Origin of the sequence: Enterobacter sp. Sphag1F, from assembly GCF_014193275.1 — a bacterium.
Lineage (GTDB): Bacteria > Pseudomonadota > Gammaproteobacteria > Enterobacterales > Enterobacteriaceae > Pantoea > Pantoea symbiotica.
In genome coordinates this window covers 343,706-459,048 of the sequence record NZ_JACHZD010000004.1, presented here as the reverse complement: position 1 = coordinate 459,048, position 115,343 = coordinate 343,706, and the positions used below count along the sequence as shown (strand labels likewise).

At 54.7% G+C, this 115,343-nt stretch carries 89 protein-coding genes and 1 other RNA gene (2 of these 90 running past the window's edge); 34 read left to right on the top strand and 56 right to left on the bottom strand.

Translation table 11 applies throughout. From position 1 onward, the window contains the following. A protein-coding gene (locus FHW71_RS15575; RefSeq protein ID WP_179452231.1) for a molybdopterin-dependent oxidoreductase crosses the window boundary here: on the bottom strand, positions 1 to 280 show its beginning. Its footprint begins 1,982 nt before the window's first position; only the first 280 of its 2,262 coding nucleotides appear in the window; the start codon lies at positions 278 to 280; its stop codon lies beyond the left edge, outside the window. Positions 281 to 477: 197 nt separating this feature from the next. Here FHW71_RS15575 and galR point away from each other — a divergent pair, with 197 nt between their 5' ends. After that, positions 478 to 1,479, top strand: a complete 1,002-nt coding sequence (galR, locus tag FHW71_RS15570) for an HTH-type transcriptional regulator GalR (protein ID WP_036649453.1) — start codon at positions 478 to 480, stop codon at positions 1,477 to 1,479. Positions 1,480 to 1,522: 43 nt separating this feature from the next. On the opposite strand, the gene FHW71_RS15565 is transcribed toward galR, so the two are convergent. Both FHW71_RS15565 and lysA read right to left on the bottom strand, forming a co-directional pair. Continuing rightward, positions 1,523 to 1,972, bottom strand: coding sequence for a GNAT family N-acetyltransferase (locus FHW71_RS15565; RefSeq protein ID WP_179452230.1), 450 nt, complete (start codon positions 1,970 to 1,972; stop codon positions 1,523 to 1,525). Continuing rightward, positions 1,972 to 3,225: a diaminopimelate decarboxylase gene (lysA, locus tag FHW71_RS15560; RefSeq protein WP_179452229.1), complete on the bottom strand. Its 1,254-nt coding sequence runs from the start codon at positions 3,223 to 3,225 to the stop codon at positions 1,972 to 1,974. Before lysA ends, FHW71_RS15565 begins: the two co-directional genes overlap by 1 nt. Positions 3,226 to 3,335: 110 nt before the next feature. Here lysA and FHW71_RS15555 point away from each other — a divergent pair, with 110 nt between their 5' ends. Beyond that, positions 3,336 to 4,256, top strand: coding sequence for a LysR family transcriptional regulator (locus tag FHW71_RS15555; RefSeq protein ID WP_179452228.1), 921 nt, complete (start codon positions 3,336 to 3,338; stop codon positions 4,254 to 4,256). Here FHW71_RS15555 and FHW71_RS15550 read toward each other — a convergent pair. Further along, complete coding sequence (locus FHW71_RS15550) at positions 4,253 to 5,416, bottom strand: MFS transporter (protein ID WP_061719877.1); 1,164 nt, start codon at positions 5,414 to 5,416, stop codon at positions 4,253 to 4,255. The genes FHW71_RS15555 and FHW71_RS15550 overlap by 4 nt on opposite strands. Before the next feature lie 362 nt (positions 5,417 to 5,778). Between FHW71_RS15550 and FHW71_RS15545 the strand changes: the two genes are divergently transcribed. Continuing rightward, positions 5,779 to 6,405, top strand: a complete 627-nt coding sequence (locus FHW71_RS15545; RefSeq protein WP_008108213.1) for a hypothetical protein — start codon at positions 5,779 to 5,781, stop codon at positions 6,403 to 6,405. Between the two features lie 48 nt (positions 6,406 to 6,453). Here the strand turns inward: FHW71_RS15545 and FHW71_RS15540 are convergent, their stop codons facing one another. The 9 genes from FHW71_RS15540 to prfB form a co-directional block, all read right to left on the bottom strand. After that, a complete protein-coding gene (locus FHW71_RS15540; protein ID WP_179452227.1) occupies positions 6,454 to 7,125 on the bottom strand; it encodes an urea carboxylase-associated family protein in 672 nt (223 codons plus the stop codon). Between the two features lie 13 nt (positions 7,126 to 7,138). Next, entirely contained in the window at positions 7,139 to 7,804 is a 666-nt protein-coding gene (locus FHW71_RS15535) for an amino acid ABC transporter permease (RefSeq protein ID WP_154181833.1), read from the bottom strand. Continuing rightward, positions 7,804 to 8,454 carry an amino acid ABC transporter permease gene (locus FHW71_RS15530; RefSeq protein WP_008108217.1) on the bottom strand — a complete coding sequence of 217 codons (651 nt, stop codon included), beginning with the start codon at positions 8,452 to 8,454 and terminating at the stop codon, positions 7,804 to 7,806. Before FHW71_RS15530 ends, FHW71_RS15535 begins: the two co-directional genes overlap by 1 nt. Positions 8,455 to 8,457: 3 nt before the next feature. Continuing rightward, a complete protein-coding gene (locus tag FHW71_RS15525; protein ID WP_179452226.1) occupies positions 8,458 to 9,105 on the bottom strand; it encodes an urea carboxylase-associated family protein in 648 nt (215 codons plus the stop codon). Next, the gene (locus FHW71_RS15520) at positions 9,089 to 9,721 is read right to left on the bottom strand and encodes an urea carboxylase-associated family protein (protein ID WP_179452225.1); all 633 of its coding nucleotides are present in this window, start codon (positions 9,719 to 9,721) and stop codon (positions 9,089 to 9,091) included. Before FHW71_RS15520 ends, FHW71_RS15525 begins: the two co-directional genes overlap by 17 nt. A gap of 2 nt (positions 9,722 to 9,723) precedes the next feature. Then, a complete protein-coding gene (locus FHW71_RS15515) occupies positions 9,724 to 10,560 on the bottom strand; it encodes a transporter substrate-binding domain-containing protein (protein WP_179452224.1) in 837 nt (278 codons plus the stop codon). Positions 10,561 to 10,822: 262 nt separating this feature from the next. Further along, positions 10,823 to 11,674: a MurR/RpiR family transcriptional regulator gene (locus FHW71_RS15510; RefSeq protein WP_179452223.1), complete on the bottom strand. Its 852-nt coding sequence runs from the start codon at positions 11,672 to 11,674 to the stop codon at positions 10,823 to 10,825. A 131-nt stretch (positions 11,675 to 11,805) separates the two neighbouring features. Beyond that, entirely contained in the window at positions 11,806 to 13,326 is a 1,521-nt protein-coding gene (gene lysS / locus FHW71_RS15505) for a lysine--tRNA ligase (protein WP_154181838.1), read from the bottom strand. 9 nt (positions 13,327 to 13,335) lie between these two features. Then, a protein-coding gene (gene prfB, locus FHW71_RS15500) for a peptide chain release factor 2 (RefSeq protein WP_139221409.1) occupies positions 13,336 to 14,434 on the bottom strand; the annotation gives its coding sequence in 2 pieces (ribosomal slippage) (positions 13,336 to 14,358 and positions 14,360 to 14,434; 1,098 coding nt in all). Between the two features lie 554 nt (positions 14,435 to 14,988). Here prfB and FHW71_RS15495 point away from each other — a divergent pair. Then, positions 14,989 to 17,748: an autotransporter domain-containing protein gene (locus FHW71_RS15495; RefSeq protein WP_179452222.1), complete on the top strand. Its 2,760-nt coding sequence runs from the start codon at positions 14,989 to 14,991 to the stop codon at positions 17,746 to 17,748. An 81-nt stretch (positions 17,749 to 17,829) separates the two neighbouring features. Here FHW71_RS15495 and recJ read toward each other — a convergent pair whose 3' ends face one another. From recJ to xerD, 3 genes are read right to left on the bottom strand one after another with little or no spacing between them, the layout of a single operon-like run. After that, entirely contained in the window at positions 17,830 to 19,557 is a 1,728-nt protein-coding gene (gene recJ / locus FHW71_RS15490; RefSeq protein WP_179452221.1) for a single-stranded-DNA-specific exonuclease RecJ, read from the bottom strand. 6 nt (positions 19,558 to 19,563) lie between these two features. Continuing rightward, positions 19,564 to 20,277 (bottom strand): bifunctional protein-disulfide isomerase/oxidoreductase DsbC, encoded by a 714-nt coding sequence (dsbC, locus tag FHW71_RS15485; protein WP_179452220.1) that lies wholly within the window; start codon positions 20,275 to 20,277, stop codon positions 19,564 to 19,566. 22 nt (positions 20,278 to 20,299) lie between these two features. Beyond that, entirely contained in the window at positions 20,300 to 21,193 is an 894-nt protein-coding gene (xerD, locus tag FHW71_RS15480) for a site-specific tyrosine recombinase XerD (protein ID WP_008108233.1), read from the bottom strand. A 100-nt stretch (positions 21,194 to 21,293) separates the two neighbouring features. Here xerD and fldB point away from each other — a divergent pair, with 100 nt between their 5' ends. Then, positions 21,294 to 21,812 carry a flavodoxin FldB gene (fldB, locus tag FHW71_RS15475; RefSeq protein ID WP_008108237.1) on the top strand — a complete coding sequence of 173 codons (519 nt, stop codon included), beginning with the start codon at positions 21,294 to 21,296 and terminating at the stop codon, positions 21,810 to 21,812. Here the strand turns inward: fldB and FHW71_RS15470 are convergent. Next, the gene (locus FHW71_RS15470; protein WP_179452219.1) at positions 21,809 to 22,228 is read right to left on the bottom strand and encodes a protein YgfX; all 420 of its coding nucleotides are present in this window, start codon (positions 22,226 to 22,228) and stop codon (positions 21,809 to 21,811) included. The two genes, fldB and FHW71_RS15470, sit on opposite strands and share 4 nt — an antisense overlap. After that, complete coding sequence (gene sdhE, locus FHW71_RS15465) at positions 22,203 to 22,469, bottom strand: FAD assembly factor SdhE (protein WP_061719865.1); 267 nt, start codon at positions 22,467 to 22,469, stop codon at positions 22,203 to 22,205. The genes FHW71_RS15470 and sdhE overlap by 26 nt, the downstream gene beginning before the upstream one ends. 218 nt (positions 22,470 to 22,687) lie before the next feature. Here sdhE and ygfZ point away from each other — a divergent pair, with 218 nt between their 5' ends. Then, on the top strand, positions 22,688 to 23,671 hold the full coding sequence (gene ygfZ / locus FHW71_RS15460; protein WP_179452218.1) for a tRNA-modifying protein YgfZ: 984 nt from the start codon (positions 22,688 to 22,690) through the stop codon (positions 23,669 to 23,671). A 49-nt stretch (positions 23,672 to 23,720) separates the two neighbouring features. Here ygfZ and FHW71_RS15455 read toward each other — a convergent pair whose 3' ends face one another. The 9 genes from FHW71_RS15455 to FHW71_RS15415 form a co-directional block, all read right to left on the bottom strand. Beyond that, positions 23,721 to 24,374, bottom strand: coding sequence for a hemolysin III family protein (locus tag FHW71_RS15455; protein ID WP_061719863.1), 654 nt, complete (start codon positions 24,372 to 24,374; stop codon positions 23,721 to 23,723). A 251-nt stretch (positions 24,375 to 24,625) separates the two neighbouring features. Beyond that, positions 24,626 to 25,369, bottom strand: coding sequence for an SDR family oxidoreductase (locus FHW71_RS15450; protein ID WP_179452217.1), 744 nt, complete (start codon positions 25,367 to 25,369; stop codon positions 24,626 to 24,628). A 63-nt stretch (positions 25,370 to 25,432) separates the two neighbouring features. After that, positions 25,433 to 28,306 carry an aminomethyl-transferring glycine dehydrogenase gene (gene gcvP, locus FHW71_RS15445; protein ID WP_179452216.1) on the bottom strand — a complete coding sequence of 958 codons (2,874 nt, stop codon included), beginning with the start codon at positions 28,304 to 28,306 and terminating at the stop codon, positions 25,433 to 25,435. 99 nt (positions 28,307 to 28,405) lie between these two features. Then, entirely contained in the window at positions 28,406 to 28,792 is a 387-nt protein-coding gene (gcvH, locus tag FHW71_RS15440; protein WP_008108250.1) for a glycine cleavage system protein GcvH, read from the bottom strand. A gap of 23 nt (positions 28,793 to 28,815) precedes the next feature. Next, positions 28,816 to 29,913, bottom strand: coding sequence for a glycine cleavage system aminomethyltransferase GcvT (gcvT, locus tag FHW71_RS15435; protein WP_176973608.1), 1,098 nt, complete (start codon positions 29,911 to 29,913; stop codon positions 28,816 to 28,818). 507 nt (positions 29,914 to 30,420) lie between these two features. Beyond that, entirely contained in the window at positions 30,421 to 31,623 is a 1,203-nt protein-coding gene (ubiI, locus tag FHW71_RS15430) for an FAD-dependent 2-octaprenylphenol hydroxylase (protein ID WP_179452215.1), read from the bottom strand. A 20-nt stretch (positions 31,624 to 31,643) separates the two neighbouring features. Beyond that, positions 31,644 to 32,822, bottom strand: a complete 1,179-nt coding sequence (ubiH, locus tag FHW71_RS15425; RefSeq protein ID WP_179452214.1) for a 2-octaprenyl-6-methoxyphenyl hydroxylase — start codon at positions 32,820 to 32,822, stop codon at positions 31,644 to 31,646. Further along, positions 32,819 to 34,141, bottom strand: a complete 1,323-nt coding sequence (gene pepP, locus FHW71_RS15420) for a Xaa-Pro aminopeptidase (RefSeq protein WP_008108254.1) — start codon at positions 34,139 to 34,141, stop codon at positions 32,819 to 32,821. The genes ubiH and pepP overlap by 4 nt, the downstream gene beginning before the upstream one ends. Before the next feature lie 50 nt (positions 34,142 to 34,191). Beyond that, a complete protein-coding gene (locus tag FHW71_RS15415) occupies positions 34,192 to 34,773 on the bottom strand; it encodes a YecA family protein (RefSeq protein WP_061719857.1) in 582 nt (193 codons plus the stop codon). Between the two features lie 170 nt (positions 34,774 to 34,943). Between FHW71_RS15415 and zapA the strand changes: the two genes are divergently transcribed. From zapA to FHW71_RS15400, 3 genes are all read left to right on the top strand, one after another. Further along, complete coding sequence (gene zapA, locus FHW71_RS15410; protein ID WP_007890288.1) at positions 34,944 to 35,273, top strand: cell division protein ZapA; 330 nt, start codon at positions 34,944 to 34,946, stop codon at positions 35,271 to 35,273. A 39-nt stretch (positions 35,274 to 35,312) separates the two neighbouring features. Next, a non-coding RNA gene (ssrS, locus tag FHW71_RS15405) (6S RNA) lies at positions 35,313 to 35,496 on the top strand. Between the two features lie 73 nt (positions 35,497 to 35,569). Continuing rightward, complete coding sequence (locus tag FHW71_RS15400; RefSeq protein ID WP_179452213.1) at positions 35,570 to 36,166, top strand: 5-formyltetrahydrofolate cyclo-ligase; 597 nt, start codon at positions 35,570 to 35,572, stop codon at positions 36,164 to 36,166. A gap of 38 nt (positions 36,167 to 36,204) precedes the next feature. Here FHW71_RS15400 and serA read toward each other — a convergent pair whose 3' ends face one another. Together serA and rpiA are read right to left on the bottom strand one after the other, a co-directional pair. Then, positions 36,205 to 37,443: a phosphoglycerate dehydrogenase gene (gene serA / locus FHW71_RS15395; protein ID WP_008108257.1), complete on the bottom strand. Its 1,239-nt coding sequence runs from the start codon at positions 37,441 to 37,443 to the stop codon at positions 36,205 to 36,207. 279 nt (positions 37,444 to 37,722) lie between these two features. Next, a complete protein-coding gene (gene rpiA / locus FHW71_RS15390) occupies positions 37,723 to 38,382 on the bottom strand; it encodes a ribose-5-phosphate isomerase RpiA (RefSeq protein ID WP_008108258.1) in 660 nt (219 codons plus the stop codon). A gap of 181 nt (positions 38,383 to 38,563) precedes the next feature. Between rpiA and FHW71_RS15385 the strand changes: the two genes are divergently transcribed. Next, complete coding sequence (locus FHW71_RS15385) at positions 38,564 to 39,469, top strand: LysR family transcriptional regulator ArgP (RefSeq protein WP_008108259.1); 906 nt, start codon at positions 38,564 to 38,566, stop codon at positions 39,467 to 39,469. A gap of 103 nt (positions 39,470 to 39,572) precedes the next feature. Here FHW71_RS15385 and FHW71_RS15380 read toward each other — a convergent pair whose 3' ends face one another. Continuing rightward, entirely contained in the window at positions 39,573 to 40,301 is a 729-nt protein-coding gene (locus tag FHW71_RS15380; RefSeq protein WP_008108260.1) for an oxidative stress defense protein, read from the bottom strand. Between the two features lie 218 nt (positions 40,302 to 40,519). Here FHW71_RS15380 and FHW71_RS15375 point away from each other — a divergent pair, with 218 nt between their 5' ends. After that, positions 40,520 to 41,827 (top strand): MFS transporter, encoded by a 1,308-nt coding sequence (locus tag FHW71_RS15375; RefSeq protein WP_179452212.1) that lies wholly within the window; start codon positions 40,520 to 40,522, stop codon positions 41,825 to 41,827. On the opposite strand, the gene FHW71_RS15370 is transcribed toward FHW71_RS15375, so the two are convergent. Continuing rightward, a complete protein-coding gene (locus tag FHW71_RS15370; RefSeq protein ID WP_179452211.1) occupies positions 41,814 to 42,512 on the bottom strand; it encodes an IclR family transcriptional regulator in 699 nt (232 codons plus the stop codon). The genes FHW71_RS15375 and FHW71_RS15370 overlap by 14 nt on opposite strands. Before the next feature lie 54 nt (positions 42,513 to 42,566). On the opposite strand from FHW71_RS15370, the gene FHW71_RS15365 reads away from it, so the two are divergent. Then, positions 42,567 to 44,828 (top strand): FAD-dependent oxidoreductase, encoded by a 2,262-nt coding sequence (locus FHW71_RS15365; RefSeq protein WP_179452210.1) that lies wholly within the window; start codon positions 42,567 to 42,569, stop codon positions 44,826 to 44,828. On the opposite strand, the gene argO is transcribed toward FHW71_RS15365, so the two are convergent. The 6 genes from argO to tkt all read right to left on the bottom strand — a co-directional run bounded on the left by argO (position 44,825) and on the right by tkt (position 52,391). After that, positions 44,825 to 45,448: an arginine exporter ArgO gene (gene argO, locus FHW71_RS15360; protein WP_061719851.1), complete on the bottom strand. Its 624-nt coding sequence runs from the start codon at positions 45,446 to 45,448 to the stop codon at positions 44,825 to 44,827. The genes FHW71_RS15365 and argO overlap by 4 nt on opposite strands. A gap of 128 nt (positions 45,449 to 45,576) precedes the next feature. Continuing rightward, a complete protein-coding gene (gene mscS, locus FHW71_RS15355) occupies positions 45,577 to 46,452 on the bottom strand; it encodes a small-conductance mechanosensitive channel MscS (protein ID WP_008108267.1) in 876 nt (291 codons plus the stop codon). Positions 46,453 to 46,640: 188 nt separating this feature from the next. Beyond that, the gene (fbaA, locus tag FHW71_RS15350; protein WP_008108269.1) at positions 46,641 to 47,720 is read right to left on the bottom strand and encodes a class II fructose-bisphosphate aldolase; all 1,080 of its coding nucleotides are present in this window, start codon (positions 47,718 to 47,720) and stop codon (positions 46,641 to 46,643) included. A gap of 104 nt (positions 47,721 to 47,824) precedes the next feature. Further along, complete coding sequence (gene pgk, locus FHW71_RS15345) at positions 47,825 to 48,988, bottom strand: phosphoglycerate kinase (RefSeq protein ID WP_179452209.1); 1,164 nt, start codon at positions 48,986 to 48,988, stop codon at positions 47,825 to 47,827. A gap of 51 nt (positions 48,989 to 49,039) precedes the next feature. Further along, on the bottom strand, positions 49,040 to 50,059 hold the full coding sequence (gene epd, locus FHW71_RS15340) for an erythrose-4-phosphate dehydrogenase (RefSeq protein ID WP_179452208.1): 1,020 nt from the start codon (positions 50,057 to 50,059) through the stop codon (positions 49,040 to 49,042). Positions 50,060 to 50,399: 340 nt separating this feature from the next. Then, positions 50,400 to 52,391: a transketolase gene (tkt, locus tag FHW71_RS15335; RefSeq protein WP_179452207.1), complete on the bottom strand. Its 1,992-nt coding sequence runs from the start codon at positions 52,389 to 52,391 to the stop codon at positions 50,400 to 50,402. A 273-nt stretch (positions 52,392 to 52,664) separates the two neighbouring features. On the opposite strand from tkt, the gene FHW71_RS15330 reads away from it, so the two are divergent. Further along, positions 52,665 to 53,417 carry a M48 family metallopeptidase gene (locus FHW71_RS15330; protein ID WP_008107309.1) on the top strand — a complete coding sequence of 251 codons (753 nt, stop codon included), beginning with the start codon at positions 52,665 to 52,667 and terminating at the stop codon, positions 53,415 to 53,417. A 77-nt stretch (positions 53,418 to 53,494) separates the two neighbouring features. Here the strand turns inward: FHW71_RS15330 and FHW71_RS15325 are convergent, their stop codons facing one another. Both FHW71_RS15325 and speB read right to left on the bottom strand, forming a co-directional pair. Continuing rightward, positions 53,495 to 53,899, bottom strand: coding sequence for a YidB family protein (locus FHW71_RS15325; protein WP_179452206.1), 405 nt, complete (start codon positions 53,897 to 53,899; stop codon positions 53,495 to 53,497). Between the two features lie 54 nt (positions 53,900 to 53,953). Continuing rightward, positions 53,954 to 54,874: an agmatinase gene (gene speB / locus FHW71_RS15320; RefSeq protein WP_007890305.1), complete on the bottom strand. Its 921-nt coding sequence runs from the start codon at positions 54,872 to 54,874 to the stop codon at positions 53,954 to 53,956. 637 nt (positions 54,875 to 55,511) lie between these two features. Between speB and FHW71_RS15315 the strand changes: the two genes are divergently transcribed. From FHW71_RS15315 to FHW71_RS15295, 5 genes are read left to right on the top strand one after another with little or no spacing between them, the layout of a single operon-like run. Beyond that, complete coding sequence (locus FHW71_RS15315) at positions 55,512 to 56,288, top strand: ABC transporter permease (RefSeq protein ID WP_179452205.1); 777 nt, start codon at positions 55,512 to 55,514, stop codon at positions 56,286 to 56,288. Further along, a complete protein-coding gene (locus tag FHW71_RS15310; RefSeq protein WP_179452204.1) occupies positions 56,285 to 56,953 on the top strand; it encodes an ABC transporter ATP-binding protein in 669 nt (222 codons plus the stop codon). Before FHW71_RS15315 ends, FHW71_RS15310 begins: the two co-directional genes overlap by 4 nt. A 22-nt stretch (positions 56,954 to 56,975) precedes the next feature. Further along, on the top strand, positions 56,976 to 58,139 hold the full coding sequence (locus FHW71_RS15305) for a Stealth CR1 domain-containing protein (protein WP_179452203.1): 1,164 nt from the start codon (positions 56,976 to 56,978) through the stop codon (positions 58,137 to 58,139). A gap of 7 nt (positions 58,140 to 58,146) precedes the next feature. After that, positions 58,147 to 59,283: a hypothetical protein gene (locus FHW71_RS15300; RefSeq protein ID WP_179452202.1), complete on the top strand. Its 1,137-nt coding sequence runs from the start codon at positions 58,147 to 58,149 to the stop codon at positions 59,281 to 59,283. Between the two features lie 49 nt (positions 59,284 to 59,332). Next, the gene (locus FHW71_RS15295) at positions 59,333 to 60,502 is read left to right on the top strand and encodes a glycosyl hydrolase family 28-related protein (protein ID WP_179452201.1); all 1,170 of its coding nucleotides are present in this window, start codon (positions 59,333 to 59,335) and stop codon (positions 60,500 to 60,502) included. Between the two features lie 55 nt (positions 60,503 to 60,557). Here the strand turns inward: FHW71_RS15295 and FHW71_RS15290 are convergent, their stop codons facing one another. The 10 genes from FHW71_RS15290 to speA all read right to left on the bottom strand — a co-directional run bounded on the left by FHW71_RS15290 (position 60,558) and on the right by speA (position 91,701). Continuing rightward, the gene (locus FHW71_RS15290) at positions 60,558 to 61,781 is read right to left on the bottom strand and encodes a capsular biosynthesis protein (RefSeq protein ID WP_179452292.1); all 1,224 of its coding nucleotides are present in this window, start codon (positions 61,779 to 61,781) and stop codon (positions 60,558 to 60,560) included. Between the two features lie 33 nt (positions 61,782 to 61,814). Continuing rightward, a complete protein-coding gene (locus FHW71_RS15285) occupies positions 61,815 to 63,845 on the bottom strand; it encodes a capsular polysaccharide biosynthesis protein (RefSeq protein ID WP_179452200.1) in 2,031 nt (676 codons plus the stop codon). Between the two features lie 12 nt (positions 63,846 to 63,857). Further along, positions 63,858 to 65,519 carry a polysaccharide biosynthesis/export family protein gene (locus tag FHW71_RS15280; protein WP_179452199.1) on the bottom strand — a complete coding sequence of 554 codons (1,662 nt, stop codon included), beginning with the start codon at positions 65,517 to 65,519 and terminating at the stop codon, positions 63,858 to 63,860. Positions 65,520 to 65,542: 23 nt separating this feature from the next. Then, the gene (locus FHW71_RS15275) at positions 65,543 to 66,691 is read right to left on the bottom strand and encodes a capsule biosynthesis protein (protein WP_179452291.1); all 1,149 of its coding nucleotides are present in this window, start codon (positions 66,689 to 66,691) and stop codon (positions 65,543 to 65,545) included. A gap of 305 nt (positions 66,692 to 66,996) precedes the next feature. Beyond that, positions 66,997 to 68,223, bottom strand: a complete 1,227-nt coding sequence (locus FHW71_RS15270; RefSeq protein ID WP_008107279.1) for an HlyD family type I secretion periplasmic adaptor subunit — start codon at positions 68,221 to 68,223, stop codon at positions 66,997 to 66,999. Continuing rightward, positions 68,220 to 70,391 carry a type I secretion system permease/ATPase gene (locus FHW71_RS15265; RefSeq protein WP_179452198.1) on the bottom strand — a complete coding sequence of 724 codons (2,172 nt, stop codon included), beginning with the start codon at positions 70,389 to 70,391 and terminating at the stop codon, positions 68,220 to 68,222. Before FHW71_RS15265 ends, FHW71_RS15270 begins: the two co-directional genes overlap by 4 nt. Further along, positions 70,388 to 71,839, bottom strand: coding sequence for a TolC family outer membrane protein (locus FHW71_RS15260; RefSeq protein WP_179452197.1), 1,452 nt, complete (start codon positions 71,837 to 71,839; stop codon positions 70,388 to 70,390). The genes FHW71_RS15265 and FHW71_RS15260 overlap by 4 nt, the downstream gene beginning before the upstream one ends. A 74-nt stretch (positions 71,840 to 71,913) precedes the next feature. Next, positions 71,914 to 88,008 (bottom strand): Ig-like domain-containing protein, encoded by a 16,095-nt coding sequence (locus FHW71_RS15255; protein ID WP_179452196.1) that lies wholly within the window; start codon positions 88,006 to 88,008, stop codon positions 71,914 to 71,916. Between the two features lie 308 nt (positions 88,009 to 88,316). Beyond that, entirely contained in the window at positions 88,317 to 89,006 is a 690-nt protein-coding gene (locus tag FHW71_RS15250; protein ID WP_179452195.1) for an EAL domain-containing protein, read from the bottom strand. A gap of 715 nt (positions 89,007 to 89,721) precedes the next feature. Continuing rightward, positions 89,722 to 91,701, bottom strand: coding sequence for a biosynthetic arginine decarboxylase (gene speA, locus FHW71_RS15245; RefSeq protein ID WP_008107264.1), 1,980 nt, complete (start codon positions 91,699 to 91,701; stop codon positions 89,722 to 89,724). A 784-nt stretch (positions 91,702 to 92,485) separates the two neighbouring features. On the opposite strand from speA, the gene metK reads away from it, so the two are divergent. The 8 genes from metK (at position 92,486) to ruvX (ending at position 99,830) form a co-directional block, all read left to right on the top strand. After that, positions 92,486 to 93,640, top strand: a complete 1,155-nt coding sequence (metK, locus tag FHW71_RS15240) for a methionine adenosyltransferase (RefSeq protein ID WP_061720231.1) — start codon at positions 92,486 to 92,488, stop codon at positions 93,638 to 93,640. Positions 93,641 to 94,094: 454 nt separating this feature from the next. Continuing rightward, complete coding sequence (locus FHW71_RS15235) at positions 94,095 to 95,489, top strand: sugar porter family MFS transporter (protein WP_008107259.1); 1,395 nt, start codon at positions 94,095 to 94,097, stop codon at positions 95,487 to 95,489. A gap of 118 nt (positions 95,490 to 95,607) precedes the next feature. Next, complete coding sequence (locus FHW71_RS15230; RefSeq protein WP_179452194.1) at positions 95,608 to 96,120, top strand: SprT family zinc-dependent metalloprotease; 513 nt, start codon at positions 95,608 to 95,610, stop codon at positions 96,118 to 96,120. A gap of 113 nt (positions 96,121 to 96,233) precedes the next feature. Then, on the top strand, positions 96,234 to 96,941 hold the full coding sequence (gene endA, locus FHW71_RS15225; RefSeq protein ID WP_061720234.1) for a deoxyribonuclease I: 708 nt from the start codon (positions 96,234 to 96,236) through the stop codon (positions 96,939 to 96,941). Between the two features lie 73 nt (positions 96,942 to 97,014). Then, positions 97,015 to 97,746, top strand: coding sequence for a 16S rRNA (uracil(1498)-N(3))-methyltransferase (rsmE, locus tag FHW71_RS15220; protein ID WP_179452193.1), 732 nt, complete (start codon positions 97,015 to 97,017; stop codon positions 97,744 to 97,746). A gap of 77 nt (positions 97,747 to 97,823) precedes the next feature. Continuing rightward, the gene (gene gshB / locus FHW71_RS15215) at positions 97,824 to 98,768 is read left to right on the top strand and encodes a glutathione synthase (RefSeq protein WP_008107250.1); all 945 of its coding nucleotides are present in this window, start codon (positions 97,824 to 97,826) and stop codon (positions 98,766 to 98,768) included. An 82-nt stretch (positions 98,769 to 98,850) separates the two neighbouring features. Next, positions 98,851 to 99,414: a YqgE/AlgH family protein gene (locus FHW71_RS15210; protein ID WP_008107249.1), complete on the top strand. Its 564-nt coding sequence runs from the start codon at positions 98,851 to 98,853 to the stop codon at positions 99,412 to 99,414. Then, the gene (gene ruvX / locus FHW71_RS15205) at positions 99,414 to 99,830 is read left to right on the top strand and encodes a Holliday junction resolvase RuvX (RefSeq protein ID WP_061720236.1); all 417 of its coding nucleotides are present in this window, start codon (positions 99,414 to 99,416) and stop codon (positions 99,828 to 99,830) included. Before FHW71_RS15210 ends, ruvX begins: the two co-directional genes overlap by 1 nt. An 88-nt stretch (positions 99,831 to 99,918) precedes the next feature. Here ruvX and FHW71_RS15200 read toward each other — a convergent pair whose 3' ends face one another. After that, positions 99,919 to 100,911 (bottom strand): type IV pilus twitching motility protein PilT, encoded by a 993-nt coding sequence (locus FHW71_RS15200; RefSeq protein ID WP_179452192.1) that lies wholly within the window; start codon positions 100,909 to 100,911, stop codon positions 99,919 to 99,921. Positions 100,912 to 100,927: 16 nt separating this feature from the next. Between FHW71_RS15200 and FHW71_RS15195 the strand changes: the two genes are divergently transcribed. The 4 genes from FHW71_RS15195 to hemW are packed head-to-tail and all read left to right on the top strand — an operon-like array spanning position 100,928 to position 103,960. Continuing rightward, positions 100,928 to 101,635: a YggS family pyridoxal phosphate-dependent enzyme gene (locus tag FHW71_RS15195; protein ID WP_008107243.1), complete on the top strand. Its 708-nt coding sequence runs from the start codon at positions 100,928 to 100,930 to the stop codon at positions 101,633 to 101,635. A 12-nt stretch (positions 101,636 to 101,647) separates the two neighbouring features. Further along, positions 101,648 to 102,202 carry a YggT family protein gene (locus FHW71_RS15190; protein WP_008107240.1) on the top strand — a complete coding sequence of 185 codons (555 nt, stop codon included), beginning with the start codon at positions 101,648 to 101,650 and terminating at the stop codon, positions 102,200 to 102,202. 20 nt (positions 102,203 to 102,222) lie between these two features. Next, positions 102,223 to 102,816, top strand: coding sequence for an XTP/dITP diphosphatase (locus FHW71_RS15185; protein WP_179452191.1), 594 nt, complete (start codon positions 102,223 to 102,225; stop codon positions 102,814 to 102,816). Next, the gene (hemW, locus tag FHW71_RS15180; RefSeq protein WP_179452190.1) at positions 102,809 to 103,960 is read left to right on the top strand and encodes a radical SAM family heme chaperone HemW; all 1,152 of its coding nucleotides are present in this window, start codon (positions 102,809 to 102,811) and stop codon (positions 103,958 to 103,960) included. The genes FHW71_RS15185 and hemW overlap by 8 nt, the downstream gene beginning before the upstream one ends. A 38-nt stretch (positions 103,961 to 103,998) precedes the next feature. On the opposite strand, the gene FHW71_RS15175 is transcribed toward hemW, so the two are convergent. From FHW71_RS15175 to trmB, 4 genes are all read right to left on the bottom strand, one after another. Beyond that, positions 103,999 to 106,299 carry an Ig-like domain-containing protein gene (locus FHW71_RS15175; protein ID WP_179452189.1) on the bottom strand — a complete coding sequence of 767 codons (2,301 nt, stop codon included), beginning with the start codon at positions 106,297 to 106,299 and terminating at the stop codon, positions 103,999 to 104,001. 174 nt (positions 106,300 to 106,473) lie between these two features. After that, positions 106,474 to 107,190, bottom strand: coding sequence for a DUF2884 domain-containing protein (locus tag FHW71_RS15170; RefSeq protein WP_008107233.1), 717 nt, complete (start codon positions 107,188 to 107,190; stop codon positions 106,474 to 106,476). A gap of 102 nt (positions 107,191 to 107,292) precedes the next feature. After that, positions 107,293 to 107,619 carry a YggL family protein gene (locus FHW71_RS15165; protein WP_179452188.1) on the bottom strand — a complete coding sequence of 109 codons (327 nt, stop codon included), beginning with the start codon at positions 107,617 to 107,619 and terminating at the stop codon, positions 107,293 to 107,295. Beyond that, complete coding sequence (gene trmB, locus FHW71_RS15160) at positions 107,619 to 108,338, bottom strand: tRNA (guanosine(46)-N7)-methyltransferase TrmB (protein ID WP_008107230.1); 720 nt, start codon at positions 108,336 to 108,338, stop codon at positions 107,619 to 107,621. Before trmB ends, FHW71_RS15165 begins: the two co-directional genes overlap by 1 nt. A 154-nt stretch (positions 108,339 to 108,492) precedes the next feature. On the opposite strand from trmB, the gene mutY reads away from it, so the two are divergent. From mutY to mltC, 3 genes are read left to right on the top strand one after another with little or no spacing between them, the layout of a single operon-like run. Continuing rightward, positions 108,493 to 109,578: an A/G-specific adenine glycosylase gene (gene mutY / locus FHW71_RS15155; protein WP_179452187.1), complete on the top strand. Its 1,086-nt coding sequence runs from the start codon at positions 108,493 to 108,495 to the stop codon at positions 109,576 to 109,578. Next, on the top strand, positions 109,578 to 109,850 hold the full coding sequence (locus tag FHW71_RS15150; protein WP_007890330.1) for an oxidative damage protection protein: 273 nt from the start codon (positions 109,578 to 109,580) through the stop codon (positions 109,848 to 109,850). Before mutY ends, FHW71_RS15150 begins: the two co-directional genes overlap by 1 nt. A gap of 54 nt (positions 109,851 to 109,904) precedes the next feature. Beyond that, on the top strand, positions 109,905 to 110,984 hold the full coding sequence (gene mltC, locus FHW71_RS15145; protein WP_008107227.1) for a membrane-bound lytic murein transglycosylase MltC: 1,080 nt from the start codon (positions 109,905 to 109,907) through the stop codon (positions 110,982 to 110,984). Between the two features lie 92 nt (positions 110,985 to 111,076). Here the strand turns inward: mltC and FHW71_RS15140 are convergent, their stop codons facing one another. Further along, positions 111,077 to 113,224: an ornithine decarboxylase gene (locus tag FHW71_RS15140; RefSeq protein WP_179452186.1), complete on the bottom strand. Its 2,148-nt coding sequence runs from the start codon at positions 113,222 to 113,224 to the stop codon at positions 111,077 to 111,079. Between the two features lie 208 nt (positions 113,225 to 113,432). On the opposite strand from FHW71_RS15140, the gene FHW71_RS15135 reads away from it, so the two are divergent. After that, a complete protein-coding gene (locus FHW71_RS15135; protein ID WP_179452185.1) occupies positions 113,433 to 114,416 on the top strand; it encodes an MDR family oxidoreductase in 984 nt (327 codons plus the stop codon). A gap of 393 nt (positions 114,417 to 114,809) precedes the next feature. Here FHW71_RS15135 and FHW71_RS15130 read toward each other — a convergent pair whose 3' ends face one another. Beyond that, a protein-coding gene (locus tag FHW71_RS15130; RefSeq protein WP_179452184.1) for a heme ABC transporter ATP-binding protein crosses the window boundary here: on the bottom strand, positions 114,810 to 115,343 show its 3' portion. The gene runs 246 nt beyond the window's last position; the window shows 534 of its 780 coding nt (coding positions 247-780); its start codon lies beyond the right edge, outside the window; its stop codon occupies positions 114,810 to 114,812.

Genomic DNA, 115,343 nt, shown 5'->3' with positions numbered 1-115,343 from the left:
TCTCTTCCGCCACCAAATCCAGTGCGGTATCCCAGTCCACCGCCACGAAATCTTCCCGCCCGCGTAAGGTGCGATCGCTGTTCTCGCGCGACTTCAGCCATGAACGGCGCACCATCGGCTGGCGAATACGTTTATCCGAATAGACCAGTTCAGGAATGGTGTTGAGCATCGGCGACGGATCGGCATCGGCGAAGAACGGTTCACAGCCAATCAGGCGATCGTTTTCAGTGACGGCAGTGAATGCGCCCCAGTGCGCCAGGTGTGGCACGCGAGTTTTCATGGTTTTTGGGTCCGGCAGGCAGGTGTCATTATGTCTGGCAGCATAACATGAGGCTGTAATTGAGCTAAAGCACGGCTGTGAGCGCCTGATTTTCCGTGCTTTTGCGACAGCGCTGGCATTCTGCCGGGTTGCTACAGGGTGGGTTTTCCGTAACACTGGTGGCATGTGTAAACGTTTTCCCGGATGTCGATAATCGCATGGCTACCATTAAGGATGTTGCCCGTATGGCTGGGGTGTCGGTTGCGACCGTCTCCCGCGTCATCAATAATTCGCCCAAAGCCAGCGAGAGTTCTCGCCTCGCCGTCACGGCGGCAATGGAGCAGTTGCAGTATCACCCGAACGCCAATGCACGCGCCCTGGCGCAGCAATCCACCGAAACCCTGGGTTTAGTGGTGGGCGATGTTTCCGACCCGTTTTTTGGCGCGATGGTCAAAGCGGTGGATGAAGTTGCGGGCCAGACCGGCAACTTTTTGCTGATTGGTAACGGTTACCACAATGAGCAAAAAGAGCGTCAGGCGATTGAGCAACTGATGCGTCATCGCTGCGCCGCATTAGTGGTGCACGCCAAGAAAATCCCCGACGACGATTTAGAGATGCTGATGAAGCAGGTGCCGGGCATGGTGCTGCTGAATCGCCTGCTGAAAGGCTTTGAACATCGCTGCATCGCGCTTGATGACCGCTACGGCGCGTGGCTGGCAACGCGTCATCTGATTCAGCAAGGCCATACGCAAATCGCCTTTATCTGCTCTACTCACACCATTTCCGATGCCGAAGATCGCCTGCAAGGCTATTACGACGCGTTGAAAGAGCACGGTTTGCCGTGTAACGATCGCTTGGTGGCGTGGGGCGAACCGGACGAAGTGGGCGGCGAGCAGGCAATGACCGAATTGATGGGACGCGGCAAGCAGTTTACGGCGGTGGCCTGCTACAACGATTCCATGGCCGCCGGCGCGCTGGCGGTGCTGAGTGATAACGGCATTCGCGTGCCGGAAGAGATGTCGCTGATTGGTTTTGATGATGTGCTGGTGTCGCGCTATGTGCGCCCGCGTTTAACCACGGTGCGCTACCCGATTGTCACCATGGCGCAACAGGCGGCGCAACTGGCGCTGGCGTTAGCTAATGGCAGCGAGATGCCGGAAGTGACCAATATGTTTAGCCCGACGCTGGTAAGACGGCATTCGGTGAGTGGACCGGGTTAAGTCCTAACCGTCTTTCGTAGGGTCGGCATTCATGCCGACCTGGTTACAAACTTCGCGAATACACCTTCACCCGCACATCCGGGAACTCAAGCGCGTCACACTGATACTGCCAGCCAAAACGTTCGTAATAACCGCCAAACGTTGACCATAACCACAGCTTGTCATGACCGCGCTGCTGCGCGAAATCGATCACATGCTGCTGCAGTGCTTCGCTCAACCCTTTGCCGCGCGCGGACTCCTCGACAAACAGCGCCGCCACCCAAGGCGTGAGATCCTGACGGCTGATCAAATCGCAGCGCCAGAATCCCACAGTGCCGAGCGGTATATCGCCATCAAGCGCCACAAAGGTCACCGGGAAATCGGCACCGTTGAGGCTACTGCGCACAATGCTGTGGTAAAACTCACGCGACGTACCGTCGCCAAACGCCTGCCACAACCAGTCGGTGATCTGCGAGGCATGATGCGGCACTTCGCTGAGCGCGACAATCTTCATCAGATCAGCTCCAGCGCCAGCAGCTCCTGAATGGTCTGCGCGCGACGAATTTCACGCGGCGCGCCATTCTCGAACAGCACTTCCGGAATCAGCGGGCGGCTGTTGTAGTTCGAGGACATCGATGCGCCGTACGCGCCGGTATCGTGGAACACCAGATAATCGCCGACCTGCGCCGCAGGCAGCGCGCGGGTTTCCACTTTGCCGCCTTCCAGCTGCGTGAACACGTCACCCGATTCACACAGCGGACCGGCCACCACGCTCTCGACAGTGGCGTCGCCCAGCGCGCGGCCATCGGCCGGCAGCAGAGAAATGTGGTGATAGCTGCCGTACATCGACGGACGCATCAAATCGCTGAAACCGGCATCGACCAGCACAAAGTGACGGCTGCCCATATCTTTCACTGCACGCACCTGCGACACCAGCACGCCCGATTCGGCAACCAGGAAACGGCCTGGCTCGATCTCCAGTTTCACCGCATGACCGAGGTGCGCGGCGATACGCTCACGCGCACCGTTCCACAAGCCGTAATAGTGCTGGGTATCAATGGCTTCTTCGCCAAAGCGATAAGGAATCGACAAACCGCCACCGGCAGAAATCGCTTCCAAATCCTGACCAAACGCCACCACCTGATCGACCATCGCGTCACACACCTGCTGCAGATGGCCGTAATCCACACCGGAACCGATGTGCATATGCAGGCCGACCAGACGCAGGCCGTGCTGCTGAATCGCCGCCAGCGCCAGCGGCAGATCGCTGTGCCAGATGCCGTGCTTGCTGTTCTCACCGCCGGTGTTGGTTTTCTGGCTGTGACCGTGACCAAAACCAGGATTGATGCGCAGCCACACCGCGTGACCCGGCGACAGTTCGCCCAGCTGATGCAGCATATCCACCGAACCGGCATTGACCGGTACTTTCAGCTCGGCGATGCGCGTCAGCGTTGGCTGATCGAACACATCGGCGGTGAAGACGATATCTTCGCCGCCCGGCTGATAACCGGCGGCAATGGCACGCTCGATTTCACCCAGCGACACCGAATCGACTTTGACGCCCGCCGCGCGCATCAGACGCAGAATGTGAATATTGGAGCAGGCTTTCTGCGCAAAACGCACCACGTCGAAGGCGCCGAGTTGCGCAATGCGCTGCTGAATTATCGCCGCATCGTACGCCCAGAACGGGCCAGAATAACGCTGCGCCAACGGCAGTAAGTTGGCGGCAGTTAACGCGGTTTCGCTGTTGTTGAGTGGGCGTGGCATATCAATTCTCCTGTGTCATTGAGGCTATTTAGCCACAGTGCATCAATTCAGAAAAATATCTGTTTTAGCGACATCTATACAAATATGATATGGGTTGAGCGGAGGAGACGATGGCAAAAATTAACTGGCGACATATCGAAATTTTTCACGCGGTGATGACCAGCGGCAACCTGACGCAGGCGGCCACGCTGCTGCACACTTCGCAGCCGACGGTAAGCCGCGAACTGGCGCGCCTTGAGCAGCAACTTGGCCTGCAACTGTTCGAACGGGTGCGTGGCCGCTTGCAACCAACGGTGCAAGGCTTGCGGCTGTACGAAGAGGTGCAGCGCTCGTGGTACGGGCTGGATCGCATCATGGATGCCGCCGAAGGATTGCGTCAGTTTCGTCAGGGTGAATTGTCGATCGCCTGCCTACCAGTATTTTCGCAGTCGCTGCTGCCGCCGCTGCTGCAACCGTTTTTGCAGCGCTATCCACAGGTCAGCCTGAATATTATTCCGCAGGAATCGCCGCTGCTGGAAGAGTGGCTGTCGGCACAGCGTTACGATCTCGGCCTGACCGAAACCCAACACCCGCCAGCGGGCACTGAACGCGTGCCGCTGCTGACCTGTGATGAAGTGTGCGTGCTGCCGCCACAGCATCCGCTGTGTCAGCGCGAGGTGTTGACGCCACAGGATTTCCACGGTGAAAACTACGTCAGCCTGTCGCGCAGCGATAGCTATCGTCAGCTGCTGGATTCGCTGTTTCATGATCAGGATGTGGAGCGTCGTTTGGTGCTGGAGACGCATAGCGCGGCGTCGGTGTGCGCGATGGTGCGTGCAGGCGTGGGGATTTCGATTGTGAATCCGCTGACGGCGCTGGATTACGCCGACAGCGGTGTGGTGATGCGTCGTTTCAGTATTGCCGTGCCCTTCACCGTCAGTCTGGTGCGGCCGCAGCATCGACCGGCTTCGGCGCTGGTCGATCACTTCTGCGACCACCTGCAACACCAAGTGGCCGCGTTTCCACAACGTATTGCCGAGCGGCTGGCTTAAGCGTTGACTGCTTCGCCCTGCCCGCCCGATTTGCGGAAAGTGATCAAGCAGATCACCAGGCCAACTGCCGCGAGTGCAGCAGCGGCAACCGGCACCGACGTCAGGCCATAACCTTTCTCGATCACCGCGCCACCGACCCACGCGCCGAGCGCATTGCCGACGTTGAAGGCGGAGATATTCAGCGTCGAAACCAGATTTGGCGCATCTTTGCCGTGGCGCACCACGTTAATCTGCAAGCCCGGCACGGTGGCGAAGGTCGCCATCGCCCACAGGAACAGCGTGATTTCCGCCAGCCACAGCGCATGGCTGGTCCAGCTGAATAGCAGCGAGAACAGCGCAATCAGCACAAAGCTGAGGATCAGGCTAAACGACACTTTCCAGTCGGCCAGCTTGCCGCCGAGGATGTTACCGACGGTCAGACCCGCACCAATCAGGAACAGTGTCCAACTGACACCGCGATCTGAGATGCCGGTCACCTGCAGCAGCAGCGGCGCAATGTAGCTGAACAGCGCAAACATCGCCGCCGCAAAGAACACCGTCATCAGCAGCGAAAGCCACAGTTTACCGTTGGCCAGCGCGCTGATTTCACTCGCCAGATGTACCGGCTTCTCTTCTTTGTTGGTTGGCAGGCTCACAATCAGCGCGATAAAGGCAAAGATGCCGATGATCGCCACGCCCCAGAAGGTGGCGCGCCAGCCAAACATCTGACCAAACCAGGTGCCGAGCGGCACGCCGAGCACGTTGGCCAGCGTCAGGCCGGTGAACATCAGCGCCACAGCAGAAGCTTGTTTACCCGGTGCCACCAGACTCGCCGCTACCACCGCGCCGATGCCGAAGAACGCACCGTGACACAGCGCCGTCACCACACGCGCCAGCATCAGCAGGTTGTAGGTGTAGGCCAATGCACAGAGTACGTTACCGATGATGAAGATAATCATCAGCAGAATCAGAGTACGTTTACGCGGCAGTTTGGCGGTCAGCAACGCCATGATCGGCGCGCCGATGGCGACGCCCAGCGCGTAACCGCTGATCAGCCATCCCGCAGAAGGAATCGTCACTTGCAGATCGCCCGCCACCTCGGGCAGCAATCCCATAATGACGAATTCCGTGGTGCCGATGGCGAACGCACTCAGCGCCAGCGCCAGTAATGCAACAGGCATAACACACTCTCCCAATAATTTTTTGCAGGCGGGCCGCACTGCGAGCGCAGTACGGTTACAACTGACGCTTATTAAAATTTGAACTGCGTCACACTGTTATTAAAGCATAGCCCTCTCATACCAACCACCCCGCGCGCCGCAAGGCTTATTTGCGCCCGCAGCAATAATCCCTGCGCGGGAAAATGTCACTGACTAACCATTGAGACAGATTGAAGTTTCCGCGCTACGCTTGAAAAGGATGTGATCCTTATCACAGCGAGTCAGCTTTTGACGCAAAATCAAACAGTAAAGGATGGACGTGCACTGCCGATACCTCAATGGATTGCCCGGTTATGTGGTGTCAAAAATCGAGGGGAAAGCGTATGCGATGGCTCATCGCGCTAACGGTTGGCTGCCTGAGTGGCTGCTCTGTTGGGCATTACGAATACAGCAAAGAAGCAGCAAAACGCGTAGATATGACCGTCACCGGCATTCCAACGGTGCTGGGCATTGGTGCGCTTGGCACCACCATTCCTCTCACGCCCGAATACAGCCTGACGGCGGCCCACGTGGCCAAGTATTCGCTCTATCGGGTGAAAGCCTGGCATCCTGAATGCGATATCGCCGTGGTGTACCACAAAAACAGCGAAGCCAATCTGCCACCGCCGTTCCGCAATAGCCATATTGGCGATGAAGTGAATCTGTATGGCTACAGCTTTATTTCCGCGATGCCGGTGGCGTCGAGCGGCAAGAATCTGATCAACACCACGCTGGCGAATGACTGGAACAAGGCCAGTTGTGTGGTGGTGGCGGCCAATGCCGGCGTGGTGAAAGGCATGTCCGGCGGCGCGGTGTATAACGCCAGCGATGATACGCTGGCGGGCGTGATTGTCGGTTACAGCAGCCAGATTGATGACAATAAAAGCGGCAAGACGCTGTTTAAGAATGTGGCGCTGTATGTGCCGTATGCGCGCTTTCAGGCGTGGCTGGATGGGGTGGTGAAGTCGTAGGATTGTGCGATGTTTAGCAAGGTCGCCATGAATGGCGACCCTACGGAATCACGCGGGAACCCACGCGCCCTTCAACTTCACCTGCGGGAATCCGCTGGTCAAAATACGCAGCTCGGCATCGCGTGGGGTGTTGTCGCCCTGCCCCTGAATGCTGACGATATCCTGCGGACAGGCGGAAAATGCCACAAAACAATCCATCTCGGCGCGCAGCACAATATAGTCGCCCGGCTTCGTCACCACCGGCAGCGTCTTCAGCGTGATGCCATCCGGCTGCACCTGAATATTCATAAAGATATTAAACGAGGCCAGATTGCCGTGCGGCAGCGTCACGCCTAACTCGCTCATGCCTTCAAACAGATTGTCATGGCAGTTGCGATGCGGTTCGGTGCAGCCGAGCAGCTCATAACGACGCGCGTCGCAAGCCGCCATAAAGGTGTCGTGCACGCCTGGCGAGGTATCTGCCACCAGCGTCAAAATCGGGTGGCGCTGGCTGGTGATAAAGCTGTCGCCCACTTTGGGATTGAGACGCTGATTCCACACGCGCGTCGCCTCCATACACATATATTCACTCACGTCTTCAGCGTTATACGCCCAGCAATCCACCACCTGCGTACCGTGCAGGTTAATCACCTGTACCGCTTCACCTTTCTGCAGACGCACCGCTTTGCCGTAGCGCGCGGGAATGGTCATCGCTTCACGATGCTGAAATTCAGCCGACATGTTGTTCTCCTGATTAATGCTGCATGGCACGACGATAGCGCGTCATGCGAGATTCAAGGCCGCGCGCCAGCCAGTCGATGACGCTGTTGAGCAGCCAGTAACAGAGCGCCACCGTGAGATAGATCTCCAGCGGCGCGTAGGTATCCGAAATCGCCTGTTTGGCGGCGTACATAAACTCCTGCACCGAGACAATCGACAGCAGCGCGGAGTCTTTAATCAAACCGATCATCAATCCGACCAGCGGCGACAGCATCTGCGGCAGGGTTTGCGGCAGCACCACATCGCGCAGCTGTTCACTGCGGCTCAGGCCCAGCACGCGGCACGCTTCCCACTGCCCTTTCGGCAGCGCATCAATCGCCGAGCGGATCACCTGCGCAATGTAAGGCGCGTAGTAGAGCGTTAACGCCAGCACGCCCACCACCGGCGACGACAACGTGATGTCATATTCCGGCAGCACAAAGTAGAGCAGATAGATCACCACCAGCAGCGGCAGCGCGAGAGTTAACCCGCTGTAAAGATTGAGCAAACGCAGCCAGAACGGCGAGGCGCGCATTAGCAGTACGGCCAACAGCGCGCCCCACAGCAGCGAGCAGAGCGCTGCCACCAGACAGAGCTGCAAGGTGGCGAGCAGGCCGTCACCGAGCGACGGCAAAGAGGTGATAATTGCCTGCCAATCCATTACGCCAACCTCCGTTTCGCTTCCAGACGACGCGCCGCCGCAATCAACGGCATGGCGATCAGCAGATAACCGGCCGCCACCAGCAGCAATACCTGCGTGGCTTCGTAGGTGCGGGCGATGACGATCTGTCCGGCGTAGGTCAGTTCGGTGAGCGCCACCACCGAGGCCAGCGGCGTGGTTTTCAGCAAGATGGTGAACTCATTCACCAACATTGGCAGACTGGCGCGCATCACTTGTGGATTGATAACGTACCACCACGTCAGCAAGCGACTCAGGCCCAAGGTGCGCGACGCTTCAAGCTGTCCGCGCGTCACCAGGCTGCGATTGACGCGCAGGATTTCCGCCACGTAAGCGCCGCTGTTGAGGCCAATGGCAATCACCGCCGCCAGCATTGGCTGACCGCCCAATCCCAGCCGTGGCAAGGTGAAAAACACCACAAACAGCTGCACAATCGCTGGCGTTCCGCGCATCACGCTGACATAGAAACGTCCGATGGCGCGCCAGATCCAGGCACGACGCAGCTGCAGGAAGCAGCCGAGCTGCCCCATCACTACGCTGACCAACGACGCCAGCACGGTGAGCACCAGCGTCATCAGCAGGCCGTGTCCGAGTTCCGGCAGCGCGGCCACTACCTGTTGATCCAGCCCCATGCGTTACTCCGCGTTAAAGTCGTGCAGGTTTTCCGCCACCGACAGCAGCAGCGGCCCGGGACGATCGTTGCCCTCAATGCCAGTGTTGCAGGCGGAGACGATGAACTGCATGTCCATCACCACGCGACAGGTAATGCTGTCGCCGGCTTTGGTCAGGTTGGTTTCCGGCAGAATATCGCCTTCCCGCGTCAGCTTGACGTGCATAAACAGGTTGATGGGATCCGGCAGCTTCGGCACCACCATGCCCAGACGCGCCAGCTCGCCGCGCAAGGCATCAAGACAACCTTCGCCCTGATAGCCGCGCTCACGGAGAAACGCCGTGGTGGAGGCCGGCAACAACAGGTCGTGACGTTTCACGCTGTCTTTGCCCAGCACCATCATCGGACGGCGACGGTTATTCACCAGTCGCATGCCGGAACCGAGCAGGTAGCTGTTGCTGAACACCCGCGTGTGATGCACCGAGAGCCACACGGCGGGATCGGCTAGGCTAAAGCCAAACAGCGAAGCCACCGCGCCGTCGCCCTGTGCGGTGATGCGCAGTAACTGGCCGCGCAGCACGCGAATCGAACCGATGCTGCCCGGTGCAACCTGCACCGGTTCAGCCAGCGTGCGCACAGCGGTTTCTTCATAACTTTCACGCATTAACAGCATGATTCATCTCCAGAGCGTGAAAATGGTCGCTGACCACGATGTCGATGGGCGTCACCTGCAGGCCGTTACCGGGAATGATGTCCTGCGGGCAGGATGAGACCGAGCAGATGAGATCGCACAGCGCTTCAAAGGTGATGCTGTCGCCCGCTTTGCTGTTGGGATCGGTCACTTCCATGCGGCCATCGGCGGTGACCGGACCGTTCTGGAACAGGTTGAACGGCTCCGGCAGCGAGAAGTAGGTGACGCCAAATTCCTTCATCCCTTCCAGCAGGTTATCCACGCAGTTGCGATGCCCTTCAACACCGAAATCGATGCTGAAACGAGTGCGATCGCAGGCGGGCACGTTGGCGTCGTGGATGCCGATGCTGTCGGCAAGAATGCGCAGCATCGGACGGTTTTCACTCGACCACAGCGCGTCGCCCGGCTTGAAGAACAGCGAGCGCAGTTGTTGACGCGTATGCACCGGCGACAGCTTCTCGTTTAGGTCATCGGCATTCACCGCGACGAAATCGGCCGCCTGCTGCCCTTCACTATCAATCACGGTAATAAACTGGCCCTTGCGCACGCGGAAGGTTTTGCCAAAGCCGGCGGGCACCGTCAGGTTGGACTGGCACATAATTACTCCTGCGGAATGAAGTCGCTGGCGGGCACGGTAAAGGTGGTGCCGAGATACTGCTGCTGCAGCTTGGTCAGTTCGCCATCTTTCTGCATCGCCAGGATGTGGTCGCTAATGGCTTTGTTCAGGCTGCCATCTTCTTTACGTGTCGCCCAACCCATCCATTGCGACGGGCCGACTTCGCCGACCTGCGCCACTTTACCGGCGTATTTTTTCGCTACCGGCGCTAACACCGAGATATCGTCATAAACGAAGTCGGCGCGTTTGGTCATCAGCGTGCTGACGGTTTGATCCAGTGAATCGACGTTGATGATGGTGATCGGTGTTTTACCCTCTTTCTTCAACTGCTCGTTGAAGCCCTTCAGCAGTTGCTCTGGCACGCTGGCGGTTTTCACCGCGCCGCGCAGACCCGATAAGCTTTCCGGACTCAGAGTTTTGCCGCTGAAGGTTTTCGCCTCGGCTTCACGCACCAGCACGCCATTCACGGTTTTGCTGTACGGCACGGTGAAAAGCACTTTCTTCGCGCGTTCCGCCGTGACGTTAAGGGATGAACCTTCGGCATTGAAGGAGCCCGAAATCAGGCCCGGCAGAATGCCGCTGAAGGCGGTTTTCTGAAACTCCAGTTTCACACCGAGATCTTTGGCGAAGGATTGCATGATCGCCACGCTGTAACCGGTGATCTCACCTTTGTCATCGGTGTATTCGTATGGAGGAAAGGTTGGATCGATACCGACGGTGATTTTGCCGCTGCTTTTGATGTCGGCCAGCGTGTCGGCTTGCGCCTGCGCTAAGGTGCCTACGGAGAGAAGAGCGGCAATCAGCAGTGCTGTTTTTTTCATTATGGTGTTTCCCTGGTATTGGTGAAATGTCTTTTTCTACTGAGCATATTTTGTGCCAGCTTTTTCACCGCTACGCAGGTCAACCCGCAACAACCTAGCCTTTAGTCAATAAAATCAATTGGAAACATTTGTTTCTTGTTTATTATTTTTAATTTCTATGATTTCACATGGCGCGAAATGGGGATGGCTGATTTAGCGAGGCCTGGATAAAATTGCACCGTTTTGGTGATTTTTCTGGCGCAGGGTGCGCCAGCACGGCGCATTATTCGAGTTCGTCGAGGGTTTGGTGCAGCGCTTCGATTTGCGCGAGATGATCGTTGCTGGCTTTACCCATTTGTCGGGCCACCAGTGAACAGAGCAGATTGCACACGCCAGAGAGCGCGGCGGTGCTGTCAAAAATCAGGCTGCTATCAGTGTGACAGCGGATTACCCACTGCGCATGGCGCGCCGGTTTGCCGGAGAGCACATCGGCGATATATAGCATTGGCACGTTGCGCTCGGCCAGTGCGTTCATTGCCGCTTCCAGCGCGGGCATACGCCGACGCAAACCGACGCAGATCACCACATCTTCAGCGCTCAGAGCCGCCATATGTTCCGCCAACGAATCGCCGGGACGCGGCAGCAGACGCACGTCGGAGTGAATATGGATCAAATCGCGATAGATCAGATGCGCGATGGTTTGGCTGTGGCGCCAACCCATCACCACCACGCGTCGAGCCTGGCTGATGGCGGTGACCGCCTGCTGCAACTGTTCGCTGTCCAGCGTGCGATAGCTGTTGACCAGATTGGCGATCTCTTTTTCCAGATGCTGCTGCATGATGCTGGCCAGCGGCGACGCGCTGGGTGCTGGTTGCAGGTAGAGCGGTGATCCGCTGCTCTGCATTTCACGCGCCTGGCGGCGTGCGGCTTCATAACTTTCGTAGCCGAGATGGCGGAAAAAGCGCGTGGTGGTGGCTTTGGACACGCCCGCGCTGTGCGCCAGTTCGGTGGCGGTGTTCATGGCTAGCTGGCCCGGTGCGGCAAGTAGCACATCGGCAAGTCGCTGCTCGTGGCTGGAGAGTTGATCCCAGTGCTGACGAATCCGGCCCTCTAACGTTGCCGCTTTTGCACTCATGGTGATTCCCTGAAAATGAAAAAAACCATCCTGCACAGAGCGTGCCGGGTTGTCATCAGGAATTTTGTGTTGGAAGGCGGGAATAAAAAAAGGTCGCCATGAATGGCGACCCTACAAGATGCCGGAGAGGATTACTTACCGCTCGGGCGCAGTGCCGGGAACAGGATGACGTCGCGGATGGTGTGGCTGTTGGTGAACAGCATTACCATACGGTCGATACCAATGCCCAAACCAGCGGTTGGTGGCAGGCCATGTTCCAGCGCGGTGACATAGTCTTCGTCGTAGAACATTGCTTCGTCATCGCCAGACTCTTTCGCATTCACCTGCTGCAGGAAACGCTCAGCCTGATCTTCTGCATCGTTCAGCTCTGAGAAGCCGTTACCGATTTCACGGCCGCCGATGAAGAACTCAAAGCGGTCGGTGATTTCCGGGTTCTCGTCGTTACGACGCGCCAGCGGTGATACTTCAGCCGGGTATTCGGTGATGAAGGTTGGCTGAATCAGGTGCGCTTCAGCGGTCTCTTCAAAGATCTCGGTTACTACGCGGCCGAGGCCCCAGCTCTTCTCGACTTTGATGTGCAGCGATTTAGCAATCGCTACCGCTTTATCGAAGTCTTCCAGATCGCTCAGGTCGGTTTCCGGACGGTATTTCTTGATCGCTTCACGCATGGTGAGCTTCTCAAACGGCTTACCGAAATCGAAGCTGTGATCGCCATACGGCACTTCCGTGGTGCCCAGCACATCCTGCGCCAGGGTACGGAACAGGCTTTCAGTCAGCTCGATCAGATCTTTGTAATCCGCATACGCCATATAGAGTTCCATCATGGTGAACTCTGGATTATGGCGCGGCGAAATACCTTCGTTACGGAAGTTACGGTTGATCTCGAACACGCGATCAAAACCGCCAACTACCAGGCGCTTAAGATACAGTTCTGGCGCAATACGCAGGTACATATCGATGTCGAGCGCATTGTGATGGGTGATGAACGGACGCGCAGATGCGCCGCCAGGAATCACCTGCATCATTGGGGTTTCCACTTCCATAAACTCGCGGTTAACCATGAACTGGCGAATGCCGGCCATGATTTGTGAGCGAATTTTGAAGGTTTTGCGCGAATCGTCGTTGGAGATCAGATCGAGATAACGCTGACGATAACGAGTTTCCTGATCGGCCAGGCCGTGGAATTTATCCGGCAGCGGACGCAGCGCTTTGGTCAGCAGACGCAGCTCAGTGATGTGGATCGACAGCTCACCGGTTTTGGTTTTGAACAGCTTACCGCGCGCACCGAGGATATCGCCGAGATCCCACTTCTTGAACTGCTCGTTGTAGACGCCTTCTGGCAGATCGTCGCGTGAAACGTAGATCTGAATCTGGCCGCCGACATCCTGCAGGGTGGCAAATGACGCTTTCCCCATGATGCGGCGCGTCATCATACGACCGGCCACGCTCACTTCTACGCCTAGCGCTTCCAGCTCTTCGTTCTCTTTAGCGTCATAGCTGGCATGCAGCACATCGGACGTGGTGTCGCGGCGGAAATCGTTAGGAAACGCCACGCCTTTTTCACGCAGCGCGCTGAGTTTTTCGCGACGCGCTTTCAGTTCGTTGTTTAACTCAAGGGCGGCATCAGCGCTCTGCGGTTGTTGTTCAGACATGTCGGTTCCTTATAGCCCTGCTTTTAAACTTGCTTCAATAAAACGATCGATATCGCCATCCAGCACCGCTTGGGTGTTGCGGGTTTCTACGCTGGTACGCAGATCCTTGATGCGTGAATCGTCGAGAACATAAGAACGGATCTGGCTGCCCCAGCCGATATCAGATTTGTTATCTTCCGCTGCCTGCTTGTCCGCGTTTTTCTTCTGCATCTCATATTCGTACAGCTTGGCGCGTAACTGCTTGAAGGCCTGATCTTTGTTCTTGTGCTGTGAACGGTCGTTCTGGCACTGCACCACAATGTTGGTCGGCAAGTGGGTAATACGCACCGCAGACTCGGTTTTGTTAACGTGCTGGCCGCCCGCACCGGAAGCGCGGTAAACGTCGATACGCAGATCGGCGGGATTGATATCGATATCGATGTTGTCATCCACTTCCGGGTAGATAAACACCGAACTGAATGAGGTGTGGCGACGGCCGCCGGAATCGAACGGGCTCTTACGCACCAGGCGATGAACGCCGGTTTCAGTACGCAGCCAGCCAAACGCGTAGTCGCCGATGATTTTAATGGTGGCGGATTTGGTTCCGGCCACTTCACCGTCTGACTCTTCGATAATTTCGGTTTTATAGCCTTTGGCTTCCGCCCAGCGCAGATACATGCGCAGCAGCATGCTGGCCCAATCCTGCGCTTCGGTGCCGCCGGAACCGGCCTGAATATCCATATAGCAGTCGGCGCTGTCATATTCGCCGGAGAACATACGACGGAATTCCAGTTCGCCCAGCTTCACTTCCAGTGCATCAAGCTCGGCAACCGCTTCGTTGAAGGTCTCTTCGTCGTCGGCTTCCACCGCCAGATCCAGCAGGCCCTGCACATCTTCCAGGCCTTGTGTCATGTGATCCAGGGTTTCGACCACGGCTTCCAGTGAAGCACGTTCTTTGCCCAGCGCTTGCGCGCGCTCGGGTTCGTTCCAGACGTCTGGCTGCTCCAGCTCGGCGTTTACTTCTTCGAGGCGTTCTTTCTTAGCATCGTAGTCAAAGATACCCCCGAAGAACGTCGCTGCGCTCGGTGAGATCCTGAATACGATTTTTGACCGGATTAATTTCAAACATGGCTTTTCAGTCTTTTTTGACGATTCGGTGAAAGGAGATAAAAACTAACGCGCTAGTTTACCCGAAAGTGTGCGTACTTTGTAGCATTGCACGCAGTGTGAGTGAGTGCGCACGCGCCGCGAGAAAAAAAGTTCTCAACCTTCTGGAAAGCCGCATTCGTTATGTTTTCCAAAACTCCCCAGCAAATACCTCACCCTCAGAACCTTCTTAGGAATTTTCCTGCAAATTTTAGGCAATTAGCGCTGAAAGACGTCATTAAAGACCATGATTTATAAAGATAAATCATTAAGAATTGTCTTGTGAGAAATTTCCTGCAAGAAAGCAGACACGTCTCAAATAACGCCATTAAGCAGCTGATATTCAGCCTATCGATTTGTTAGCGCCCTTTTATCATTTTGCTCAGTGACTATCCCCCCGATGGACATCACTAACGTCCAGACCGTTTGTCACCACGACCGCCAGGAATGCGCAGCTTCGACAGGGAATGACACAGTAATCAGCGCCCGTAAACGTGAGCGGGCACAACATGTCCTGAGAGACATGAAGGAGTATCGATGTTTATTCCCGGTTTGCGCACTTCGCCGCGCCTGCTTGCCTTGTTAATGCCTTTGTTACTTGCCGCCTGCGGTGGTGGCGGCGGAGGTGGAGGCGGCGGTAGCGCAGCAACCTCGCCCACCGCCGGCACGCCTGAACAACCGCCAGCCCAACCCAGCGCTGCAGGCAATGCCAGCAAAGTCGGCATTATTGATTCGGGGTTGTCGCCCGATCGCAGTGAAATTAATTACGCTAACGTGCAGTTCACCAGCTATGTCGGCGGCGGCAGCAGTTTAAATGATAATCAGGGCATTAACGGTCACGGCACCGTGGTGGCGCTGACGTTATTGGGTTTGTCGCCGGGCAGCACGCTGTATGTGGCGCAGGCATCGCAGAACAATGTCTTTCAGTACAACGATACCGCGCGCGCGGTGAGCGGCCTGCTGAGCCAGGGCGTGCGGGTTTTCAATATGTCGTACGCCTCCAGCGAGCGCTTAACCACCGCGCAGGCGCTAACCGATGCGCAACCGCGCTATCAGGTGCTAGTGCAAAGCATGCGTGAGATTGCGGCGGCTGACGGCTTGGCGGTAGTGATCACCGGCAATGGCGGCACCGCAACACCTTCTCCTAACGCCCAGCTGCCGTTGATTTATCAGGACAGCGCGCTGCAAAAGAACATGCTGGCGGTCACCGGCGTGATGGACAGCACCTCATACGACACGGCGAACCGCGCGGCGTTAACCGGGCCGTTTGACGCCTGCGGCAACGCCGCTGCATGGTGCCTGAGCGCGCCAGGTTACAGCGATTATCGCTTTCAGAATGCCGATGGCACCTGGGTGAATGCGCGCAGTTACGGCACCTCTTTTGCCGCTCCGCGCGCCGCAGCGGCGGCTTCGCAAGTGTTGCAGCGCTTTCCGTGGATGAGCGGCTACAACCTGCAGCAGACGCTGCTGACCACCGCCACTTACCGCAGCGATGCTTATGCCGGCGCTGCGGATAGCGCCAACGGGCGGCCTTACAACGACACCTTCGGCTGGGGCGATCTCAATCAGGCGAAAGCGCTGAACGGTCCGGCGATGTTCTGGGCCGATGATTTTCACGCCAGCTTGGATGCAGGTAGCTATGTCTTCTCGAATGCCATCAGCGGCGATCGTGGTCTGATCCTTGACGGCGCGAATAATGGCGGCGTGCTGCAGTTAACCGGCAACAACAGTTACCTCGGCCAGACCAGCGTTTCGGCCAATACGTTGCTTATCGATGGCGCGATTGCCGGCAGTGCCAACGTCAGCGGCAGCGGCACCCTTGGCGGCAGCGGCGTGATTGGCGGCAGCTTACTCAATCAGGGATCGGTCAACGGCGGCTTGCAGGTGCAAGGCGATTACCAGCAACGCAGTAATGGCGTGCTGAATATCGCGCTGAACAGTCCGCTGCGCGTAGCGGGCCACTCGACGCTGGACGGCACGCTGAACCTTGCGCCACCGTCATCAACCTATGTAGTGAAACAGCAGGAAACGCTGCTGACCAGCGATGCGGGCGTCAGCGGCCAGTTCAGTCAGGTCAATACCGGCGTGTTCCTTGATGGTTCGGTCAGCTACAACGCCAACAGCGTGATCGGCCAGCTGACGCGTAAAAACACTGCGGCAGCAGCGGCAGCGATGGGCATCAACGGCGCCAGCACCCAGCAAACGGCCGCGAATCTGGAGCAGGCGTTCAGCGTGGCGGATAGCTGGCAGCAACAGGGATCGCTTAGCAGTGCGCAGCAGTCGGCGCTGGGCGCGGCCGGAGCGTTCCAGACGTTGGCGGATGCCAGCAGTGCGCAGGCTGCCATCAATTCACTTTCTGGTCAGGCGCACGCCTCCAGCAATGCGGTGCTGTTTAACGCGCTGGATTATCAAAGCCGCCTGTTGAGCAATCGCATCGCCGACACCAGCGCCGACAATCGTTACGGCTTCTGGATCGAGAGTGGTCAACTGCGCGGTTCGCTGGATCAGGCGGGCTACCTCGGCACCGACTATCGCAACACGCTTACCGCACTGGGCGTGGATAGCGATTTGGGCGTTTCCGGTCTGCGCGTGGGCGTGGCCTGGACGCAGAATCAGATCGATTCCACCTACGACCAAACCGGCGGCACCAGCCGTAATCGTCTGCAAGGCGCGATGCTGTATGGCCGTTACGATTTGACGCCGGAGTGGTATCTGCAGGGCAATCTTAGCTATCAACATGGCCGTGATGAGTTGAAGCGTTTGGTATTGCTGGATGAAGCTTCGCCGGTGTCATCGACCACCAGCAGCAACAGCTGGCAGGCGGCGCTGCAAAGCGGTTATCGCTGGACGATTGAGGATAACTATCGCCTCGAACCTTATCTCGGCTGGCGTGAAACCGGGCTGGATACCGGTGCGTTTGAGGATAAAGGCAGCGCGTTTGGTCTGAGTGGTGACGGCGACAGCTATCGACGCAGCGTCGGATATAGCGGTTTGAGTATCAGCGCGCGACAGGATTGGTCGGCTGGATTGTGGAGCATGCTGAGTCTGTATGGCGAATATCAGTACGCGTTCAACAATCCGTCGATGGATGTCAGCGCGCGCTGGGGCGGATTTGGCGATGACCAGAACCGCTTCACGATTCCTGGTATGCAGCTCGATCGCCGGTCGCAGTGGTTAGGCGTGCGGTTGGATGTGGCGCAGACATCACGTGCGCGCCTGTTCCTGCGCGCCGATCAGCACTTCGCCGATCGCGGTGACGAGAAAGTGCTGCGCGGCGGTGTGGATGTGAGTTTCTGATAAACGTTTTAAGGCCAACGAGGTGCGCATAAATGCGCACCCTACGTCGTAGGGTCGCCATTCATGGCGACCTCACGCACCTTACATCGGCCAGATATGATCGATGATCAATTGCACTGAACGATTACCACGATACTCGTTAATATCCAGCTTGTAGGCCAGCTGCACCTGACGCACGCTGCTGTCTGGCCACAGCGTGGTATCCACGTTGAAGGCAATCCCGTCTAACAGCGGGCCGCCGCCGAGCGGCTCGACCATCACTTTTAAATGACGCTCGCCCACTAACCGCTGTTGTAGCAGTTTGAACTTGCCGTCAAACACCGGCTCCGGGAACGCCTGGCCCCACGGACCGGCTTCTCGCAGCATTTCGGCGGTGTGCAGCGTAAACTCCTGCGCATGCAGTTCGCCGTCCGACCAAATCACGCCCTGCAACGCTTCGCCATCAAGCCACTCATCAATTAACGCGGCAAAACGCTCACGGAACTCCTCGTACCTCGCGGTTTCCAGTGACAATCCGGCGGCCATGGCGTGACCACCAAATTTGATCATCAAACCAGGGAACAGCGTGTCGAGGCGCTCCAGCGCATCGCGCAGATGCAAACCGGCAATCGAGCGGCCAGAACCTTTCAGCGTGCCGTCTCCGGCGGGCGCGAAAGCGATCACCGGACGATGGAAGCGCTCTTTCAACCGTGACGCCAGAATCCCGACCACGCCCTGATGCCACTCAGGATGGTAGAACGCCAGACCCAGCGGCAGATCGGTGTGCTGGCGCTCCAGCTCATCGCACAGCGCTAGCGCTTCGCTCTTCATGCCCTGCTCAATCTCTTTGCGCGTCTGATTCAGCGCATCGAGCTCATTCGCCAGCATGCGCGCCTCGGAGATATCTTCGGTGAGCAGCAACGCCACGCCGACCGACATATCGTCGAGACGACCAGCAGCATTAAGACGCGGACCGACGGCAAAACCGAGATCGCTGGCGGCAAGTTGACGCGCATCGCGATTGGCAATCTCCAGCAGCGCGCGAATCCCGGCGCGGCATTTTCCGGCGCGGATACGGCTCAAACCTTGCCACACCAGAATGCGATTGTTGGCATCCAGCGGCACCACATCGGCTACCGTGCCCAGCGCCACCAGATCGAGCAGTTCCGCCAGGTTTGGCTCGGCGCGGCTATCGCTAAACCAGTTTTGCTGACGCAGATGCGCACGCAGCGCCAGCATCAGATAGAAGGCCACACCAACACCCGCCAGCGAACGCGAAGGGAATTCGCTGTCGTTGAGGTTCGGGTTCACAATCGCTTCTGCGGCAGGCAAGGTTTCGCCTGGCAAGTGGTGATCGGTAACCAACACCGGAATGCCGTGCTGATGCGCAGTATCCACACCGGAATGTGATGAGATGCCGTTGTCGACGGTGAGAATCATCTCCGCACCGCGCGCTTTAGCCTGCTCAACCACTTCCGGACTTAAGCCGTAGCCATCTTCGAAACGGTTTGGCACCAGATAATCAACGTTGCCGCCGAGGCTGCGCAGCGCCAGCACGGTTAACGCGGTGCTGGTGGCGCCATCGGCATCGAAATCGCCTACCACCACAATGCGTTTGCCTGCCAGCAGCATCTGATGCAGCAGCGTCACGGCGGCTTCGATGCCACCCAGCGTTTGCCACGGCAGCAGATGTTTAGCGCCGCGCTCCAGTTCCAGCGCCTCTTTCACGCCGCGTTGCAGATACAAGCGGCGCAGCAAAGGGGGCAAATCAGCGGGTAGGATGGCTTCGGTCTCGGCTTCGCGCCGACGCAATTCAACAGAATGAATCACTGTGCGTTAACCGCCACGCTTCTGGCCGTCAAGCACCTGCTTCAGCTCTTGCGGTCCCTGATAGCCAGGAATCATCATGCCGCTATCAGTGAGAATGGCTGGCGTGCCCTGAATGCCAAACAGGATGCCGAGTTTGTACTGCTGCTCGATATTGATTTTGCAGGTCGCTGGCGCATCCATCTGCGGGGCATCGCCTTTCATCGCTGCATCAAAAGCTTTGTTGCGATCGGCGCTGCACCAGATGGCGCGCATAGCTTTTTCTACCTGACCGTTCAGACCTTCGCGCGGGAAGGCCAGATAGCGCACGGTGATGCCGAGCGCGTTGTAGTCGGCCATCTGCTCATGCAGCTTGCGGCAGTAGCCGCAGGTGATGTCGGTGAACACGGTGATCACGTGCTGCTCTTTCGGCGCTTTGTAGACAATCATGTCGGGTGCCAGCGCCGTGACTTTTTTGTCCAGCAGCTGGTTGGTGACGTTGACCGGCTGGGTGCCGCTGACATCATACAGCGGGCCCTGAATCATGTGTTTGCCGTCTTCGGAGACGTAAAGCACGCCGCTTTCGGTCAACACCGTTTTGATGCCCGGCAGCGGTGACGGCTGGATTTCAGCCTGCTGCAATCCCAGTTTTTTCAGCGTTTGCTGAATGGCGTTGTCATCGGCATGCGCCAATCCAGTGAATGCACTGACCAGCAGAGCCAGCATCGTTAGCTGCTTTTTCATCTTAAATCCTTGTTACCGCATCTCAAGCGCGCGGATGATGCTGTTGATGTAACAGACGCAGGCGCTCAGTGGCGACGTGCGTATAAATTTGAGTAGTCGAGAGGTCGCTGTGGCCCAGCAACATCTGTACGACGCGCAAATCGGCGCCATGGTTCAGTAAATGTGTGGCAAATGCGTGGCGCAGCACGTGCGGCGACAGCTTTTCGCTATCGATACCGGCAAGGGTCGCATAGTGTTTGATGCGATGCCAGAAGGTCTGCCGCGTCATTTGCTGCGCGCGCTGGCTGGGAAACATCACGTCCAGCGTTTGCCCGTTGAGCAGCCACGGCCGACCATGTTCCATATAGTATTCAATCCAGTACACCGCTTCTTCCCCTAACGGCACAAGACGCTCTTTGTTGCCTTTACCGATCACGCGCACCACGCCCTGACGCAGGCTGATATCGCTGATGGTCAAACCCACCAACTCCGTTACGCGTAAACCGGTGGCGTACAGCAGCTCCAGCATCGCCTTGTCGCGCAGTTCGAGCGGCACATCAATGCTCGGCGCCTGCAGCAAGCGTTCGACCTGGTTTTCGCTGAGATCTTTCGGCAGACGCTGCGGCAGTTTCGGTGCCGACAGCAGCGCGCTGGGATCGTCGCTGCGCACTTTTTCCCGGTAGAGATATTGGCACAAGCGGCGAATGGCGCTGAGGGTGCGCGCCGAGCTGGTGGCTTTGTAGCCGCCCTCGACGCGTTCGGCAAGAAACTGCTGCAAATCAAGCGCTTCAAGCGTTAAGAGCGTGCGATCGTGGTGATGCAGCCAACCGGTGAGCGTTTGCAGATCCTGCCGGTAAGAGGCGAGCGTGTTCTGCGCCAGATTACGCTCAATCCAAAGCGCATCCAGAAACTGTTCGATCAGATCGCTGTCCTGCACTGTACTCTCCGCCCGTGTGAAATCGTGCTCATTATGCCTGAAAGTAGCCTGCTTCTGGTACAATTGCCCCCGAGTCAGTTTCAGACAGAGCATTAATTGCATGAATATTGGTTTGTTTTATGGTTCGAGCACCTGCTACACCGAGATGACGGCGGAGAAGATTCGCGACTTTATCGGTGAAGAATTAGTCACGCTGCACAATTTGAAAGATGACGATCCGTCGCTGATGGAGCAGTACGATTTGCTGATCCTCGGTATTCCAACGTGGGATTTCGGGGAGTTGCAGGAAGATTGGGAAGCGATTTGGCCGCAGATTCCGGCGCTGAACTTGCGCGGGAAAATCGTGGCGCTGTACGGCATGGGCGATCAGGGCGAATACGCCGAATGGTTCCTTGATGCGCTGGGCATGCTGCACGAACTGTTGCAGCCGATGGGCGTGCAGTTTGTGGGTTACTGGCCGCTGGAAGGTTATGAGTTTACCAGCAAAAAACCGCTAACCGCTGATGGCTCGCAGTTTGTCGGCCTGGCGCTCGACGATGTTAACCAGTTCGAACTGAGCGATGAACGCGTCGAACAGTGGTGTGAACAAATTCTGACGGAAACTGCAGCGCTGCTTTAAGGCAGCGTTTGCCCCTCGCGCAGAAAACAGCAGGCGCGTAACGTGCGCCATTCACCGGGCGGCAGGTTGTCGTGCATTAACCACAGCCGCCAGCGTTTCCCCTGCTGATTACGCAGCACCAGCAAAACGCCATACGGCAACCAATCCGCCCTGAGATCTGCTCGCCAGCGCACGCCGCGCCACAGCCAGTTGCCCTTCACGTCCAGCGCCAGACGACCTACGCGCTGCACCAAACGGCGCTCGTTGCGCCAGCATTCTGCCAGCAGCAGCACTAACACCGGCGCTTTACTCCACGCCCACGCGTCAGGCCACTCAAGCGCCAGCAGCAAACCGGCGCACAGCAGTGAGAGCGTCACATTCAGTGCGCGCGCACTGCGTGACGCCCGCAGATCACATTGCCACCGGACCGCGTTCACGGTTGCGCTGCTGAATCAGTTTCACCATGCGTTTGAACTCGGGATCGACCGGTTCACCGTGATTCATTAACCAGTTGAACAGATCGGGATCGTCACTCTTTAACAGCGCGATAAACACCTGCTTATCGGTGTCGTCCAGCGAATCATATTCGAATTTGAAAAACGGCATGATAGCGATATCCAGCTCCAGCATGCCGCGACGGCATGCCCATTGGACGCGGGCTTTGTCGTTAATTTCCATGTCTCAGGTTCCATGACTAAAAACAGTGGCGCTCAGTGTACCTGCTTTTTTTTCTCGCTGCAGGCGCTGTGCTTAACCCTGTGCAATGCCCCGGCGTTACATCCCCCAATTTGCAATGGGTATCACGCGATTTGTGCGCCATATTCAGTAAACAGGTTGCAAAGCCGCACTGCTCTTTTACCATTGCAACCTATTACCTCATTAATCAGGAAAGACCTATGTCGATTTTTACCCTTCCACCTCGCCAGCCTGCTGCATCGTCACGCCTGCCTTTGACCCTGATTTCGCTCGACGAATGGGCGCTGGTAAAGGTGCAGGGCAATGACAGCACGTCTTATCTGCAAGGTCAGCTAACGCTGGATGTTGCGGCGATGGGCGAGACGCAACATCGTCCCGCCGCGCACTGCGATGCCAAAGGAAAAATGTGGAGCAACATTCGTCTGTTCCATCGCACCGAAGGTTACGCTTACGTGGTACGCCGCAACCTGCGCGAGCAGCAGCTTACCGAACTGAAGAAATACGCAGTGTTCGCCAAAGTCACCCTCGTCGCTGATGATGAAGCGGTGCTGCTGGGCGTTGCCGGTTTCCAGGCGCGCGCCGCGCTGGCGGGCGTGTTCAGCACGCTGCCGGATGCCGAAACGCCGGTGGTGCAGCAAGGTGACAGCACGCTGCTGTGGTTTGCCCAACCAGCTGAGCGTTTCCTGCTGGTGACCACGCCAGAACAGGCGAATGCGCTGAAAGAAAAACTGGCGGGAGAAGCGCAGTTCAACGACAGCCTGCAATGGCTGGCGCTGGATATCGAAGCGGGCATTCCGGTAATTGAAAGCGCCACCAGCGCGCAGCTGATTCCACAAGCCACCAACCTGCAGGCACTGGATGCCATCAGCTTCAAAAAAGGCTGCTACACCGGTCAGGAGATGGTGGCGCGGGCCAAATTCCGCGGAGCCAACAAACGTGCACTCTATTGGCTGGCGGGTAAAGCCAGCAAAGTGCCAGACGTTGGCGGTTCAATGGAGCTGCAGATGGGCGATAAATGGCGTCGTACTGGCACGGTATTGAGCGGCGTACAGCTGGATGACGGCAGCGTTTGGGTGCAGGTGGTGATGAACAACGATTTGGAGCCGGATAGCGTATTACGCGTGGAAGGCGATGAAAGTGGCAAGTTGACCATTCAGCCGCTGCCGTATTCATTGACAGAATAATTGCGCACCAAACCCGCAGGGTCGCCATTTATGGCGACCTGGATCGAGCTTACATGACGTAAAAATAAATCGCGCAGAAGTGCAACACGCTGCCGCCGAGCACAAAACCATGCCAGATGGCGTGACTGTAAGGAATTCGGCGCGAGACGTAGAAAATCACCCCCAGCGAATAAACAATCCCACCGGCAGCCAGCAGCCAAATCCCGCCCGGTGACAGTTTGATCGCCAGCTGATAAATCACCACCAGCGACAACCAACCCATACCAAGATAAGTCACCAGCGACAGCGCTTCAAAGCGGTGAGCAAAGGCGATTTTAAACAGGATACCGGCCAGCGCCAGGCTCCAAATCACCACCATCAAACCTTGTGCCAGCGGCGAATTGAGCCCCACCAGCAAGAACGGCGTGTAAGTGCCGGCAATCAACAGATAGATGGCGCAGTGGTCAAATTTCTTCAACCAGTATTTGGCTTTTTGATGGGGAATTGCGTGATACAGCGTTGAGGCGAGATAGAGCAAAATGATGCTACCGCCGTACAGGCTGTAACTGGTGATCGCGGTGATGTTAGCTTGTGATTCAACGGCTTGTGTCAGCATTAACACCAACCCGATGATGCCGAAAATGCAGCCGATTCCGTGGCTGATACTATTGGCGATCTCTTCTGCCAACGAGTAGCCCTGGGCAATAACTGGGTTTTGTACCATGAAGGGATTCCTGAACAACGGAAAAAGCGAGTGTGCTATTTCTGAGCAACCAGAGTAACCGGGATAATTTTCAGAGTACACATGTACGCTAAATTAAATCTGTGAGTGGGTGTGACAGGCGAGAGATTGATTAAATTAGCGGGAATCGGTCGCCATGAATGGCGACCCTACGGTGATTTGATGGTGTTTTGTGCATAAATGATCATCGTTTTCAGGTTTTGTAGGGTCGGCATTTATGCCGACCTGGTTAATTATCGCCCGCCAGCCGCATCAATAAAGGTGCCCGTCACATAAGACGCGGCATCGCTCGCCAGCCAGACAATCGCTTCAGCAATCTCTTCGGCCTGACCACCGCGTCCCATTGGCAATATGCTCGCCAAACGATCGACTCGGCCCGGCTCGCCGCCATCGGCGTGCATGTCGGTATAAATAAGGCCAGGGCGCACGCTGTTGACGCGAATGCCCTGCGCCGCCACTTCCAGCGATAAACCTTTGGTCAGCGTATCCATCGCTCCTTTTGAGGCGGCATAATCCACATATTCACCCGGTGCACCGAGACGTGACGCGGCGGATGACACATTGACGATGGCACCACCTTTGCCGCCATGATGCGTCCCCATGCGTTTCACCGCTTCACGACAGCAAATGAATGTACCGGTAACGTTAGTGGCGAACACGCGTTGAATACGTTCGGCATCCAGATCTTCCACCCGGCATTGGGTAAACAAAATACCTGCATTATTCACCAGAACACGCAGTTCGCCCTCTTGCTGATCCAACTCGGCAAACATGCGCATGACCTGCGCTTCATCGGCGATATCGGCCTGCAGCGCAAAGGCACTGCCGCCCTGCGCTTCAATCTCTGCCACCACGCTTGCCGCTTCGGCTCGACGCTGGCGATAGTTGATCGCCACGCGATAACCCGCCTGCGCCAGCAATAACGCGGTTGCGCGGCCAATCCCACGGCTGCCGCCGGTAATCAAAGCCAGATCCATTTTTGCCTCCAAAAAAAAGGGCCGAATAATCGGCCCTTCATTAATACTACCCGTAACTTTAGCCTAAATATATTCGCTCATTGGCACACACGAGCAGAACACGTTGCGGTCGCCAAATACATCATCCAGACGTTTCACCGTCGGCCAGTATTTGTTAGCGCTGCCGGCCGGGAACACCGCCAGTTCGCGGGTGTACGGATGTGTCCAGTCGCCGACGATTTCTGTCTGCGTATGTGGCGCGTTCACCAGCGGGTTATCTTCCAGCGGCCATTCACCATCGGCAACGCGATCGATTTCCATGCGGATCGCCAGCATCGCATCGATAAAGCGATCCAGCTCGATTTTGCTTTCTGATTCCGTTGGTTCAACCATAAGCGTACCCGCCACCGGGAATGACATGGTTGGCGCGTGGAAACCGTAATCGATCAGACGTTTAGCAATATCCAGCTCGCTGATACCGGTCTGCTCTTTCAGCGGACGAATGTCGAGAATACATTCGTGCGCCACGCGGCCATCGCGGCCCGCATACAGAATCGGATAAGCGGATTGCAGACGGCTGGCGATGTAGTTGGCGTTCAGAATCGCCACCGAACTGGCTTGTTTCAGACCTTCCGCGCCCATCATGCGGATATACATCCAGCTGATTGGCAGAATCGATGCGCTACCGAACGGTGCGGCAGAAACCGCGCCCTGCTGCGTCAGGACGCCATCAATCTGCACCACGCTGTGACCCGGCACGAACGGTGCCAGATGCGCTTTCACGCCAATCGGGCCCATACCTGGACCGCCACCGCCGTGCGGGATGCAGAAGGTTTTGTGCAGGTTCAGGTGCGATACGTCCGCGCCGATGTAACCCGGCGTGGTGATACCAACCTGCGCATTCATGTTGGCGCCGTCGAGATATACCTGGCCGCCGTGCTGATGCACAATCTGGCACACTTCGCGGATGGTTTCTTCGTAAACGCCGTGCGTTGACGGATAGGTCACCATGATGCACGACAGCTGCTCACCGACCTGCGCGGCTTTCTCACGCAAATCGCCGAGGTCGATGTTGCCTTGTTTATCACAAGCCACTACCACAACCGACATGCCCGCCATCTGCGCAGATGCCGGATTGGTGCCGTGCGCCGAGCTTGGGATCAGGCAGACATTACGTCCACCTTCGTTGCGGCTTTCGTGGTAACGACGAATCGCCAGCAGACCAGCGTATTCTCCCTGCGCACCTGAGTTGGGCTGCATGCACAGCGCATCGTAGCCGGTCAGTTGCACCAGCCATTGCGACAGCTGGCCAATCATCTGCAGATAACCCGACGCCTGCTCAGCTGGGCAGAATGGATGCAGTTCGGCGAATTCCGGCCAGGTGATCGGAATCATCTCCGCCGCAGCGTTGAGTTTCATGGTGCACGAACCGAGTGGAATCATCGCCTGGTTCAGCGCCAGATCCTTTTTCTCCAGGCTGTGCATGTATCGCATCATCTCAGTTTCGCTGTGATGACGGTTGAACACCGGATGGGTCAGGAAAGCGCTCTCACGCACCTGACCGGCCGGAATCGCGCTGTTTTCCGCAGCAACGGCGGCATCCAGCGCATCAATGTCCTGGCCGTGCGCATCGCCCAGCAGGATCGCGAACAGCGCTAGCACATCTTCACGTGCGGTGGTTTCATCCAGCGTAATGCCGACGGCATTGTGGATATCGCTGCGCAGGTTGACGCCAAAGCTCTGCGCGCGGTTCAGCACCGCCGCTTTATCAGCCACTTCAACCGTCAGCGTATCGAACCAGCTGTTGTGACGCAGCTTCAGGCCACCGTTTTGCAGGCCCGCCGCCAGAATGCTGGTCAGACGGTGAATTCGTGATGCAATGCGTTTCAGACCAACCGGACCGTGATACACCGCGTAGAGACCGGCGATATTCGCCAGCAGCACCTGCGATGTACAAATGTTGGAGTTGGCTTTCTCACGACGGATATGTTGCTCGCGGGTTTGCATCGCCATGCGCAGCGCGGTGTTACCGGCGGCATCGCGCGATACACCAATGATGCGGCCAGGCATTGAGCGTTTATGCTCGTCGCGGCTGGCGAAGAACGCGGCGTGTGGTCCGCCGTAACCCATCGGCACGCCGAAACGCTGGGCAGAACCGAAGACGATATCTGCGCCCTGCTTGCCTGGCGCTTCTAACTGCACCAGCGCCATGAAGTCTGCGGCTACGCTCACCACCACTTTGCGGCTTTTCAGCTCGGCAATCAGTGCGCGGTAATCGTGCACTTCACCGTGCGTGCCAACCTGCTGTAGCAATACGCCGAACAGATCGTCGTGATCCAGCACCTTGTCAGCACTATCAATAATTAGTTCAAAACCAAAGGTTTCTGCGCGGGTGCGCACCACATCCAGCGTCTGTGGATGGATGTCATTGGCGATGAAGAATTTGGTAGCGGTTTTCAGTTTGCTGACGCGCTTGGCCATCGCCATCGCTTCGGCAGCCGCGGTCGCTTCATCCAGCAGTGACGCGGAAGCGATATCAAGACCGGTCAGATCCAGCGTCAGGGTTTGGAAGTTCAGCAGCGCCTCAAGACGGCCCTGTGACACTTCTGGCTGATACGGCGTATATGCGGTGTACCAGCCTGGGTTTTCCAGCATGTTACGCAGGATAACCGGCGGTGTGATCACCGCGCTGTAGCCCATGCCGATCCAGGATTTGTAGCGTTGGTTCTGACTGGCAATGGCTTTCAGCTCTGCCAGTGCTTGCTGCTCGGTCGCGGCGTCGCCCACTGCCGGCGGGCCAGGCAGTTGGATATCGGCAGGCACGATAGAACTAATCAATGAAGAGAGCGAAGTGGCACCGATCGCTTTCAGCATTAAGTCCTGTTGTTCCGGCGTAGGACCGATGTGGCGCTCAATGAAAGCACCGTTGTGTTCAAGCTGGCTGAGAGTCTGGGTCATTTGCAGTAAATCCTGAATCGGGCTGGGTTACAAAAATGGCGTTAAATCAGGCAGATAAAAAAGAAGGTGGCGCAGCGCGTCACCTTCTAAAACTACCGGTTACTCGTCGATCGCGGCTTTGTAGGCATCAGCATCCAGCATGGCGTCGAGCTCTGACGCGTCGCTGGCTTTGATGCGGAACAGCCAACCATCGGCGTACGGCGCGCTGTTCACCAGCTCTGGCGAATCGCCCAGTTGGTCATTCACCGCAACAATTTCACCGCTCAGTGGCGCATAGATGTCTGAAGCCGCTTTCACAGACTCCGCAACGGCGCAGTCATCACCGGCCGCGAAAGTGGCGCCAACGTCTGGCAGATCGACAAACACCATATCGCCCAGCAGTTCCTGTGCGTGTTCGGTGATACCCACAGTAAAGGTGCCGTCGGCTTCTTTACGGACCCACTCGTGGCTATCGCGGTATTTCAATTCACTTGGCACATTGCTCATTGGCCATTTCTCCTGAAAAAAAATTACTGGGCGACCGGCTTACCGGCGCGAACAAAAATCGGTTTGGTGACTTTCACTGGCATTTCACGGTTGCGGATTTCCACAATCGCCTGCTCACCAATTCCGGCTGGCACACGCGCCAGCGCGATGCTGTAACCCAGGGTTGGTGAGAAGGAACCACTGGTAATAATACCTTGCTGCGGCTGACCTTGTTGATCGGTGAAACGCACTGTTAAGCCGTTGCGCAGCACGCCTTTTTCGGTCATCACCAGGCCAACCAGCTTCTCGGTGCCGTGCTCGCGCTGCGCTTGCAGCGCATCACGGCCAATGAAATCGCGATCGGCAGGTTCCCAGCTGATGGTCCAGCCCATATTGGCGGCGAGCGGCGAAACGCCTTCATCCATCTCCTGACCGTACAGGTTCATGCCCGCTTCCAGACGCAGCGTGTCACGCGCGCCGAGCCCCGCCGGTTTGACACCTGCGGCCAACAGCTGCTGCCAGAAAGCGGCGGCTTCAGTAGCAGGCATGGCAATCTCATAACCCGCTTCGCCGGTGTAACCGGTGGTGGCGATAAACAGGTTTTCTGCCTGCACGCCAAAGAAAGGTTTCATCCCGGCAACAGCATCACGCTGAGCGGCGCTAAATAGCGTTTGTGCTTTCTGCTGCGCGTTTGGACCTTGGACCGCAATCAGCGCCAGATCGTCACGCTCGGTCAGCTCCACGCCAAACGGCTGCGCATGCTGTTTAATCCACGCCAAATCTTTCTCACGCGTGGCGGAATTCACCACCAGACGGAAGAAATCTTCGCTCATAAAGTAAACAATTAAATCATCAATGACGCCAGCGGAGGCATTCAACATACCGGTATAAAGGGCTTTGCCCGGCTGGGTCAGCTTGGCGACATCGTTCGCCAGCAGATAGCGCAGGAATTCGCGGGTACGTGCGCCGCGCAGATCGACGATGGTCATGTGGGAAACATCAAACATGCCGGCATCGTTACGCACCGCGTGATGCTCATCCATTTGCGAGCCGTAATGTAGCGGCATCATCCAACCGTGGAAGTCCACCATGCGCGCACCGCTTGCCTGATGCTGTTCGAATAGAGGCGTTTGCTGAGTCATAACCATCCTGTGAATACAAGTGAGTGTGACGCGCCTGCGTCGCCTTAGCAGGCTGACGCAAACGTTCTCTTTATGCTGAAGTTATCACCTAATGCGGCAATTAACCATGAGGAAAACGAGGGCGAAACACTACCACCTTTCAATGAGCCACCGAACAGCCACCAGCATAAATCACTGCGTTATTGTGATTAGCCTCGCACAAAATACGACTAAATTACTTTCGTGCAGCAAATTGAGGGAATAGACGCCGCAGGTTTAAGAAATGGTCCGGCATGTGAATGGTTATTGCATGAATTAATCTAATGCGAATTAAGGGGTAAAATTAGAATAAATCAAACGAGGCGCGATTGCGGTGCAGCGCTGCATCATTGCGGTGCAGCAAAGAAAAATGGGGTTGATTTGGGCGTAATGAGTGTCAGTTGAACGGTCGCCATGAATGGCGACCCTACGAAGTTTGATGGGAGTTTGTAGGGTGCGTATTCATGCGCACCGGGGATACAGAGGTGATTAGCGTATCCAGCTGGGTAGATCGTTAAGCCCCATCGCCTGTTTCAGCATCAGCGGTTTGACGCCCGGCAAAGTATCGGCGAGCTTGAGGCCAACATCCCGCAGCAGCTTTTTCGCCGGATGGGTGCCGGCAAACAGCTCGCGGAAACCTTGCATTCCCGCCAGCATCATCGCCGCGCTGTGCTTGCGGCTGCGCTCATAGCGACGCAAATAGAGATGCTGGCCAATGTCTTTGCCTTCCTGATGCAGGCGGCGAATTTCACCAATTAATTCAGCTGCATCCATAAATCCAAGATTCACGCCCTGCCCTGCCAGCGGATGGATGGTGTGGGCGGCATCGCCGACCAGCGCCAAACGGTGCGCGGCAAAGTTACGCGCATAACGCGCTGTTAGCGGGAAGGTTTTACGTTCGCTCTCGACCTGACACAAACCAAGACGCATATCAAACGCCACCGACAGCTGCTGATTAAATAGCGCTTCCGGCATCGATTGCACGCGCGCCGCTTCCTGCGGCGAGAGCGACCAGACGATCGAGCATAAATGCGGATCCTGCATCGGTAGAAACGCCAGAATACCGTCGCCATGGAACACCTGACGCGCAATGGCATCATGCGGCATATCGGTGCGGATGTTTGCCACCAGCGCGTGATGTTCGTAATCCCAGAAGGTCAGCGGAATATCCGCTTTGTCGCGCAGCCACGAATTCGCGCCGTCGGCAGCCACCAGCAAACGAGCACTCATCATGCTGCCATCTTGCAGGGTAATAAAGGCTTCGTTATCGCCAAACGCCACTTGCTGTAACTGTGCCGGGGCAAACAGCGTGATATCGCTGCTCTGACTGGCGCGCTGCCACAACGCGCTGTGAATCACTTCATTTTCAATGATATGACCGAGATGCGATAATCCCTGCTGCTCATCATCAAAGCTGATCGAACCGAAGCTGTCCTGATCCCACACTTCCATGCCGTGATAGGCGCTGGCACGCAGAGCCAAAATGCTCGACCAGACATCGAGCTTTTGCAGCAGGCGCTCGCTGGCAGCGTTGATGGCGGAGACGCGAATCGACGCATTGGCCGCCGGATCAAACTGTGGCTCGGGTGCTTTTTCCAGCACGGCAACGCGTAAGCCGCTGCCTTGTAGTCCGCAGGCGACGGCCAAACCCACCATGCCGCCTCCGGCAATTGCCACATCAAAAGTTTGCATTGCTGCCCCTTAATTCGTGCTTAACGCTTAACCCAGCCGAGCGTGCGCGCGGCAAGTGGATTTCGTAGCCAAGGCAGATGGTCCATTGCCACCAGCCCAAGATTTCGTCCTGCTACCAACGGCGCATAGCGGTTAGCAAACAGTCGGACTAAACCGTCAGTGACGCCAATCGTGGCGGCACGATCGGGCTGACGTCGCGCGGCAAAATGCTGCAATACCGCGAAACTGCCGGGATCTTGCTGCTGACGATGTGCGCCTGCCAGCGTTTCCGCCAGCGACATCACATCGCGCAGACCGAGATTGAAGCCTTGTCCGGCAATCGGATGCAGCGTTTGTGCCGCGTTGCCCACCAGCGCCAGACGATGCGTCACCTGACGTTCGGCGGTTTGCAGCGCCAGCGGATAATGCTCGCGTTGACCGGTGTGCGTGAAACGCCCCAACCGCCAGCCAAATGCGCGCTGCAGTTCTTGCAGGAAGGTGGCATCGTCCCACTGCTTAATGGTTGCTTGCGCCTCTAGCGGATGGCACCACACCAGCGACATGCGGTTGTCGGACATCGGCAACAACGCCAGCGGGCCGTGCTTGGTAAAACGCTCAAAGGCGCGACCCTGATGCGGCAATTGCGTCGACACATTGGCAATCACCGCTAGCTGCTGATAATCGTCGCGCTGCCAGGTGATGCCGCAGGAAGCGCCTAAAGGGGAACGCGCACCGTCGGCGGCCACCAGTAATGCGCCTTCCAGTTGTTCGCCGCTGTTCAACATAACCTGCACGTTATCCGCCGTACGCGATACCGAGGTAACGTGATCCGGGCAGCGCAGCGTGACGCCTGGCGCTTTCTGCAGGCGTTGAAACAGTCGCTGGCCGACATCAAACAGTTCGACCACCTGGCCGAGCGCGGGAACCTGATGATCTTGCGCTTTAAGCGAAACGAAGCCGGTATGGCCGCGATCGGAAACGTGAATATCGGTGATAGGCGTGGCGCAATCGGCCAGCGAGCGCCACAGATCGATATCCGCCAACTGCTGGCAAGTACCTGCCGCCAAAGCAATCGCGCGTCCGTCGAAGCCGGGATGTGCGCGGCTATCGGGCTGGCTGCGCTCAATCAGGGTAACCGGCAGCTGGCCTTGTGTCAGATGTGAAATCGCCAGCGCCAGAGTCGCACCGGTCATGCCGCCGCCGGCAATCAAAATGCTCATGCGTGACGTGCCGCCGCCATCAAGGCTTCAATCGCGTCGGCGTCTTTCACTACGCTGTCGGTGAGATTTTCGTTGCCGTCAGCGGTGATGACGATGTCATCTTCGATGCGAATGCCAATACCGCGATATTGTGGCGGCACTTTGGCATCTGGCGCGATATACAAGCCTGGCTCAACGGTCAGCACCATGCCCGGCTCAAGTAAGCGGTCGCGGCTTGGCGTGCCGTAATGGCCAACATCGTGCACATCCAGCCCCAGCCAGTGGCCCAAACCGTGCATGAAGAACGGACGATGCGCCTGCTCTTCAAACAGCGTATCGATGTTGCCATCCAGAATGCCGAGATCGACCAGTCCGGTTATCATGATGCGTACCACTTCGTCATTGACGTCATGGATGCTGATGCCCGGACGGAACATCGACAGCGCTTTGTAGAGCGACGCCAGCACGATGTCGTAGATAGCACGCTGCGGCTCGCTGAAGGTGCCGTTAACCGGGAAGGTGCGAGTGATATCGCCCGCGTAGCCGTGGAATTCACAGCCTGCGTCGATCAGCACTAAGTCGCCATCGCGCATCTCACATTCGTTTTCGGTGTAGTGCAGAATGCAGCCATTTTCGCCGGAACCGACAATGGTGTTGTACGAGGGGAAACGCGCGCCGTGGCGATTGAATTCGTGATGAATTTCGCCTTCCAGCTGATATTCAAACATGCCGGGACGACAGGCTTGCATCGCTCGCGTATGCGCCAGCGCGCTGATTTTGCCGGCGCGGCGCAGAATCTCAATCTCTTCTGCGCTTTTGAACAGGCGCATTTCATGCACCCACGGACGCCAGTCAGTAACCGTATCCGGCGCACTGAGGTTCTGACGGAAGCCGCGACGCAGTTTTTCCAGCGCGCTAAACACCAGCCGATCGGCTTCAGCGTATTCGCCCTGCGCGTGGTAAACCACATCCAGCCCGTTAAGCAGTTGATGCAGCTGCTCGCCAATGTCATCCCACGGCAACGCACGATCTACGCCCAGTTTTGCGGGGGCCGCATCTTGTCCCAGACGACGGCCAAACCAGATTTCAGCGGTGAGATCGCGCACGCGATTGAACAGCACGCTGTGATTGTGCTTATCATCGCTTTTAATCAATACCAGCAGCGCCTGCGGTTCGTTAAAACCGGTGAAATACCAGAAGTCACTGTTTTGCCGAAAGTTGTATTCGGTGTCGTTGCTGCGCGTCACTTCAGGTGCAGCAAAAATCAATGCAGCGCTGCCTGGCGCCATGCGGGCAATCAGCGCCTGACGACGTTGTTGAAACGTATCCAAGGTAATCATGTTTGCACTCCCTGTTGAAGACGGGCCACAACGCGCCCGCATTGACGCGCTTAGTGTAACGTAGGTTTCTGTACTTCTGGTGCCGTTGGCTGATGCTGGCGCGTGAAAGTGTCATGGCATAGCAGAGCGGCAACACGCACGTACTCAATCACCTCTTCAAGCGACTGCTCTAGCTCTTCCTGATCTTCATCTTCGTCATAGCCAAGCTGTGCGATAGTGCGCAGATCGTCAATCGCTTCACCGGTTTCACCGGTCACTTTCTCCAGCTTAGGCTGAGTGACGCCCAAACCGAGCAGGAAGTGGTTTACCCAACCGGCCAGTGCATCCGCGCGATCGAATACCGTGATGTCATCATCTTCCGGCAACATCAGCTGGAACATAAAGCCTTCGTCTTCCAGCGTGGTCGCCAGGCTTTCATGCAGCGCTTGCAATGGCTGAGACAGGCTCTGCGAAAACGCCATGCCTTCGTTGGTGAGATCGTGAACCATGGTTTTCCAGCTGGTATCCTGATTGCCGCCGCACAGAATCCCGGAAAGAAGACCATGCATTTCGGCTGGCGTCATGCCCACGCCCTGCTGTGAAAGGGCCGCGGCCAGCGTGTTGTAACTCGGCGTTGCGTTCTGTAAAGACATAAGCTTTGGTCGTCGTTGGCGGAATAAGTTCGTGTTATGCTACCACCAGGTGCCTCTGGGTTTCCAGAAAAGGGGTTGTAACTTATAACTCGGGTATATATAGTTTCGCACCTCCCAACCCATTGACCGGTAAGGGAGATGCGATCGAAGTAATCAGTTAGGATGGTGGCATGTCTGCACAACCAGTAGATATTCAAATTTTTGGTCGTTCGTTAAGAGTGAATTGCCCGCCTGAACAGCAAGATGCGCTGAATCTGGCCGCAGAGGATCTCAATCAACGGTTGCAAGATTTAAAAGTTCGCACTAGAGTCACCAATACAGAGCAACTGGTGTTCATCGCCGCGTTAAACATCTGCCACGAGTTGGCACAAGAGAAAGGTAAGACGCGCGACTATGCAGCAAACATGGAACAACGTATCCGCATGCTGCAGCAGACCATTGAACAAGCGTTAGTAGAGCAAGGTCGCATAACTGACCGCCAGGGCCCTAATTTTGAATAACACTTCATGGTCCTCATGCTAGAGTGACGGTGAAGTAAATTTTCTCTGAGATGTTTGCAAGCGGGCCAGTCCCCTGAGCCGATATTTCATACCAACAGAATGTGACGCTCCACAATTTGTGCGCATGCTCGGTCCGTCCGAGAAGCCTAATAGTTGTGACGGCATGTTCACCTTGAACCAAGGGTTCAAGGGTTACAGCCTGCGGCGGCATCTCGGAGATCTCCATTTAGTTCCAATCTGCATCCCCCGGTTCGCATGATATAGTGCTGGAAACAGCCCAATCTGCCGGGGATATCATGTCAGCACCCTCACTTCTCGACCGTCAAGACATCCGTCAGCACGTGCGCCATTTGCGCCGCAATCTCACGTCTGAGCAACAGGAACAGGCCGCCGATCAGTTGGCTGAACACGCCATCAACATTGCGCCGATCGCTAATGCTCAACGCATTGCGCTGTTTTTGTCTGTCGATGGAGAGATCAACACCCGCCCGCTGATCGCCAAACTGTGGCAGCAGAAAAAGCAGGTCTATTTACCGGTGCTCCATCCCTTCTCGCCGGGTAATCTGTTGTTTATCCGTTACACGCCAGAAACTTCACTCACGCCAAATAAGCTACGCATTCCGGAACCGCCGTTAGACATCACGCAGTTGGCAACGCTGGATCAACTCGATGTGATGCTGGTGCCGCTGGTGGCGTTTGATCATGCGGGTCAACGTTTGGGAATGGGTGGCGGATTTTACGATCGCACGCTGCAACACTGGCAGCAGCATGGTTTTCTTCCGGTGGGGATCGCACATGATTGTCAACGCGTAGAAGCGCTGCCGGTCGCCGCATGGGATGTGCCGCTACCCGCAATACTGACGCCATCAAAACTGTGGCAATGGGAAGCGTAAGCAGGAAAAACAAAGGGCGCCAATGGCGCCCTGTTTAATCAGTACAGCAGACGGGCGCGGATGGTGCCCGGAATCGCCTTCATCGCCTGCAGCGCTTTATCCGCTACATCTTTTTCCGCATCGATATCAATAACCACATAACCCATCACCGGCGTAGTTTGTAGATACTGAGCCGCGATGTTGATGCCCTGTTCGGCAAAGATCAGGTTGATGGCCGTCAACACGCCTGGACGGTTTTCGTGGATGTGCAACAAACGGCTCGCGCTTGCCGCATGCATTGGCAGCGAGACTTCCGGGAAGTTAACCGCAGACAGTGTTGAACCGTTGTCCGAATACTTCGCCAGCTTGCCAGCCACTTCAATTCCGATGTTTTCCTGTGCTTCCTGCGTTGAACCGCCAATGTGCGGCGTCAGGATCACGTTATCAAACTCGCACAACGGAGAATTGAACGGATCGCTGTTGGTTGCAGGCTCAACCGGGAACACGTCGATGGCGGCACCGGAGAGATGTTTGTTCGCCAGGGCATCACACAGCGCCGGAATATCAATCACGGTACCACGCGCGGCGTTGATCAGCAGCGCGCCTGGCTTCATCAGCGCCAGCTCTTCGGCACCAATCATGTTCTGGGTCGATTGCGTTTCAGGAACGTGCAGGCTCACCACGTCGCTCATGTTGAGCAGATCGGAAAGATGACGCACCTGCGTCGCGTTACCCAGCGGCAGCTTGCTTTCGATATCGTAGAAGAACACGTGCATACCCAGGCTTTCTGCCAGCACACCCAGCTGCATGCCGATGTGGCCATAACCGATGATACCCAGTTTTTTGCCGCGTGCTTCGAACGAACCGTTGGCGACTTTATTCCAGATGCCACGGTGCGCTTTAGCGTTGGCTTCAGGAATGCCACGCAGCATCAGCAGCATTTCGCCAATCACCAGCTCAGCAACAGAACGGGTGTTGGAGAACGGTGCGTTGAACACCGGCACGCCGCGTTTCGCCGCAGCACCAAGATCAACCTGGTTGGTACCGATACAGAAACAGCCGACTGCCACCAGCTTTTCTGCGGCAGCGAAGATCTCTTCGGTCAGTTGGGTGCGGGAACGGATACCAATGAAGTGCGCATCGCGGATGGAGGATTTCAGCGACTCCGCATCCAGCGCCCCTTTGTGAAACTCGATGTTGGTGTAGCCTGCTGCACGCAGGTTTTCCAGCGCACTCTGGTGAACGCCTTCCACCAGCAGGAACTTAATCTTGTCTTTTTCCAGTGATACCTTTGCCATTTCCCGACCCTATTCAGAATTCAATGAGGACTACCATAAGGTAGCCTTCTGTCAAAATATCAAAAATTTCGTGCGCAGCAATACAAACGATTGCCTTGGAGCCAGCACGCGCCCACGCGGAGACAGCACAATGCCGTACAAAATCGTGACATCCTGAGTGGACGAAGTACGAACTCACTGCTGATGAATCTTTTGTGACATAAGTCACCAAATTTCAGCCTGGCGAGAAAAGATGTTTTGCGGATGGAAATAACCGGCGCATGACGCGCGCCGGACAGATCATTTTACGATGGTTTTCACGCCGTCAGCGGTGCCAATCAGCGCGACATCGGCGCCACGTCCCGCAAACAGGCCAACGGTCACCACGCCAGGCAGCGCGTTGATGGTTTTTTCCAGCTCGATGGGATCGAGAATACGCAGATTATGCACGTCGAGAATAATGTTGCCGTTGTCAGTAATGACGTTCTGGCGATACTCCGGCAAGCCGCCGAGTTTAACCAGTTCACGCGCCACATAGGAACGCGCCATCGGAATCACTTCAACCGGCAGCGGGAAATTACCCAGCACATCGACTTCTTTCGATGCATCGGCAATACAGATGAATTTCTTCGCCACCGCCGCAACGATTTTCTCACGCGTCAGCGCTGCGCCACCGCCTTTGATCATCTGCATCTGCGGATTGATTTCATCGGCGCCATCAACGTAAACCGACAGCTCATCAATTTCGTTGAGATCAAAGACGTGAATGCCTAACGCTTTCAGTTTCTCCGTCGAGGCTTCCGAGCTGGAAACTGCGCCTTCGATCTGATTCTTCATGGTGCCGAGTGCATCAATGAAATGCGCCGCCGTTGATCCGGTACCTACGCCGACAATGGTGCCGGGCTCTACGTACTGCAGCGCTGCCCAACCTACCGCTTTTTTCAGTTCATCCTGGGTCATGGTATGTTTAAAACCTGTGCGACATCGAAGTGCGCGTAGTATAAAACAAGGCGCTGTAAAAAAGCGCGACTGTTAGACAGCCGATTTAACGCTTTGGAAGCCAGCCCGCAAAAATGCGCCGCAGCACAATTTGACAGTTTTATGGCATAGTAACGTCCACCCTGAACGAGAGAGAACAACAATGAAACGCCCGGATTATCGAACGCTTCAGGCGCTGGATGCTGTGATTCGCGAGCGCGGCTTTGAGCGTGCGGCACAAAAACTCTGCATTACCCAATCTGCGGTTTCACAGCGAATTAAACAGCTGGAAAATTTATTTGGTCAGCCGCTGCTGGTACGCACCGTGCCGCCGCGTCCGACCGAGCAGGGACAAAAGTTACTGGCGTTGTTGCATCAGGTTGAGCTGCTGGAAGAGGAGTGGCTGGGGGATGACAACGGTGGAACCACGCCGCTGTTGCTGTCGCTGGCGGTCAACGCCGACAGTCTGGCAACCTGGCTGCTGCCCGCGCTGAAAGATGTGCTGGCCGATTCGCCGGTGCGCCTGAATTTGCAGGTAGAAGATGAAACCCGCACGCAGGAACGTCTGCGTCGTGGTGAAGTGGTCGGCGCGGTGAGTATTCAGCCGCAGCCGCTGCCAAGCTGCTTAGTGGATCAACTGGGCGCGCTCGATTATCTGTTCTGCGCCTCACCTGATTTTGCTGCACGTTACTTCCCAAATGGTGTGACGCGCTCTGCGCTGCTGAAAGCGCCGGCGGTGGCGTTTGATCATCTGGATGATATGCATCAGGCGTTTTTACAGCAGAACTTTGACCTGTCGCCGGGCAGCGTGCCCTGCCACATCGTTAACTCGTCAGAAGCCTTTGTGCAGCTGGCGCGTCAGGGTTCGGTGTGCTGTATGATTCCGCATCTGCAGATTGAGCGCGAGTTAGCGCAGGGTGAGCTGGTGGATTTGACGCCAGGCCTGTATCAGCGTCGTATGCTGTATTGGCACCGGTTTGCGCCGGAAAGTCGTTTGATGCGCAGCGTGACCGATGCGCTGATTGCGCACGGACATCGCGTGCTGCGTCAGGATGTGTTGCCCGTTTAAGCAATGCGTTGCATATGATTGCAGGTGCGCATGTATGCGCACCTAACGAAAATCCCACCAAATAACCGTAGTGTCGCCATTCATGGCGACCTGGTAAACAGACTTACGGTGTATTCGGTTTGATTTCGAACACCACATCCACCTGATCGTCAAAGTGAATGCTCTGCTGCTCGTAAGTTTGCTGCGCGGTGGTATCAGCAGGTGCAGCGGCGGCTTTATACATGCGCGCCATCGGCATCGGCTGGTAGTTCGCAACATGGTAGCGAATGCTGTAAACCGAACCTAACTTAGCGTTAAACCCTTCTGCCAGCGCATTGGCCTGCTGCGTAGCATTGGCGATCGCCACTTTACGCGCCTTCTCTTTATAGCTGTCCGGATTTGCGACACCCAGTTCAACCGAACGAATTTCATTCAGGCCAGATTTCAACGCGCCATCCAGCAGCTCGTTCAGCTTGTCCAGCTGACGCAACGTTACCTGCACCTGACGCTCGGCACGATAACCTTTCAGCACCGACTTACCTTCTTTGGTGTAATCGTACTCTGGCTGCGTGCTGAGGTTTGCCGCATCAATATCTTTTTTCTCAATACCGTTCTTTTGCAGGAAATCGAAATATTGCGCCACGCGGTCATCAGCTTGCTTTTTCGCTTCCGCCGCGTCTTTCGACGAAACACTCACCACAATAGCGAGTCTGGCGATATCAGGCGTGGCATCAACGCTTGCCTGTCCAGACGTCACCACATGCGGTCCATTCGGCAATTCGCCTGCCTGAACTAAACCGGACAGTGCGCCGGTGCTCATTACGGCGGCCAGCGCCAGTGCTTTCAGTTTCACGAAAGTCCTCCTTGAGGGATTCAATTTGCAGGTCGCCACTATGGCTAAACCCAAAACACATTACCATGCGTGATGCTCTGAGTTTTGATTCAGCAAAAAGTTCGGGCACTCTGCTGTTTTAACCTCGCCGCGATCGCAAATTTAGCGGTACAGATTCGCCAAAAAAACACTTAAACGTTTCTATTAAAGAAACACATCTGGGTTCGGGAGAGTTGCCAATGACAGAACAGCCGCTTAGCCAAACTGCCGTCAGCGTTCGCGCTGGACGCACGCGCTTTCTGATGCTCGCTCTGGTGTTTATTAACATTATTATCAATTACATGGATCGTACTAACCTGTCGGTTGCCGCTACGGCAATGGCGGGCGAACTACGCTTCACGCCGATGGAGATGGGATTGATCTTCTCTGCTTTCGGCTGGATCTACGCTGCGCTGCAGATTCCCGGCGGCTTCCTCATTGATCGCCTTGGCGCGCGCGTGGTCTATGGCGTCGGTTTGTTTGCCTGGTCATTGATTACCGCGCTGCATGCGCTTGCCAACAGCTTCGGCGCGCTGTTTGGTCTGCGGCTTGGCGTGGGCGCGTTTGAAGCGCCGGTGATGCCCTCCAACAATCGGGTAATTTCCAGCTGGTTCCCGGAGCAAGAGCGAGCCAGCGCAATTGGCATTTACTCCTCAGCGCAGTTTGTTGGTCTCGCCTGCATGACGCCGCTGCTGTTTCATCTGCAGGATGCGTTTGGCTGGCGCGGGCTGTTTTTGATTACCGGATTCGCGGGGATGATTTGGGCGCTGGTGTGGTATTGGCTCTACCGCGAGCCGAATCAGCATCAAGGCGTATCCGAAGCGGAGCTCAACTATCTGCGCGACAACGGTGCGCTGCTGGAGAGTCGGCAGAATACGCAGCAAGCCAAAGCGCGCTGGAGTGATTTGGCGCAGATGTTCCGCAGTCGCAAATTGGTCGGCATCTATATTGGCCAGTTCACCATTTCTGCCACCTTCTGGTTCTTCCTCACTTGGTTCCCGACCTATCTGGTGGAGTATCGACACATGGGCTTCATCAAAAGCGGTTATGTGGCTTCGGTGCCCTACTTCGCCGCCTTCTGCGGCGTGCTGCTGGCCGGATTTGCCTCGGACCGCATGATACGTCGCGGCATTTCTGCCAGCGTGGCGCGCAAGCTGCCGGTGATCCTCGGTCTGTTCCTGACGCTGTTTATCCTTGGCGCCAACTACACCGATGATTCCACGCTGATCATCCTGTTTATGTCGCTGGCGTTCTTTGGCAACGGCCTGGCCACCATTACGTGGGTTTTTGTCACGGCGCTGGCACCGCGCCATTTGATTGGTCTGGCGGGCGGCGTATTTAACTTTACCGGCGCGCTCTCCTCCATCGTGGTGCCGATTGCTATTGGTGCGTTAATCGATGGCGATAACTTTGCGCCAGCACTGGCATTTATCGCCGTGCTGGCGGCGATTGGCATCTGCAGTTATCTGTTTATTGTCGGGAAAATCGATCATGTTAGCGCGGAGTGATGACGGTTTGCGCCAGCGATTGCAGCTGTTGCAGCCGCTGCGCGAGATGCGCCTCATCGTCCTGCCAGATTTTGGCGAACGCCAGCGCCGCACGGTTGTTATCAATCGGCTGCGCCATGCTGATTTCACCGTCATCGCGATGCCAAATCAGGTAACCATCAGCACGCTTACGCGCCAGCAGCGGCGCGATTTGCAGCCACTGTTCGTCGTTAAAACGCGGACGCAGCGCCTCATCGCTTTCCGCCGCCAGCAACGACACGCCAATCACCGATTGCCATGCGGGCAGCATGCGGAAACCGGCCAGCGCCTGGCTGGCGTTGATGCGTTCACCGGGTTCCGAGTGCCAGATATAGATCACCTGATCCTCCCACAGCACGCCCAGCGCCACCACGATATCGCGCGGCGCATGCAGTTCCAGCTGCGGCAACGCCTGCGCAAACAGCGAAGATCCGCGAATCGCCTGTGCCGCCAGCGCGTGAATGCCGGGGCCAGGCAAATAGCGTCGATGCTCATCCTGTGTGGTCAGTCCAATCGATGCCATGGTCATCAGCAGTCGATTTACACGTGTGCTGTTCATCCCCATCTGGCGCGCCAGTTCACGGCAACCCACGGCTTTATCACTGGAAACCAGATATTGCAGGCAGCGAATACCGTCAATCAGGCTTTGGTTGGGTTGAGAAGACATAGATCACCTGCGGCGGGCAAAATCCAATCTTAGCCTTAGAGTCAGAGGAATGAAATGATGCAGACTTTCTCTACGCAAAATGTGCGCGACTTTCCGCAACAACGGCTACAAGCGGAGTTACTGATTATCGGCGGTGGACTGGCAGGCGTGTGTGCCGCGCTCGCCGCCTCACGCGATGGCCTTGATGTGGTGCTGATTCAGGATCGTCCGGTGCTGGGCGGCAACGCTTCCAGCGAAGTGCGCTTGTGGGCCAACGGCGCTACCTCGCATATGGGCAATAACAATCGCTGGGCGCGCGAAGGCGGCATCATGGGCGAAATCATGGAGGAGAACCTGTGGCGCAACAAAGAGGGCAATCCGGTGCTGTTCGATATGGTGCTGCTGGACATGGTGCAGGCGCAGCCCGGCCTGACTTTGCTGCTCAATACGGTTGTGACCGATATCGAAAAGTCTGGCCGCCGCTTGCAGTCAGTGCAGGCATTCAATGCCATCAATCAAACGCGTTATCAGGTTTCGGCGTCACAATTTATTGATGCTAGCGGCGATGGCGTGTTGGGCTATCTGGCCGGTGCGGCGCATCGTGTGGGTGCAGAATCCGTGGAGGAGTTCGGCGAGAAGATGGCGCCGGGCGAGAATTTTGGCCACAAGCTCGGGCATTCCATTTACTTCTACACCAAGCGCGCAGCGCAACCAGTACGCTTCGTTGCGCCCTCTTTCGCACTGAAAGAGATCACCGCCATTCCGCGCTATAAACGCCTGAGCTCAGAACTGAACGGCTGTGATTTATGGTGGCTAGAATGGGGCGGGCGGCTCGATACCGTACACGAGAGCGAAACCATCAAGTGGGAGCTGTGGAAAATTGTCTGGGGCGTGTGGGATTACATCAAAAACTCCGGCGAATTCCCCGATGCCGATAACCTCACCATCGAATGGGTTGGCCTGATTCCCGGCAAACGCGAGAGTCGGCGTTTTCTCGGCGATACCCTGCTTTGCCAGCAGGACATCATCGAACAGCGCGATCACTACGATGCGGTAGCGTATGGCGGCTGGTCGATTGATCTGCATCCAGCCGACGGCGTTTACAGCGAACACGATGGCTGTCGTCAGTTCCACAGCAAAGGCACTTACACCATTCCCTTCCGCGCGCTCTACAGCCAGTCGCTGGACAACCTGTTGTTAACCGGCCGACTGATCTCCGCTACGCACGTCGCCTTTGGCAGCGCCCGTGTCATGTGCACATGCGGCGTGCTGGGCGAAGTTGTGGGTCGCGCGGCGTCGCTGTGTCAGCAGCAGCAGATCACGCCCGCCGAGCTGGCGCAGCCGGACCGCGTGGGCCAGCTACAGCAGCATCTGCTGCGTCAGGGTGCGTTTATTCCACGACATCCGTTGGCGAACCCCGCGCGTGATGCGCATGTCACGGTGAGCAGCACCTTACAACTGCGCGCCCTGCCCGCCGATGGAGGTTGGCAACCGCTGAAATCCCGCTGTGCGTTGCTACTGCCGCTCAAAGCGGGCGAACGTTTGCCAGCGATCAACGTGCAGTTACGCGCTGAAAAAACGCAGAAACTGCAGGTGTCGCTGCTCACCAGCGATAATCCGGCGAATACCTGCGGCGATTGCCATCTGGCTACGCAGAGCGTCACGGTGAATCAACAAGGCACGTATCGACTGAGCTTTGATTATCGTGCCGATTGCGATCGCTATGTGTTTATCGCCTTTGAGGAGAACGCCGCGATTGAGGTTGCGCTGACCAGCCAGCGTTTGCCGGGCGTGATGATGGTCTTTAACAGTCTGAATCCGCGCGTGGCGAAACGCACACGTCAGATTAATGATGGCGATTACGGCGTTGATGAGTTTGATTTCTGGCTGCCGCGCCGTGCTCCGCAGCAAATCCTGCTGGCCTTTGCGCTGGAAACACCGCTGCAACTGTGGCACCGCGACTATCTGCTTAACGGCAAGTTACGCCCGGAACAGCACACCAATTGTTGGGTGCCCGCGCAGGATGATGCGCATCCCAACGCGTGCTGGCACTGGAACGAACCGCAGCGGGCAAAACAGATTACATTGCTATTTGATAACGACTTCGATCATGCAATGGAAACGGTGCAAATGGGGCACGCACAGACGGTGACGCCGCACTGCATCACGCATTACCGTGTATGGCTGGATGAAATGCTATTGGCTGAGGTGACGGAAAATCATCACTCGCTGTGTCATCACACGGTGCCAGAAGGCGTGAGTTTTAACCAGATTCGGCTGGAGTTGCTCGCCAGTGCGGGCGCGCTGCCCGCATTATACGGATTACATCTGCATTAGAGAGCAGCAATGCCCTGACGCGCCAGCTGAATGGCGATAAACCACATCACGCCGCCGACCAGCAGATTGATAATGCGCTGCGCCCGCACGGTGCGCAGCCGTGGCGACAGCCACGCCGCCAGCAACGCCAGGCCGAAGAACCAGATGATTGATGCACTCACGGTGCCAAATGCAAACCAGCGACGCGCATCTTCAGAGGGAAGCTGGCTACCGAGGCTGCCGAGCACCACAAAGGTGTCGAGATAGACATGCGGATTGAGCCAGGTGACCGCCAGGATGGTGGCGATAATGCGCCAGCGCCCTTGTTTCAGCTCTGCGTCAGATGCCAGTGAAACATCACCCTTCCACGCACTGCGCAGCGCGCCCCAGCCGTACCACAGCAGAAACGCCACGCCCGCCCAGGTGATCAGCATTAACAAAATAGGCGATTGATTCAACAACGCGCTGCCGCCAAAAATCCCACCGCAGATCAGCGCAATGTCGCTGATGGTACACAGCGATGCGGTCATCAAATGGTAGTGGCGTTTGATGCCCTGATTCATCACGAAAGCATTTTGCGGGCCAAGTGGCAGAATCAGCGCAGCACCAAGAGCAAGCCCTTGTAAATAAACAGATAACACGGAAATAGTCCTAAAGAATGGGGAGATGTGATGCAGTATAGTGACGCGAGGATATTAGAGGAAATTGAAATATTTAATCGGTCATTAGAATAAGTAATCAAAAAGGCACCCGCAGGTGCCTTTCTATGTTATTCGCTGCGTGCGGGTTGTTGCTGCTCGCTCTTCACCTGATGCAGATGCACATCCATCTGCGGATAAGGAATACCGATGCCGTTCGCGTCCAGCGTACGTTTGAAGTTCTTCATCAGATCCCAATAGACGTTTTGCAGGTCGCTGCTTTTGCTCCAGCAACGCACCACAAAGTTGAGCGATGACGCGGCCAGTTCATTCAGACCAATCTGGATACCCAAATCTTTCAGCACACGCTCATCCGCTTCAACCACTTCACGGAAAAGTGCAATCACCTGATCAACATCCGCATCGTAAGCGACGCCAATAATGAATTCGTTGCGACGGATCGGTTCACGCGAATAGTTAATGATATTGCCGGCAATGATTTTACCGTTAGGCACAACGACAATTTTTCCATCGGCCGTTTTCAAAGTGGTGGAGAAGATCTGCACGTTTTGTACCGTACCCATCACGCCACCGAGATCAACAAATTCACCGGTTTTGAACGGACGGAAGGTCACCAGCAATACGCCGGCAGCCAGGTTGGACAGGGAACCTTGCAGCGCCAAACCCACAGCCAAACCAGCAGCACCCAGCACGGCGATGACTGAGGCGGTTTGCACCCCAACGCGTCCCAGTGCAGCAATGATGGTGAAAGCGATAATACCGTAGCGCACCATTGCAGATAGGAAATCTGCCACTGTCGCATCAATGTGACGCGCCAGCAGAACGCGGTTAATCGCATTGGAGATGATGCGGGCGATGAACATACCAATGATGATGGTAACAATCGCCGCCACAATATTTACCGCATAGCTCAGGATCAGTTCCTGATTACGTACCAGCCATCCGCCAGCATTGTTAATGCCATCAACGACATTTAAGTCTTCCATTTGTTAGCCCTGTTGTTGAGTTTCCCGCAGGAAATTGCCAAAAACTGCCAGATTGACTCCGACACTCCGCATACAAGGGTAAACAAAAATAGGGCGAAGCGCCAAAAATGGCCTTAAATTACGGGACTTTCCAGACCAGGCGCATAAAAAAAGGCCCTTACGGGCCTTTTTTGTACTGTAAGGAAAAATTACAGTACGTCGACGGCGTTAAGCTCTTTGAAAGCCTGCTCCAGGCGAACAACCATTGAAGCCTGAGCAGAACGCAGCCACACGCGTGGATCGTAGTATTTTTTGTTCGGGCTATCTACGCCAGTCGGGTTACCCAACTGAGCTTGCAGATAGTCTTCGTTCTTTTTGTAGTACTGCAGAATACCGTCCCACGTTGCCCATTGGGTGTCGGTATCGATGTTCATCTTGATCACGCCGTAACCGATAGACTCTTCGATTTCTGCAGCAGAAGAACCTGAACCACCGTGGAACACGAAGTCCAGCGCGTTGTGCGCCAGGTTGTGTTTCTTGGTCACGTATTCCTGAGAATCACGCAGAATGGTTGGAGTCAGTTTCACGTTGCCCGGCTTGTACACGCCGTGCACGTTGCCGAATGAAGCAGCGATGGTGAAACGTGGGCTGATTTTGCTCAGCTCGGTGTAAGCGTAATCAACGTCTTCTGGCTGAGTGTACAGAGCAGAAGCGTCCATGTGGCTGTTGTCCACGCCATCTTCTTCGCCACCGGTACAACCCAGTTCGATTTCCAGCGTCATATCCAGCTTGGCCATGCGCGCCAGATACTTAGCAGAGATCTCGATGTTCTCTTCCAGTGACTCTTCAGACAGGTCGATCATGTGAGAAGAGAACAGCGGCTTACCGGTTTTCTTGAAGTGCTCTTCGCCTGCGTCCAGCAGACCGTCGATCCACGGCAGCAGTTTCTTGGCGCAGTGGTCAGTGTGCAGGATAACTGGCACGCCGTACTGTTCAGCCATCAGATGCACATGGTATGCACCCGCGATAGCACCGAAGATAGCCGCGCCCTGAGGCTTGTCGGTTTTGAAACCTTTACCGGCGATGAAGGCAGCACCACCATTGGAGAACTGAACGATGACCGGCGCTTTCACTTTGGCCGCAGCTTCCAATACCGCGTTGATAGAGTCCGTGCCGACGCAGTTAACTGCTGGCAGAGCGAATTTGTTCTCTTTCGCTACCTGGAAAATTTTCTGAACGTCGTCACCAGTGACAACGCCGGGTTTTACGAAATCAAAAATTTTAGACATGTTTGTGTCCCGTTTCGTTACCGTTCATCCCCGAAGGGATTGCGATTTGATTGCCCCATAAAGGGCTAGCCTTCAGGCGACGCGAAAGCGCCGCCCCCAAAGAGTTACTGCTTGGCGCGCTCTTCCAGCATAGCAACTGCTGGCAGTTTTTTGCCTTCCACGAACTCGAGGAATGCGCCGCCGCCGGTAGAGATATAAGAGATCTTATCTTCGATACCGAACAGGTCGATTGCAGCCAGCGTATCGCCGCCACCTGCCACTGAGAACGCATCGCTATCGGCGATAGCATTCGCCACGATTTCGGTGCCTTTACGGAAGTTCGGGAACTCGAACACGCCAACCGGGCCGTTCCACAGAATGGTTTTCGCGCCTTTCAGAATCGCGGCCATTGCCTGTGCAGTTTCGTCGCCGAAGTCCATAATCTCTTCGTTATCCGCTACTTCGGAAACCTTTTTAACGGTTGCCGGTGCAGTTTCAGAGAATTCCGTGCCTACGCGAGAATCGGTAGGAACCGGGATGCCATGCTCGTCACGCAGCTTTTTCGCTGCTTCAACGAAGTCTGGCTCGTACAGTGATTTACCGACGTTGTTGTCGATAGCCACGAAGGTATTCGCGATACCGCCGCCCACAATCACGGTGTCAGCAATTTTCACCAACGACTGCAGCACATCAAATTTGGTCGACACTTTAGAACCGCCAACCACAGCAACCAGTGGACGCTCTGGGTTGCTCATCACTTTGCCCAGCGCTTCCAGCTCAGCTGACAGCAGCGGACCGGCACAGGCGATTGGTGCAAACTTGCCCACGCCGTGGGTAGAAGCCTGCGCGCGGTGCGCGGTACCGAATGCATCCATCACGAATACGTCACACAGTGCGGCATAATCCTTTGCCAAACCTTCTTCGTCTTTTTTCTCGCCTTTATTAAAGCGCACGTTTTCCAGCACAACCAGTTCACCCGCGTTGACTTCAACACCTTTGAGGTAATCTTTTGCCAGGGTAACGTTGGTGCCGTTCAGTTTATCTTTCAGGTAGTTAACAACCGGCAGCAGGGAGAACTCTTCGTTGTATTCACCTTCGGTCGGACGACCCAGGTGAGAGGTAACCATCACTTTCGCGCCCTGTTTCAACGCCGCTTCGATGGTAGGCAGAGAAGCACGAATACGTGCATCTGACGTCACTTTCCCTTCTTTCACTGGCACGTTGAGATCGGCACGGATCAGAACGCGTTTACCAGCAAGATCCAGATCGGTCATCTTAATTACAGACATGGTGAACCCTCTCGTTGATTCTCATAAGTTTTGCCAGACGCAGTCCGCGTCTTACCTGAAACCGCTTGCGGCCATTGCTAACGTGGTGTCGATCATGCGGTTAGCAAAGCCCCATTCGTTGTCACACCAAACCAGCGTTTTGATAAGGTGATGACCACTGACCCGCGTTTGCGTACCATCGACTATGGCACTGTGCGGATCATGGTTAAAATCTACTGAGACTAACGGTAATTCCGTATAGTCAACTATACCACGAAACGCCCCTTCTGACGCGTTTTGCAGCAACGCGTTGACCTCACACGCCTTCACCGCTTCGCGCACCGACACGCTCAAATCAATGGCTGTCACGTTGATGGTGGGCACGCGCACCGCAATTGCCTCAAAGCGATCGTTAAATTTCGGAAAAATACGGGTAATGCCAGCAGCAAGACGCGTATCGACCGGAATGATCGATTGGCTGGCGGCGCGGGTACGACGCAGATCGCTGTGATAGGCGTCGATCACCTGCTGATCGTGCATCGCCGAGTGAATGGTGGTCACGGTGCCCGACTCAATGCCAAAGGCGTCATCCAGCAACTTGATCACCGGAATAATGCAGTTGGTGGTGCAGGATGCGTTGGAGACAATGCGGTCAGTTTGTTTAAGAGCTTGTTCGTTAACACCAAATACGACTGTGGCATCGAGATCGTTACCGCCCGGATGCGAGAACAACACTTTCTTCGCACCTGCTGCCAGATGGGCTTCGCCATCAGCGCGGCTGCCGTACACGCCGGTGCAATCCAGCACGATATCCACATTCAGTTCGCGCCACGGCAACACATCAATTTCCGCCTGATGCAGGATACGGATGGTGTCATCGCCAACAAACAGCTGATCGCGCTCCTGGCGCACATCAAAGGCAAAACGGCCGTGGCTGGTGTCGTACTTCAGCAGATGCGCCATCCCGGCGGCGTCGGCCAGCTCGTTAATGGCGACCACGGTGATCTCAGCCCGGCGACCGGTTTCATACAGGGCACGCAATACGTTACGCCCGATACGACCAAAACCATTTATTGCTATGCGAATGGTCATTTCTACCTTCAACAACACCCGAAAAAACGTGCCGATTAGCCTGAGCGTTTCACACCGTTTTGTACAGGGAATTATTGCTTGCCCGCACCGGCAAGATGCACGTTCTCGCTCGCAACTGAAACGGTTCAGCTAGAGTAATGCAAGAGAGGAATAACGGGAATGATTGCGATCAAGTGAGTGGCGGAATATTGGATCTACGTCACAAATTTTGCACTGCGGGATTATTACTGCAGGAATAATTGAACCGTTTCAGGTTGGAGGTGGTGAAACAATAAGGGCGCCCCGGTTGGGACGCCCTTTATACCCGCTGTGTAGGGTCGCCATTTATGGCGACCTCAAATCACAGAATCGATTTCGCCGTTTTAACCACATTTTCAACGGTGAAACCAAACTCTTTGAACAGCTGATCCGCAGGCGCTGACTCACCGAAAGTGGTCATACCGACGATCGCGCCGTTCAGGCCGGTGTATTTGAACCAGTAATCGGCGATACCCGCTTCAATCGCCACGCGAGCGGCAACCGCTTTCGGTAGCACGGATTCACGATATGCCGCGTCCTGCTTGTCGAAGGCGTCGGTGGATGGCATAGACACCACGCGCACCTTGCGGCCTTCCGCCGTCAGCTGCTCATAAGCGCTTACCGCCAGCTCCACTTCTGAACCGGTAGCGATCAGGATCAGCTCTGGCGTACCTTCGCTGTCCTTCAGCACGTAACCACCGCGCGCCACGTTAGCCAGCTGCTCAGCGCTACGATCCTGCTGCGCCAGGTTCTGACGCGAGAAGATCAGCGCCGACGGGCCATCAACACGTTCGATAGCGTACTTCCACGCCACCGCAGACTCAACCTGGTCGCACGGGCGCCACAGGCTCATGTTTGGCGTCACGCGCAGGCTGGCCATCTGCTCAACCGGCTGATGCGTCGGGCCATCTTCGCCCAGACCAATCGAGTCGTGGGTGTAGACCATGATCTGACGGATTTTCATCAGCGCGGCCATACGTGCGGCGTTGCGCGCGTACTCGACGAACATCAGGAAGGTGGCGGTGTACGGCAGGAAGCCGCCGTGCAGCGCGAGGCCGTTGGCGATGGCGGTCATACCGAACTCGCGCACGCCGTAATGGATGTAGTTGCCCGCCGCGTCTTCATTGATCGGTTTAGAACCGGACCACATGGTGAGGTTGCTTGGCGCCAGGTCAGCAGAGCCGCCCAGATATTCCGGCAGGATTTTACCGAAGGCTTCGATGGCGTTCTGCGAGGCTTTACGGCTGGCGATTTTCGCCGGATTGGCCTGCAGCTGCTCAATAAACTTCTGCGATTCGGTTGCCCAGTTAGCCGGCAGCTGGTTGTTGACGCGACGTTTGAACTCCGCAGCCAGTTCCGGATGTGCAGCGGCGTAGGCAGCAAACTTCTGGTCCCACGCAGACTCTTTCGCCTGGCCGGCTTCTTTGGCATCCCACTGCGCGTAGATATCTGAAGGGATTTCAAACGGACCGTGATTCCAGCCCAGCTGCTTACGGGTCAGCGCGATTTCATCGGCACCCAGCGGCGCGCCGTGCGAATCGTGCGTACCGGCTTTGTTCGGCGAACCGAAGCCAATCACGGTTTTGCACATCAGCAGCGAAGGCTTGTCGGAAACCGCTTTGGCTTCTTCAACCGCTTTCTTAATTGCGTCTGCGTCGTGACCGTCCACGCCGCGCACCACGTGCCAGCCGTAGGCTTCAAAGCGTTTAGCGGTGTCGTCGGTGAACCAGCCGTCAACGTGACCGTCGATGGAGATGCCGTTGTCGTCATAGAAGGCAACCAGTTTGCCCAGCTTCAGGGTACCGGCGATGGAGCAGACTTCGTGTGAGATGCCTTCCATCATGCAGCCGTCGCCCATAAACACGTAGGTGTTATGGTCTACGATGTCATGACCCGGGCGGTTGAACTGCGCCGCCAGCGTGCGCTCAGCAATGGCAAAACCGACTGCGTTCGCAATGCCCTGACCCAGCGGGCCAGTGGTGGTTTCAACGCCTGCGGTATAACCGTATTCCGGGTGGCCTGGAGTTTTAGAGTGCAGCTGACGGAAGTTCTGCAGCTCGCTCATTGGCAGGTTGTAGCCAGTGAGGTGCAGCAGGCTGTAAATCAGCATTGAGCCATGACCGTTCGATAAAACGAAGCGGTCGCGATCTGCCCACAGCGGGTTAGTAGGGTTATGGTTCAGGAAGTCACGCCACAGCACTTCGGCGATGTCCGCCATGCCCATTGGGGCACCCGGATGTCCCGAATTGGCTTTCTGTACTGCATCCATACTTAACGCGCGAATGGCGTTGGCAAGCTCTTTACGAGAGGGCATCTTCTACTCCAGGTCGGATTAATGCTCCGCCACGCTTAACTTATTGTAATTAATCAGTTATAAGGCGAAGCGAGAAAAAAGTCGCACATCAATGTACATGAAAATCAGGACAAAAGTACATGCATCTGGGTGCTAAATCACGGGTAACCGTTTGCATTTCCGGCCTTGTCTGCTAGCCATTGCACAACATGCGAGCTATAACCAAATCGTTTAAACACCTGTGACGGTTTCAGGTGTTTGTTTTCTTTACCTTGTTACCCAAAGGATGCCGATATGAAAATGAGAGCTACCATTGTTGCTCTGGGAATGGCTTCGCTGCTGAGCGGCTGCGAAGGATTTGATAACAACGCGCTGCTGCAATCTGGTGCGCAGGCTTATCAGGCCTACGCGCTGAACGATGCACAGGTGAAAGAGTTGAGCGATCAATCCTGTGCTCAGATGGATAAAGACAATCAGGTTGCACCCGCCAACAGTGAATATCAGCAGCGCCTGAACAAAATCGCGGCGGCGCTTGGCGATAACATCAACGGCGTGCCTGCCAACTACAAGGTTTATCAGACTAAAGACGTCAACGCCTGGGCGATGGCCAACGGTTGTATCCGCGTCTACAGCGGCTTGATGGACATGATGACCGACAACGAAGTCGAAGGTGTGCTTGGCCATGAGATGGGCCACGTCGCACTGGGCCATACGCGTAAAGCGATGCAGGTAGCGCTTACTACCACCGCAACGCGCACCGCTGCGGCTTCCGTCGGCGGCGTGATCGGTTCGCTATCACAATCGCAATTGGGTGAAATGGGCGAAAAACTGGTGAATGCACAGTTCTCACAAACCCAGGAAACACAAGCCGATGATTACTCGTTTGACCTAATGAAAAAGCGCGGTATTGATCCGATGGGATTAGCGACCAGTTTTGAGAAACTGGCGAAACTGGAACAGGGACGCCAGAGTTCGATGTTTGATTCGCACCCGGATTCTGAAGCGCGCGCCCAGCATATTCGTGAGCGCATTGCGGCTGGGAAGTAATATCACACGCAGCAAAAAGGAGCGCATTAATGCGCTCCTTACACGTAGGGTCGGCATTCATGCCGACCAGTCAAAACTTAACGCTTAAACAGCCCATCAACCATCGCACCCAAATCCTGGGTATTCGACGTATCGATGTGGCCCTGCGGCGACAGCTTATCAATCACCTGCGGCAACAAAGCAGCCAGCGTACCGGACGCACCATTGACATCGGTGCCAAGCTTATCCGCCAGCGACTGCAGCTGATCCTGACCCAGCGCATTTTGAATCTCGCCGCCATCAACCGAATGGTTACTGCCGCTGCCAATCCAGCTATTTAGCACCTGCCCAAGTCCGCCCTGCTGAAATTTCTGCAGCAGCACTTCGACGCCGCCCTGCTCCTGTACCCAGTTCCAGATAGCCATCAGCTGTTGCATCTGATTGCCCTGCCCGCTTCCGTTGCTGTTTCCCAGCGATCCAACTAAATCGTCCAGTAAACCCATAGTCGCCTCCGCAGATTAATTAACCGCCAATAAGTGTAGCCGCAAGCAAAAGGATTAACCTTTATTAGCCGCCTGCACGTGCAGCATGTCCAGCGCCAGCGTGGCGGCTGCCAGCGAGGTCAAATCGGCGTGATCATAGCCCGGCGCCACTTCAACCAGATCCATGCCAACGATGTTCATGCCCTGTAAACCGCGAATCAGCTTAGTGGCTTTATCGCTGCTCAGACCGCCAATCACTGGCGTACCGGTGCCCGGTGCATGAGCGGGATCGAGGCAGTCGATATCGAAGGTCAGATAGACCGGCAGATCGCCAACGGTACGCTTCACTTCCGCCAGAATGTCATCCACGCTGCGATCGTTGACCTGCGCGGCATCCAGCACGTTGAAACCGAGGCTCTTATCGAACTCGGTACGAATGCCGATCTGCACGGAATGTTGCGGATCGATCAAACCCTCTTTCGGCGCGGTGAAGAACATAGTGCCGTGATCGAACGTCGGGCCGTTGGAATAGGTATCGGTGTGCGCATCGAAATGCACCAGCGCCATTTTACCGAAGTGCTTAGCGTGCGCGCGCAGCAGCGGCAACGTAACGTAGTGGTCACCGCCAAAAGTCAGCATACGTTTACCGTTCGCCAGCAGTTTCTCGGCGTGCGCCTGCAGTTTGTCAGAGAGATCCTGTGAATCGCCGAAGGCATAAACCAAATCGCCGCAGTCCACCACGTTCAGACGCTGACGCAGATCGAAGTCCCACGGCCAGCGGCAGCCTTCCCACGCCAGGTTGGTTGAGATCTGACGAATCGCGCCCGGCCCTAAACGGCTGCCCGGACGGCCTGAGGTTGCGGCATCGAACGGAACACCGGTGATGACCCACTCAGCGTCACTGTCGTATGGCTGGAAGTTCAGCGGGAAGCGCATGAAACCGAAGGCGTTAGAAACCAGGGAGTTATCATACTGATTGCCCAGGGTGTTATACATAATTCGTCCTCATTAAGGCGGTAATCGTTTCACCAGTTTAGGATATAAATAAAAAATCCCCTCCGCGTCGTTGAACCCGACGAGGAAGGGATTGATTGGCGCGATTATCGCGGAGATTGTGGCTTACTGCAATCAGCGCGTTTATGGAGTTTATTAAATCAACTAACACGATCTCTTCATACAATATAAAGAAGTCGGCCAGAAAAAAACAAAGAATTATTCGTATATAAATTAAGCCATTTCTTAACGATATAAAACTTTAATTTACCAAGCCACAAAAATCTATTAATAGCAATTAAATTAATAGTCAAAAACGTCTAGAACCAATTCACTTCGCTCTGATAATTTATTCTACAGAAATAAGAAAGGAATCGATAGACGCTCAGGGAATTCAGTATGGAGATATAAGCTTTTTCTTATAAAACAAGCTCCTCACTGATCAGATAAAATGAATCACCATTATGCCGCGAGTAAGTTAAGCACTCATGCAAACGCATAATATGTTCTTCCATGTAAGCCTCCCAGCTATCTTTTTACTCTCATTTCATTTTATCTATCGTCATGTAAGCCATGTAAAAACATTGGATCATGCCTGGCGAAAGTGACCTCGTTCATTAACTGTTAAATGAGTTTTTAAATGGCAAGAAGTGGAATAGAAGTACAAAAATCTACTATTAAGGCACTGTTTTTCCGTGAATTGCGCACGCGCTTCGGTAAATTCCGCTTGGGATACCTGTGGGCTATCATCGAACCTGCCGCTCATTTATTAGTATTATTAAGTATCTTCAGTTTCATTATGCACCGCACAATGCGGGATATTTCATTTCCTGTTTTTTTACTCAATGGGATTATTCTCTATTTGATATTTAGCAGTATCGTTAATCGCTCCATTGGTGCGATTGACGCCAACAAAGGTCTCTTTAATTACCGACCAGTAAAACCAATAGATACGGTTTTATCACGTGCTTTTCTCGAGTCAGTGATATATCTCACCGTTTACATCTTGCTTATGGGATGCATTTGGGCGGCTGGCGAACATTTTGTGTTGCTCGATTTGCTACAACTCGCGCTGAGTTGGGGTTTAATGATTTTATTCTCCAGCAGCATTGGCATCATAGTGATGACAATTGGGAGCGTTTTTACTGAAACACATAAGATTTTACCTATTCTGCTCAAACCACTTTATTTTATTTCAGGCGTGATGTTTCCGCTGCAATCCATTCCAGAAAAATACTGGCCGTTCTTGTTATGGAATCCCATCCTGCATGCAGTTGAATTGAGTCGCGAGGCAATCATCCCTGGTTACGTCAGCGTAGGCGTGAGTATAGATTATTTAGCAATCGCAACACTGTGCACGATCTTTATCGGGCTTGCGATATATAGAACACGTGAAGAGGCGATGCTGACATCATGATTAAAATTGAAAACCTCACAAAATCCTATCGTACACCAACGGGTCGGCACTATGTATTTAAAGGGATGAGTGTCGAATTGCCAACAGGCATAAGTGTCGCGCTTGTAGGCCGCAATGGTGCGGGAAAATCAACCCTACTTCGCATGATCGGCGGGATTGACAGACCAGACTCAGGCACGATCACTACCACTAAAACTATATCCTGGCCTTTAGGATTGAGTGGTGGCTTTCAGGGAAGTTTGACTGGTAGAGAAAACGTAAAGTTTGTTTCCCGCCTCTATGCGAAGAAAGAGCAATTAAGAGAGAAGATTGCATTCGTCGAAGATTTTTCTGAACTGGGAAAATACTTCGATATGCCGATAAAAACCTATTCGTCAGGAATGAAATCACGTCTGGGTTTTGGTTTAAGTATGGCATTTGATTTTGACTACTACATCGTTGATGAAATCACTGCAGTTGGTGATAGTCGATTTAAATTAAAATGCGCCAATATATTTAAAGAAAAAAGTGAAAAATCAAACATTTTGATGGTTTCACATAGTTTCAAATCATTAAAAGACCATTGCGATTCAGCTTTATTCATCAGACGAAGTGGGGAAATAAGCTACTACGATAATATTGATGATGCTATTGCAGAGTATAAATCAGAGGAAAATTTAGAGTGATTAGTAAGAAGGAAGCATCATCATGAATAAGATTAAGAAGTTGATATTTAAACCAGGCGTATTTTTCCGTGATGCTTTTATAAAGCGCTATCCTATTACCGTTTCTGACGGAAATGGGAGCGTGATTTTAAATAGCAAAAATGATAAATCGCAAAATAAAAAGTCTGCCGATGATCAAAGGATTATTGATTTTGGAAATCTTCCGGTGACATTCCCTATAGACTTTGTCTTTACATGGGTAGACTCTGACGATCCTGATTTTATTGAGGTATTCAATCAGCACGCTCCTGTCGATTCTCAAAAATCAGTGCTATCGGATGCTGCACGCTTTAAATCACTGGATGAACTGCGTTATGCACTTCGCTCAGTTTTTGACTATGCGCCATGGGTGAATAAAGTTTACATTGTGACTAATGGACAGTACCCAGAATGGATGAATATTGACCATCCTAAAGTCCGCATAGTGAGTCACAGCGAGATATTAGAGGAAAAATATCTTCCTACGTTTAACTCGCATGTTATCGAAAGTGCCATCCATAAGATTGAAGATCTTTCGGAACACTATGTGTATTTCAATGATGACATGATGCTGTTAAGGCCTGTTAAACCGGAGTATTTTTTCACCGGTTCAGGTTTGGCATTTATGTTTACGTCGAAAATAAAGCTACCAGCTTCACCGGTTAATCCCGTTTATGACTCCGCTACAGAATGGGGCGCAAAAAACGCCCGTAGATTAATTTTTTCAGAATATGGCGTTTATACAGACCAAATGTTTTCACATACTTTCTATCCACAATTAAAATCTGTGGCTCAATTGTGTGAAGCAACCTGGCCTGAAGCATTTGATGGATGTAGAAAAAACAAGTTCAGAGCGATGAATGATCTGCTCTGTACCGGTTTTCTTATTCCTCACGTTGCACAAATCACTGGAAAGTCTATTTTCACAAAAACACGCGTGTTCTACTTTAATATTCGTAAGAAAGTGGCATTAGATTATTACCGTATGTTAAAGGATAAAAAAGGTAAGGATACTATTCCCTTTTCAATGTGCCCTAACGATAGGTCTTCCTATGATAGTTTAGACTTTGAAGACTACGCAGAACATTTAACCGAAGCACTAAATTCTTTTTATAACATTCCATCTCCGTTAGAGCTGGCACCTAAAGAAATTAATAATCAGGAATAAATACATCATGGACTCGATAAAAATATCCGAAAAAAAATCGGCAAAAAATGTTTTGATCGTTTTTTCAGCAAGAAATACACCTAAAGGAAAGTTCACTTTTTCCAAAAGATTAGGTCGTATAGCAGCCACTAAAATATTTATTAACGATTACAGTAACGACTGGTATCAAAATGGTGTCCCGGATATTCCTGACCATAAAGAATTAGTTCAATTTCTTAAAGAGAAAATCAAGCTATATAAAAAAAAGGGAGGACAAGTCTGGATACTGGGTTCGAGCATGGGAGCCTATGGTGCACTGAAATTCGGAAGTGCGTTGGCAGCAGACCGAATAGTTGCTTTCAGTCCAGAAGTAAAGCTTGGTATGAAGTTTTCTAAAAGCGCCGAGAACAATGTTCCCTACTCTGACGAAGATATTGACTTATCGTCAGTAAGCTATAAAAAAAGTGCCGATGTTATTATCATTAGCAATGACGGTGATCCTGTTGATTACTACTCGGCAACAAAACTCAAAAATGGCATTGAAAATTCGAAAGTTTATTCTTTAAGGAATTTCAAACACAACATTTTAGGTGAACTAACTAAAACGTATAATATTGATAACTTACTTTACGAAATGGTATCAAAAGGTTCATCAAAAGGGTTATGGAGTCTGGAAAAATCAAAATTATACAAAGACAACACGATTGAAGCTTTCAAAGAGATTAATGAAAACCTGGTGACAGGAAAAGAGTTCAATGATAGCTATATAAAAACCATTGAAGCTTTTATAAAAGACGCGCCAAACTGGGGCTACATAAACTATTTGTATGCAATGTGCCTTGACAAAAAAGGCTTTTATTGTGCTGCAACCAAATATTATGAGGCCTGCCGTGAGCTATCACCATACTTAGGAAGACCTATTGTTCGATTAGCAGAGATCTATTTTAACCGTAATGATCTTGATTCGGTATTGCGATTGCTGGAACCATTCTGTCGCAGTAAACATCATGTCAAAGCGGCCTCAACTCTGGCGAAGTCCTATATGAAAATGGGATTAAATGATACTGCGATTGAAACATGCGCTCACTTTATCAACCATACCAAGTCACAAAAAGATAAATTACTTATTCAAACATTGAAGAAAGAAATTGAAAATATCGAATAAGAAAAGGCCAGTTAACTCTGGCCTATAACTTTATAAGATCGAGCCACCAATGATTACACGAAGATCGCTGCTAAGCATTTTGATTACATTCCCTGCAATAAGTAAAGCAACTGCATTCAACTTTCAATTACGTGATAAGCATATAGATAAAACTGTAAACTCAGTTTCTGATATCAAATATATTGATTTGTTCGATGGGATGATAGTCAAGACCCGAGGATTTTATTACCCCGAAAAAGAAAGCAGCATGCTGTATCGTGTAATATTTGGTAAAAATGTAAAAATCGCTCATTCCATTAAAGTTGGGAGAGAAATTTTCATCATCCCTATTTATAAGGATATAATTTCCTTTAAGCAATTGGGACTCAAAATGGATGGACATCATGATGATACACTTACGTTGAGGAAAATACTTGCAAATGAGGGACAGTACTACTTCAATGAAGGGCATTTAATCGTAAAAAATCATATTGAACTTGGCCCAAATGTAAGGATTATTGGTTCTGGTATGGCGACATCCATCATTGAATATCGAAATACTAAAAATAGCTGGCTATTCGTTAATGGAGAGAGAGGTAATCCAAACTTCATTAAGCGCAGTGGATATAACGGGAGAGGAAAATACTTTTTATCAGATTTCTCAATAAATTTACGTGGTGATCTGGCTGAAAAAAGCCGTAGTGCAATGATTTTTGGCCGTTCAAAAAACGTATTTTTACACAACATCCATTTTTATAATGGCAAAAATTCTCATCGAATAGAGTGTAATGCTCAAGAGGATTTCACAGTTAGCAACTGCATATTCTCGGATACGATGATATCTCAGTCGGGTTCTCACGAGGAAATAAACATCGACTACAACAGCAAACCAGGATTTCCAGCCTATGGCAATTGGGATAACTCTTCATGCAAAAGAGTGAATATACTATCTTGTAAATTCATAAACGTACAAAAAGGTGTCGCTTCACATAGCAATCCTGAAAAACATCATCAGTCAATAATAATTAGCGACTGCTTATTCAAAAACACCAGTAGTAATGCGATACAACTTCAAGCAATTGATAACTCTGTTATAGATAATTGCACTTTCATCGATTGTAAAAAGACAGCGATAAGATTAATTAATGCACATGGAAATACAATTAAGAACATTCATTCCGACCAAGCCGTATCAGTTAAATCTGACCGTAAAAGCACAAATAACCACCTCCTTAAATAAACAACCTCCTTTTATAAATTGATATTTAGCCCATCGCAGATTTTTTCATCCGTTTTCAATTCGTCCTTAACTCTGAAAATGCATCGCCAACATCAGGTTTGTTAAGACAAGGATAATATGCCGAGTTAATCTGCGTTGAAATTAAAAGATGAGATAAAAAATGTTCGAATAACTTCATGTCCGGTAATTCACCCATACTCCAAAACTTGTCAAGGCTATCCTGGAATGTAAGGCCTTTGATATCATAAAGTGCATTACCCATCACTTTTAAAGGTTTGTTATAGTTCAGCGCTAAAATTCCTACCGTACTATTAATGGTCACAACCCCCTTTGCATGGTTAAGTAAATCCGGCAATGGTAAATCGTGGACATACATTACACGCCCCCGAATACCCAGCTTTACGCACAATTGATCAATTAATGAATGGTATTGTCGATGGCCTCGATCCATTGGATGATGCTTAATGACAAGTGTGCTTTCTAGCGGTGCATGACGTGCAAAGGAGAAAATTACCTCATAGATATAATCCCGAATATCATTATAAGGACTGTGGCTCGTCACCTGACTGTCGTTGTATACCTGCAAAATAGCCAGAAAGTAATTTTTATCCAATTCTTGTTGCAACTTCGCAAGTAATTTTCTTTGCTTTAACGAATAAATCACTTTCCGCCATCCTGAACGGATCCAGCAACCGGCTTCATAGCATATCGATAATGGCTTATGATGTTGGTAATTCAAAAATTCTTTACGATAGTACCAGCTATTTAAATAGTACCACGCAGCATGAGCATATTGCTTTTTGGTACATGATTCAACAGGCAAAACCTGAAGCGGAAGCTGATCGGGTTGATTGAGATAGAAGTTCGCATCGCGTGAAAGCGAAGAATTTGCATTTACACCGCCCTCTTCTAAAGTAATAAATTGCGGCCGTAGATAGCCTTCTTCAAATACTAATATACGCACCCCATTCTCGGATGCCCACTGTTTTGCATAATGGTGAAGAGGTCGGCAGTCGCCAAAACAGATAATGGTATCAAAACGGTATTGTTGCTGAACTTCATCTAACCAACCCGCTATCTCACGAGCTTTAAGCAGGTAGGTCAAAAACCTCCTGTTTTTGCAATAAAAACGGTCACCGCCATTGAATACAACGTTAATAACTTCTCGATTATGATACTCCAGCCATTCCGACAGGAAGGTAAAAAAAGGTCCCATTGGTCCCTGTAATAATAGATAACGCTCACCGGCAAGGATTTTATTAACAGCTTTTCCTCTGATATTCATTACTAAAGTCAACCTGAAAAATTACATTTATAAGTGCAGTTTTATTTTGCAAAACATCTTTATCTTTCGCACATTTCTTTTCAATTTGTCCCATTTATTCTTCCTGATTACTAACGCAGTGCGTGGTGTACCAATCAATATTTCTACCGCTTCTTCGGCGGTTATCGCTTCCCATCGTTGTGGATGGATATAGGTGGGATATCTAATTAATACTTGATACACCATTTCCTCAAGCCGTAACTTACGTTGACGGCGTTCACAGCGATGCTCATCGTGCGTGAGTCCCCAGCCGGCATAAAATGGTAAGCCATAGCAGTAAACGTGTTTTCCATGTAATAAGGCTTCAAAACCTGCGAGAGAAGTCATGGTATGAACCTCATCCGCGACCTGAATACATTGTATGATATCCGCATCTAGCACTTGAAAATCAGCATATTGAGAGACTATATGCTGTGAAATATGCCCCAAACGATTACCTACTAGTACATCAGGGTGTGGCTTATAAATAATATAAGCGTCAGGATTTCGCTCACGCACAATGCTTAACAGTTTTAAATTAGTGTTAATTGAAAAAGCACCCTTTTGAATAGATGCGTCAGTTTCAACCTGTCCAGGCACTAATATTATGCGTTTCCCGTACGATTCCGCTGGAACACTAAATTCCGCCCCCAAATTGTATTTACTCAATTTGCTGGCAACCAGTCGTTTCATCAGTTTTTCAACACGTGAGAGTTGCGTAGTACTCAGCATGCTCTTATTAAGCATATCTTCTAAGTCACTTGGCCGGGTTGCATCGTAATAAATACCCCTCTTATCCAATACCAGAGATAGCGGAGCCAGGAGATCAGAACCCAATCCGGATGATCGTAAAAAACCGTCTTCCATACGCCAGATCGGTAAATGGCGTGCATTAGCCTCCTGTTCCCAACGTCGTTCACCGTGAACTCCCCAGACTACGCAAGCTGTGGTCTCAACACAGGGACGCGAAAAACTTAATCTGTTGACTCCGGTATCCAAAAATGGTTTGAGGATGCTGTATTTCCACAGCGATAATCCTGGCGCCCAAAGAGACCCGTTTCGTTGCTGCTGATGGCGTCTCTGCAATTTCATCCAGTTAAGCACATCAAATAAAGTTGCCGGTTCACCGTTGGCCGGATTGATATAACGGCTATAGCGTAAGTAGGCAGCGGAAAATAACTCAAGTAAGCTGGCTCGCCCTCGCCGCCGGCTTAATTCCTGCGCTTGCGGATGTCGATCATCCGTTAATCCCCAACCTGAATACCAGGGTTGCCCGTAGCAGGTGACTGGTTTGCCTGCCATTAAGGCTTCAAAACCAAAGTGCGAGGTCACGACATAGACTCGCGCAACATGTCGCAAAAGTGAATATGGACTAACGTTATCAGCTATCAAGTGAATACGCTGGCTAGCTTCCAACTCCCGAAAATATCCCGCCTTCTTTCCTTGCAATACATCAGGATGAATTTTAATCCAGATGGTTGCCGTGGGATTTTCTCTCAACGCAGCGTCCAGCATATTGTCAAAATCAGCAGGTCCAGCATTTCCATAACTGACTGACATATCACCAAACGTCTGATCAATGACTAAAACAATGTCTGCTGGAACATGATGTTCGACAACAAAGGGCGGCGCCTGATTATATTTCGATAGATCTTCTGCAACGATGATGCGCATGGCGCTTTCCGCCTCCGCTGCGAGTGCTTTATTAGCATCCCGGTCGCGGATAAGTATCTCCAACGCGCTTGGCTGATTGGCATCGTAGTAGATGCCAACATTATCCAGCACCATCGAGAGTGGCGGTGCACCATTCACGCCGAGATCCAGTGAGCGAATAAAACCATCTTCCAGTCGCAGCACCGGCTTACCTGCATTCAGTGCGCGCGCCACAGGCTTATGCACACTTGGCCGGTGCCCCCATACCGCAATTGAAGCAATGTCATCGGCGATGGGCATAAAGGGCGATAACTTCTGGCACGGCTGTGCCAGAAAATTGGTCAAATGTGGAATACGCCAAATTCCTGAAGAGAAAACACCGATCATTTCTGCTCTGCCTTACAGCGTTAACACGACTTTCGCTGCTACTGCTAGTTGATACAGGATGGTTGAAAGTCCACGAGTGACTTCGATGTTCTTCGACTCGTACTTCGGCAGCACCATCAACTCGTCACCAGGATTGATTTGATCAACATCCTCTGCATTTTCAGCGGCGCCGTTCTGGCGTATGACAATCACTCTGGCATTACCCGACTTCTGCGTCAGACCGCCGCACTTCGCTATGTAATCTTTCGGACGTAACCCCTTTTCCCAGCTCACCGCATTAGGGAACAACACCTCACCGTGTACCAGAACCAACGACGTTTTCTGAGGGATGCTAATGACATCGCCATCTTCCAACAAAATCCCGTCGAGGTTTTTCTGATTGATGATCACTTCACCTTTAGGCACAACGTTGCGTGCTTTGGCCACAAAGCGGCTGATCAATTGCGCTTCCTGTACGCGTAAGCTGGCCTCTTCTTTAGTCGATGACTGGGCAGATAGAGACGCTTCTTCGAGTTTTTGCAGCGCGACGTTCATCATCTCTTTCTGACGAGCCGCCACTGAGGGACGATAAATTTGAATGGCGGTCATCTGCGACATGCTATTCGGACGGATTTTCGCCAGAACGGCGCGCATGTTGGAACCGTACGGTAAGATCATCGCATGCTCACCGGAGTGCGCACCCTCGATGCGCACCTGAATGGTGCCGGCATAGCGGTCGGTGCTGACAATTAAGGTGTCACCATCCTGCAACATGCGCCCGGCTGCGGTGCCAATCGGATGATATTCGCTGCGCTTCGCCAAACCTTGCTTACGAATGATGGTGATATTGGTGGCTCCGGGTTTAGGTCTTGCCCAGCTCAGGGCTTCGGTAACCGAAATGTTGCTATGGCGAAATTCGAAGTCATAGCTGTTGAACACATCGCCCTGCACGCTAAACGTATGCTGGCGCGGCCCAACCACAATGGTGTCGCCATCAGAAAACTGCGACAAGCCCAGTTTACCGTTGAGTAAAAAATCATACAGATTGATGCTTGAACGTACTTTATTGCCACGCTTCACGTTGATGTCCACGTAGCTGCCACGATCGGGATCGATGCCGCCCGCCTTAATCAAATAGTTGAGCAACGAATCTGAAGTTAAGCCGCCATACAGCCCCGGATTGCGTACAAAACCAGTCACATACACTTTGACGGGCTGCGCCTGCAGCAGTGAGGCGTAGACACTGACATTAGATTGGTAAACCTGCTTCACTTTACTGATAACCAGCGCATTAAGCTGGCTATTGCTGACGCCAGCCACTTTGACCGGCCCCACATTTGGCAGAAAAATATTGCCCTTTGGATCAACCTGAAGCGCACCATCAAAGGTAAAGGCTCCCCACAAACGCACCTGAATGCTATCGCCGGGGTTAAGCACATAGTTTGGATTAAAGCCGGTGGTTGCACCGCTGTCTGCACTGGTGCCATTAAACAACTGCGCACCAAACATACGGCTCAATGCGACGGGAATAACGGCCGGTGGTGCGTCAACAAATCCAATCTGGTTTTGATTACCTGATAAAAATGATTGCGACGCTGTTCCCGATAAAATGGGGTCAGCCATAATGTCTGTGGCTGCGCGAATCGGCAGAGCGAGACTAACGGTAATCAGTAATAGTGATGATAATAATTTCATAGCAAACTCATTTTGCGACAGCATTAATCCCGGTGGTCTTCAATTACGGCAAGCAGTAATTTAAGCGTGCCAAACATCAGGCAGCACACTAACAACCAACAAGCAATTAAATAAGGTGTGTTAGGGAAGGTAAATTCTTGCGGTAATTGTGGTGAACTAATAACTGATAACACTTTCAATTTACGCGCAGCTTCTACTCGGGTTTTTTCAATGGCAGTCAGCGCTAATTTATACAATTCATTATCAAACGCGACCTTTGATTTTATCTCTTCGAATTCTGCCGCCATGTGATTTAATTTTTCACCCTGCGGCGCAGTGATTTTGCCTTTTTCACTTTCGATCTGCGCCTGCATGGAATCAATCGCATTACGTAAACTCACCACCTGGGGCGCATCGTCACGTAAGTAGGTCAGTAGGTTGCGCAATTCCGCTTCCATTTGCGTCTTCTGTCCGATCAATGTATTGACCAGCACATTCGCTGCTAAGGCCTGCGCTTCAGGATCCAGTACGTTATTACTATTTTGATAGGCAAGGAGTTCATCCTTGCTGATTTTTAAGCGCAGACGGGCTTTCTCCATCTCTGCTTCAGCAAAACTAAGCTGTTCGCGGGCAATATGATGCGAAAGCTCATTAATAAAACGTTCTGATTCAATCAAAACTTCACGATTAAAACGCAGTGCGAATTCCGGACTAAAGCCTTGCGTCTGTAGCGTAAGCAATCCGGCTCTATCGTCGTAGGTTACGCTGATGCGCGAGCGATAATGGCGCAACAAACCTTCAGCACTCTCTCCTGCCGGCAACTTATTGAGGAAATCTAATCCGCCCTCACTGAATGCCTGATAAAAATTGAGTTTTTTATCAAGCGTTAGCAGCATATCCGGTGAGTTAATATACTCTTTGAGGTAAAAAGCATCTTCCACTGAACTTGGATTAGAAGCGCCCAATAGTAATCCGACATTAAGATTATTGCCGGCAAGATCATCTGAACGTTTAACGGCAACCTTTGATTCACTCACATAGCGCGGCTGACTAAAAATAGCCAGATAAACAATTAACAGCATCATTGGCGCAACAATGATAATTTTCGCCAGATGCTTTTGGATACCCGCCAGGGTGAAAACCGATAAATGCTTGCGTAAGCTGTTCTTCCTGGAGTTGTCTTTCATCAATATGCATCTATCATCAAAATTTATTTAAGTATCAGGTTTGAGTTTTATTGATACGTCTTGGTAAACGCCGCCGTCATGTTTGGTCATTCCTTATAAGAAAAGACTCGCATGAATATATATCCAACATAGTGGCGGAGATTTAAGAAATGACTTGATTTACCCGCAGGTAAACCTCAGGACATTTCTCATAGAGAATAAATATCAGGGTAAGAGTGTTACACGTTAATCATTCGGCTTAAAACTTTGGTTAAAAAAAACGCCGCGACTCTCAAAGAATCAACGGCGTTTTCAATTAGGTAACGACGAATTTAACGTTCGCGCATCGCCTCTTTACCCTTATTAAACGGCTTAATCAGATAATCCATCACCGTCTTCTCTCCGGTCTTAATATCCACGGTAGAAACCATGCCGGGACTGATAGAGAAGCGCTTACCGGCTTTATTCTGCACATAGTCGTTATCGGTGCGGATAAACACGCGGTAGTAGTAAATTTCCGGTTTCACCTCATCCTGAATGGTATCCGGCGAGATGCTCTCCACCACGCCGTTCAGGCCGCCATAAATGGCGTAGTCATAAGCCGAGATCTTCACCACTGCCCGCTGGCCGGGACGAATAAAGGCGATATCGCGCGGTGACAGGCGCGCTTCAATAAGCAGACGATCGTTCATCGGCACGATGTTCATCAGCTCGCCATTGGGTGGCACCACGCCGCCCACGGTCGAGACTTTGATGTTTTTCACTATACCGCGCATCGGTGAGCGGATGGTTAATCGCGTCACCGTGTCTTCGCGCCCTTTCACCACTTGCGCCATGCTGTCGGCTTCGGCGTTGGCTTTCGCCAGCTCCTCGCGCGCCTGCACGTAATATTGCGAACGCATATCGGTGAGTTTCAGCTCCAGATCCGATTTATCGCGCTGTAAACGCAGCACTTCCACGCTACTGGCAGCGCCGGTTTTCGCCAGACGCTGCGTGATGGCCAGTTCGCGGTTGGCCAGCGCCAGCGACTCTTTGAACTGCGCGGTGGCATCGGTCAGCTGCGCGCGGCGAGTTTTGTACAGCCGCGTTTCCGACGCAATCAGATCGGGAAACTTATTCAGCTCCGCCGGGAAACTCAGCGGCTGATCGTTCACTTCCGCATTGAGGCGCGAGGCGGCAGCCAATGCCGCACGATAGCGCGCCGCACTTTCCCCCACATTGGATTCCGATCGCGTGGCATCCAGACGCGCCACCACTTGTCCGGCCTGCACCTGATCGCCTTCATGCACATACAGTTCGGTGAGAATGCCGCCTTCCAGTGATTGCAGCACCTGATCGCGCGAGCTGGGAATCACTTTGCCGGTACCGGTTGAGACTTCATCCAGCACGCCAAACCATGCCCAAATCACCGTAACGAGGATCAGTGCGGTGCTGATGACGATCAGCCGCACCGCGCCGGTGTAATGGGTTTCAGATCGCAGCTCACCCAGCAGATCGTCGGAGGAATCCACTTCTGCCGCCGTTACTAAGCGCAGTCTTGCCGGTAATTGTTTGATCATGATTGCGCCTCCGGCGGAATGCCGTTAGCACGCGGTGCCGGCAAGGCGTTCTCTTTCGGGCTATCCATCACCAGTTGTCCCTCTTTCAACACCAGCACACGATCCACCAGCGCGAGGATCGCCGCACGGTGCGTTGCCACGATCAAGGTGCGGCCGTTGAGCCACTGACCGAGCCGTTCGATAAACTCTTTCTCGGTGTGATCGTCGAGCGCCGCCGTCGGCTCATCCAGCAGGATAATGTTGGGATCGCGCAGCAACATGCGCGCCAGCAGCAGCGACTGACGCTGACCACCAGAAAGCCCAACGCCGCCTTCCATGATCGGATGATCAAGGCCGAGCGGCAGACGACGAATGAAATCCGCGCCGCCGCTGACGGTGAGCGCGCCGAAGATGGCATCATCGGTGGCGTGTGCCGCGCCCATGGTGAGATTTTCCCGCAGCGTGCCGTGGAACAAGCGCGCGTTTTGCGTCAACAGACCCACGTTGCGCCGCACATCCGCTATATCAATGTGCGGCAGGCTGAGGTTATCCAGCCGTAGTTCACCGCCGACCAAATCGATGCCGCCGATCATCGCCTGCAGCAAGGTCGATTTACCCGAACCGTTGCGTCCCAGCACCGCGATGCGCTCGCCCGGTTTGATGGTCAGGCTTTTAATGCGCAGCGCGATGTTCAGAGAATCGGTGTAATAACGGAACATCGCATCGGTGAATTGGTAGTGACCAAACAGCACCGGCGTATGAATGCGCGTTTCGTCTTTGCTGTTCTCCACCGGCAAATTCATCAACGCATCAAGGCTGCCTTTCGCCGCTTTCACCTGTTGCCAGCGCGCCAGCACGCCGCACAGCGTGGCCATCGGCGCAATCATGCGTGAAGAGAGCAACGACGCCGCCACAATCGCACCGGTGGTGATATCACCGTTGATCACCATCGGCGCACCGATCACAATCACGCTGGCATATACCAAACCTTGTACGGTGACGCCCCAGGTAATCAGCGAGTGCATCACTTTGCGCATCTCCACGCCGGATTGCGCGGTAATGCGAATGTAGCTGTTCCACTGTTGCAGGAAGCGATCTTCCGCCTGCATCAGCTTGATATCCTCCAACCCTTGCACGCTCTCCACCAGCACCGCATTACGCAGCGTCGACTCTTTCAGGTTTTGCTGCGCCAGCTTCGAAAGCTTCTTCTGGCTCAGCACGCCCGGCAAGATCATCAGCAGCACCGCCACCGGCGCAATCCACGCCAGCTGCGGCGCAATAATCGCCATTACCAGCAGGAACAGCAGGAAGAACGGCATATCGACAATTGCCGTTACCGTGGTGGAGGTGACCATTTCGCGGATCGCCTCCAGCTCGCGCAGCTGTGAGATAAAGGTACCGGTCGAACGCGGCACCGCACTGTTACGCAGCCGCAGCGCATGGCCAAATACCCGATCGGAGACGCGCATATCGGCGCGCTTACCCAGCAGATCGGTCACGTGATCGCGCCCTACACGCAGGATGTAAGTGAACACCACCGAGATGATCACGCCGATATACAGCACGTACAGCGTGGGATAGGACTGCGCCGGGATCACCCGATCGTACACCTGCATCGAGAAGATAATGCCGACCAGCGCCAGCAGGTTGATCAGGAAGGATCCGAGCATCACATAGCCATACGGCCGCAGATCGTGCAGCACCAGACGGCGCAGCCAATCCGGTTTCACCGTGGCGAGATAGCGATCGACGCGGCTGTCTTTGGCCGCGGTAACCGGACGCAGCGCGGCGGCAAAACGGATTTCCGGCAGCAAGGTTTCCAGCGCAATCGGCGCTGGCTGTTCATCACCGGCGAAATGCACCCGCACTTCATCATCGCCATCAAACTGGGTGATCACGCCCACCTGACCGTCGGCCAGTTCGATCGCCAGCGGCAAGCGCCAACTGGTGATCTCCCACTTATTCTCTTCATACAGCTGCAACGATAAACCGGCCTGGCGCGCCAGATGGCGCAACGCTTTATCGCGCGACTGTTTGCCTTGCCATTCGGCAGCGGCCATGATCATGCCTGGCGAACAGGGCAAGCGATAATGGGTGGCAATCAGGATGATTGCGGTGGCCCATCCGTGTAAGGGCACGTTTCCCCCGGACGCGCTATCGGGCGCGTCGGGAATCTGTAATTGCGTCATGGCTGGATCTCCACGGACTGGATCCGCTGATTATTCAAGGCAAACGCCGACCGCATATGCCCGGTGCTGTAGAGGCAATCGAGCTGCAGTGAGCGTAACTGACTGATGGTTTGCTGAAGCGTGAAACGGGTCTGGAACACTTCCTGCTCGGCGTTGAGTACATCCAGCAACGGACGCGTGCCGAGTTGCAGATACTGATCCTGATACAGCGACTGGGTTTTCTCGCCCAGCGCCTGTTGCCGACCCATGATCGCCAGGCTGAGCGACAGGCTTTGCGACTCGTTCTGCGACTCGCTTAACTGCTGACGCGCTTTGAGCCGTGCCGAGTTAACAGCGGCATTGGCGGCTTGCAGCGCATTGGCTGCTGCGTCCCGGCTGGCGGTGATACCGCCGCCCTGATAGAGCGGCATTTCTACTTTCACAAATGCCGAATACTGAGTGCGATCCAGCGATTCGCTGCCGGAGTAGTGATTGTTGAGATAATGCGTCACCTGCGGTTCCAGCGAGATGGTCGGCATGTTTTGCGCGTTGGCATTATCAAGTTTGGCCTGCGCCTGATTAGCCTGCGCCCAGGCGGCCAGCACCGACGGATTGAGCTTGTCATCGGCTTTCGCCACCTGACAGGATTGCGTGAGTTTGGTGGGGAAATCGTCGCTGACTTTTTTCACCAGCGGCCAGCCAAGATAGGTCGCCAGCGTGGCGCGCCAGCGATCGAGGTTAGCCTGATATTGTATCAACGTAGTGCGCGCCCCTTCGATACGCGCATCGGTTTGCGTGGCATCCGAAAGCGACGCCGCGCCCTCTTCATTACGCTGTCGCGCCAGATCGCCAATCTTACTCAGCGCCGTGAGCTGCTGTTGCGCAATGATCACCAGTTGCTGATAACCCTGCACTTCCACCAGCGCTGCGGCGGTATCGTGCGCCACGGTATCAATACTCACCAGCACGTTGGCCTGCTCCTGCGCCACGCCCGCTTCTGCGGAACGCACCGAACTGCTGACCTTGCCAAAGTCATACAGCATCTGCGAAACCGACAGCACAAACGACGGGCTGAAGCCCTTTTCGCTGTATGCGTTGCTGTAGCCGTTGTTCATGCCAGCACTGATTTGTGGATAATATTTGGCTTTCGCCACATCAACTTGATTGGCCTGCTCCAGCATTTTCCCTACCGCCTGAGCGATATCGGGATGCCACTGAATGGCGCGCTGCACCGCCTGGTTGATGGTCAGAAAATCGGGGACGTTGGCGAGGGCGGGTTCCGCCACCTCACCGGTTAATGAAGGCAGTTCTTGCTGTTGCGCTAAACCTGCTGAGGTAATTTGCCCCGCCCGGGTTAACGCGTCACTGGCCGCTAAAAGTTGAGAACTGTAAAGTAAAGCCATGCCCGCACAGAGAACGCTGAGCTTAAACGAACGGCGAAAAGTTGCGCCTGAGTGCATCAGTTCCATCGATAGTCCACCAGTCAATAAAGAGAAAGGGGCACATCCCTGTGCCCTAACTGCATCCCTGCATCACATAGCCATTAAGCCGTGTGGTTTTGGTGCGGTTGTTGCAGCAGTTCCTCCAGTGAAACGTTCACGCCTTCCAGCGTAATCAGTTGAGTACTGCTGTAACCCGTACCGCTACCATCACGGTCGATCGAGAGCACCGTATTGCCATCTGAAGTATGATCCACTTTCACGAAATCATTAATATTACTTGTGGAATCATTCCAGCCGATAAGCAAGTTACTGACGTCAATTTTGTCGCCTTGCGCAACATTGAAGTCGGTCCAGGTATCGTGACCGTTACCGCCGGTGGCATCCGCGCTCGCCAGCAAGTGATAAACCAGTGTATCTGCGCCGGCACCGCTGGTGATGGTGTCGTCGTAGGCACCGCCGGTCAGCGTGTCAGCCCCCGTGGTTCCTGTGATGGTTGGATGCAGCTCGATGGTGAACGACTGCGTGGTGATGGTGCCATCGCTTGCTGCCAGGGTGTAACTGAACACCTCTTTATGGGTGATGGATTGTCCATCCACGCCCGCATTCAGTGAGTAGGTGTAGCTACCGTTGGCCGCAATACTCAGCACACCAAAGTCCCCGGCAACCGACGTATTACCCACGCTGTGAACCGTGGTGATATCACCGTGTTCATTAGTGATACTCAAGGTTCCGGTATGCGTACCGGTTGATGAGCCATAGATGCTGCCGCTGGCGTCGTGGTCGCTGGTGTTTTCTGCCACCAGGCTGTTAGTCGCCAGCAGCGTGCTGGTTGACGCACCGTTATGCAGGTTCACCGTCAGGTTGGCCGAGGTCACCGCGCCGCTGGCATCACGCACCGAATAGGTGAAGACGTCGGTGGCTGGCACCAGATCGGCATCCAGTCCCGCCTTCAGCGTATAGGTGTAGTTACCGTGCGAATCGATGGTCAACGTACCGTAGCTGCTGGTGATCACCGTGTTACCGCTGGCCGCAATCGCATGTCCTGTCACCACGGTGACCGCCGTCCCGTTCGGTACCGTACCGGCGACTGAACTGGTGTCGTTGGTCAACAGGTTGCCGGTGACGGTAGCCGCCACGGTCAACGCCAGCGTCGTGATATCCGACGTGGTGGTAACCGTAGTTGATGGCAACACGCCAACGCCGGTGCTGGTGCCTAACAGCACGGCATAGTTACCGGTGCCGAGGTTGCTGTAGGTCACGTTGCCACCGGTTTGCGTACCAATGGTCAGGATGGTGGTGATGTAGTTGGCGTTGCTGGATTTCAGCAACCAGGTGCCGTTCGCCTGCTGTTGATACAGGTACAGCGTGTAGTTAGACGTCAGAGCAACCAGGCTGGTGGCCGAGGCGTGTAACGTCACGGTACGGGTATCGCCGGTTCCCACGTTGAACATGTAGGCGTTAGTGTTGTTCAGAACCCCCACTCCCACCGTGCTAAGCAGGTTAACGCTCAGCAACGCGGTACTGGTCGAACTGGTATTGGCGTTGGTGATGGTGCCAGTTTGCGTGGTGTAATCCACTTCGTTGACATCATTCGCTGCCACGATACGAATCGCACCGGTCAGTGACGAGCTGGTCGATACGTTGCCCGCGCGGTCGGTCTGAATCACCGACAGCGAAGCACCGGTGGTCTGCGCCGTGCTCAGGCTAACCGACCATGTACCGCCGCTACCTACCGTCGCCGTACCCAGCGCGTTACCGCCCGCATCACGTACCGTTACCGTTGCCCCCACTTCACCGCTACCGGTGACCGTGGTACCGGCATCGTTGATCGCCAGGCCGCTAACAGCAGCCGGAGGCACGGTATCAACGTTCACCGTCACCGCCGTGTTACCGGTGCTGACGTTACCCGCTGTATCGGTAACCGTTACGCTCAACGGATGCGCACCGTTCGCCAATGCGGTTGGGGTGTAAGTCCAGCTGCCACCTGCACCAACAGTTACCGAGCCGAGCGCGGTAGTGCCATCGTAGATGGTGACAATCGCACCCACTTCCGCCGTACCGTTCAGTACCGGCGTGGTGTCACGAGTGTACGCGCCATTGGTCAGCGTCACTGGCGTGCTGCCAGCGTCGTCAGTAATGGTGAGCGTACTGGCCGCTGGCGCGACGGTGTCGATGGTCAGCGTGGTTGAGGCATTCGGGCTCACGTTGCCCGCCGCATCGGTCGCCGTCACGTTCAGCGTGTGCGTGCCATTGCTCAGCGTAGTCGAGACGAAGCTCCAGGTACCGCCGCTGCCCACCGTGGTGGTGCCGAGCAATGTGGTGCCGTCGTACACGCTGATCCTTGCGCCGACTTCACCGTTACCACTCAACAACGGTGTGTTGTCGTTGGTGATGCCATTGTTCGGGATGGTCACCGCCGTGCTGCCGTTGTTATTGGCGGCCACAAGGTTGGTCACAGCCGCTGGCGGCGTAGTATCGATAATCACCGAGGCCGACGTCGTGCCGCTGACGTTACCGGCGGTATCTGTCACCGTCACGCTCAGTGGATGCGTGCCGGTGGTCAATACGCCAGTAGTGAAGGTCCACGCGCCCGAGCCATTGGCAATCGCCGTTCCCAGCAGCGTGCTGCCATCGTAGATGGAGACACGGCTGCCCGCTTCCGCTACGCCACTCAAGGTTGGCGTGGTGTCATTGGTGGAACCGCCGCTCGGCACCGTAGTGTTGGTGACGTCGTTAGTGATCACCAGCGTTGACGCCGTTGGTGCCACGGTATCTACGGTAATGGAAACCGTCGCCGACGCGCTGCTGGTGTTACCCGCTGCATCAGTCACCGTCACGCTCAGTGGATGCGTGCCGTTGCTCAGCGTGGCGGTAGTGAAGCTCCATGCACCCGAACCATTGGCGGTGGTGGAACCAATCGCAGTAGTACCGTCGTAGATGGTGACAATCGCGTTCGCTTCCGCCGTGCCGCTCAGGGTTGGCGTGGCGTCATCGGTAACTGCACCGTTCGCCAGCGTCCCCTGAATCGTACCGACATCATCGGTGATCACCAGATTGGTTACCGGATTCGGTGCCACAGTATCAATCGTCAAGGTGGTTGAGGCGTTAGGGCTTACGTTGCCCGCCGCATCCGTTGCCGTGACGTTCAACGTGTGCGCACCGTTACTCAGCGCCGTTGAAACAAAGCTCCATGTGCCGTTGCTGCCCACCGTGGTGGTGCCCAGCAGCGTGGTGCCATCGTAGACGCTGATGCGTGCGCCAATCTCACCGGAACCGGTCAACAACGGCGTATTGTCGTTGGTCACGCCGTTGTTCGGAATGGTCACCGCCGTACTGCCGTTGTTATTGGCGGCAACAAGGTTGGTGACAGCCGCTGGCGGCGTGGTATCGATAATCACCGAAGCGGAGGTGCTGCCGCTGACGTTACCGGCCGCGTCCGTTACCGTGACGCTCAATGGATGCGTGCCGGTGGAAAGCACGCCGGTGGTGAAAGTCCATGCGCCCGTGCCACTGGCAATCGCCGTACCCAGCAAGGTGCTGCCATCGTAGATGGAGACACGGCTGCCGGCTTCGGCCACACCGCTCAGGGTTGGCGTGTTGTCATTAGTGGAACCCCCGCTCGGCACCGTGGTGCTGGTGATGTCGTTGGTGATCACCAGCGTTGACGCCGTTGGTGCCACTGTATCCACGGTGATGGAAACCGTCGCCGATGCGCTGCTGGTGTTACCGGCCGCATCTTTGACCGTCACGCTCAGCGGATGCACGCCGTTGCTCAGCGTCGCGGTGGTGAAGGTCCATGCGCCGCCCGTTCCGGCCACCACTGAACCCAACACCGTGGTGCCATCGTAGATGGTGACAATCGCATTGGCTTCCGCCGTACCGCTCAGGGTTGGCGTGGCATCATCGGTCACCGCACCGTTCGCCAGCGGACCCTGACTTGCCCCCACATCATCGTTGATCGCCAGGTTAGTGACGGGCGCCGGTGCCACGGTATCCACCGTCAGAGTCAGCGTTGCGTTCGGGCTAACGTTGCCCGCTGCATCTCTCGCCGTGACGTTGAAGGTGTGCGCACCATCCGCCAGCGTTGGCGTGGTGAAGCTCCATGCGCCGTTACTGCCGGCGGTGACAGAACCGATAATCGAGGTGCCATCACGGATAATCACCAGGCTGCCCGCTTCTGCCGTACCGCTCAGCGCTGGGGTGTTGTCATTGGTGCTGCCGTTATTGGCAATCGCTACCGGCGTGCTGCCGTTGTTGTTGGCCGCAGCCAGACCGGTTACCGCCACCGGCGCGACGGTATCAATAATCACCGTGGCCGAGGTGCTGCCGCTGACGTTACCGGCGGCATCTGTGACCGTGACGCTCAGTGGATGCGAACCTTGCGCCAGCACTGCAGTGGTGAAGGTCCATGCGCCGGTGCCACTGGCAATCGCCGTACCGAGCAGCGTGCCGCCATCGTAGATCGACACGCGACTACCGGCTTCCGCCGTGCCGCTCAGCGTTGGCGTGCTGTCGTTAGTTGAACCGCCATTCGGCACCGTGGTGCTGGTGACGTCGTTGGTGATCAACAAGGTTGAGTTAGCTGGTGCCACCGTATCGACATTGACCGTAAAGTTGGTCGCCGCGCTGGTGTTGCCCGCCGCATCGCGCACCGTCACGCTCAACGGATGCGATCCGTCGCTCAGCGCGGCGGTGGTGAAGCTCCATGCACCGCCCGTTCCAGCCACCACAGAACCCAACACCGTGGTGCCTTCCGAGATAATCACGATGTTGCCGGCAGTTGCAGTACCGGTCAGCGTTGGCGTGTTGTCATCGGTAGCGGCACCGCTGGTGAGCGTTCCTTGTGACGCACCCACGTTGTCAGAGACCACCAGATTGGTGACCGGCGTTGGCGCAGTTGTGGTCACGGTGAAGCTGATTGCCGCATTCGGACTGACGTTACCGGCGAGGTCGGTAGACGTCACGTTCAGGGTATGCAAACCATCCGCCAGCGTAGGTGAGGTGAAGCTCCATGCGCCGTTGCTGCCAGCGGTGACAGAACCGATCACGGTGGTGCCATCGCGGATAATCACTACGCTGCCCGCTTCCGCCGTGCCGCTCAGCGCTGGCGTGTTGTCGTTGGTGTTGCCTCCTGCAGCAATCGCCACTGGCGAACTGCCGTTGTTATTGGCTGCCGCCAAACCGCTCACAGCCGTTGGTGCCACGGTATCCACGAGCACCGTGGCAGTGCTGGATGCCACGCTGGTGTTACCCGCTGCATCGGTCACGCGGACGGTCAGTGGATGGCTGCCTTCGCCCAGCACCGGTGAAATAAAGCTCCATGCGCCGCCTGTTCCGGCGGCAACCGAACCGAGCAAGGTCGTACCATCATAAACGCTGACGATACTGCCCACTTCCGCCGTACCGCTCAGGGTTGGCGTGTTGTCGTTGGTCGAACCGCCATTTGGCACAACCGTGCTGGTGACGTCGTTGGTAACCACCAGCGTCGAGGCGTTTGGTGCCACGGTATCGACGGTGAGGTTCACCGCCGCAGAACGTGGTCCAATATTCCCCGCCGCATCCGTCACGGTGACGCTCAGCGCATGTCCGCCCTGGCTCAGGGTTGGCGACGTGAAGCTCCATACGCCGAGGCCATTGGCGGTGGTCGAGCCGATAACGGTGTTGCCATCATAAACAGTGACAATGCCGTTGGCTTCAGTGGTACCGGTAAGCTGCGGTGTGCTGTCGTTAGTCGAGCCATTGTTGGCAATTGGCACTGGCGAGCCACCGTTGTTATTGGCGGCGGCCAGATTGGTCACTGCTACCGGGGCAATGGTGTCGATGGTGATCGTAATTGGATCCGATTGCACCCCATTGTTACCGGCGGAGTCAGTTACAAGAACCGAAAGCGCATGAGAACCGTCAGGTAAGGACGTTGGCGTGTAAGTCCATTGCCCATCTGCACCGGCGGTTACACTTCCCAGTTCGGTTGCACCGTCGAAGATTCTGACAATGTTGCCCGCCGTCGTCAGTCCGCTCAACGCTGGCGTGCTGTCTTTGGTATTCGCACCATCGCCCAGATTCACCAAGGTGCTACCGCTGTTATCGGTGATCTGCAACGTCGTGGTTGCAGGAGGCAGCCCCGCTTCGATATTGATTGTAAAGTCCGCAGAAGCGGGCCCAACATTACCGGCCAGATCCTTGACGGTAACGGTAAAGGTATGCTCACCGTTACTAAGGGCCGCAGGCGTAAATGTCCACGAACCATTAGTGGCAGTAACCGTACCCAGCAATGTGGAGCCATCGTAAATAGACACCACGCTGCCGGTGGCGGCTGAACCACTTAATGTCGGTGTGTTGTCATCAGTGATCGCGCCATTCGTCAATTCGCCAGTGCTACCACCCACGTTGTCGTTAACCACCAAATCGGTGACCGCAGCCGGTGGCACGGTATCGATGTTGATAGTAATCGGCGTGGCTTCTGGTCCGGTGGTACCGGCGGCGTTGGTGACCGACACGGTGTAGCTGTGTTGACCATCTGCGCGCACGCTGGTTTCGAAACGCCACACGCCGTTATCACCTACCGTGGTGGTGCCGAGTAAGGTGCTGCCTTCGTAGATGTTAATGGTGGTGCCCGCGACGCCGGTACCGCGCAACACTGGCGTGTTGTCGTTGGAGTAACCGTTATTCGCCACCTGCGAGGCCGTGGTATTGGCGTTGTTGTAGACGCCAAACGTCAGCACCGCCGCTGGGGTTGAGGTATCCACCGTCAGCGATACCGAGGCATTGGAGCTAATGTTGCCCGCCGCATCGGTCACAGTGACGTTCAGCGTATGAGTTGCATCAGTCAGCGTGCTGGTGGTGATGCTCCATGCGCCGTTGCTGCCTGCCACGGCTGAACCCACTAAGGTGGTGCCGTCGTAAACCCGCACGATGGCATTGGCTTCCGCCGTGCCGCTGATGGCTGGCGTGTTGTCATTGGTGATACCACCATCCGCAATGGTTACCGGTGAGCCACCATTGTTGTTTTGCAGCAGCAGGTCGTCAGCAGGCTGCGGTGCGGTGGCATCCACCACCACGGTAAAGCTGGAGGATGGCGCACTGACGTTGCCGACCTCATCGGTCACGGTGGCGGTCAGCGTATGCGAACCGTCGGTCAGGGCTGGAGAACTAAAGCTCCAGGTTCCGCCTACCGTGGCCGTGGTGGTACCGATCACCGTGTTGCCATCGTAGATAGTGACCAGACTGCCCGCTTCCGCATTCCCGCTCAGCAACGGCGTGTTGTCGCTGGTGGTTGCGCCATTCGGTATCAGCACAGGCGAGCCGCCGTTGTCATTGTTAACCACCAGCGTGGTTGGCGCTGGTGCAACACTGTCGACGGTGAAACCGATCGCCGGTGACGCCGTACTCACGTTTCCTGCGGCATCTACCACGGTGGTGGTCAGACTGTGCAGCCCTTCTCCCAGCGTTGGCGATGTGAAGCTCCACTGGCCGTTGCTGCCCACCGAAGCACTACCGATGATGTTTGTGCCATCACGGATAATCACCGTGCTGCCCGCTTCGGCGGCACCGGTGAGGAATGGCGTGTTGTCGTTGGTGAAACCACCGTTGGTAATCGCAACCGGCGACGTGCCTTCATCATTGCTGGCAACCACGTTCAACGCCGCAGCCGGTGGTGTGGCATCGATCACCACTCCGATGGTGCTCGGCGCACTGACGTTGCCCGCCGCATCGCTGGCAGTGACGCTGAAGGTATGAGTGCCATCCGCCAGCGCAGTCGCCGGCGTGAAGGTCCAGGTTCCGCCCGCACCGACGGTAGTCGATCCCAGCACGCCGTTCTGATCGGACACCGTGATGATGCTGCCTACCTGTCCAGAACCGCTCAGCACTGGCGTACTGTCGTTGGTGAGACCGCCGTTTGGAATGTTAACTGGCGTGCCGATATCGTTGGTCAGCGTCAGCCCGGTTGCTGCTGGCGGTGCCACGGTATCAACGGTCACAGTAATAGTGCTGCTGGCCGGTCCGGTGTTACCCGCCGCGTCACGTACCGTCACGCTCAGGTTGTGGGTGCCATCGGTCAGGCTGGGTGAGAAGCTCCAGGCACCCAGCGCATTGGCAACAGCGCTGCCGAGCACGGTGGTGCCGTCAGACACAATCACGATGCTGTTCGCTTCCGCCGTACCACTCAGCACTGGCGTGTTGTCGTTGGTGGTACCGTTGTTGGCAATCGGTACCGGTGAACCGCCATTGTCATTGTTGAGCGCCAGCCCAGTTGCCGCGCCAGGCGCAACGGTATCCACCGTAAAGGCGATGGCCGTGGACGCCGGGCCGACGTTACCCGCCGGATCGGTGACGGTCGCCGTCAGGCTGTGATCGCCTTCGCCCAGCGTTGGCGTGGTGAAACTCCATTGGCCGTTACTGCCGACAATCACGGAGCCCAGCACAGTGGTGCCATCCAGCACCGTCACCGTGCTGCCCGCTTCGGCAGTACCGGCAATCGCTGGTGTGGCATCGTTGGTGGTGCTGCCTGCGGCGATGGTGACTGGTGTACCGCCGTTGTTGTTGTTAAGGGTAATCGCCGTTGGAGCCACCGGCGGCGTGGTATCGATGCTGAAGTTCAGCGCCGCAGATGGCGCACTGACGTTGCCCGCAGGATCGGTCACGGTGGTGGTCAGGCTGTGTGCGCCCTCGCCCAACGCCGTGGCAGGTGTAAAGCTCCAGGTGCCGCCGCTGCCGACCACCACCGAACCGAGCACCAGGCTGCCATCAGAGATGATGACCGTGCTGCCCACTTCGGCGTTGCCGCTTAACACTGGCGTGGTGTCGTTTGTTGCGCCACCTGCCGCAATCGGAACCGCCGTTTGGCCGGAATCATTGCTCAACTGCAGACCGGTCGCCGCTGATGGTGCCTGCGTATCCACGTTAAAGGTGATAGCGGTAGACGGTGAGCTGCTGTTGCCAGCTGCATCCGTCACGGTCGCCGTCAGGCTGTGACTGCCCTGACTCAGCGCTGGCGTAGTGAAGCTCCATGCGCCGCCGCTACCCGCAATCGCCGTGCCTAATACGGTAGTGCCATCACGAACGGTGACGATGCTGCCCGCTTCGGCACTGCCACTCAACACCGGCGTGGTGTCGTTGGTGGCGCCGCCCGTAGCAATCGGCGTTGGGGTACTGCCCTGATCGTTATTGAGGACCACCGCCGTAGCCGCTGGCGGTGGCGTGGTGTCGATAGTCACCGCAATCGCCGTTGATGCCGGACCCACGTTACCCGCCGTATCGGTGACGGTCGCGGTCAGGCTATGCGTCCCCGGATCAAGAGGCGTAGTTGGCGTGAAGCTCCATTTGCCATCGGTACCGACGGTGGTGCTGCCCAGCACCGTAGTGCCATCACGCACGGTAACCACGCCGCCCGCTTCGGCGCTGCCGCTTAATACCGGCGTTGTGTCGTTGGTGCTACCGCCAGCGGCAATTGGCACTGGCGTACTGCCATTGTCATTGCTGAGCTGCAGCGCAGTGGCGGCGGCTGGCGGTGTGGTATCCACGTTGAAAGTGATAGGTGTTGACGCACCGCTGCTGTTGCCCGCCGGATCGGTGACGGTAGTGGTCAGGCTATGCGCGCCATCGCCCAGCGCGGTGGCTGGCGTAAAGCTCCAGCTGCCGTCGCTGCCCGCCGTCGCGGTGCCCAGCACCGTGGTACCGTCGCGCACCGTGACGGTGCTGCCCGCTTCCGCCGTGCCACGCAAAATCGGCGTGCTGTCGTTGGTGATACCGCCAGAGGCAATGATGGTGCCGCCATCGTTGCTCAACTGCTGGCCGGTTGAGGCGGCTGGAGCCTGGGTATCAACGGTGAAGTTGATTGGCGTAGACGGATCGCTGACGTTACCCGCTGCGCTGGTGACGGTGGTGGTCAGGCTATGTGCGCCTTCGCTCAACGCTGGCGTGCTGAAGCTCCAGCTGCCGCCGCTGCCGACCACAACGGTGCCCAGCACGGTAGTGCCATCCAGCACTGTTACCGTGCTGCCCGCCGCTGCCGTACCGCTGATCACCGGCGTGGTGTCGTTGGTTGCGCCGTTATTCACAATCGGTACTGGCGTGCCGCCGTTGTCGTTATTCAGCACCACGCCACCTGCCGCTGGCGGCTGAGTGGTATCGATATTGACGGTAATAGGCGTCGATGCCGGGCCAACGTTACCTGCCGCATCGGTAACGGTAGTCGTCAGCGTGTGCTCACCCGCCGTCAGTGGAGTGGTTGGGGTCACGCTCCAGGTACCATCAGTGCCAACGGTCGCGCTGCCGATCACGGTAGTACCATCAAGCACCGTTACGATGCTGCCCACTTCCGCCGTTCCGCTCAGCGCTGGCGTAGTGTCGTTAGTGGTGCCGCCTGCGGCAATCGGTACCGGCGTCGTGCCTTCGTTGTTGCTCAGTTGCAGACCCGTCGCCGCCGCAGGTGGCGTGATATCCACGGTGACCACAATTGGCGTAGATGGCGCACCGGTGTTGCCGGCTGGGCTGGTGACGGTGGCGGTCAGGCTGTGACTGCCCTCGTTAAGTGCTGGCGTGGTGAAGCTCCATGTTCCGCCGCTGCCGACGGTCACGGTGCCGAGCACATTGCCGCCATCAGAAACAGTAATGGTGCTGCCCGCCGCTGCGGTGCCGCTCAATACTGGCGTTGCATCGTTGGTTGCCGCGCCAGAGGTAATAGGAACTGGCGTGCCGCTGGTGTCGTTACTCAGCTGCACACCGCCCGGTGCTGGCGGTGCCGTAGTGTCGATGGTGAAGGTTAATGGCGTGCTCGCTGCGCCGGTATTGCCCGCCGCATCGGTCACGGTGGTGGTTAGGCTGTGCGTACCATCGCCGAGCGTTGGAGAGGTAAAGCTCCAGTTGCCATCGTTGCCGACGGTAACCGAACCCAACGGCGTGCCGCCATCGGAAACAGTCACAATGCTGCCCGGCTCCGCGCGACCACTCAATACTGGCGTCACATCGTTGGTGGTGCCGCCATCCGCAACCGGCACCAGCGCACCGCTGCCATCATTGCTGAGCTGCAGATCGGTGGCGGCTGCGGGTGGTGTGGTATCAACAATCACAATCACCACTGACGATGAAGGGCCGACGTTACCGGCCGTATCAGTGACGGTGGTGGTGAGATTGTGTTGACCCTCAGTCAGCGGAGTGCCTGGCGTGAAGCTCCAGTTGCCATCGGTGCCGGTGGTTGCAGTGCCCAGCACGGTGGTGCCATCGCTCACCGTAACGGTGCTGCCCGGTTCGGCGGTGCCGTTCAGAGTTGGCGTGGTGTCGTTGGTGGTGCTACCTGAGGCCAGCGGCGTACCGTCGTCATTGGTGAACTGCACATTGCCCGCCGCCGCAGGCGGTTGGGTATCAATGGTCACGGTGACTGGCGTCGAAGCCGGACCGGTATTGCCTGCGGGATCGGTAACGGTTGAAGTCAGGCTATGGCCACCATCGCTCAACGGTGGCGTGGTGTAACTCCAGGTGCCGTCTGTACCTACCGTGGTGGTGCCGAGCACAGTGGTGCCATCCGAGATGGTTACCGTACTGCCCGCTTCACCGCTGCCGGTCAGCGTTGGTGTGTTGGTGTTAGTGCTGCTGCCATCCGGGATCGGCACGCCAGCACCATCTTCCAGACCCACGCCGGTTGGTGCGCCTGGCACCACGGTATCGATGGTGATGTTGATGGTTGGCGAATCGGTATCCACGCCGGTGGTGGCGTTAGTGGCGACAGCGTGGAAAGCGTAGTTGCCATCGGCCAGCGCCGCTGGCGTGAAGTTCCACTGCCCATCGCTGCCCGCGACGGTGCTGCCAATGACGGTGGTGCCGTTATACAGCGTAATGAGATCGCCCGCGCCCGCCAGCCCGCTTAGAATCGGCGTGGTGTCGTGGGTGCTGGAGTTGTTTGGCAGTTCAACCAGCGTGCTGCCGCTGTCGTCGGTGACCACCAGCAAGCTGCTGGTCGCCGGAACGCCGGCATCGACATTCAGGGTAAATATCGGCGACGACGGGCTCACGTTGCCTGCCGCATCGGTAACGGTGGTGGTCAGGCTGTGTTGGCCGTTGGTCAGCGCGTTATCTGGCGTGAAGCTCCAGCTGCCGTCGCTGCCCGCTGTCGCTGAGCCCAGCAATGTGGTGCCGTCATACACGCGCACCACCGATCCCGCTTCGGCGGTGCCGGTCAGGGTTGGCGTGCTGTCATCGGTGATAGCGCCAGAGGTCAACGGACCGGTGCTGCCACCGACGTTATCGTTGACCACCAGGCCACTGACCGGCGCTGGCGCGATGGTATCTACGCTGAAGGCGATCGGTGTGGTCGCCGGGCTGACATTACCCGCTGCATCAGTGACGGTGGTGGTCAGGCTGTGATTGCCCTCCGCCAGCGTCGGCGTGGTGAAGCTCCAGTTACCGTCGCTGCCAACGGTAACGGTGCCAAGCACGGTGTTGCCATCCAGAATCGTGACTTTGCTGCCCGCTTCCGCCGTGCCACTCAGCACTGGCGTCGCATCATTGCTGGCCCCTCCCGCAGCAATCGGCTGCGTAATGCTGCCCGCGTCGTTGGTGAGTTCCACACCGGATGCCGCATCCGGCGCGATGGTGTCCACGATGATGTTGATGGTTGCAGTATCAGTAACGTTGCCGTTGGCATCGGTAATGGTGCCATGCAGCGCGTGCGGGCCATCCGTCAGGCCGCTGAGGTAGAAGATCCATTGGCCGTTACTGCCCGCCGTGGTGCTTCCGAGCACGGTAGTGCCGTCATACAGCGTGATGATGTTACCAGCACCCGCCACCCCGCTTAATACCGGGCTATCGTTGTTGGTGCTGGCACCGTCAGTCAGCTGCGCTACGGTATTGCCGTTTTCGTCCGTTACTTCCAGCGACGAGGTGGCAGGAGGAATGTCTGCATCGACGGTGATAACAATCGGCGGACTGGCTGGGCCAACGTTACCGGCCGTATCGGTTGCCGTGACGGTAAAGGTGTGATCGCCGTTGCTCAGCGCTGGCGTGGTGAAACTCCAGGTGCCGTCGGTGCCCACGGTGGTGTTGCCCAGCAGCGTGGTGCCATCGTAAATGCTGATAGTGGCATTCGGCTCGCCGGTGCCGCTCAGGGTTGGTGCGCGGTCATCGGTGGTGTCGCCGGAGGTTAATGGTCCTTGTACCGCGCCCACGCTATCTTCAATCACCAAATTGCCCACCACGGCTGGCGGCGAGGTATCCACCGTCACGGTGACCGGTGACGATGCCGGACCGGTATTGCCAGCGGGATCGGTGACGGTGGTGGTCAGGCTGTGATTGCCATCAGCCAGCGTTGGCGTGGTGAAACTCCAGTTGCCATCGCTGCCGACGGTTGCAGTGCCGAGCACGGTGGTGCCATCCAACACCGTCACGGTGCTGCCCGGTTCGGCCGTGCCACTGAAGGTTGGCGTATTGTCATTGGTGGTGCTGCCTGCGGCAATCGGCACCACGGTTCCGCCATTGTTGTCACTCAGTTGCAGATCGGCTGCCGCCGCAGGCGCAACGTTATCAATGGTGATAGTGAGCGTGCCGGAATCGGTCACATTGCCGGTGGTATCCGTCGCCGTGGCGTGGAAGGCGTAAGTCCCGTCTGGCAGCGCGCCAGGCGTAAAGCTCCACTGACCATCAGCACCTGCCACGGTGCTGCCCAGCAGCGTGGTGCCGTTGTACAACTCAATCACCGCGCCCGCTGACGCCAGGCCGCTAAGAATTGGCGTGGTGTCATGCGTGCTCGAGCCGTCTGGCAGGATTTTCAGCGTACTGCCGCTGTCATCGGTGATTTGCAGCGTACTGGTGGTCGGCGCGACGCCCGCATCAACCGTGAAGTTCACCCCGGTTGTCGCTGGACTCACATTGCCCGCCGCATCGGTCAGCGTCACGCTCAGCGTGTGCTGGCCATTGTTCAGCGCTGGTGTTGTGAAACTCCAGGTGCCATCGCTACCGACAGTAACGCTGCCGAGCAGCGTGCTGCCGTCGTAGATTTTAACGATGGCGTTAACTTCGCCGTTGCCGCTCAGCGTTGGTGTGTTGTCATCGGTAGTCGAACCCACAGTGATTGGGCCGGTAGCTCCGCCGACGTTATCGCTGATCACCACATTGCTGGCCCCTGCTGGAGCCTGGGTATCCACGGTGAAGGTGATCGGGCTGGAGGTTGGACCAACGTTCCCTGCTGCATCGGTGACGGTGGCAGTAATGCTGTGGCCGCCCTCCGTCAGCGTCGGTGAAGTGAAGCTCCATGTGCCGTTGCTGCCCACGGTTGCGGTGCCGAGCACAGTATCGCCATCACGCACGGTGACGGTGCTGCCCGGTTCTGCGGTGCCGCTCAGTACCGGCGTGGTGCTATTGGTCGCGCCACCGGAAGCGATCGGTTGCAGCGTGCTGCCATCGTTATCACTCAGCGTGACGCCACCGGCTGCGGCTGGTGGCACGGTATCCACGGTGATGGTGATAACCGGCGTTTGCGTCACGTTGCCAGAGGTATCGGTTACCGAGGCGTGGAACGCGTAACTGCCATCTGCCAATGCGGCTGGCGTAAAGGTCCACTGTCCATCGCTGCCCGCGACCACGCTACCCAACACGGTGCTGCCGTTATACAGCGTGATCAGTGCGCCAGCGGTTGCCAAACCACTCAAGGTTGGTGTGTTGTCGTGCGTGCTGCCGCCATTGCTGAGCTGCACCAGCGTATTGCCGGAATCGTCGGTGATTTCGAGCGAGGTGGTGGCCGGCGGAATACCGGCCTGCACGTTGATATCATAAGGTGCTGAAGGCGCACTGACGTTGCCCGCGGCATCGGTTAAGGTCACGCTCAGGCTGTGGTTACCGTTGCTCAAGGCGGTGGTGGTGTAACTCCAGGTTCCATCGCTACCCACAACCGCCGTACCCAGCAGCGTTTGCCCATCGTAGACGCTGACAATCGCGCCAACTTCACCGCTGCCGGTAAGCGTTGGCGTGTTGTCATCGGTAGTGCCGCCATTGGTTACCGTGCCGGAACTGCCGCCCGAATTATCGTTGACCAGCAGGTCAGTTACTGCTATCGGAGCTTGCGTATCCACCGTGAAGGTGATGGTGGTGGCTGGGCTGGTATTCCCCGCCGCATCGGTTGCGGTGATGCTCAGCGTGTGGCTGCCCTGACTAAGTTCGGGGCTGGTGAAGCTCCAGGCACCGTTGCTGCCGACAGTGACACTGCCGAGTACGGTATCGCCATCGCGGATGGTGATAATCGAGCCCGCTTCAGCGGTTCCGCTCAGCACTGGCGTGGTGTCTTTGGTCGCGCCGCCGTTGGTGATTGGCTGCGCAGTGGTACCGCTGTTGTTAATCACACTCAAGCCGCCAACGGCGGTTGGTGCGACGGTATCCACAGTGAAATCTACCGGATTGGTTGCCAGACTGGTGTTACCCGCCGCATCGGTAACGGTGGCGGTCAGGCTGTGCTGACCGTCCGCCAGCGCAGGCGTGGTAAAGCTCCAGCGGCCATCCGCGCCAACGGTCACCGTGCCGAGTAGCGTCGTGCCATCGTAAATGCTGACAATGGCGCCCGCTTCAGCGGTGCCGCTCAGGGTTGGCGTGTTGTCATCGGTAATCGCGCCCGCACCAATCGCGCCCTGATACGGCCCAACCGTGTCGTTAATCACCAAATCCGTGATGGCGGTTGGCGGCGTAGTGTCATCGCCACCACCGGGATTGTTTGGGTTGGTAGGATTGGTCGGGTTAGTGGGATTGCCGCCGTTGTTGCCGTCATCGGGGTTACTCGGCGTGGCATTTCCGCCACCGCCACCGCCACCGCCCGAACCGGCAAACATCGCACCTAAACCAGCCAGCGCCGCACCACCAATACCGAAGGCGGCGATGGTGCCGTCATTGGTGGTGTTTTCCGCTAACAGCCCTTCGGTGCTGTCGATTGAGACGTAATGGAAACCTTCAGTACCGGGATCTTCAACCCACCACATCGCGCCGCGATCGTCCTGCAGGACCAAATCGCTATCACCGTTCGGGCTGTAAAAATTATGAATAACAAGGACTTCACCAGATTTTGTGGTGACGACTAAATCATTACCATTGCGTGTGAAAGACTTAATATCAGACTGATTAAGATGCAGCTTCACCAAACTCGGAGCGGTCAAATTAACTTGATTTCCACTCAGCTCAGAAGCAACGGTCCCACCTTTTGGGGTTACTGAGATATTATTCATGTTATCGAGATCCCGCGAAGTTCCATTAAAATGCCCGGCATCCGCAGACACCGGCTTTTACCGTGAATAATCACCATGAATATTCACTTTTTCTCTTGTTCGATCTCACATAGGCTAAGAATGAAATCGCGTTGAGTTTTGTTTAGCCGCCATCCTGATAACTGATTGGATTTATTTCTAAAAATCACCACGGGAAAAAGTTTTATTTTCTCAATTGGCCGGGCACAAATGACGTGAAACGCATGGAGCCCAGGCTTTGACATTTTTCACTTCCCCGAGGGATGAAACCAACCCAGTAATATTCAGGATTATGCTAATAAATCATCGAGATAGACGCTCTGCCACAGATAGCCTTGCATGCCATAAATCGGTTTATGCGCTAGCAGGTTGACCTGTTGTTGATTTTCAACACCCTCAACGATGACGCCGTTGCATAATTCGTTGAGATGGTCGAGCAGAATGTCAAAGGTGCGACCGTCGCCAAATTGCCAAAAAAATTCCTTGTCAATCTTGACGATTTCAAATATTCCGCTATCGAACATAGAAAGGTTGGAATAACCCGGACCAAAGTCGTCGAGCCATAAAGGGGCGGGCGTCACTTTCGCGACACCTTTTAAAATCAACAGATCGGCGCTATTAAATCGCGCGGTGAAGAATGCTGATATTTCCAAACGCAATAGCGTCAGTTGAGCCAGTTTTTCTTGTATTTCAGCATCTTTAAAAATGCTGGCTACGATATCTCTATCAACATTGACACTGACAATCTGGTCGAACCCTTTCTGGTATAGCTGAATAAGTTTTTCGATCTGGTGGAGGAATAACTGCCATTTAACGTCAGCAGAAAGCTGACTGAAGAACCCAACATCCCTTTCAGGATTACGCTTATTATTGATGTCCGCGTCATCTGCGAGACGCGTTAACAATTCCCTGGCAATCACCTGGCCGGATAAATCATAAACCGGCTCTAACAAGAACACTGTCTTCGGTTGATTGCTCATTTCACATCCTTACTGCAACTGCCTGATAGCATTAAACTGTCAGGATTTCTCATGTGAGAAGTAAGGTAAACATTGATAAAACTTAATGTCTTAACTGAAGGTTAACGTACAACTTACACTTTGAGAAATAGATTTCAGTAAACACCACTGACAACTTCAATCGTTTAAACCAATCAATAACGTAAGTAAATTTCTTTAAAATTCATAAAAACTTCGGATAATTCTGAGAAAAATTTAACTTAACGCTAACCTTGACAGCTCAACAAAACACGAACAAATTGAAAGTTAAGGATAAAAAACAAATTAACAATGATTGATTTTTATACTTATCTCAAATTTGAAAATGTTTCATCTGGAATTCATGATTCCAATAAACTCCAATAAATAAAGTTATCGTGAGTGACTATTCAATCCTTAATGTTTAAATTTTGATTATGCATTGCAAAGAATACATAACAGATAAGCTGCTTAATCACTGTTTAATCATTAGGTAATGTAAGGGCATTGGCGAAAAAGGAGGTTGGTACTGAATGGCTTTATCAGCAAAAAGAAAGAGATAGCACTGAGGATATAAATGCGATTTTTTGGCGGCAGGTTAAAAATAAGCGAAGAGTGATCGTCTTCACAAATAGAATTAAAAGGTTGAGGATGTGCGAGAATATAGCAGGAAAAGAGTAAACCGAGCCCTTTACGGGCTCGGTTTGAGAGCAGTTAATTACTCATCTTCTAAATAGGTATAACCGTACAGGCCGCTTTCGAATTCTGCGAGAAACTGCGCACGCAGCTCTTCAGGAATATCGGTTTGCTGGGTCACCTGATCGCGGAACAGCGTCATCAGATCGTTCGGATTAAGCTGCACGTACTCGAGCATATCCGCCACGGTATCGCCCTCATCCGACAGCTGTACTTCCACGCTGCCATCCGGGAACGCAAACACATCCACTGCTTCGGTGTCACCGAACAGGTTGTGCATGTTGCCGAGAATTTCCTGATACGCACCGACCATAAAGAAGCCGAGCATCGGCGGATTGTCGATGTCGTACTCCGGCATCGGCATGGTGGTGGCAATGCCATCGCCATCGACGTAGTGATCGATGGTGCCATCGGAGTCACAGGTGATGTCGAGCAACACCGCGCGACGCTTCGGCATTTTATTCAGCCCTTCCAGCGGCAGCACCGGGAACAGCTGATCGATGCCCCACGCATCCGGCATCGACTGGAACAGCGAGAAGTTGACGTAAATCTTATCCGCCATACGCTCCTGCAGCTCATCAATGATCGGGCGATGCGCGCGGTTGCTTGGGTCGAGGTGCTGCTGAATATAGTGGCAGATGCTCAGGTAAAGCTGTTCTGCCCAGGCGCGCTGACCGAGATCGTAGGTGCCTGACGAATAACCGGTATGGATGTCGAACAGATCCATTTGGCTATCGTGCAGCCATTCACGCAGCGAACGACGCACGTCAGGTTCGTGCATCTCTTGCCACGTATCCCACAAACTCTGAATCGGACGCGGTGAATCGGCATCCGGTGCCACCGGCGTGCTGAACTCGTTACGCTCAACACCAATGATGTTGGACACCAGCACGGTGTGGTGCGCCGTCACCGCACGACCTGATTCGGTGATCACGGTTGGATGTTCCAAACCGTTCTCTTCACAGGCATCGCCGATTGCCCAAATCACGTTGTTGGCGTATTCGTTCAGGCCGTAGTTGACCGAGCAATCAGACTGCGAGCGTGTTCCTTCATAATCCACGCCCAAACCGCCGCCCACATCGAAGCATTTGATGTTAACGCCCAGCTTCGCCAGCTCAACGTAGAAACGCGCCGACTCACGCACGCCGGTGGCGATGTCGCGGATGTTGGACATCTGCGAACCGAGATGGAAGTGCAGCAGCTGCAGGCTATCGAGACGACCCGCTTTGCGCATAATGTCGACCAGCTGCAATACCTGCGATGCCGCCAGACCAAACTTCGACTTCTCACCACCGCTCGACTGCCACTTGCCTGAGCCCTGTGACGCCAGACGTGCGCGGATACCGAGACGTGGAATCACGTTCAGACGCTCGGCCTCTTCCAGCACCAGGCGCACCTCGGTCATCTTCTCGATCACCAGATAGACTTTGTGACCGAGCTTTTCACCGATCAGCGCCAGACGAATGTATTCGCGGTCTTTATAGCCGTTACAAACAATCACCGAACGGGTTTTACCGGCGTGGGCCAGCACGGCCATCAGCTCGGCTTTCGAACCGGCCTCTAAGCCCAGCGGTTCGCCAGAGTTGACCAGCGACTCAATCACGCGCTTATGCTGGTTAACCTTGATCGGGTAAACCAGGAAGTAGTCACCTTTATAGCCGTAAGATTCACGCGCGCGTTTGAAGGCGGCGTTAATCGAACGCAGACGATGCTGGAGAATCTGCGGGAAGCAGAACAGCGCTGGCAGACGTTGGCCGTCGGCTTCGCGCTCTTTCACCAGTTTCGCTAAGTCAACGCGCACTTCCGGCTGATCCGGATCGGGACACACGCTGATGTGCCCCAGCTCGTTGACGTCGTAATAATTGTTTCCCCACCAGGCAATATTGTAGGTACGCAGCATTCTGCTCGCTTCCTGATCGTTCATTGCCACCTCCTGCATGGAGCGGAGTACACCTTGTTCGCCAGCTGACGAACCCTTGATATTCTTCATGTCGTCAGACATCGCGAACCTCAATTTTCCGTTGAAATATGAATTTGTTACCGAGTTTTGTCATGGTGGCGCCGGGTAAAAATTGCCTCATCCTGCTTGCTGCCTCTGTAAGGTTGCAATGTGCAAAGCTGACTCTAAGTGTAAAACACCGCACCGAAGTCGGGGCAAATAGCCTGAGACTTCCACGGTCTGTAGACAGCGAAATGCAGTAATAGATGCAGAGAAATGTTAACCGGCGCGCGTGTCGGGAGAATGAACACAACGTCGATAGAAGAAAAGAACGGGTTTGGAGTGTGAAAGGAGTGCCAGCGCGCCGAAACAGCGCAGTGAACCAAAGCGAGAGAAAGAGTGGTTCATTACTTTAATCACCTCCATCGCCTGCTTAAAGCATGCGAGAAACGGCTTGGGTGAAGGTCAGATTAAATGGCATCTGACGGCGCGACGCACGGCGGCGTCATCCTTTGCGGCTGTGGTCGACAGCAGCGGCGTTTTATACAGCCACGCGGGGTAAAATGCAAAATCTTTGTCAGGTAACTGCGCGCGGTGTCAGGAAATAATTCCACTTGTGATGTTGCGGAAAATGCGGGATCGGAAAAAGCACTGGAAAAGTGCTCACTGAGTAACCTAGAATAGCCGTCCAGATGGTTTTCCATCTAAACTGATTAACATCCAGGCGGTGTGAGCCAAGGCTCTCGCTGCCTACTGCTTGCGGCTTTGCCTGAAGGGGCGTCGAGTCGGTCTGATCCCACTTACGCTATGCAGTCGTATTCAAACCATTTTTAAGGTAAAGAACAGAATGGCTAAACACCTTTTTACATCTGAGTCCGTATCAGAAGGACATCCTGATAAAATCGCTGACCAAATTTCCGATGCCGTGCTGGATGCGATCCTCGAGCAGGATCCTAAAGCACGCGTGGCCTGCGAAACTTACGTGAAGACCGGTATGGTGCTGGTTGGCGGTGAAATCACCACCAGCGCATGGGTGGATATCGAAGAGATCACCCGTAATACCGTACGTGAAATCGGCTATGTCCATTCCGATATGGGCTTTGATGCTAACTCTTGCGCAGTGCTGAGCGCGATTGGTAAGCAGTCTCCAGACATTAATCAGGGCGTTGACCGTACCGATCCGCTGGAGCAAGGCGCGGGCGATCAGGGCCTGATGTTTGGCTACGCCAGCAACGAAACCGATGTGCTGATGCCAGCGCCGGTTACCTATGCGCACCGTCTGGTGCAGCGTCAGGCTGAAGTGCGTAAAAGCGGTTCACTGCCTTGGCTGCGTCCGGATGCCAAAAGCCAGATCACCTTCCAGTACGATGACGGCAAAATTGTCGGTATCGATGCAGTTGTGCTGTCAACGCAGCACGCTGAAGATGTCACCACCGCCGATCTGCGTGAAGCGGTGATGGAAGAGATCATCAAGCCGGTTCTGCCGACTGAGTGGATCACCGCCAGCACCAAATATCACATCAACCCAACCGGCCGTTTTGTTATCGGTGGCCCAATGGGCGACTGCGGTTTGACCGGTCGTAAAATCATCGTTGATACCTACGGCGGCATGGCACGTCACGGTGGCGGCGCGTTCTCCGGTAAGGATCCGTCAAAAGTTGACCGTTCTGCCGCTTACGCCGCGCGTTATGTAGCGAAGAACATCGTAGCGGCTGGCCTGGCTGACCGTTGCGAAATCCAGGTTTCTTACGCTATCGGCGTGGCTGAGCCAACCTCCATCATGGTTGAAACCTTTGGTACCGAGAAAGTCTCCACCGAACAGCTGACGCTGCTGGTGCGTGAGTTCTTCGACCTGCGTCCATACGGCCTGATTCAGATGATGGATCTGCTGAAACCGATCTATAAAGAGACTGCAGCATACGGTCACTTTGGTCGTGAGCACTTCCCGTGGGAGCAGACTGATAAAGCTGCGCAGCTGCGCGAAGCGGCGGGTTTGAAGTAAGCCCAGAAGCGACATCGTTATTGAGCCCGCCACTGGCGGGCTTTTTTGTGCCCGTAGGGTCGTCATTTATGACGACCTGGTTCTCAAGCTCTTCAAACCGGTTTGTCACTTCTTCCACGCTGTCTACACTTCTTTCACATCGCTTACAACTTGGTGATAACGATTACATTTTGAAATCCTTTAACAATCGGCAATTTAGAGATTTTTCAGCGTAGTTATTACGGTGAAAATGCGTTATTTTCAGCGTCCTCTGATTGCCGGTATTTAGTGCGATGTCAGAAACTTAAAGGGTGCTATACCTTACTGGTTACGTAACTATTTCGGGCGGAAAATGCTGGATTGCAGGGTTTCAGCGTGTGTAACCGATTACACTGATGTGATCTTACTCACTTTTTTCCGCCGACAGGTTTCATAACATTGATAACAACAACGATGGATAAACTTTGGAGGCTTCATGCCTGGTAATACTCATAAGAGCAGAACTTCAAATAAGGTCATGACCTTGTTTGTCTGCTTTTTAGCGGCGCTGGCCGGCTTGCTGTTTGGATTGGATATCGGTGTTATCGCCGGTGCTCTGCCTTTCATCGCGAAAGACTTTAACGTCACCGCACATCAGCAAGAGTGGATCGTCAGCTCAATGATGTTTGGTGCAGCTGTTGGTGCGGTTGGTAGCGGCTGGATGTCATCGCGTCTCGGTCGTAAAAAGAGCCTGATGGCCGGTGCGATTCTGTTCGTTATCGGTTCGCTGTGGTCTGCAGGCGCAACCAGCCCGGAAATGCTGATCGCCGCACGTGTGGTGCTTGGCCTGGCCGTTGGTGTTGCTTCTTACACCGCGCCGCTGTATCTCTCTGAAATCGCGCCGGAGAAAATTCGCGGCAGTATGATTTCGCTTTACCAACTGATGATCACCATCGGTATTCTGGCGGCGTATCTCTCCGATACCGCGTTCAGCGATGCTGGCGCATGGCGCTGGATGCTGGGCATCATCACCATTCCAGCAGTGCTGCTGTTGATTGGCGTGTTCTTCCTGCCAAACAGCCCACGCTGGCTGGCGGCTAAAGGTGATTTCCGCAGTGCTGAGCGCGTGTTATCGCGTCTGCGTGATACCAGCGAACAAGCAAAACGCGAGCTGGATGAAATCCGTGAAAGCCTGAAAATCAAACAGTCGGGTTGGCAGCTGTTCCAGAGCAACAGCAACTTCCGCCGCGCAGTGTTCCTTGGCGTGCTGTTGCAGGTGATGCAGCAGTTCACCGGTATGAACGTCATCATGTATTACGCGCCGAAGATCTTCGAAATCGCTGGCTTTGCCAATACCACGCAGCAAATGTGGGGCACGGTGATTGTCGGTCTGGTGAACGTACTGGCCACCTTTATTGCTATCGGTCTGGTGGATCGCTGGGGTCGTAAACCTACGCTGGTGCTGGGCTTCATGGTGATGGCGATTGGTATGGGCATCCTTGGCACCATGCTGCACATCGGCATCCACTCGCCAGAAGCGCAGTACTTCGCGGTGGCGATGCTGCTAATGTTCATCATTGGTTTTGCGATGTCTGCCGGTCCGTTGATTTGGGTTCTGTGTTCCGAGATTCAGCCGCTGAAAGGCCGCGACTTCGGTATCACGGTTTCCACCGCGACCAACTGGATTGCCAACATGATCGTCGGTGCCACCTTCCTGACCATGCTGAATACGCTGGGCAACGCGCCGACCTTCTGGGTTTACGCCGGTCTGAACGTGTTCTTCATTCTGCTGACGCTGGCGCTGATTCCAGAGACCAAAAACGTCTCGCTGGAGCACATCGAGCGCAACCTGATGTCTGGCAAAAAACTGCGCGACATCGGTCAGAAGTAATCCCGATAAGCGAATGCAAGGGCTGCCAACTGGCAGCCCTTTTTTATAGGTTCGCCATTAATGGCGACCGCTTCACACTCAGTTGATTCAACCGCTGCAACCTTTTATGCTGCCCACCATGAAAACACCACGCCTTCCCATCGCCTTACAGCAAGCCGTCATGCGTTCGCTGCGCCATTATTTGCAGCTGGCTAACGACAAGCTGGAACGCCGCTTTGATGAGCCATCTTTGATCTATCAGCAGCGCGGCACCGCTGCGGGCACCGCATGGCTGGAGAAGTGGGAAATCCGCATCAATCCGGTGCTGCTGCTGGAGAATCAGCAGGCATTTGTTGATGAAGTGGTGCCGCACGAACTGGCGCATCTGCTGGTGTGGAAAACCTTTGGCCGCGTGCCGCCGCACGGCAAAGAGTGGAAATGGATGATGGAGAGCGTGCTGGGTGTGCCTGCGTGTCGCACCCACAAGTTTGAAATCGACTCGGTGCGCAGCAACACCTTTCCCTATCGCTGCAGCTGCCAGCAGCATCAGCTTACGGTGCGTCGCCATAACCGCGTGCTGCGCGGTGAAAGCGAATATCGCTGCGTGCACTGCAAATCGCTGCTGCAACCCGGTGAGTTTTTATCGAAATAGTTTAGCAATATAGTTTGTAATATAGTTCAGCAACATAGCCTAATCTCATATCCCGTACGTCATCATTCTGTTACCCTGCCGCCCTTTTTCAGGACCAGGTTAATTTTTGGAATATGTCTCGCAAAACGCTGCTGTTACTTACCTTATTAGTTGCCCCGCTTAGCGCTTACAGCCTCAGTTTCACTAACTATCATCAAAACAATTTTAGTCAGGCCAAAGCGTATGCCGCGCAGATCAACGCTGATGCGCCAGCCGACTTTTACTGCGGCTGCAAAATCAGCTGGCACGGCAAAAAGGGCGTGCCCGATTTAAACAGCTGCGGCTACAGCGTGCGCAAAAACGCCAATCGCGCCGAACGTATTGAGTGGGAACATGTGATGCCCGCGTGGGAGTTCGGTCATCAGCGTCAGTGCTGGCAAAACGGCGGCCGCAAAAGCTGCAGCAAAGATGCCGATTACCGCCGCATCGAAAGCGATCTGCATAACCTGCAACCCGCGATTGGTGAAGTGAACGGCGACCGCAATAACTTCCAGTACAGCCAGTGGAACGGCGGTGAACAGCAGTACGGTCAATGCGGCATGAAGGTCGATTTTAAGCAGAAGCTGGCGCAGCCGCCGGAGCGTGCGCGTGGCGCCATTGCCCGCACTTACTTCTATATGCGCGACCAATATCATCTGCGCCTATCGCGTCAGCAAACTCAGCTGTTTACCGCGTGGGATAAGCAATATCCGGTGACGACGTGGGAGTGCGAGCGTGACAATCGAATCGCCAAAGTACAGGGAAATCATAATTCCTACGTACAGCAGGCTTGCCAGCGCTAAAAGCGCTACCCTACACTAGCTTTTTTCGATTGCGCCGTGTCCGCTGACACGGCATAACGCTGGCAGGAACCGCATGCGTATACCTCGCATTTATCATCCCGAATCTCTCGAAGTTAACAGTGAAGTCTTCCTCGACGAGGATGCCGCTAACCATGTCGGGCGCGTGCTGCGCATGACGGCCGGTCAGCAAATTGAGCTGTTTGATGGCAGTAATCTGACTTTTAGCGCCGAAATCACCCAGGCTGATAAAAAGCGTGTAAAAGTAAGGGTCCTTGCCAGTCAGGCTGATGACCGTGAATCCCCGCTGCATTTACACCTCGGCCAGGTGATGTCGCGCGGTGAAAAAATGGAATTCACTATCCAGAAATCGATCGAACTTGGCGTGAATGTGATTACGCCCTTGTTTTCTGAACGCTGCGGCGTAAAGCTGGATGCCGAGAGACTGGCGAAAAAAATTCAGCAATGGCAGAAAATCGCGATTGCCGCCTGTGAACAGTGCGGCCGTAATCGTGTGCCGGAAATTCGCGAACCGATGACGTTACAATCCTGGTGCGCGGAAGCCGAAGACGGTTTGAAGCTCAATTTGCATCCGCGCGCCAGCCACAGCATCAATACGCTGCCGCAGCCGGTTGAGCGCCTGCGCTTACTGATTGGCCCGGAAGGTGGCTTAACCGCCGATGAAATTGCCATGACCGCGCAGCAGGGTTTTACCGATATTCTGCTTGGACCACGCGTGTTGCGCACCGAAACCACCGCACTCACCGCCATTACGGCACTTCAGGTGAGGTTTGGTGACCTCGGTTAAGCGATACTTTCGGGTTCGAACGTAACTTCACAGCACAACGCTTTCGGGGTAGTTGCTTCCCCATTTAGGAGAGAATAATGATTAAGCTTGGCATCGTTATGGACCCAATTTCGTCCATCAACATTAAAAAAGACACCAGCTTCGCCATGTTGCTGGAAGCACAGCGCCGTGGTTACGAAATTCATTACATGGAGATGAGCGATCTCTCCCTGCGCGGTGGCGTGAGCTATGCGCGCACCCGTCTGCTGAGCGTTGAGCAGAACTACGACAACTGGTACACGTTTGGCAGCGAGCAGAATATCCCGCTGGCCGATCTCAACGTGGTGCTGATGCGTAAAGATCCGCCGTTCGACACCGAATTTATCTACGCCACTTACCTGCTGGAACGCGCAGAAGAGCAAGGCACGCTGATCGTCAACAAACCGCAGAGCCTGCGTGACTGCAACGAGAAGCTCTACACCGCATGGTTTGCCGACCTGACGCCAGATACGCTGGTCACGCGCAACAAAGAGCAGCTGCGCGCCTTCTGGCAGGAACATGGCGACGTGATCCTGAAGCCGCTGGACGGCATGGGCGGCGCATCGATCTTCCGCGTGAAGCAAGACGATCCCAACTTTGGCGTGATCACCGAAACCCTGACCAATCATGGCCAGAACTTCTGCATGGCGCAGAACTATCTGCCAGCGATTAAAGATGGCGACAAACGCGTGTTGGTAGTGGATGGCGAACCTGTGCCGTACTGCCTGGCGCGTATTCCGCAAGGTGGCGAAACACGCGGCAACCTGGCGGCTGGTGGCCGTGGTGAGGCGCGTCCGCTGAGCGATAGCGACTGGGAAATTGCGCGTCGCGTCGGCCCAACGCTGAAAGCTAAAGGGCTGATTTTTGTCGGCCTGGATATCATCGGTGATAAACTGACTGAAGTTAACGTGACCAGCCCAACCTGCGTACGTGAAATCGAGGCCGCGTTCCCGATATCGATCACTGGCATGCTGATGGATGCCATTGAGAAACGCCTGGGCTGATGCCGTCGGAGTCTCCACTCCGTGAACACCCAAAACCGGTGCTGCCGCGGCTGCGCCGGTTATTTTTGGTATACGAGTGATAATGAATTTACAGCATCATTTTTTAATTGCGATGCCGTCGCTGCAGGACCCACTGTTCAAACGCTCGGTAGTTTATATCTGCGAGCACAATGAAGATGGCGCCATGGGTTTGATCGTGAATAAGCCGATGGATAACCTGACGGTTGAAGGCATTCTGAAAAAGCTAAAAATTAGCGCATCCGAACGCGATCCTGCCATCAAGCTGGACAAGCCGGTGTTTGCAGGTGGTCCGCTGGCGGAAGATCGTGGTTTCATCCTGCACTCGGCACAGCGCATTTACTCCTCGAGCATTCGTATTTCAGACACCACGGTGATCACCACATCGCGTGATGTGCTGGAAGCGATTGGTACCACTTCGCAGCCCGATAACGTGCTGGTGGCGCTGGGTTATTGCGCCTGGGAGAAAGGTCAGCTTGAAGATGAGCTGCTGGAGAATGCCTGGCTCACCTCGCCTGCTAACACCAATATTCTGTTCCAGACGCCCATCGCTGAGCGCTGGCGTGAAGCGGCACGCGGTTTAGGTGTTGATATTCACAATATTGCCACCGATGCAGGACACGCCTGATGGCCAGTGAAACCTTACTGGGCTTCGATTTCGGCACCAAAAGCATCGGCGTTGCGGTCGGTCAGCAGCTAACGGGCACCGCCCGCGCGTTAACGGCGCTAAAAGCGCAGGATGGCACGCCGGACTGGAAGCTGATCGAAAAGCTGCTGAAAGAGTGGCAGCCCGATTATGTGGTGGTGGGTTTGCCGCTGAATATGGATGGCACCGAACAGGAGCTCACCGCGCGCGCACGTAAGTTCGCCAATCGCCTGCATGGCCGTTTTGGCGTTCGCGTCGAGCTGCAGGACGAGCGCCTGAGCACCGTTGAAGCGCGTGCCGACCTGTTTGAACGCGGCGGTTTTCGTGCGTTGCAGAAAGGCCAGGTTGATTCCCAATCCGCAGTGATCATCCTCGAAGATTGGTTTGACACGCATTAATGCGCACCCTACGGTAAATCCACACACGCTGCCATCATTGGCTTGTCGTAGGGTCGCCATTCATGGCGACCGATATAACAACAACACGTTAAATCATCCCCGCCAACTGCCGCCCCTGCTCGCTCTGCGCAAATGTCTGCATGCCCGCCTGCGCACCGGTTTGCAACACGCCAGGCAACTGATGCATCTTGCCTTCACGGATCAGATTCGCCACCGCCGGCGTCGCCACCAACACTTCAAACAAACCAATTCGCCCGCCCGCTTTCGCCGGCACTAAACGCTGCGCCAGCACCGCTTTCAGGCTGCCCGCTAATTGGGTGCGCACCAGGTTTTTCTCCTCGGCAGGAAACACATCTACCAGCCGATCAACCGCTTGGGTTGCGCCGCGCGTATGGAGCGTAGCCAGCACCAGATGCCCGGTTTCTGCCGCAGTGAGCGCCAGGCGTATCGTTTCGCTATCACGCAATTCACCGAGCAGAATCACATCAGGATCTTCACGCAGCGCGGCTTTAAGCCCGTGTTGAAACGACGCGCAATGCGCGCCGACTTCACGCTGCTGAATCAGCGATCGCTGGCTGCGATGCACAAACTCAATCGGATCTTCCAGCGTCAGGATGTGCCGCGCCTGCTGGCGGTTCAGGCAATCCACCATCGCCGCCAGCGTGGTGGATTTGCCGCTGCCGGTGGCGCCGGTAATTAAAATCAGCCCCTCTTCCAGCTGTAATAGCTGGCTCACTACGTCGGGTAAATGCAGGCTGCTGAGATCGGGCGCCTGGCTGGCAATCAACCGCAGCGCCAGCGATAAGCCGTGACGCTGCATAAAAAGGTTGGCGCGCAGTCGAATGCCGCTGGCAAGCGTGATAGCAAAGTCAACGTGGCCGTTCTCCTCCAGCTCGGCCTGTTGCGGTGGCGTCAGCCACTGCTGCATAAAGGCTTCCAGCCAGCCGCCATCCAGCGCGCTCTGCTGCGGAATCGGCTCCAGCACGCCTTGTCGCCGCCAGTGCGGCAAATGTCCGCTGCAAAGGTGCAGATCGGCGGCGTTATGCTTTACACTAAGGGCCACAATTTCATCCAACTCCATTTAACTTCTCCTGACTATGACTTCCATTGAGCACAACTTACAGCAAGTGCGTGAGCGTATCGCCGCTGCCGCCGCACGTTGCGGCCGCGCGCCAGAAGAAATTACGCTGCTTGCAGTGAGCAAAACCAAACCTGCGAGCGCGGTCGCAGAAGCCATTGCCGCTGGACAACAAGCGTTCGGTGAAAATTACGTGCAGGAAGGGGTTGAAAAAGTGGCTGAACTGGCCGCACATCCTGATTTGCAATGGCACTTTATCGGCCCGCTGCAATCCAATAAAAGCCGTCTGGTAGCGGAAAACTTCGCCTGGTGCCACACCGTTGACCGCCAGCGCATCGCGCAGCGCCTGAACGATCAGCGCCCGGCGTCGTTGCCGCCGCTTAACGTGTTAATTCAGGTAAATATCAGTGACGAGAACAGCAAATCTGGCATCATGCTAGAGGCGTTGCCGGAGCTGGCGCAGCAGATCGCCGCACTGCCGCAGCTGCGCTTGCGGGGGCTGATGGCGATTCCGGCGCCAGAGTCAGACTACGCGCGGCAATTAGCGGTGTGTCAGCAGATGGCCGCCGCGTTTCATGCCTTAAAACAGGATTATCCTGACGTCGATACGCTTTCTCTGGGAATGAGCGACGATATGGACGCGGCCATCGCCGCGGGCAGCACCATGGTGCGTATTGGCACCGCCGTTTTTGGCGCGCGGGATTATGCGCGACCTTCACAACAATAATTGAGGAACCTCATGTTAACACTGACGTTTTTAGTCAAAACGCTGATCGATTTGTACGTGATGGTGCTGCTGCTGCGCATCTGGATGCAGTGGTCGCGCTGTGACTTCTACAACCCGCTGGCGCAGTTTGTCGTGAAGATCACCCAACCGATTATCAAACCGCTGCGCCGCGTGATCCCGGCGATTGGCCCGATTGATACCGCATCACTGCTGCTGGCCTTTGTGCTGACCACGCTGAAATATCCGATTTTACTGCTGATTCAGGTCGGCGTGTTCTCGGTTGATCCCACCAACCTGCTGGTTGGTCTGTTGTCGCTGGTGAAATCTGCCGGTTATCTGGTGTTCTGGGTGATCATCATTCGTTCGCTGATGAGCTGGATCAGCCAGGGTCGCGGCCCGGTGGATCAGGTTTTGATGCAGCTGACTGAACCGCTGATGTCGCCAATTCGCCGTATTCTGCCGGCGATGGGCGGTATCGATTTCTCTGCCATGATTGTGATTCTGGTGCTGTACGCGCTGAATTTCCTCGGCATGGACCTGTTCCCAGGCCTCTGGTATTTGCTGTAATTCGTCTATCTGGAACTGTTATGCAAAAAGTTGTTCTCGCTACCGGTAATCCGGGCAAAGTTCGTGAACTGGCCGATCTGTTAGCGGCCTTCGGGCTTGATATCGTGGCGCAAACCGAACTCGGCGTTGAGTCGGCGGAAGAAACCGGCCTGACCTTCATCGAAAATGCCATTCTGAAAGCGCGTCATGCGGCTGAGATTACCGGTTTACCGGCGATTGCCGATGATTCCGGTCTGGCGGTCGATGCGCTGGGCGGCGCGCCGGGGATCTACTCCGCGCGCTATGCGGGCGTTGATGCCAGCGACCAGCAAAATCTGGACAAGCTGCTGGTAGCATTGGAAAAGGTGCCGAATGGAGAACGTCAGGCGCAGTTCCACTGTGTGCTGGTTTACGTGCGTCACGCCGCCGATCCAACGCCGCTGGTGTTCCACGGTAGCTGGGCGGGGGAAATCACCCGCGCGGCAGCGGGCACAGGCGGTTTCGGTTACGATCCCATCTTTTATGTCCCTGAATTAGGTAAAACGGCGGCAGAGCTGAGTAAAGACGAAAAGCGCGCCGTCTCTCACCGTGGTAAAGCATTGACGCTGCTGCTGGAAGCGATGCGCAATGCCTGATTTTTTACCTGAGTTGCCGCCATTAAGCCTGTACATCCACATTCCGTGGTGTGTGCAGAAGTGTCCGTACTGTGATTTCAACTCTCACGCGTTAAAAGGCGAGGTGCCGCACATTGAGTATGTGCAGCACCTGCTTAACGATCTTGAACAGGATTTGCCGCTGACCGGCGGGCGTGAAGTACGCACTATTTTCATCGGCGGCGGTACGCCAAGCCTGCTGAGCAGCAATGCGATGCAGATGCTGTTGGACGGCGTGCGTGCGCGTTTGCCGCTGGCGGCCGATGCAGAAATCACCATGGAAGCCAATCCGGGCACCGTGGAAGCCGATCGCTTTAGCGGCTACCAGAAAGCCGGTATTAACCGTATTTCGATTGGCGTGCAGAGTTTCAGTCCACAAAAGCTGGAGCGCCTTGGCCGCATTCACGGACCGGAAGAAGCGGTGCGCGCTGCACAGCTGGCGGAAGGTTTAGGCCTGCGCAGCTTTAACCTCGACCTGATGCACGGCTTGCCGGATCAGTCGCTGGAAGAAGCGCTGGATGATTTGCGCCAGGCGATTGCGCTCAACCCACCGCATCTGTCGTGGTATCAGCTGACGATTGAGCCGAATACCTTATTCGGATCGCGCCCGCCGAAACTGCCGGATGACGATGCGCTGTGGGATATATTTGAGCAAGGTCATCAACTGCTGAGCGCCGCGGGCTATCAGCAATATGAAACCTCGGCGTATGCCAAACCGGGTTATCGCTGCGAGCACAATCTCAACTATTGGCGTTTCGGTGATTACCTCGGCATTGGCTGTGGCGCACACGGCAAGCTGACGCAAGCCGATGGTCGCATCGTGCGTACGGTAAAAACCCGCCATCCGCGCGGCTTTATGAAAGGCAACTATCTCGATAAGCAGCACGACGTGGCCGAGAACGACAAACCGTTCGAGTTCTTTATGAACCGTTTCCGTCTGCTGGAAGCAGCACCGCGCGCAAATTTCCGTCGCTATACCGGCATGGATGAGCAGGTGATTCGCCCGCAAATTGATGCGGCGATAAGTGCGGGATACGTGGTGGAAACCACGGAGAACTGGCAGATTACCGAGAAAGGGAAACTGTTCCTGAACTCGCTGCTGGAGCTATTCCTGACCGAAGAGTAAAAAAAATGCCCGGCATAAACCGGGCATTTTTTCGCGTATTAGCCGTAAGTAATATCTATTTCCTGGTTCACTAACACCGTGTAATGCTCCTTGCTATTGGTAAAGAGCGTCCAATTTTCTCCGCCAACCTGCACTTTATTCTGTGACATTAACCAGCCATCGCTGAACTCAGCACGATCAAGAATAACTCGGTCACCGGCATCACCATCAATCATAAATTGCTTACTGTTATCACTGATAAATAAACCATTGGCGCCTTCAGTCAGCAATACTTTTAAATCAAGATTAAGCTGATTATTGCCTACACCAGTAATATCGATTTTTTGCATGCCATCCACACGCTCACTCACTGCTGCAAAATCAATTATCTGGTTGGCACTATCAAAGACAATGCTTGCCGCAGTTTCAGGATGCAAATACTGTGTGGTGATTAACCAATTGGCGACATCAATAATATGCAGTTCACCTGCAGTTGGGGAGTAGATTGGGGACGCATCTGTTGAAGCGATGCTGTTAACTTTACTAACCCCACCTGCTTCACCACTTCCCCAGGTCATAGTATCAATGGTCCAGCCAACATCATTGACCGTTTTAACCCAGCCCTTGTACCAATAATACGCATAGGTATCTGGATCAACGGCAGAGTGCACTTCTATGTAACCAATCGGTTTATTGGCCGTTGTTTGATAACTAAATTTGCTACTCTGATATTCATAATTAATGGTGCCACTGCTGGCGAGAAATTTAGTGGCGATCAGTTCACCGTTTGGCGAGAAAATTTTCACCTGAGTATTATTGTTGTGTAAGTTAGCGTAATTGAAAGCAACGTAGTCGGTTTCACCAAAATCATATTTAACAATGGAGTTATCCAACATAGTGACTGCACGACCATGATAATAATCATTATGTGTCTTGCCGTTCGTCATAATCCCCGTATGCCAGCCATTCGCTGCATCACCGTGTTTCAATTCAGTGACTTTAAGCTTGCCATAGTTATAAATTCTACCTGTTGACCAGTTATCATTCCCTCTGGACTCCCAGTCTTCGTAGTTTCTTTCATATTCTGGTAACGGCTTATAATGCACCGGATATTGGGAGGAATACACACTTTCATTACCTGCAGCATCTATCGCCTTGACGCTAAAATTATTTATCCCAACAGTCATATCCTTAGATGGCGTAATTTTCCAGTCGCCATAAACGCTTGCCTGAGTCGATCCAACAGCAATACCATTTTGATAAAGGGTAATCAGACTGCTGGCTTCCGCTTTACCGCTGAAATCCAGCCGTGGGTCATCGGTTGCTTGTCCTGGTGATATATTGCTGATCGGCCCAACATTATCAATCGCCTGCAAAATGGTTGGCTGGATAGTAGTGGTGTCGATGATCAGCGACGTGCTGCTACTCCATTTGCTCACATTACCCGCGTGATCGATGCCGCGAACGCGGAAACTCCACTCGCCATCCGCAAGATCAATGGGTGGTGTCCACTTCCATTGGCCATTGCTATCAACCGTTACGGTTGCAGTGGTTATCCAGCTACCGTTCTTACTGGCATATTGTACGCGCACAAATTCTCCAAACTCGCCTTTGCCATGAAGCTCTGGGCGACGATCATCGGTGGCGCGATTAAAATTAAACTCGCCACGATAGAGACCCACATCATCCTTATAGAAACTGATTGCTGCCTCATTGGGCTTCTGCGTATCAAGTTCAAATTTCCATTTCGGCGATGCCTGACTGCGATTGTCAGCTCGATCTTCTGCCACGGCGCTGAGTTCATAAGCGCCATCACTTGGCAAATTGACTTCGACTTCCCATTCACCATGCGAATTCGCCTTTACCGAAGCTAGCGGAGTTTTGCTGTTTTTGTTGTAAATGTATACCAGGCTGTTCGCTTCAGCCTCGCCGCGAATCACTGGGTTAGCATCGTTGGTATAACCGTTACGCTTAATGCTATTACCGTTCTGGATACCGCCATCAACATCGTCTTCAATTGCGGTGATAACCGGTTTGTCTGGCGCAATGGTATCAATGTTGTAATCGACGACAATGGGCGTACTGCTGTTACCGGCAGCATCCATCGCAGTAAAGGTGAGAACATATTCGCCATCTGCCAATGGCATCGTGGGCGTCCATTCAAAACGACCGCCCACTACCGGCACGCTAATTGGATTTTTTCCGTTGATGGTGATGATCACTGCAACAGTGTCTGGTGATGGCACGCTGCCTTCCCAGCGCTTTTGCGCATCGTTATACCAACCGGATTCGGCTAGCACGATAAGCGGTGGGAGTACCAAAGGATTATTATTGGAAGCAGAGGCGTTAGAAAATAGCATAAAAATTCCTTAAAAAATAAATGATTTCATGGGGTTGCTAAACCATTGCCATCTTTATTAATTAGAATTTTTACAGTTATCAGATTCGTCCCGAATCCCGGATTCTTAAATGCAGTAACGCTTAAAACTAAAAAGCCAGCCCGTTATGGGCTGGCTTTCTCAAACTCTGGGCAATTATCCTTTAACGCCCTGCATCAATCCTTTGCGCTGATCTTCAAGTACGGTAACGCGGTTACACACTTCGTGGCCGAAGTTCTGGAAATCCTGCTCCTGCTTATTCCATTCCGCCTGCACCGACTGTTGTAGGCCGCCAAGGTTGCCCATGATTGCCTGCAATGGATTGCTGCCGTTTGCCGCCTGGCTGCTGCCCATTTCGTTGAGGCTATCCTGCATGATGCCGCCGAGCGTGCTCTGCACCAGCTTCTCGCCTTCCGCGCGCACCTGATCGATGGCCTGATGATGGAAGGTCAAACCGTCTGGACGATGCTCTATAATGCGGTTCATTTGCTGCTTGAGCTGACCATCCAGCTTGGTGAGACGATTACGCACGTTACTGTTCTCGCCAAGCTTTTCGACAATCACTTTATCCAGCGCCACGCGGCTGCGTTCCAGACGCGAGGTCGCGCCGCTATCGATCCACGGCAAATCGCGACGCAGCGCGGTTTGATAATCGATGGCTTTCTGGCGCGCGGCGTTATCCACGTTGACCTTCTGGCCATTAAACTGCACATCGCCCTGCGGAGTGATTTCGAGGTTGCCGTTGGTTCCCACCACCTGCACGCTCTGCGGTTTAATGATCACATCATCCTGTGGCTTGACGCTGCACTCGTATGCAGCCTGAGCCTGAGTTGCCGCCAGCAGCAGCGCGGCGATAAGTGCCTTACGAACCATGAAATCTCCTGAGCAATAAAAAGGTCGCCATAAATGGCGACCCTACGAAATACGTTGTGGAGTGACCATTTATGGCCACCTTCCCGCATCAACCACTAAAACTTAGTCCCACCAAACGTCGAAGAGTTCAGTTACCTGAATATCGGATAGATTGTTCTTCTCAAGCCACTTACGCACCAGCTCGCGATGTTCATCGGTGCATTTGCCGGTTTCCTGCAAGCACACCAGACCTTCCCACACCAAATAACCGCTGCCGTCATACGCCAGACCATTCGGCGCGATCACTTCATTAATGAACTGATCAACAGTGGCGTCGATTTGCTCCTCGGTGGTGCCTTCGGCGAAACGCCAGGCGACGGAGAAGCCTAATTCCTGAAACTCATCAATATGCAGTTTTTTACGCAAACGACGGCTACGCTGTACGGCCATTATTTCACCCTCTCAAACATCAGATCCCATACGCCATGGCCCAGTCGCTGCCCGCGCTGCTCAAACTTGGTTAACGGACGCGTTTCTGGACGCGGCACGTAATTGTTACTTTCCGACTGATTTTTATATCCGTCGATGCTGCTCATCACTTCTAACATGTGTTCGGCGTAGGCTTCCCAATCGGTTGCCATATGGAACACGCCGCCCAGCTTCAATTTGCGCATCACCAGCTCAGCAAACGGCACCTGTACGATGCGGCGTTTGTTATGGCGCGCTTTGTGCCACGGATCCGGGAAGAACAGCTGCACCATGCGCAGCGAGTTATCCGGAATCATCTTCTGCAGCACTTCCACCGCGTCGTGACACATCACGCGCAGGTTTTCCACGCCCGCTTCCTTCGCCGATGCCAGGCAAGCACCAACGCCCGGCGCATGCACTTCCAGGCCGAGGAAGTTCTGATGCGGATTGTTCTGCGCCATGGTCACCAGCGAGGCGCCCATGCCGAAACCGATCTCCAGCACCACCGGCGCGTCGCGGCCAAACAGCGTCACCAGATCCAGCGGCTCCTGCTGGAACTCCACGCCCATCTCCGGCCATAAATTATCGAGCGCGAGCTGCTGTCCTTTCGTTAAGCGCCCCTGACGGCGCACAAAACTGCGGATACGGCGTAATGGCCGCCCGTTCTCATCAAATTCTGGGGTGATGACGTCATTAATCATGTTGAAGCCTGCTGGTTAGCCTGTTCTGGGAAACGGGCATTATGCAAAGTTAGGAAGCAGAAGCAAGCCTTTGCAATGTTCCGGTTTACACCCTGAGGTCTCTGTGCTGGAATTCCTGCCTGATTGTAGAGTAAACACGGAAAATTTCCTTCTTATGATGCAAGCGCCGACGTTCGCGCAACAAGTGCTGGATTGGTATCAGCGCTTCGGTCGCAAAACCCTGCCGTGGCAGCAGGAGAAAACGCCGTACAAGGTATGGCTCTCTGAAGTGATGCTGCAGCAAACCCAGGTTGCTACCGTCATTCCCTATTTTGAACGCTTTATGGCGCGCTTCCCAACGGTGGCCGATCTGGCGGCTGCGCCGCTGGATGAAGTGCTGCATCTGTGGACCGGTCTCGGCTATTACGCGCGTGCGCGTAATCTGCACAAAGCCGCGAAACAGGTGGTGGAGATGCACGGCGGCGAGTTCCCGCGTAACTTTGACGATGTCGCGGCGCTGCCGGGCATTGGTCGTTCGACTGCGGGCGCGGTGTTATCACTGTCGCTCGGTCTGCACTTCCCGATTCTGGATGGCAACGTAAAACGCGTGCTGGCGCGCTGCTACGCGGTGGGCGGCTGGCCGGGGAAAAAGGACGTTGAAAAACGGCTGTGGCAGATTAGCGAAGAAGTCACGCCAGCGGCAGGCGTCAGCCAGTTTAATCAGGCGATGATGGACCTTGGCGCGTTAGTATGTACTCGCTCACGCCCTAAATGCGAAATCTGCCCGCTCAGTAGCGGATGCGTCGCTTATGCCAACAGCAGCTGGGCTGAATATCCCGGTAAAAAACCCAAGCAGACCTTGCCAGAACGTAGCGGCTGGATGTTGATGATGCAGGATGGCGATGACGTGTGGTTAGAGCAGCGTCCGCCGGTTGGCCTGTGGGGCGGATTGTTCTGCTTCCCACAATTTACAAGTGAGCAAGCGCTAACTAACTGGCTAAACGAGCGCGGCATTCATGCCAAACCGCAGCAGCTCACCGCGTTCCGCCATACCTTTAGCCATTTCCACTTAGACGTTGTGCCTATGTGGCTAGCATGGCCTTCGGCTGGGTCGCTGATGGATGAAGCGGGCGGTCTCTGGTATAACTTAGCGCAACCACCGTCAGTGGGTTTGGCGGCGCCGGTTGAGCGCTTGCTGCATGAATTGCGCCATCCCCAGCAGCTTACGCGTCGAGCAGACGTGACCGAAGAGGAAGAGTAATGAGCCGCACCATTTTTTGTACTTATCTGCAACGCGACGCTGAAGGTCAGGACTTTCAGCTCTATCCTGGCGAGCTGGGTAAGCGCATCTTTAATGAGATCTCCAAAGAAGCCTGGCAGCAGTGGATGTCCAAGCAAACCATGCTGATCAATGAGAAGAAATTGAGCATGATGAACCCGGAAGATCGCAAAGTGCTGGAGAAGGAGATGATCAATTTCCTGTTCGAAGGCAAAGATGTGCACATTGAAGGTTACACCCCGCCAGAAAAATAACCGTTCAGGGCTTCCCTTTGAGGCCCTCTTTTTCGATTCAGGCACGCATTAACAATGAATAAAAAACTGATAGCGCTCTTGGTGATTGCACCACTTTTGGTCTCCTGCTCCGGACAAAAAAAATCGCAGTACCATGAAGAGTGGGTCAAGGACACCAACGGTTTTGATATTTTGATGGGTCAGTTTGCCCACAATATTGAAAACATTTGGGGAATCAATGAAGTTCTGATCGCCGGACCGAAAGATTACGTCAAATATAGCGACGGCTATTACACCCGCAGTCACATCAACTTTGACAGCGGTAGCATCACCATTGAGACCATTTCCGGCACCGATCCGATGGCCAGCCTGCGTCAGGCGATCATCACCACGCTGTTGATTGGCGAAGATCCGGGCAATGTCGATCTCTACTCCGATGCCAACGATATTCAAATCAGTAAAGAGCCGCTGCTGTACGGCCAGGTGCTGGATAACACCGGCCAGCCGATTCGCTGGCAGGGCCGCGCCGGTAGCTTTGCTGATTACCTGATTCAAAACAAACTGCAGAAACGCACCTCCGGATTGCACGTCATCTGGTCGGTTACCATTCCGATGGTGCCAAACCACCTCGACAAACGTGCGCACAAATATCTGCCGATGGTGCGTAAAGCCGCTGAGCAATATGGCGTCGATGCGTCATTGATTCTGGCGATTATGCAAATTGAATCGAGCTTCAACCCGTATGCGGTGAGCCATGCTGATGCGCTGGGACTGATGCAGGTGGTGCAGCATACCGCCGGTGTCGATGTGTTCCGCATGAAGGGCAAAGGCGGCAAACCGAGCCGCAGCTATCTGCTTGATCCTGAAAATAATATTGATGCGGGCACCGCGTATTTGTCGCTGCTGCAGAGAAGTTATTTAGGTGGGATTCAGGATCCGACATCACGGCGTTATGCGGTGATTACGGCGTACAACGGCGGTGCGGGCAGCGTGCTGCGCGTGTTCTCCAGCGATAAGGATCGCGCGTTCTCGTCAATAAATAGTATGTCGCCGACGGAAGTTTACCAGACGCTGACCACCAACCATCCATCGGCGGAATCGCGTCGTTATCTGTATAAAGTGAGCCAGGCGCAGCGCAGTTATCGCCGGTTTTAAGATAAGATATTGATCTAAAAAGGTGGGCATAAATGCCCACCCTACGTGTAGGGTCGCCATTCATGGCGACCTTTTTAATAATTACGCAAATCTCACACCATCATATTCGCCACTAAACACAAACGCCCGCTCTCATCTTCTTCGGTGTAAACCCCTTGCAGCTCCGGCGAGAAACCCGGCAGCAGGTTGATGCCCTCTTCCAGCGCGAGGAAATAGCGCTGCACCGCGCCGCCCCACACCTCGCCAGGCACCACGCACAGCACGCCCGGCGGGTACGGCAAGGCGCCTTCGGCCGCAATGCGCCCTTCGGCTTTGGCAATCGGCACCAGCTCCACTTCGCCACGAATATAGGCCTGATGCGCATCCTGCGGATTCACTTTCACCGGCGGGAAACAGGCTGAACGGAACATCGCTTTCTGCAGATCCTTAACGTCGAAACTGACGTAGAGATCGTGCATCTCCTGACACAAGCGACGCAGCGTGTAACCCTTGTAGCGTTCAATATTCTTGCGATACACGCTCGGCAGCACTTCCGCCAGCAGCGCATCCTCGCGCACGTGCTGCTCAAACTGCACCAGCATCGCCACCAGATGCGCCATCTTCTCCGGCGTTTCCGCTGGTGTCAGCAGGAACAAAATCGAGTTGAGGTCGCACTTCTCCGGCACGATGCCGTTCTCGCGTAAATAGTTGGCCAGAATAGTCGCTGGAATCCCGAAGCTGGTGTACTCACCGCTGGCGGCATCGATGCCCGGCGTGGTAAGCAGCAGCTTGCAAGGATCAACCAGATACTGTTGTTGCGCGTAACCTTCAAAGCCGTGCCATTTCGCACCCGGCTCAAGGCTGAAGTAAGCGGGATCGGCGGCGATAGCTTCCGTTTCCGCCGCTTGCCACAGCTTGCCGTGGACATTCTCCGGCAGGAACGGCTGGATCATCTCACAACGTTCCAGAATCGCTTTGCGCGCATCAATGCCGATAGTGACGCACTCGTGCCACATGCTGCGTCCCGCCTCGCCTTTATGCATGCGGGCGTTGATATCCAGCGCGGCAAACAGCGGATAGAACGGGCTGGTTGAGGCGTGCAGCATAAACGCATTGTTGAGGCGCTTGTGCGGACAGAAACGCTTCTGCCCACGGATGTGATTGTCTTTCTTGTGGATCTGCGACGTCTGCGAGAAACCGGCCAGCTGCTTGTGCACCGATTGCGTGACAAAGATGCCCGGATCGTTCTCGTTCAACTCCAGCGTCAGCGGCGAGCAGCCCGCCATCAGCGGGATAAATTGCTCGTAGCCAACCCACGCCGAATCGAACAGGATGTAATCGCACAGATGGCCGATGCGATCGACCACCTGACGCGCGTTGTACACCGTGCCGTCGTAGGTGCCGAGCTGAATAATCGCCAGGCGGAAAGGTCGCTGATCGTTGGCGCGCTCGGGTGCCACTTTGGCGATTTCTTCACGCAGATAAGCATCGTCAAAACAGTGCGCATCGATGCCGCCGATAAAGCCAAACGGATTGCGCGCCGCTTCAAGATACACCGGCGTCGCGCCCGCCTGAATCAGCGCGCCGTGATGGTTGGATTTGTGGTTGTTGCGGTCAAACAGCACCAGATCACCGCGCGTCAGCAGCGCGTTGGTCACCACTTTGTTGGCGCTGGACGTGCCGTTGAGCACGAAGTAGGTTTTGTCGGCGTTAAACACTTTCGCCGCAAACTTCTGCGCATCTTTGGCTGAGCCTTCGTGGATCAGCAGATCGCCGAGCTTAACGTCGGCGTTGCACATATCAGAACGGAAGACGTTCTCGCCGTAGAACTCATAAAACTGACGTCCCGCCGGATGTTTGCGGAAGAAAGCGCCGCCCTGATGTCCCGGACAGGCAAAGGTGCTGTTCTGCATATCGACGTAGCGCGTTAGCGTGTCGAAGAACGGTGGCAGCAACTCGGCTTCATAGGCCTGCGCGGCGTCTTCCAGCGCATCCCACTCTTCTGGCGCGCCGTTGATTTCACCGGTGACGCCGGGCAGCTTCAGCACTTCTTCATCGAACGCATTGGCGACAAACACCGGCAGATTAAAGCCGATTTTGCGTAACAGCGTCAGCACGCCACTGCGCGTGTCCGACAAGGTGATCACGACCGCAGCGACATCGGTAAAGTCGGTATTGTCCAGCGTCACCACGTCGCGCGCAGTGTTCAGACTAAGGGTTGGCGCTACAGCAACGCTGGCAGCAATTTTCAATGGGTTCATAACACAAATCCCTGAGAGAGGATGAGTGGGTGCCGATGGCACAGCAATGAGGAGGTTTCCTCGGCGAAGTAAATCTGGGAGTTGATCACTAACTGGGGCGCAATAATGTCATCTTTTTTTTGCGGGAACAACCCGCGGCGGGTAAGGGTTGGGTAAGGCAAAAAAAGGAGTACTATTACCCCACTTTCCTCAACCAGCCGGAGGCTGCATGTTCAAGGCATTGGTCATTGAAAATGATGAACAGGGATACCGCACATCCCTGAAAGATCTGTCAGAAAAACAACTGCCCGATCAGGATGTCACCCTCGAAGTAAGCTACTCCACGCTCAACTACAAAGACGCGCTCGCCATCTGCAACAAAGGCCCGATTGTGCGGCAATTCCCGATGGTGCCGGGCATCGATTTTGTTGGCCGGGTGATCAGCAGCCGCCATGCCGAATGGCAGCAGGACGACGTGGCGCTACTCACCGGCTGGGGCGTAGGCGAGAAACATTGGGGCGGACTGGCGCAGAAAGCCAGCGTTTCGGGCGACTGGCTGGTGAAAGTGCCTGCCGCACTTAGCCCGCTACAAACCATGGCGATTGGCACCGCTGGCTTCACCGCCATGCTGTGCGTACTGGCGCTGGAAAAACAGGGCATCACGCCGCAGCACGGCCCGGTTTTGGTGACGGGCGCGAGCGGCGGCGTTGGCAGTTTCAGCGTCAGCTTGCTGGCGCGTCTCGGCTATGAGGTTATTGCTTCCAGCGGTCGCGCCAGCGATAGCGATTACCTGATCAACACGCTTGGCGCCTCGTCGATTATCGATCGTGCAGAGCTGAGCGAGCCGGGCAAACCGCTGGCGAAAGAGCGCTGGGCGGCGGCGATTGATAGCGTCGGCAGCCACACGCTGGCCAATGTGTTAGCGGGCATCAAGCGCGATGGCGTGGTCGCGGCGTGCGGCATGGCGCAGGGTTTGGATCTGCCGACCAGCGTCGCGCCATTCATTCTGCGCGGCGTGGTGCTAGCGGGCGTAGATAGCGTGATGTGCGCGAAACCGCTGCGTCAGCAGGCGTGGCAGCGCCTGGCGGAACTGGTGGATGGCGACCTGTTGCAGCAGTTAACCAAGGTGATTCCGCTGAGCGAAGCGCGCGAAGGTGCCGAGCAATTGTTAGCGGGTAAAGTACGCGGACGTTTGATCGTCGATTGCCGCTGATGTATTCGTAGGGTCGCCATTCATGGCGACCTTATACACATCAATCACGGCCAGGTGGGCATAAATGCCCACCCTACAAAACCCTGCACGTAGGGTCGCCTTTCATGGCGATCTTATACACATCAATCACGTCCTGGTGGGCATAAATGCCCACCCTACGAAAACCCTACGTGCATAAATGCCCACCCTACAAAACCCTGCACGTAGGGTCGCCATTCATGGCGACCTTATACACATCAATCACGGCCAGGTGGGCATGAATGCCCACCCTACGAAAACCCTACGTGCATAAATGCCCACCCTACAAAACCCTGCACGTAGGGTCGCCATTCATGGCGACCTTGTACGCATGAATCACCACCTGGTGGGCATAAATGCCCACCCTACGAAACATCATGCGCGCAGCTGAATCTGCGGCCTGCCCTTCTCATCCTGCAGCACCACATCCAGCTCCGCCTGATACCAGCGCGTCAGCGTGTGTTCAGTCATCACTTCTTGCGGCGCGCCTTCCGCCACTAACTTGCCCTGATGCAGCAACAGCACGCGATCCGACCACAGCGACGCGAGATTAAGATCGTGCAGCACAGTACAGACGCTGAAACGCCCGTTGCGCGTCAGGTGATGTAGCAAACGTAAACTGTGCTGCTGCCAGAACAGATCCAACGCAGATGTGGGTTCGTCGAGAAACAGCCAGCCGCGCGGACCATCGTCATGCCACAGCTGAGCCAGCACGCGCGCCAGCTGCACGCGCTGCTGTTCACCACCGGAAAGCGATCGATAATCGCGCTTTGCCAGCTCAAGGCTGCCGGTTATCTGCATCACTTCTTCGATTACCGCTTTGGATTGACCGCCCGGCCAGGGCGCACGCCCCATCGCCACCACATCGGCGGCGGGCAGCGGAAAACTCACGCTATTTTGCTGACGCAT

Coding starts and splice junctions, on each gene's coding strand:
- FHW71_RS15455 (WP_061719863.1), bottom strand. CDS start 24,374: ATGGTACAAAACCCAGTTATTGCCCAGGGCTACTCGTTGGCAGAAGAG.
- rpiA (WP_008108258.1), bottom strand. CDS start 38,382: ATGACCCAGGATGAACTGAAAAAAGCGGTAGGTTGGGCAGCGCTGCAG.
- FHW71_RS15165 (WP_179452188.1), bottom strand. CDS start 107,619: ATGGCCGTACAGCGTAGCCGTCGTTTGCGTAAAAAACTGCATATTGAT.
- FHW71_RS15250 (WP_179452195.1), bottom strand. CDS start 89,006: ATGAGCAATCAACCGAAGACAGTGTTCTTGTTAGAGCCGGTTTATGAT.
- FHW71_RS15185 (WP_179452191.1), top strand. CDS start 102,223: ATGCAAAAAGTTGTTCTCGCTACCGGTAATCCGGGCAAAGTTCGTGAA.
- FHW71_RS15200 (WP_179452192.1), bottom strand. CDS start 100,911: ATGGAGTTGGATGAAATTGTGGCCCTTAGTGTAAAGCATAACGCCGCC.
- gshB (WP_008107250.1), top strand. CDS start 97,824: ATGATTAAGCTTGGCATCGTTATGGACCCAATTTCGTCCATCAACATT.
- FHW71_RS15525 (WP_179452226.1), bottom strand. CDS start 9,105: ATGCTGTTAATGCGTGAAAGTTATGAAGAAACCGCTGTGCGCACGCTG.
- FHW71_RS15545 (WP_008108213.1), top strand. CDS start 5,779: ATGCGATGGCTCATCGCGCTAACGGTTGGCTGCCTGAGTGGCTGCTCT.
- FHW71_RS15305 (WP_179452203.1), top strand. CDS start 56,976: ATGAATAAGATTAAGAAGTTGATATTTAAACCAGGCGTATTTTTCCGT.
- ygfZ (WP_179452218.1), top strand. CDS start 22,688: ATGTCGATTTTTACCCTTCCACCTCGCCAGCCTGCTGCATCGTCACGC.
- FHW71_RS15175 (WP_179452189.1), bottom strand. CDS start 106,299: ATGCTATTTTCTAACGCCTCTGCTTCCAATAATAATCCTTTGGTACTC.
- FHW71_RS15330 (WP_008107309.1), top strand. CDS start 52,665: ATGAAAATGAGAGCTACCATTGTTGCTCTGGGAATGGCTTCGCTGCTG.
- ubiI (WP_179452215.1), bottom strand. CDS start 31,623: ATGCAAACTTTTGATGTGGCAATTGCCGGAGGCGGCATGGTGGGTTTG.
- FHW71_RS15170 (WP_008107233.1), bottom strand. CDS start 107,190: ATGGTTCGTAAGGCACTTATCGCCGCGCTGCTGCTGGCGGCAACTCAG.
- FHW71_RS15230 (WP_179452194.1), top strand. CDS start 95,608: ATGAAAACACCACGCCTTCCCATCGCCTTACAGCAAGCCGTCATGCGT.
- FHW71_RS15550 (WP_061719877.1), bottom strand. CDS start 5,416: ATGCCTGTTGCATTACTGGCGCTGGCGCTGAGTGCGTTCGCCATCGGC.
- pgk (WP_179452209.1), bottom strand. CDS start 48,988: ATGTCTGTAATTAAGATGACCGATCTGGATCTTGCTGGTAAACGCGTT.
- FHW71_RS15450 (WP_179452217.1), bottom strand. CDS start 25,369: ATGGATCTGGCTTTGATTACCGGCGGCAGCCGTGGGATTGGCCGCGCA.
- speA (WP_008107264.1), bottom strand. CDS start 91,701: ATGTCTGACGACATGAAGAATATCAAGGGTTCGTCAGCTGGCGAACAA.
- epd (WP_179452208.1), bottom strand. CDS start 50,059: ATGACCATTCGCATAGCAATAAATGGTTTTGGTCGTATCGGGCGTAAC.
- FHW71_RS15300 (WP_179452202.1), top strand. CDS start 58,147: ATGGACTCGATAAAAATATCCGAAAAAAAATCGGCAAAAAATGTTTTG.
- trmB (WP_008107230.1), bottom strand. CDS start 108,338: ATGATTAATGACGTCATCACCCCAGAATTTGATGAGAACGGGCGGCCA.
- FHW71_RS15510 (WP_179452223.1), bottom strand. CDS start 11,674: ATGAGTGCAAAAGCGGCAACGTTAGAGGGCCGGATTCGTCAGCACTGG.
- serA (WP_008108257.1), bottom strand. CDS start 37,443: ATGGCAAAGGTATCACTGGAAAAAGACAAGATTAAGTTCCTGCTGGTG.
- mutY (WP_179452187.1), top strand. CDS start 108,493: ATGATGCAAGCGCCGACGTTCGCGCAACAAGTGCTGGATTGGTATCAG.
- metK (WP_061720231.1), top strand. CDS start 92,486: ATGGCTAAACACCTTTTTACATCTGAGTCCGTATCAGAAGGACATCCT.
- tkt (WP_179452207.1), bottom strand. CDS start 52,391: ATGCCCTCTCGTAAAGAGCTTGCCAACGCCATTCGCGCGTTAAGTATG.
- gcvP (WP_179452216.1), bottom strand. CDS start 28,306: ATGACCCAGACTCTCAGCCAGCTTGAACACAACGGTGCTTTCATTGAG.
- FHW71_RS15535 (WP_154181833.1), bottom strand. CDS start 7,804: ATGGATTGGCAGGCAATTATCACCTCTTTGCCGTCGCTCGGTGACGGC.
- hemW (WP_179452190.1), top strand. CDS start 102,809: ATGCCTGATTTTTTACCTGAGTTGCCGCCATTAAGCCTGTACATCCAC.
- FHW71_RS15195 (WP_008107243.1), top strand. CDS start 100,928: ATGACTTCCATTGAGCACAACTTACAGCAAGTGCGTGAGCGTATCGCC.
- FHW71_RS15150 (WP_007890330.1), top strand. CDS start 109,578: ATGAGCCGCACCATTTTTTGTACTTATCTGCAACGCGACGCTGAAGGT.
- FHW71_RS15315 (WP_179452205.1), top strand. CDS start 55,512: ATGGCAAGAAGTGGAATAGAAGTACAAAAATCTACTATTAAGGCACTG.
- lysS (WP_154181838.1), bottom strand. CDS start 13,326: ATGTCTGAACAACAACCGCAGAGCGCTGATGCCGCCCTTGAGTTAAAC.
- galR (WP_036649453.1), top strand. CDS start 478: ATGGCTACCATTAAGGATGTTGCCCGTATGGCTGGGGTGTCGGTTGCG.
- FHW71_RS15530 (WP_008108217.1), bottom strand. CDS start 8,454: ATGGGGCTGGATCAACAGGTAGTGGCCGCGCTGCCGGAACTCGGACAC.
- FHW71_RS15400 (WP_179452213.1), top strand. CDS start 35,570: ATGTCAGCACCCTCACTTCTCGACCGTCAAGACATCCGTCAGCACGTG.
- FHW71_RS15285 (WP_179452200.1), bottom strand. CDS start 63,845: ATGATCGGTGTTTTCTCTTCAGGAATTTGGCGTATTCCACATTTGACC.
- gcvT (WP_176973608.1), bottom strand. CDS start 29,913: ATGACTCAGCAAACGCCTCTATTCGAACAGCATCAGGCAAGCGGTGCG.
- lysA (WP_179452229.1), bottom strand. CDS start 3,225: ATGCCACGCCCACTCAACAACAGCGAAACCGCGTTAACTGCCGCCAAC.
- FHW71_RS15520 (WP_179452225.1), bottom strand. CDS start 9,721: ATGTGCCAGTCCAACCTGACGGTGCCCGCCGGCTTTGGCAAAACCTTC.
- FHW71_RS15255 (WP_179452196.1), bottom strand. CDS start 88,008: ATGAATAATATCTCAGTAACCCCAAAAGGTGGGACCGTTGCTTCTGAG.
- FHW71_RS15385 (WP_008108259.1), top strand. CDS start 38,564: ATGAAACGCCCGGATTATCGAACGCTTCAGGCGCTGGATGCTGTGATT.
- FHW71_RS15140 (WP_179452186.1), bottom strand. CDS start 113,224: ATGAACCCATTGAAAATTGCTGCCAGCGTTGCTGTAGCGCCAACCCTT.
- mltC (WP_008107227.1), top strand. CDS start 109,905: ATGAATAAAAAACTGATAGCGCTCTTGGTGATTGCACCACTTTTGGTC.
- FHW71_RS15370 (WP_179452211.1), bottom strand. CDS start 42,512: ATGTCTTCTCAACCCAACCAAAGCCTGATTGACGGTATTCGCTGCCTG.
- dsbC (WP_179452220.1), bottom strand. CDS start 20,277: ATGAAAAAGCAGCTAACGATGCTGGCTCTGCTGGTCAGTGCATTCACT.
- FHW71_RS15135 (WP_179452185.1), top strand. CDS start 113,433: ATGTTCAAGGCATTGGTCATTGAAAATGATGAACAGGGATACCGCACA.
- endA (WP_061720234.1), top strand. CDS start 96,234: ATGTCTCGCAAAACGCTGCTGTTACTTACCTTATTAGTTGCCCCGCTT.
- FHW71_RS15235 (WP_008107259.1), top strand. CDS start 94,095: ATGCCTGGTAATACTCATAAGAGCAGAACTTCAAATAAGGTCATGACC.
- rsmE (WP_179452193.1), top strand. CDS start 97,015: ATGCGTATACCTCGCATTTATCATCCCGAATCTCTCGAAGTTAACAGT.
- FHW71_RS15295 (WP_179452201.1), top strand. CDS start 59,333: ATGATTACACGAAGATCGCTGCTAAGCATTTTGATTACATTCCCTGCA.
- FHW71_RS15325 (WP_179452206.1), bottom strand. CDS start 53,899: ATGGGTTTACTGGACGATTTAGTTGGATCGCTGGGAAACAGCAACGGA.
- FHW71_RS15280 (WP_179452199.1), bottom strand. CDS start 65,519: ATGAAATTATTATCATCACTATTACTGATTACCGTTAGTCTCGCTCTG.
- FHW71_RS15555 (WP_179452228.1), top strand. CDS start 3,336: ATGGCAAAAATTAACTGGCGACATATCGAAATTTTTCACGCGGTGATG.
- mscS (WP_008108267.1), bottom strand. CDS start 46,452: ATGGAAGACTTAAATGTCGTTGATGGCATTAACAATGCTGGCGGATGG.
- gcvH (WP_008108250.1), bottom strand. CDS start 28,792: ATGAGCAATGTGCCAAGTGAATTGAAATACCGCGATAGCCACGAGTGG.
- FHW71_RS15270 (WP_008107279.1), bottom strand. CDS start 68,223: ATGATCAAACAATTACCGGCAAGACTGCGCTTAGTAACGGCGGCAGAA.
- FHW71_RS15565 (WP_179452230.1), bottom strand. CDS start 1,972: ATGAAGATTGTCGCGCTCAGCGAAGTGCCGCATCATGCCTCGCAGATC.
- ruvX (WP_061720236.1), top strand. CDS start 99,414: ATGGCCAGTGAAACCTTACTGGGCTTCGATTTCGGCACCAAAAGCATC.
- FHW71_RS15375 (WP_179452212.1), top strand. CDS start 40,520: ATGACAGAACAGCCGCTTAGCCAAACTGCCGTCAGCGTTCGCGCTGGA.
- FHW71_RS15515 (WP_179452224.1), bottom strand. CDS start 10,560: ATGAAAAAAACAGCACTGCTGATTGCCGCTCTTCTCTCCGTAGGCACC.
- FHW71_RS15190 (WP_008107240.1), top strand. CDS start 101,648: ATGTTAACACTGACGTTTTTAGTCAAAACGCTGATCGATTTGTACGTG.
- fldB (WP_008108237.1), top strand. CDS start 21,294: ATGAATATTGGTTTGTTTTATGGTTCGAGCACCTGCTACACCGAGATG.
- pepP (WP_008108254.1), bottom strand. CDS start 34,141: ATGATTACCTTGGATACGTTTCAACAACGTCGTCAGGCGCTGATTGCC.
- FHW71_RS15495 (WP_179452222.1), top strand. CDS start 14,989: ATGTTTATTCCCGGTTTGCGCACTTCGCCGCGCCTGCTTGCCTTGTTA.
- FHW71_RS15540 (WP_179452227.1), bottom strand. CDS start 7,125: ATGTCGGCTGAATTTCAGCATCGTGAAGCGATGACCATTCCCGCGCGC.
- FHW71_RS15310 (WP_179452204.1), top strand. CDS start 56,285: ATGATTAAAATTGAAAACCTCACAAAATCCTATCGTACACCAACGGGT.
- fbaA (WP_008108269.1), bottom strand. CDS start 47,720: ATGTCTAAAATTTTTGATTTCGTAAAACCCGGCGTTGTCACTGGTGAC.
- speB (WP_007890305.1), bottom strand. CDS start 54,874: ATGTATAACACCCTGGGCAATCAGTATGATAACTCCCTGGTTTCTAAC.
- sdhE (WP_061719865.1), bottom strand. CDS start 22,469: ATGGAAATTAACGACAAAGCCCGCGTCCAATGGGCATGCCGTCGCGGC.
- FHW71_RS15265 (WP_179452198.1), bottom strand. CDS start 70,391: ATGACGCAATTACAGATTCCCGACGCGCCCGATAGCGCGTCCGGGGGA.
- FHW71_RS15210 (WP_008107249.1), top strand. CDS start 98,851: ATGAATTTACAGCATCATTTTTTAATTGCGATGCCGTCGCTGCAGGAC.
- zapA (WP_007890288.1), top strand. CDS start 34,944: ATGTCTGCACAACCAGTAGATATTCAAATTTTTGGTCGTTCGTTAAGA.
- FHW71_RS15365 (WP_179452210.1), top strand. CDS start 42,567: ATGATGCAGACTTTCTCTACGCAAAATGTGCGCGACTTTCCGCAACAA.
- ubiH (WP_179452214.1), bottom strand. CDS start 32,822: ATGAGCATTTTGATTGCCGGCGGCGGCATGACCGGTGCGACTCTGGCG.
- FHW71_RS15415 (WP_061719857.1), bottom strand. CDS start 34,773: ATGTCTTTACAGAACGCAACGCCGAGTTACAACACGCTGGCCGCGGCC.
- FHW71_RS15260 (WP_179452197.1), bottom strand. CDS start 71,839: ATGGAACTGATGCACTCAGGCGCAACTTTTCGCCGTTCGTTTAAGCTC.